This is a genomic window from Achromobacter aegrifaciens, from assembly GCF_902859965.1.
GTDB lineage: Bacteria > Pseudomonadota > Gammaproteobacteria > Burkholderiales > Burkholderiaceae_B > Achromobacter > Achromobacter aegrifaciens.
Genome location: NZ_CADIKO010000001.1, coordinates 111,850 through 223,201 on the forward strand (window position 1 = coordinate 111,850; position 111,352 = coordinate 223,201).

Genomic DNA, 111,352 nt, shown 5'->3' on the forward strand with positions numbered 1-111,352 from the left:
CAGGCATGCCGGTACGACAGGCCGCAGGCGCGACAGGCCCCGGCAATATTGCCAGTGGCATCGATCGCGGACAGCAGCGCCAGCATATCCTGCAATGGCACGGGTGCCGGGTCGTCGTCTCCGCCCAGGGTCCATTGCGGCCGCAGGCCGATACGGAACTTATATGTCATTTATTTCTTATTGAAGACGGTGAATTACCCCGTTAGAGTACACAAATAACGCGGCTGGAGGGAGTTTTATATGTTTTTTAAAACATATAAAACCGAACAACACCCAGCCCGGCACAACAGCAACACAGGAGGAGACCGACGTGCATCAGCGCGAGGCAACATCCGATCTGGCGTCCAGCGGCGGCGCCCGCGGCGGCCAGATGGCCCTGGACGCGGCCCAGGCGTCCCACACCCCGGCCATCGCGGCCACCGCCCGCATACTCGCCCGGCTGAAGGACCGGCCCGGCCCGCTGCTGCCCGTGCTGCACGCGGTCCAGCATGAACTGGGCTGTATTCCGGCCGCGGCGGTGCAGACCATCGCCGAGGCCCTGAACCTGTCCCGCGCCGAGGTCCACGGCGTCATCACCTTCTATCCGCATTTCCGCAGCGAACCCGCGGCGCGCCACACCCTGGAGGTCTGTCGCGCCGAAGCCTGTCAGGCCATGGGCGGCGAACATCTCGCCGCCCATGCGCGCACGGCGCTGGGCTGTGATTTCCACGCCAACAGCAAGAACGGCGATTTCACCCTGGAACCGGTGTACTGCCTGGGCCTGTGCGCCCAGTCGCCGGCGGTGATGATCGACGGGCGGCCCCATGCCCGCGTCACGCCGGAAAAGCTCGACCGACTGCTGGCCCGCACGCGGGAGGCGCAATCATGAGCTCCCCCATTGTCATCTACGTGCCGCGCGACGCCGCGGCGCTGGCCATGGACGCCGACACGGTGGCGCGCGACATCGAACGCGCCGCCGACGCCCGCGGTCTGTCCGTGCAGATCGTGCGCAACGGCTCGCGCGGCCTGCTGTGGCTGGAACCCATGGTCGAAATCACTACCCCGCAAGGCCGCATCGCCTACGGGCCGGTGCAGCCCGAAGACGTCGCCGCGCTGTTCGACGCCGGCTGGCTGAGCGGCGGCGAGCATCCGCTGCGCCTGGGCCTGACCGAAGAAATCCCCTACCTGAAGCACCAGGAACGCCTGACCTTCGCCCGCGTCGGCGTGACCGATCCGCTGTCCCTGCAGGACTACGCCGCCCATGGCGGCCTGCAGGGCCTGCAACGCGCCCTGGCCATGGAGCCCGGGCAGATCGTCGACGAAATGGTGGCCTCGGGCCTGCGCGGCCGCGGCGGCGCGGCGTTCCCGACCGGCATCAAATGGAAGACGGTCGCAGGCACCCCCGGCACCCAGAAATATATCGTCTGCAACGCCGACGAAGGCGACTCCGGCACCTTCGCCGACCGCCTGCTGATGGAAGGCGACCCTTATGTGCTGATCGAAGGCATGACCATCGCCGGCCTGGCGGTGGGCGCGACCTACGGCTACATCTACGTGCGTTCGGAATATCCGCAAGCGATCGACACGCTGGAAGCCGCCATCGCGCGGGCGCGCAGCGTGGGCTGGCTGGGCAATGACGTGCACGGCAGCGGCCGCCGCTTCGACCTGGAAGTGCGCAAGGGCGCGGGCGCCTATATCTGCGGCGAGGAAACCTCGCTGCTGGAAAGCATCGAGGGCAAGCGCGGCGTGGTTCGCGCCAAGCCGCCGCTGCCGGCGATCTCCGGCCTGTTCGGCAAGCCCACGGTCATCAACAACGTGATTTCTCTGGCCACCGTACCCATCATCCTGGCCAAGGGCGCGGCCTATTACCGCGACTACGGCGTGGGCCGCTCGCACGGCACGCTGCCGTTCCAGCTGGCCGGCAACCTCAAGCACGGCGGCCTGGTCGAAAAGGCCTTCGGCCTGAGCCTGCGCGACCTGCTGTACGGTTTCGGCGGCGGCAGCGCCTCCGGCCGGCCGCTGCGCGCGGTGCAGGTGGGCGGCCCGCTGGGCGCCTACCTGCCGGAATCGCAATGGGACGTGCCGCTGGACTACGAGGCCTATATCCAGATATCCGCCATGGTCGGCCACGGCGGACTGGTGGCCTTCGACGACACCGTCGACATGGCGCGCATGGCGCGCTACGCGATGGAGTTCTGCGCCATCGAATCCTGCGGCAAATGCACGCCCTGCCGCATCGGCTCCACCCGCGGCGTGGAAACCATAGACAAGATCGTCGCGGGCGGCCCCGGCCGCGAGCAGCAGGTGCATCTGCTGCGCGACCTGTGCGACACGATGCTGGGCGGCTCGCTGTGCGCCCTGGGGGGCATGGCGCCCTACCCGGTGCTGTCCGCGCTGAACCACTTCCCGCAGGACTTCGGCATCGAGTCCTCCCAGTCTGCCGCGCACGCGGCCTGAACCCGAGACCGACATGCTAGAAACCGTCATCAAGCGCGATCGCGACCTGGGCACGCCGGCGCGCGAGTCCGCCGTAACCGTCACCCTGACCATAGACGGCCAGGAAATCACGGTGCCCGAAGGCACCTCGCTGATGCGCGCGGCCGCCGAGGCCGGCATCAACATTCCCAAGCTGTGCGCGACCGACAGCCTGGAGCCCTTCGGCTCGTGCCGGCTGTGCCTGGTGCAGATCGAAGGCCGCCGTGGCTATCCGGCCTCGTGCACCACCCCCGCCGAGAACGGCATGGTGGTCTACACCGAAACCCCCAAGCTGCACGACCTGCGCCGCGGCGTGATGGAGCTGTACATCTCCGACCACCCGCTGGACTGCCTGACCTGCCCGGCCAACGGCGACTGCGAGCTGCAGGACATGGCCGGCGTGGTGGGCCTGCGCAACGTGCGCTACGGCTACGACGGCGCCAACCACCTGAAGAGCGAAAAGGACGAATCCAATCCGTACTTCACCTATGACGCGTCCAAGTGCATCGTCTGCAACCGCTGCGTGCGCGCCTGCGAGGAAACCCAGGGCACCTTCGCCCTGACGATCTCCGGCAAGGGCTTCGAGTCGCGCGTGTCGCCGGGGCAGGACCAGCCCTTCCTGGACAGTGAATGCGTGTCCTGCGGCGCCTGCGTGCAAGCCTGTCCGACCTCCACCCTGCAGGAAAAGACCGTCATCATGATGGGCCAGGCCGAACACTCGGTCGTGACCACCTGCGCCTACTGCGGCGTGGGCTGCGGCTTCAAGGCCGAGATGAAGGGCCAGGAAGTGGTGCGCATGGTGCCCTGGAAGGACGGCCAGGCCAACCGCGGCCATTCCTGCGTCAAGGGCCGCTTCGCCTGGGGCTACGCCACGCATAAGGAACGCGTGCTCAAGCCCATGATCCGCAAGCACATCACCGACTCCTGGAAGGAAGTGTCCTGGGACGAGGCGATCAACTATGCGGCCTCCGAATTCCGCCGCATCCAGGGCCAGTACGGCCGCGATGCGGTCGGCGGCATCACCTCTTCGCGCTGCACCAACGAAGAAACCTGGCTGGTGCAGAAGCTGGTGCGCGCGGCCTTCGGCACCAACAACGTCGACACCTGCGCGCGGGTCTGCCACTCGCCCACGGGCTACGGCCTGAAGCAGACGCTGGGCGAATCCGCCGGCACCCAGACCTTCGATTCCGTCATGCACACCGACGTGGTCATCGTGATGGGCGCCAACCCCAGCAGCGGTCATCCGGTGTTCGCCTCGCGCTTGAAGCGCCGCCTGCGCCAGGGCGCGCGCCTGATCGTGATCGATCCGCGCCGCATCGAACTGGTCAGCTCGCCGCACATCAAGGCCGACTTCCACCTGCAAGTGCGCCCCGGCACCAACACCGCCCTGCTGTCCTCGTTGGCCCACGTGATCGCCACCGAAAACCTGATCGCCGAGGACTTCGTGGCCGAGCGCTGCGAAGCCAAGGCCTTCAAGGAATGGCGCGACTTCGTCTCGCTGCCAGAGAATTCGCCGGAAGCCATGGAAGAGATCACCGGCGTGCCGGCGCAGGCGGTGCGCGGCGCGGCGCGCCTGTACGCCACCGGCGGCAACGGCTCGATCTACTACGGCCTGGGCGTGACCGAACACAGCCAGGGCTCCACCACCGTCATGGCCATCGCCAACCTGGCCATGGCCACCGGCAACATCGGCCGCGAAGGCGTGGGCGTGAATCCGCTGCGCGGGCAGAACAACGTGCAGGGTTCGTGCGACATGGGCTCGTTCCCGCATGAGCTGCCGGGCTACCGCCACATCTCCGACAACACGGTGCGCGCGCAGTTCGAACAGGACTGGGGCGTGACCCTGCAGCCGGAACCCGGCCTGCGCATCCCCAACATGTTCGAGGCCGCGCTGGGCGGTTCGTTCAAGGGCCTGTATTGCCAGGGCGAAGACATCGTGCAGTCGGATCCCAACACGCAGCACGTGGCGGCGTCCCTCGCTGCCATGGAATGCATCGTGGTGCAGGACCTGTTCCTGAACGAGACGGCCAAGTACGCCCACGTGTTCCTGCCCGGCTCCTCGTTCCTCGAAAAGGACGGCACCTTCACCAACGCCGAGCGCCGCATCTCGCGCGTGCGCAAGGTCATGGAACCCAAGAACGGCAAGTCCGACTGGGAAGTGACGGTGGCGCTGTCCAACGCGCTGGGCTACCCCATGAACTACAAGCATCCCAGCGAGATCATGGACGAGATCGCGCGCCTGACGCCCACTTTCACCGGCGTCAGCTACGAAAAGCTGGACAAGCAGGGCAGCCTGCAATGGCCCTGCAACGAAGAAGCGCCCGATGGCACGCCCATCATGCACATCGACGAGTTCGTGCGCGGCAAGGGCAAGTTCATGATCACCAAGTACGTGCCCACGGACGAGCGCAGCACGCGCCGCTTCCCGCTGCTACTGACCACGGGCCGCATCCTGTCGCAGTACAACGTGGGCGCGCAGACCCGGCGCACCCCCAACGTCATGTGGCATGGCGAGGACGTGCTGGAACTGCATCCGCAGGACGCCGAGGACCGCGGCGTGAAGGACGGCGACTGGGTCGGCATCCAGAGCCGCGCGGGCGAGACCGTGTTGCGGGCCACGCTGACCGACAGGGTGCAGCCGGGCGTGGTATACACCACCTTCCATTTTCCCGAGTCCGGCGCCAACGTCGTCACCACCGACAGCTCCGACTGGGCCACCAACTGCCCCGAGTACAAGGTGACGGCCGTGCAGGTCACGCGCGTGTCGCAGCCTTCGGAGTGGCAACGCCAGTGGTCGCGCTTTGCGGACATCCAGCAAAAGCTGCTGCGCGAGCGTTCGCGAGAAAGCGAGGCGGCGCTGACCGGGAAATAACCGCCAGCCCGAAACGCCAGGACGCCGACATGCCCACGCCACCGCCTTCCCGCCCCGATTGCACGCAGGTACAGGTCACCCGCGTGCGGGGCGGCGCCCTGGTCCCCGAGGTCGAAACCGACTCCGTGGCCGAGGAAACCCCGGTGGCGCTGGAGTTCAACGGCATCAGCCACGCCACCATGCTGGCCACGCCGGCCGACCTGGAAGACTTCGCGGTCGGCTTCGCGCTGTCCGAAGGCATCATCGACGGCATCAGCGACGTGCGCGGCATCGACCTGCTGCCGCAATGCGACGGCATCGTGGTCCAGCTGGAAATTTCCACTGCCTGTGAAGTGCGGCTGAAGTCCCGCCGCCGCGCCATGGCCGGGCGCACCGGCTGCGGCCTGTGCGGCGTGGAAACGCTGCCCGAAGTGCTGCGGCCTGTCGCGCCCGTCACCAACGGCTCGCCCGTGCGCATCCAGGCCGTGCTGGCCGCCATGCGCGACATGCGGGCGCGCCAGGCGCTGCACGACATCACGGGCGCCACCCACGCCGCCGGCTGGGCGGGCGCCGATGGCGCCGTCGCGCTGGTGCGCGAGGACGTGGGCCGCCACAACGCGCTGGACAAACTGATAGGTGCACTGGCACGCCAGGCCATGCATGCTGGCGACGGCATCGTGGTGGTGTCCAGCCGCGCCAGCTTCGAAATGGTGCAGAAGACCGCCGCCGCCGGCGTCGCGGTGCTGGCATCCGTCTCCGCACCCACCGCGCTCGCCATCCGCCTGGCCGATGAAGCCAACGTCAGCCTGCTGGGTTTTCTACGCGGCGACGACGCCACACTGTACTCACACCCCCAACGCATCATCTCCTGAACCGGACTTCACGCAAGCATGGAAATCGGCAACCTGATCCGCATGGCCAACCGCATCGGCCAATTCTTCGAAGCCATGCCCGACCGGCCCGAGGCCCTGGAGGGCGTGGCCAACCATATCCACAAGTTCTGGGAGCCGCGCATGCGCAATGAGCTCCTGAACTTTCTCGAACAAAACCCCGACGGCGACGCCGGCGGGGAACGACTGCACCCGCTGGTGCTGGAAGCGGTCACCCAGAACCGCCAGCGCCTCACACCGCTGGCCCGCGTGGCGTAACGCGTCGGCGGCAGGCAAGACGGCAGGAACAATCACAAGAAAAGGCGGCGGGACCGGCCGGATGCCGGACCACGCGCGCCAACGAGCGGCCCCCAAAGAGGAGACAACATGCAAAGCACTGCCACGCTGGACCTGCCCGGTTCGAAGCCGGGTTTTTTCGATAAGGAACGCACCATCGCCGGACCGGGCTTCTCGCGCTGGCTGGTTCCCCCGGCCGCCCTGGCCATCCACCTATGCATCGGCATGGCCTACGGTTTCTCGGTGTTCTGGCTGCCGTTGTCCAAGGTCGTGGGCGGCGCCAAGCCGCTGGCCTGCCCCGCGGACATGAGCCTCGCAGCCGAGCTGTTCGCCACCAACTGCGACTGGAAGATCTCGACCATGGGGTGGATGTACACCCTGTTCTTCGTGCTGCTGGGCTGCTCGGCCGCGCTGTGGGGCGGCTGGCTGGAACGCGCGGGTCCGCGCAAGGCGGGCGTGGTGTCGGCCCTGTGCTGGTGTGGCGGCCTGGTCATTTCGGCCATCGGCGTGTACCTGCACCAGATGTGGATGCTGTGGCTGGGCTCGGGCGTCATCGGCGGCATCGGCCTGGGACTGGGCTACATCTCGCCCGTGAGCACGCTGATCAAGTGGTTCCCCGACCGCCGCGGCATGGCCACGGGCATGGCCATCATGGGCTTTGGCGGCGGCGCCATGATAGGCGCGCCGCTGGCCGACCTGCTGATGCGCCACTTCGCCACGCCTGAATCGCCGGGCGTCTGGCAGACCTTCCTGACCATGGCCGCGGTGTACTTCGTCTTCATGATGTCGGGTGCGCTGGGCTACCGCGTGCCGCCGACCGGCTGGAAGCCCGAGGGCTGGACCGCTCCGGCCAAGCATGCCGGCAACGCCATGATCACGAAGGGCCATGTCCATGTGCAGCGCGTCTGGGGCGTGCCGCAGTTCTGGCTGGTGTGGTGGGCGCTGTGCCTGAACGTCACGGCGGGCATCGGCATCCTGGGCATGGCCTCGCCGCTGCTGCAGGAAGTGTTCGGCGGCGGCCTGATCAACCAGCCTGAACTGGGCTACTCGCAACTGGACAAGAGCCAGTTGGCGGCCATCGCCGCCATCGCCGCCGGCTTCACCGGCCTGCTCAGCCTGTTCAACATCGGCGGCCGCTTCTTCTGGGCCAGCCTGTCCGACAAGCTGGGCCGCAAGACCACCTACTTCATCTTCTTCGTGCTGGGCTTCGCGCTGTATTCGGCCATCCCCTGGACCGCGCACATCGGCGCGCTGGCCCTGTTCGTGGCCGCCTTCTGCATCATCCTGTCCATGTACGGCGGCGGCTTCTCCACCGTGCCGGCGTACCTGGCCGACCTGTTCGGCACGCAGATGGTCGGCGCCATCCATGGACGGCTGCTGACGGCCTGGTCGGCGGCGGGCATCTTCGGACCGGTGCTGGTGAACTACATCCGCGAATACCAGCTGTCCATCGGCGTGCCGCGCGCCCAGGTGTACGACATCACCATGTACATCCTGGCCGGGATGCTGGTGCTGGGCTTTCTGTGCAACCTGGCGATCCGGCCCGTGAACCCCAAGTACTTCATGAATGACGAGGAACTGGCGCGCGAGAAGGCGCTGGCCCACGAACGCGCCGTCGCCACGGAAACGCACGGGGTCGGAACATCCGCGTTCCGCACGCCGGCGGCGCTAGTGGTGTTTGCCTGGGCTTGCGTCGGCATCCCCCTGGCCTGGGGCATCTGGATCACGCTGCAGAAGGCGGTGGTGCTGTTCCACTGAGCCCAAGCGGACGCCGCGACGGGGCGCGAAGCTGCTACATTGGCAGCCCGCGCCCCTTCTTTTTTGCTTTATCCATGACCACCCTGCCCCGCGCGCCCCGCCTTGCTGGAGCGACACGTTGACCGTCCCTGAAATCCGCTGGGAAGAAAACCAGACCCCGCACGCCGCCCGCTGGCGCTCCGAATCCGGCGCCGCGCCGCCCAAGCGCGTAGTGGTGGCGGACGACACCATGACCGCCGACATGGCCTACCGCCAGGCCTGCGAAGGTGTCGGCCTGCTGTGGCGCGGCGACTTCCAGAACGCGCGGCAACTGCTGCAGGCCATCACGCGGCGGGTCGACAAGCGGCCCCGCAAGCCCGTGGACAGCCTGCTGGACGCCTTCAACCAGCACCGCCAGATCCAGTCCCAGCGCGCCCGCATCCTGGGCATGCTGCTGATTCCGTTCGACGCCGGCCACGGCATTCCGCTGCGCCGCGCGCCCGACGCCCGGCTCGCCTGCGAAGAGGCCCATGGCCCCGCCAAGGAGCCCTACGTCGCGTCGCTGCGCGAGCTGCTGGGCCTGATCGGCGCCTTCGAATGGCGCAAGAAGGGCGTGGAAATTCCCGCCCTGAATGCCCGCATCCATCCGCACTACGGCGTGTTCTCGCCGCTGCGCGGCGAGTACGTCGACCTGGTGGCGCGCACCCCGATGCCGCGCGGCAGCGTGGCCTTCGACATCGGCACCGGCACGGGCGTGCTGGCCGCCGTGATTGCGCGCCGCGGCGGCAAGCGTGTCATCGCGACCGACACCGATCCGCGCGCCCTGGCCTGCGCCCGCGAAAACCTGGAGCGGCTGGGCCTGTCCAAGCAGGTCGACGTCGAAGAAACGGACCTGTTCCCCGAAGGCCGGGTCTCCCTGATCGTGTGCAACCCGCCGTGGCTGCCCGCCCGCCCCAGCTCGCCCGTCGAGCATGCGGTCTACGACCCTGACAGCCGCATGCTGCGCGGTTTCCTGAATGGGCTGGCGGCGCATCTGACGCCCAATGGCGAGGGCTGGCTGATCCTGTCGGACCTGGCCGAACACCTGGGCCTGCGCAGCCGCGAAGCGCTGCTGGACATGATCAGCCAGGCCGGCCTGCGCGTGATCGAGCGCATCGACACCCGTCCCACGCACGGCCGCGCGCAGGACGCGAGCGACCCGCTGCATGCCGCCCGTTCGAAGGAAGTCACGTCCTTGTGGCGCCTGGGCGCAGCCTGACGCGGCCCGGCCTGACGCAAGTCCCCGGGGCGCGGCTTCAGGCGCGCCCCGCCGCGACGTTCACGCTGATGGCGATGATGAAGACGTTGAAGAAAAAGGCGATGACGCTGTGCGTCAGGGCTGTGCGGCGCACTCGCCGGTTCACGATCTGCACGTCCGACACCTGGAACGTCATGCCCAGCACCAGCGCGAAATAGGCGAAGTCCCAGTAGTCGGGTTCATCGGTACCCGGGAAATCCAGCCCTTTGTGCATGGCGTTGCGGTGGCCGTAATAGCCATGCGCGTAGTGCAGCGCGAAGATCATGTTCATGTAGAGCCATGACAGGATGATGGTGACGGCGGCGGCCAACATGGCAAGCACGTCGCCCGCGCCGCCTTCCCCCCGCAGTTCGACCCACAATGCCATCATCACCATGCAGGACAGCGCCACGCTGCTCCACAGCACGCCGGTGCGCCCCACGTCCTGCTGCTGCGCATGCTGGCGCATGGCCGCCGCGCTGGTGCGGCCGAACACCCGCGCCGTCATCAGCAGGAACACAAGCGCCCCCGCATCGAATCCCAGCAGCAGCGCCAGCACCCAGGGCACGCCCAGGGCATACAGGCCGCCCGCCGTCACCAGCAGCAAACCAGCGCATCCGACCAGGCGACGATGCGCATGGAAAAACGGCAGGGCGGCGCCAGCGGCGGAGTCGTCCTCGGGCTCGAAATCCTTGAGCGGCGGCATGCGGCTGCTCCTTTTGGTGTGAGCAGCCCTAACGCTAACCGATGCCGAGCAAACCGACCAGCGCGCCGCCAAACAGCAGCCACAACGGATGGATGCGGGTGAAGCTGCCCAGCAGCGCCACCACAGCGGTAATGGCGCCCAGCAGCCAGGTATGCACCGAGGCTTCGGTGATGAGCGCCGCGCTGGCCGCGACCAATCCCACCGTCATCGGGAAGATGCCCGCCTGGATGACGCCGCGCCAGGGCCGGTCCTTGAAGCGTTCCCACAGGCCCAGCGCGATCACAGTGATGATGGACGACGGGCCGAACTTGGCGATGGTGGTGACGAGCATGCCCAGGCCGCCCGCCACATGCCAGCCCACCAGCGTGACCACCATCAAATTGGGACCCGGGGCGGCCTGCCCCAGGGCGAACAGCGCGGAAAAGTCCGCCGCCGTCATCCAGCCATGCACGTCCACCACCTGCCGCTGCATCTCGGGCAGGATGGTGTTGCCGCCGCCGAACGCCAGCACGGACAGTTCGGAAAAGATCAGGGCCAGGGCGATCAGTGTGTGGATCATCGACGTTGCCTCCAGACCATCAGGATGCTCAGCGGCGTCAGCACCGCCATGGTGGGCAGCAGCGGAATGCGCAGCACGGCGATGGCAATGAAGCAGGCCGTGGCCACCACGCCGGCCAGCCAGTCGCGGCGCTTCACCACCGGCACCCCGATCTTCACCGCCATGGAAATCAACAGGCCCGCGGCGGCGGCCGCCAGACCGGCAAACAGGTGCTGGATGTGCGGATCGTTCTGGAAGCGGTCGTACACCATGCCCAGCAGCACCACGATGGCGGACGGCGCCAGGATCAGGCCCATCAGCGCCGCGAACGCGCCGCGCGGCCCGCGGAACTTCATGCCCAGCGCCACCGACAGGTTGATGATGTTGCCGCCGGGCAGGAACTGGCACAGGCCCAGCAGATCGGTGAACTCGGCGCCGCTGAGCCAGCGGTGCTTTTCGACGACCATGCGGCGCGCCAGCGGCAAGGCGCCGCCGAAGGCCGTCAGGCCGAGCATCAGGAAGCCATAGAACAATTGCCCGCACGTGGGCGGAGGCCGCAGATCGGCCTCAGAGGTGGAAGGTGCTGCGTTCATCATTTTCATGCCGGCGCCGCCGAAGCGGCGCGGAGTGGAACCAGGGAAGGACAACGAGATTGCAGCCTACTCTTCGCCTTGGATAATGTCTAATATATGACTATCTATATATTCATATCGGTTGAATATGGCATCCGTAGACTTGAGGCTGTTGCGCTACTTCCTGGCCGTGGCCGAGGAATCCCATCTGACCAAGGCCGCGGCGCGGCTGGGCATACGCCAGCCGCCGCTCAGCCAGCAGATCCGCGTGCTGGAGCAGGAACTGGGCGTGACGCTGTTCCACCGCCTGCCGCGCGGCATGGAGTTGACCGAAAGCGGCCGCGCGCTGCTGGACGACGCGCGCAATATCGTGGCCCTGGTGGACCAGGCCGTGGAAGGCGTGCGGCGCGTGTCGCAGGGCGAGGCCGGGCGCCTGACCGTGGGCTTCACCGGGTCCGCGGCGTTCCATCCCTTCGTGCCGTCCGTCATCCGCCGCTTCCGCGAAACGGCGCCCAATGTGCGGCTGGTGCTGGAGGAAAGCAGCACCGGCGAACTCATGGAGGCCGTGGGCGCGGGCCGCGTGGACGTAGCATTCATCCGCGGTCCCTATGGCCTGGGCCCGGGCGTGGTGGTGGAAACCGTGCTGGAAGAGCCCATGCTGGCCGCGTTTCCCGCCGACCACCCAACCGTCAAGGGCCGGCCGCGCAAGCGCATCGCGCTGTCGGAACTGGCCGACGAATCGCTGATCCTCTACCGCCGCCACAGCGGGCCAGGCCTGTACGACGCCATCATTGCGGCCTGCGGCGCCGCCGGTTTCAGCCCGCGCGTGGCCCAGGAAGCGCCGCGCATGCTGTCCACCCTGAGCCTGGTGGCAGCCGGCCTGGGCGTGTCGCTGGTGCCGGCGTCGCTGCGCCGCGTGAACATCGAAGGCGTGGTCTACGTCAACCTGGCCCAGCCCGCGGAACTGCGCGCGCCGCTGAACCTGATCTGGCGCGACGAAGCGCTCTCCGGCGCGGCCCGCAAGCTGATCGGCGAGGCGCGGCGGCAGCGCGAGGAATCGCCGGCCTGAGCGCGCAGCGCTACACTGCCCGGCACCCCGCACTCCGCATTGCAGCCATGTTCCCAGATTCACCCATAGGCATCTACGACTCCGGCGTCGGCGGGCTGAGCGTGCTGCGCGCCATCCGCGACGCCCTGCCCCACGAATCCCTGCTGTACGTGGCCGACTCCGCCCACGTGCCCTATGGCGAAAAAACGCAGGACTACGTCGAGCAGCGCGCCAGCACGATTGCCGATTACTTCGTGTCGCGCCAGGCCAAGGCCATGGTGGTGGCCTGCAATACCGCCACCGCGGCCGCCATCGCCCAGCTGCGCCTGCGCCATCCGCAACTGATCATCATCGGCGTGGAGCCGGCCATCAAGCCCGCCGCGCACCTGACCACGAGCGGCGTGGTCGGCGTATTCGCCACCACCGGCACTCTGGCCAGCCCCAAATTCGCCGCGCTGGTCCGGCGCGAGGCGCCCGAAGTCCGCATCCTGTTCAGGCCCTGCCCCGAGTGGGTACGGCTGGTGGAGCACGGCGTGCTCAGCGGCCCCGAGGCCGAAGCCGCGGTGCGCGCTCCCGTGGCTGAGCTACGCGAGGCCGGCGCCGACGTGCTGGTGCTGGGCTGCACCCACTTTCCCTTCCTGCGCGACGCGATCCAGGCGGCCGCTGGCGCCGACGTGCCGCTACTGGAGACGGGCGCGCCCGTGGCGCGCCGGCTGCGCCACCAGTTGCAGGAACGCGGCCTGTTGCGCGCCGACGGTCCGGGCGGATTGCGCCTGGAGACCAGCGGCTCGGCCGAGGCATTGAGCATTCTCGCCGCACGGCTGCTCGGGCAGGCCCCGGCCGCGCACGTCCTGGAGCCGCGCTGGCGCTGATCCCGCGCCGAGTCCGCCGCCCGGCGGCGCGCGCTGATTGCGCCCGGTTTGATCCTGCGCATGACGCGCCTGTCCGATTCGGCGAATAATTCGGATACAGTGGACTACAACGCCGCCCGCGGCGCGCACAAGGAGACGCTCATGAAACGCATCCTGATCCCCGTGGACGGCTCGCAGCCCGCCGTCCATGCGGTCCAAGCCCTGCTCGACGCCCGCAGCTACGACCCCATCGAACGCGTGGAGCTCCTCACGGTCCAGATCCCGCTGAAAGCCGGCAAGATCGGCCGCGGCCTGTCGCAAGCCGAGATCGACGCCTATCACGAGGAAGAAGGCCGCAACGCGCTGCAGGCCGCCAGCGAACTGCTGACCCAGGCCGGCGTGCCCTTCCAGACCCACATCGAAATAGGCGCCGCCGCCGAGACCATCGTGCGCGTAGCCGGCGAATCCGGCGCGGACGAAATCTACATGGGCTCCCGCGGGTTGGGCTCGGTGTCGTCCTGGTTCCTGGGTTCGGTCGCGACCCGCGTCCTGCATCTGACGGAGTTGCCCGTCACCCTGGTCAAGTAACCGTCAAGGAGCATCCATGCTGAACATCCTGGTCCCTGTCGACGGCTCCGACAACGCCAACCGCGCCGTCCTGTACGCCCGCCAGCTCGCCCAAGGCGCCGGCGCCGCCCGCATCCATCTGCTCAACGTCCAGACGCCCGTGCAAGGCCGCGCGGGCCTGTCACGCCTGATCACGCAGGACATGATCGACGAGTTCTACCTGCGCGAAGGCCAGGAGGCCGCGGACGAGGCGCGCAAACTGCTGGACGTGACCGGCGCCGACTACACCAGCCACGTGGCGTTTGGCCACGCGGCCACGGAAATCGCCGGCTACGCCCAGGACCACGGCTGCGCCCGCATCGTCATGGGCACGCGCGGCAACGGCTCGCTGACGAACATCCTGATCGGCTCGGTCGCCAATCAGGTGCTGCAACTGGCCGAAGCGCCGGTGACGCTGGTCAAGTGAACCCCCGGCGCCGGCCTCAGGCGGCCGGCAGCCACAACGACACCCTCAAGCCGCCCAGCGGCGAACGCTCGGCTTGCGCCTGGCCGCCATAGGTGCTGGCCAGGTCGCGCACGATGTCCAGGCCCAGGCCCGATCCGGGACGCTGCTCGTCCATGCGCACGCCGCGCAGGAAGATGCGCTCGCGTTCCTCGTCGGCGATGCCCGGGCCGTCATCGTCGATCTGGATGAGCAACTGGCCCTGGCCGGCGGCGCTTGCGCTGACCTGCACCTGGCGCTCGGCCCATTTGCAGGCGTTGTCCAGCAGGTTGCCGACCATCTCCTGCAGATCCTGTTCTTCGCCGCGGAATACCAGGCCCTCGGCAAATTCCGGCATTTCCAGCAGCAGTCCGCGCTGCGCATACAAGCGCTGCATGACGCGCAGCAGCCCCTCGATGGGTTTGCGCAGCGGTGTGCGGCTGTCGGCCGCGCCGGACGCGGCGGCGGCGCGGGCGCGCGCCAGGTGATAGTCGATCTGGCGGCGCGCCATGCCGACCTGCTCCTGTACCAGCGCCGCCAGCGGCCCTTCCTCGCGCGCCGCGGCATTGCCCAGAATCGTCAGCGGCGTCTTCACCGCATGCGCCAGATTGCCGGCCTGCGTGCGCGCGCGCTGCACCATGTCGGCATTGACGTCCAGGACGCGATTGAAGTCGTCGACGAGCGGCTGGATTTCGCTGGGAAAGCGGCCTTCGATGCGCACGCTGGCGCCCCCGTGCTGCCCGGCGAGCTGCCGCCTGAGCCTGGCCAGCGGCCGCAACCCGACCAGGACCTGGACCACGGCCGCCAGCGTCAAGCCTGCCGCCAGCGCGCCCAGCGAAATCAACAGCATGTGATTGAAGCGCTCGATCGGCTCCGCCAGCACCTGGCTGTCGGCCGCCACGATCAGGCGCAACGCCGCTGCCTCGGTCTCGGCCGGTTCCAGCGTGCGCGTCAAGGCGGTCAGCCTGTGCTTTTCCGGCCCCGCGATTTCATACACCCCGTCGGCGCTGTCCGCGGCGGGCAACTCCAGCACCTGATCCCAGAGCGAACGCGAGCGCGCCGCGCCCACGGCCGCCGGACGGCCCTGTTCGTCGAGCCGGTCGATTTGCCAATACAGGCCTGATAGCGGTTGCTCCAGGCGTGGATCGCTCAGGGGCGGCGAGACCACCAGGCGACCGTCCGGAGCCGTGTTCACCGCGGCCGTCAGCTGGTTCAGGTGCAGGGTCAGCTCGGCGCGCAGCTGCTCGGTGATGTGCTGGCGGAACAAGCTGCCCAAGCCCCAGCCGGCCAGCACCACCGTGACCAGGATCCAGGCCAGCGTGCCGGCCAGCAGGCGCCAGCGCAGCGAGCCCGGCGCGCGCGCGCGCTGCGGCATCATGCGGCGCAGGCCAGGCGGTAACCCAGGCCGCGCACGGTTTCGATGGTATCGGGCGGCAGTTTCTTGCGCAGCCGCGCGATGAACACATCGATAGTGTTGGAGTCACGGTCATTGTCCTGGGCGTAGACGTGCTCGGTCAGCTCGCTGCGCGAAATCACTTCGCCCGCGCGTTGCATCAGCACGGCCAGCACCTTGAATTCATGGCTGGTCAGGGACAGCGCCTGGCCGTCCACCGTGACCTTGGCCTGCCGCGTGTCCAGCATCAGCGGACCGCAGCGCCATTGCGCGCTGGCGTGGTTGCTGGAGCGGCGCAAGAGCGCCCGCACCCGCGCCAGCAGCTCTTCCATGTGGAAGGGCTTGGTCAGGTAATCGTCGGCGCCGGCATCGATGCCGGCGACCTTCTCGTGCCAGTTGTCGCGCGCCGTGAGGATCAGCACCGGCATGCCCTGGCCGCCCGCGCGCCACTGCTTGAGCACGGTGAGGCCGTCCATGACCGGCAGGCCCAGGTCCAGCACCACCACGTCGTAGGTCTCGACCGCGCCCATGTACTGGGCCGTTCCGCCGTCCGCGGCGGTGTCGACGGTATAGCCCGCTTGGCGCAAGGCATCGGCCAACTGCGTGGCCAGCGTCGGTTCGTCTTCAACCACGAGTATGCGCATCAGTGCTTGTCCCGGAATTGGATGTCGCGCCCCTTCACGCCCAGCACCTTGCCGTCGCGCGCGTCGATCTTCAGCTTGACCAGCCGGCCGCCGCTTTGCAGCAGCCGGATCTCGTAGATGAACTCGCCGTCGTCCTCTTCGAACTCGACCTTGACCACCTGCCCAGGATAGTCGCGTTCGACGATGTCCAGCACCGAACGCAGGGGCAGCACCTTGCCGGCCTGCAAGGCCTGGCGCGCTTGTTCGTGGTCGCTTTCATCGGCCAGGCCCGCGTTGGGGCCCGCGGCCAGCGCCACCATCAGCGCGCCGCAGGACAGCCAGATTCGGGTACGGGTTCCTCGGGTCATGGTTTCTTTCGCATTCGGGGTCCGCCATAAGAGGCGATTGTCCGCCCAGTTATAGCGCCGGAAAAATGAACGGCACGTGAACGGCACCTTCAGAATTGGTTCATCCGCACACCCGAATAATGCGGTCATGGTCGCCATTCCGGCAACCCGCAACAACCTAGGAGCCATTCCATGACCGCAATCCGCAACACCCTGGCCGCCCTGGCGCTTGGCGCCGCAACCCTGACCGGCGCCGCCGCCGTGCACGCCCAGACGACCGCCCCGGCGCCGGCCCAGCCCGCCGCCACGGCCCCCGCCAACGCGACGCTGACCGTGCGCCAGATCTACGACACGCTGACCGCCGCGGGCTATCGCAACATCACCGAGATCGAGCTCGAGCACGGCCGCTACGACGTCAAGGCCGACAACGCGCAAGGCCAGCGCGTGAAGCTGCGGGTCGACGCCCAGAGCGGCGCCGTCCTGCGCAGCCGCATCAAGGACTGAAGCGCCGGCGCCTACGCGCCTACCCCGCTCCGCCCGCATCCGGCGGGCCGAGCGTCCCGACATGGACACCATCATGAAACCGATAGGAACCGGCGCCGCCATAGGCGGCTTTTTGCTAGTCCTGACCCTGGCCTGGGGCCTGGACGCGTTCATCCTGCAGCCGCCGGCCACCGGCGCCTGGTACTGGGTGGCGCGCCAGCAAGGCCTCTACCTCACCGGCGTCTGGTCCATCGGACTGATGGCATTGATCATGCTGCTGGCGCTGCGGCCCGCGTGGCTGGAACGCCCGCTGGGCGGCATGGACAAGATATACCGGTTGCACAAATGGGCCGGAATCCTCGCAGTATCAGCCGGCGCCGCGCATTGGTTGCTGAAGCTGGCCAGCGGCCCCTTGAAGAGCCTGGCGGACGCGGGCAACCGCCCCGCCCGCGACGTGGTGCTGACGCTGTTCGAAAGCTCGCGCGGCCTGGCCAAGGACATGGGCGAGTGGTCGATCTACCTGCTGCTGGCGATGCTCGCAATCACCTTGTGGCGGCGCTTTCCCTACCGGGGCTGGCGTCTCCTGCACCGCGCGATGCCTGTGCTGTTCCTGGCGCTGGTGTTCCACACGGCAGCGCTGGCTCCCGCGCGCTACTGGAGCGGTCCGGTCGGCCTGCTGCTGATTCCGCTGCTGGCCGCCGGTTCTTATGCCGCGCTGGTGGCGCTGCTGGGACGCGTGGGCAGCGGCCGCCGCGCGCAAGGCAGGATCGTGTCGCTGGCGCACCAGCCAGGCGATATCCTGGAGGTCAGCTGCGAACTCGACGCCAATTGGCGGGAGCATCAGGCGGGACAGTTCGCCTTCGTCACGTTCGACCGCAAGGAAGGCGCCCATCCCTACACCATCGCCAGCGCCCCCGTGGCGGGCGAACCTCGCGTCACGTTCCAGATCAAGGCGCTGGGCGACTACACCCGCGGCCTGGCGCGCACGCTGCGCATCGGCCAACCGGTCGCCGTCGAAGGCCCCTATGGGCGCTTTCAACTGGAGCCGGACGCTGCCGCAACATCGCAGGTCTGGGTGGCGGGCGGCATAGGCGTCACCCCTTTCCTCGCATGGCTGGAAGCCCTGCAGGAAGGACAAGCGCCAACGCCGCGCGTGTGGCTGCACTATTGCGTGCGCGATGCCTCGGCAGATCCTTTCGTGCCGCTGCTCAAGGAACGCTGCGCCGCGCTGGACGGCGTGACGCTCGCCATCCATAGCGCGCACGACGGCGATACGCTGACGGCTGGAGCACTGGCGCAGGGCGAGGTGGCCGCGGGCCGCGTCGCCGACGTCTGGTTCTGCGGCCCCGCCGGCCTGGCCGACGCGCTCAGGCGCGGCCTGCACAAGCTGGGCGCCAAGCCCGTGCGCTGGCATCAGGAGGCGTTCCAGATGCGTTGAGCGCGCCGGGGCTACGGAGGTCCAAGCGTATGATGGACCTCACCGCCCACGGAGCATGCGTCATGCCCACCCCCCGCATTCTGCTGGCCGCCGCGATGGCCGCCGCCACTCTCAACGCCTGCGGCGAAATGGCCACCTTGCCGGTCGAAGCCGGCATGGGCCCGTCGCCCCAACTGCCCGCCCCCAATCCCACCACCATACCCACCGTGAAGACGGCCAAGGCCGTGGGCTGGCCCGCGGGCGCACAGCCCGTCGCAGCCAACGGGCTGTCGGTAACGGCGTACGCCAGCGGCCTGGATCATCCGCGCTGGCTGTACGTGCTGCCCAACGGCGACGTGCTGGTGGCCGAGACCAACGCGCCGCCCAAGCCCGAGTCGGCTTCCGGCGGCTTCAAGGCCTGGGTCGCCGGCCTGGTGATGAAACGCGCCGGCGCCAGGACCCCCAGCGCAAACCGCATCACCCTGCTGCGCGATGCCGACCACGACGGCATCGCCGAAACGCGCAGCGTATTGCTCGACGGCCTGAACTCGCCCTTCGGCATGGCCTTGATCGGCAATCAGTTATACGTCGCCAACGCCGACGCCGTGCTGCGCTTTCCCTACGAAACCGGCCAGGAGCGGATCACCGCCCCCGGCGTGAAGGTCACCGACCTGCCTGCGGGCCTGAACCACCACTGGACCAAGAACCTGCTGGCCAGCCCCGACGGCAGCAAGCTGTACGCCTCTGTCGGCTCCAACAGCAATGTCGGCGAAAACGGCATGGACATCGAAGAGGGCCGCGCCGCCATCTGGGAAATCGACGTGGCCAGCGGCAACAAACGCCTGTACGCGACCGGCCTGCGCAACCCCGTGGGCATGGCCTGGGCGCCCGACGGCAAAACGCTGTGGACGGCCGTCAACGAGCGCGACGAACTGGGCAGCGACCTGGTGCCCGACTACATGACCTCGGTGCGGGACGGCGGTTTTTACGGCTGGCCCTACAGCTACTTCGGCCAGCACGTCGACAGCCGGGTCCAGCCGCCGCGTCCGGACCTGGTGACGCGCGCCATCGTGCCCGACTATGCGCTGGGCCCGCACACCGCCTCGCTGGGGCTGGCCTGGTCGGGCGGGTCGCGCCTGCCCGCGCCCTACACGGACGGCATGTTCGTGGGCCAGCATGGTTCGTGGAACCGCGATCCGCGCAGCGGCTACAAGGTCATCTTCGTGCCGTTTCGCGACGGCAAGCCCGACGGGCCGGCGCGCGACGTGCTGACGGGCTTTCTGAACGAAAGCGGCGAGGCCCAGGGACGGCCGGTAGGGGTGGCGATAGACCGCCAGGGCGGCCTGCTGACGGCCGACGACGTCGGCAATGTGGTGTGGCGGGTCGCTCCCGCTTCTACAATGACCGCTCCCAAATAATTCAAGACCAGGAGTGAGCATGAGCACGGAAAAAGTGGCAATCGTCACCGCCGGCGGCAGCGGCATGGGCGCGGCGGCGGCGCGCAAACTGGCGGCTGACGGCTGGCGCGTAGCCATCCTGTCCTCCTCCGGCAAGGGCGAGGCGCTGGCGCAGGAACTGGGCGGCCTGGGCGTCACGGGATCCAACCGCTCGCCCGAAGACCTGGCGAGGCTGGTGGACGCCACGCAGCAAAAATGGGGCAGGATCGATGCCGTGGTCAACAGCGCCGGCCACGGCCCCAAGGGCCCGCTGCTGGAGATCAGCGACGAGGACTGGCACCTGGGCATGGAGTTCTACCTGTTGAACGTGGTGCGCATCGCGCGCCTGGTCGCGCCGGTGATGAAGCAGCAGAAGTCCGGCGCCATCGTCAATATCTCGACCTACGCCACCTTCGAACCCGAAGCGCTGTTCCCGACCTCGGGCGTGTTCCGCGCCGGACTGGCCGCCTTCACCAAGGTGTTCGCCGACGAGTACGCCGAACACAACGTACGGATGAACAACGTGCTGCCGGGCTTCATCGACAGCCTGCCTGAAAAGGAAGACCGCCGCACGCGCATTCCGATGGGCCGCTACGGCACCGCCGAAGAAGTCGCCGACCTGATCGCGTTCCTCGCATCCGACGCTTCTTCCTACATCACCGGCCAGAACATCCGCATCGACGGCGGCATCACGCGTTCGGTCTGAAGCTCATGCTTTAGGACTAGTCTCTCGTCCGAATGACGGTATTGAAGCCTGCCCGGGGCTTCAGTACCGTAGGTTTTCGCATTCGACGAGGTGCCGCGCATGTCCGCTACGCCGTCAGCGGCTGCGCCGCAGTCCGCCGATACTTCCCACGCAAAACCGACCCCGGGCCAGGCCTCGCGTTTCCTGGCGCAGGCCACGTTCGGCCCCACGCCCGCCGAGATCGACGCCGTGGTGCGCGACGGCTACGCGGCCTGGCTGGACGCGCAGCTGGCCATGCCGCCGTCGCAGACCCACTTCGACTGGCTGCTGCAGCAGCGCAAGAACACCGAGGAGTTCAAGGGCAACGGCATCAACGCGCCCCTGGAATCCACGCTGTGGCGCAAGTTCATCTCGGCCCCGGATCAGGTCCGCACGCGGGTCGCGTTTGCGCTGTCGGAGATCTTCGTGGTGGGCGTATCGTCCATCACCGCATCCTGGCCATTGTTCGGCGCCGCGGGTTTCATGGACCTGCTGGCCGAGCATGCCCTGGGCAACTACCAGCAACTGCTGACGGCCGTCACGCGCAACCTGTCCATGGGCTGCATGCTGACCTATCGCGGCAACCGCAAGGAAGATCCCAAGACCGGCCGCCATCCCGACGAGAACTATGCCCGCGAAGTCATGCAGTTGTTCAGCATCGGGCTGCTGGAGCTGGAACCGGACGGCGCCAAAAGAATGGTCAACGGCGCGCCCGTGGAAACGTATACCAACGCGGACGTGCAGGGGCTGGCCAAGGTCTTCACCGGCTGGGACATCAACGGCCCCGAAACCGACGTCGAATTCCACCGCCGCCCCATGGCCTTGAACAATGCGCTGCACTCGCTGGCCGAGAAGCGCTTTCTGGGCGCGGTGGTGCCGGCAGGCACCGACGGCCATTTGTCGCTCAAGCGCGCCATGGAAGTGATCTGCGCCCATCCCAACGTGGGCCCCTTCATCGGCACGCAGCTGATCCAGCGGCTGGTCACCAGCAATCCCAGCCGCGCCTATGTCGCGCGCGTGTCGGCCGCCTTCAACGACGACGGCAGCGGCAAGCGCGGCAACCTGAAGGCCGTGGTGCGCGCCGTCCTGCTGGACCCGGAGGCGCGCAACCCCGACCTGGCCGCGCCCGGCTGGGGCAAGGTGCGCGAACCCATCGTGCGCTTCGCGGCCTGGGCGCGGGCTTTCGGGGCGACCTCCAACAACGGCGCCTGGGCCATGCCGGACACCACTGACAACACGATCCGGCTGGCCCAGAGCCCGATGCGATCCGCCAGCGTCTTCAATTTCTTCCGTCCGCGCTACGTGCCGCCGGTGACCGAGCTGGCGCGCAGGAACCTGGTGGCGCCGGAACTGCAGATCACCGATGAGACCAGCATTGCCGGCTACCTGAACTTCCTGGCCATCTATGTGGACCGGGGGTGGGAGGATCTGCAGACGCCCTATGCCGCCGAGATCGCGCTGGCGCAGGATCCGTCCGCGCTGGTGGCGCGGGTGGCGCTGCTGCTGGCGGGCGATGCCTATTCCGCCGAGACCGCCGGCAGCATCGCGCGCGCCGTGGCCACGATACCGGCGGGCCGGCCGCGCGACCGCGTGCGCGCCGCCATCATGCTGGTGGCCGCCAGCCCCGAATACCTGGTGCAGAAATGAAGAATTCCCGCCACGCCGCGCAAACCAGCCGCCGCGAATTCCTGCTGCGCGCCTGCGCTTTGGGCGCCACGGGCGCCGCCGCGCCACTGGCGCTGAACCTGGCGGCCCTGGGCGCGGCCGCGGCGCAATCAGCGCCAGCCTCCTCGTACAAGGCGCTGGTCTGCGTGTTCCTGTACGGCGGCAACGACCCCTACAACTCGCTGGTTCCCTACGACACGGCCGCCTACAAGGCCTATGCCCAGGCGCGCACCGACATCGCCCTGCCGCGCAACGCCCTGCAGGCCACGGCGCTGCGCGGCAAGGAACCCGCCTCCGGCGGCGCCCAGTTTGCGCTGGCCCCATCGCTGGCTCCGCTCAAGCCCTTGTATGAAAGCGGCGACATGGCAGTGCTGCTGAACATCGGTCCGCTGGTTGCGCCCACCTCCAAGCAGGAATACATAGGCGCGCGCGTGCCACTGCCGCCCAAGCTGTTTTCCCACAACGACCAGCAGTCGTACTGGCAGGCGCTGGCGCCGGAAGGCGCGGCGTCGGGCTGGGCCGGGAGGCTGACGGACCTGTTCGCGGACGCCAACGCGCAGCGCACCTTCACGGGCATCACCGCGGGCGGCAGTAGCGTGCTGTTGGCCGGACGCAAGATCGCCGGATACCGCGTGGGCATCAACGGCTCCACGCAGATAGACCTGCTGGGCCGCGACATGTATGGCTCCAGCGCCTGCACGGCCTTGCTGCGCCAGCTCATCACGCAGCCGCGCGAGCACCTGATGGAACGCGAGATGTCGCGCATCGCCGCGCAGTCCATCGACGCCGACGGGCGCCTGCGTGCAGCCCTCGCGGACGTGGCCGTGCCGGGCGAGTTCTCGTCCCCCCTGGCGCAGCAGCTGAAAATCGTCGCCCGCATCATCGCGGCGCGCCAGGCGCTGGGCGCACGCCGCCAGGTTTTCTTCGTCTCGCAGAACGGCTATGACAACCACGCCGGACTGAACGACACCCACCCCGCGCTGCTCAAGGAACTGGGCCAGGCGCTGGCCGCGTTCCAGCAGGCGCTTTCCGCGATAGGCGTGGCGGACCAGGTGACCACGTTCACGGCATCCGAATTCGGCCGCACCCTGGGCTCCAACGGCAACGGCTCCGACCACGGCTGGGGCTCGCATCACTTTGTACTGGGCGGCGCGGTCAAGGGCGGCCGCTACTACGGCAGCCATCCGGAAATCGCCCTGGACGGCCCCGGCTTCGTCGACAACGGCCGCCTCTTGCCGACCCTGGCCGTGGATCAGCTGGGCGCGTCCCTGGGCGGCTGGTTCGGCGCCAGCCGCGAGGATCTGGGGCTGGTGTTCCCCAATCTGCGGCGCTTTGATGCGCAGGCGCTGGACCTGCTGCCGCGCGCTTAGGGCCGCGCCGGCGGCGGCGAATTCACAGCTGCCGCGCCTGTTCGCGCAGCAGATACTTCTGGATCTTGCCCGTGGCGGTTTTGGGCAACGGGCCGAACACGAAAGTGCGCGGCACCTTGAAACCGGCCAGGCGGCCCCGGCAGAAGCTGGTCAGTTCTTCCGCCGTCGCGGCGCTGCCATCCTTCAGCGTGACGAAGGCGCAAGGCGTCTCGCCCCACTTGGCGTCCGGCCGCGCCACCACGGCGGCTTCCAATACGGCGGGATGCCCGTACAACGCATCCTCGACCTCGACGGTCGAGATGTTCTCTCCGCCTGATATCACGATGTCCTTGGCGCGGTCCTTGACCTGCAGATAGCCGTCGGGATGCACCACGGCCAGATCGCCGGTATGGAACCAGCCTCCGGCGAAGGCTTCCGCCGTGGCCTGCGGGTTCTTCAGATAGCCCTTCATGAGCGTGTTGCCGCGCATCATGATTTCGCCCACGGTGACGCCGTCCGGCGGCACGGGCGCCAGCGTGGCGGGATCCAGCACGCGGACCTGTTCCATCGTGTGCTTGCGCACGCCGATGCGGGCCTTCAGCGCAGCCTGCTCATCCAGCGGCAGATCGCTCCAGGCCTCGTGCCAGGCACAGCTGATCGACGGACCGTAGCTCTCCGTCAGGCCGTACAGATGCGTGACGTCTATGCCCAGTTCGTCCATCGCCGCGATGACGGCGGCCGGAGGCGGAGAGCCGCCGGTGAGCGCCTGCACCGGCCGGATCGCGCGCCGCTTGATTTCGGGCGGGCTGTTGATGAGCATGCCCAGCACCACCGGCGCGGCGCAGAAATAATCGACCCCATTCGCCTGGATGGCGTCGAAAATGGCGCCGGCCTCGACCCGCCGCAGGCAGACATTGGTTCCCGCCAGCAGCGCGATGGTCCAGGGAAAGCTCCAGCCATTGCAGTGGAACATCGGCAAGGTCCAGAGATACACCGCATGCTGGCGCATATCGCAGGCCAGGGCGTTGCCCATCGCATTCAGATAGGCGCCGCGATGGTGGTACAGCACGCCCTTGGGGCTGCCGGTGGTGCCGGAGGTGTAGTTCAGGCACAGCGACTGCCATTCGTCCGCCGGCCAGGGGAACCCGGCCGCCGCGTCGCCCGTCTCCAGCAGGGCTTCGTAGTTCATTTCCCCGAGCAGTTCGCCCGGCCCGCCGTATTCGGGATCGTCGATGTCCACCACGCGGATGCGCCTGCGGGTCTTGGCCAAGGCCTGCGCCATGACGGGCGCGTACTCCCGGTCCGTCAGCAGCACCACCGCGGCGCCATGATCCAGGATGAAGGACAGTGTTTCGGCGTCCAGCCGGGTGTTCAGGGCATTGAGCACCGCGCCCGCCATGGCGACCCCGAAATGGGCCTCGTACAGCGCCGGGATATTGGGCGCCATCACGGCCACCGTATCGCCGGGCCGCACCCCAAGGCGCGCCAGCCCGCTGGCCAGCCGGCGGCAGCGTGCATAGGTTTCGCGCCAGCTCTGGCGCAGCGCGCCATGGACGATGGCAGTGCGTTCCGGATAGACCTTCGCCGCGCGCTCGATGAAGGTCAGCGGCGAAAGCGCCAGATGGTTGGCGCTGTTGCGTTCGATATCCAGGACTTGCAGGTCGGGGGTGTCGGCGGGCATCGGAGTCTCACAGTAGCGAAACGCTCACCACGCCCTTCAGGCGTCGGCTGGCGGGGTCAGGCCGCGCAGCGTCGCGCGCAGCAGGGAATCGCTCAGGTCCGCATCCGCCTGCATCAAACGCTGCAGCAGGCGGTCAGGGCTGTCGCCGGGAGTCTCCAGATGCCAGCCATACAGGTGCAGCCCGTTCAGCAAATAGGCATCGTCCAGGCCTTCCAGCACGGCATGCCGGCGCGGCGCGCGCGCGGACGGCGGCAAGGCATTGTCGGCGCAGTCCGCGACGAGGATGGAAGTCGGCCTGGAAAAGTAATCCGCCACCCGCACGCGGGCCTCTTCCAGCCGGCGTAGCGCCGCGGCATCCAGAGGTTCATCCGCCAGCCGCACTTTGAGCAGCAGGTTGCGTTGATCGAGTTCAACGATGTGCAGGTCTTTCTCGACCCAGTCCGCATGCACTGGCGCGCTCTTGCGGCGGAAGACTTCCGCGGCCGCCAGCCCCGCTCCCAGGCCTTCGCCAGCTAGCAGCTGCTTGAAAAAGTCGCGCTCGGCCATGGCGCGGTCCAGTTCCTGCAATTCCAGGTCGAGCGCATGGCGCTCGCGCAGGCATTGCGCGCGACGGGCGTGCAATTGCTCGTCTGCCGGGCCGCGCTGCAGATCCAGCCACCCCGCCAGACGCACGCCGCTGCGCTGGCCCAGGCGTTCGATGCAGCGGCGCAGCTCCTGCAGAAACAGCGCCGCGCCCGCTTCGTCCTGCGCCAGATCCGGCGCCAGCGCCGGAAGCAGCAGCAGGCGGCCCGGCGGCTCACTGGCGTAGCTTGCCAGCGTCATGCCCTGGCCGTCCTCGAGTATGCCCGCGCCCGGCGCCTCGGCGAGAGTCGCGCAGGGCTGAAAACAGCGCGCGGCTTCGGTGAAGAGCGTGCGGAAAGGCTCGCCCGCCTGGCGCGGCAGCGCAGCGCCGTCGATCGGCTGGCTGCGCACCCGCCGCGGCCAGAGCGGATCGGACCAGTCGTAAGGAAGAATGTCCTGCAAGGTATGCACTCCCACCGTGCGCGGCGCGGGCACCAACGCCACCAGGGTGCCGCCCGCGGCCAGCAGGCGCTTGAATTGTTCGCGCCAATGGCGGCTGGTGGCCAGCAGCCATTCCGACGCGCCCACCCCCAGCACCGGCGGATCGGCGCGTTCGCAGGCCGCCTCCAGCGCGGGGTACAGGCCGGCGGGATTCCATATGAGCACGTCCGCCCGGTCCAGCGAGGCGGGCTGATCAAAGGACAGAACGGCATCCAGGCTGTGGGGCGGGAGCGCCAGCGCAAGGTCGAGCGTAGAAATATTCATATCGCTAATCCGTACTTGACTTTCGAAATCAATATATCATAAAGTCTAGTTAACTAGACAAATATACAAATCCTATATACATATTCCGGAAACCAGCTGTCATGTCCACTCTTACGAACGTCCGCAGCGAGTCCCCCGTCTCCAGCAGCCCCGTGGCGCTGGACCGCGACTCCCCTCTGCCGCTCTATGTGCAGATCAAGCGGCGCGTGCTGATGATGATCCTGAACTGGCAGCAGGAAAGCGACCGCTTCCACACCGACCACGAGCTGAGCGAACAATTCAACGTCAGCCGCATGACGGTGCGCCAGGCCATCCAGGAACTGGTGGACGAAGGCTATCTGCGGCGGGTCCGCGGTTCCGGCACCTTCGTCTGCGCCCCCAAGATCGACGAGCAGTTCAGCCCGGCCATGGACTTCATCGACCAGTGGTCCGCACACGGCCGTCCCCTCAGCCTGCGGGTGCTGCACTGCGCCCAGGAACCGGCCTCGGCCGCCGTGGCGCGCGAACTGGACGTGGCGCCCGGCACCCCGGTCTGGAGCATCCTGCGCCTGCGCACGGTCCAGCAGGTGCCGATCTCGATCGACTACCGCTATGTGCGCACCGACCGCATCCCGCACATCGACGCCCGCCAGGCCGAGGCGGGCTCCCTGCTGGAGCTGATCGGCCGCCAGGTCGAGCTGGCCTACGGCAACCTCAAGATCGAGGGCGGCGCGGTGCAGGCCGAACATGCCGATTACCTCAGCCTCCTGCCCGGCGACCCCGTCCTGACGCGGCACCTGGTGTATTTCGACAAGCAGGACCGGCCGGTCATGTCCGGCCTGTCGCATTACCGCGCGGACCAGGTCCGGTACTCGGTGCGCGTACCGCTGCAGAACGGCGCAGGCAAGACGGACCAGGTGTCGGACTCGCTCGAGTTCCGCAACCCCCCCGGCGTGGCGGAGGCCTAGCCGACTACGTTTTCGCTGTTCGTGGAAGTTGCTGCACCCCCTTAAATCCCGCATCAGGCACAGGAGTAGCACCATGACTTGCTTAAAGACGTTTCTGGAGTTCTCGCGCCGCGCGGCCATCGCGCTGCCGGCCGCCGCGCTGATGCTGGGCATGCACGCCGCCAGCGCGCAGGATACGGTGCGGATAGGATCCATCCTGTCCGTGACCGGTCCCGCCGCCTTCCTCGGCGAAGACATGAAGGCCGGCATGGAAATGGCCATCGACGACATCAATGCCGCCGGCGGCATCGGCGGCAAGAAAGTCGAATGGGTGTTCTACGACGCCGAAAGCCAGACCGCCAAGGCCATCAACGCCACCAAGCGGCTGCTGTCCCAGGACAAGGTGGACATCATTGTCGGCGGCGGCAACATGAGCGGCATCGCCATGGCCATGGTGCCGATGGTGGACAAGGCCGCCACGCCCTTCATTTCCACCGAAGGTTCGATGCAGATCGTGATGCCGGTGGCCGAACGCAAGTACGTGTTCAAGAGCACCGTGGACGACGACCAGGTGATCGACCGGGTGCTGGACTACTTCGACAAGAAAGGCATCAAGCGCGCCGCCCTGCTGGCCGACAACAGCGGCTTCGGCCAGAGCGCCGTCGAACAGATGAAGCGGCTTGCCGCCAAGCGCGGCATCGACATCACGTATGAATCCTTCAACCCCGCCGACACCGACCTGACCCCTCAGCTCACGCGCATCAAGAATGCGTCGGTGCAGGCCATCATCTGCTGGACCGTCACCCCGGCTGGCGTGGTGTTCATCAAGCAGGCGCAGCAGCTGGGCCTGGACAAGCTCACCCTGGTACACAGCTACGGTTTCGTCGACCAGCGCTACATGAAGCTGGCCGGCGACTCGGTCAAGGACCTGCTGCTGGTCAGCGTCAAGTTCCCGGTGGGCCAGGACCTGCCCGACGCCGACCCGATCAAGACGCGCATCGTGGACCTCAGCAAGCGCTTCGAGGCCCGCTACAAGCGCAAGCCCAACCAGTTCGTGGCCCAGACCTACGACGCCATCATGCTGGCACGCGCCGCCCTGGACAAGAGCGGCGGCGACAAGGAAAAGACCCGCGAACAGCTGACCGCCATCACCGGCTACCAGGGCGTGGGTGGGGTCTTCAATTTCTCGCCCCAGCGCCACTCGGGCCTGGATAAGGACGACATCGTCATGCTGGGCTACCGCGACGGGCAGTTCCGGCTGGCCGACTACAAGTAAAGCAGTTCCATCTCCGCAACCTCCACTCACGCGCGCCGCGGGCGCTGCAAACCAGGGAGTGCAGTCATGAACGTAGCAAGCGCCGAGCCGCGTACGATCCTGGACGATCCGGAAAGCATCTTTCCGCTGGACCTGGACACCCGGATCCCCAAGATCCGCGACCTCTACCACCTGGCAACGGTCAAGCAGTGGGACCCGCGCACCGACATCGACTGGCATCTGTTCGACGCCTCGCAGTACACGCCCGAGCAGCGCTACGCGGCCCGCCAGTACTGGAGCCGCCGGGCCTGGAGCGAATACGGCGCCATCTCGGAAAGCCCTGCCCTGCAGATCCGCTTCTGCCACGACAAGTGCGAACCCGACCTGCGGCTGTTCTTCACCATCCGCTCACAAGAGGAAAGCCGCCACGCCGAAGCCTGCTACCGCATGGCCGAAGCGCTGGGCGGCTACATGGAGCAGCCGGCCCAGGCCGCCTACCAGGGCTCCGTCGCCACCCATGGCGTGCGCAAGATGGCGCTGGATCCCGAGGTGTCGGTCGAGGCCATTCTCGCGGCGCTGGTCTGCGCCGCCGAGGAAATCGCATTCGACGTCTTCCGCCACCTGGTGGAAATCACCCGCGATCCCGTCGCCAAGCAGATCTGCGCCCGCATCATGCGCGACGAGGTTCGGCACTGCGCGTTCGGCTGGCGCTTTCTCGACCACCGCATTCCGCAGATGTCCGCCGCCGAAATCAAGGTGGTGGAAAACGCCGTGATCAACATGATGGAAAAGGTCGAGCTCAACGGCTATCACAGCGCATGGCTGGCGCCCGACAATCCGGCTTCTCGCGCCGAAATGGAAGTGGACCGACTCACCTGGGAAGCCGGCCTGGGTTCCACGGTCGAAGAACTGGAGAAGCCCCTGTTCGTTGAAACCGTGCAGCGCGTGCGCCGCCAGATGGAGCCTTGGGGCGTGCATCTGCCCCTGCTGCACCACCCGAAGATCGGCGAATTCTGAACGCGAGGAAACCCGACATGAACGCAGCCACGACAAGAATTCCCGTTGAGCGCCGCTTCCCGCTGACGCTCAAGCAGTCCATCACCTCGATCCGCGAACTTTACGAAACCGGCAAGCAGCAGCGCTGGGCGCCGGAGACCGATATTCCCTGGGCCAGCCTGGATCCAGGCGCCCTCGACGCGCAAGTCCGCGATGCGGCGCGCCTGACCTGGAGCCGCCGCGCCTGGGTGGAATACGCCGGCTTGAGCGAAACGCCGGCGCTGCTGGTGCGCCTGTGCCTGGAGAGCGGCCGCGAGTCCGACCCCAAGTACTTTCTCACCGTGCGCAACACCGAGGAAGCCTGGCAGATCGAGTGCTTCCACCGCTACGCCACCTTGCTGGGCGGCTACCTGAACCGCCCGCCCAGCCCGCAGCAGGAAGCCATCTTCAACCAATGCCGGCACCGCCAGGTACTGGATGCCGCCTGCCATGCCGACGCCTTCTTCACCACGCACGCCGCGGTGGAAGACGGCCTGGAGCTGGAACTGTTCCGGGCCTACCTGGAGAACGCCCGGGAACCCGTTGCGCGCCGCATCCTGGAACAGTGCGTGCAGGCCAAGGAGCGTCACGCCACCTTCGGCTGGCTCTATGTGGCCGAACGCGCCGCGGCCTGGTCCGACGCCGACCGCGCCGCCGTGGCGCAGGCCGTGTCGGGCTATCTGAACGAGGTCGAACTGCGCGGCTACCACTGCCCCTGGCTGGCAGAGCCCGACGGCGCCGAAAGCCGTGCCAACGCGCTGACGGCCGAAGCGGGCCTGGGCGCTGCGTCCGCAGACCGGGAGTATGAGGTCCTGTGGTCGTACCTGGAGACGGTGACGCGGCGCCTGGCCGAGTTCGGCGTCGAACTGCCCGGCATCGCGCTCACCTCGCGCCGTCCCAACTGAGCCGGCGCCGGGGCTTCGCCATGGACATGTCCGCGCAAATCATCCAACTGCTGGTCGCCGGCATCACCACCGGCAGCATCTACGCCATCGTGGCGGTGGGATTCAACGTCATATTCAAGAGCACCGACGCCATCAACTTCGCCCAGGGCGAATGGGTCATGATGGGCGGCATGGTGGCGGCCGCCTGTTATGCGGTCGCCGAACTGCCGCTCTGGCTGTCCTGTCTGGCGGCGGTGGCCCTGGTGGCCTTGGCGGGCGGTCTGTCCGAACGCCTGGTGATCCATCCGCTGAAAAGGCCCGCGCCCCTGCTGGTGACGCTGCTCAGCATCGGCCTGGCCATCTGTACCAAAAGCCTGGTGATGCTGGGGCTGGGCAAAACGCCGATGGGCTATCCCGCATTCTCGGGCGACACGCCGGTGCCGCTGGCGGGCGCGCAGATTCCGCCGCAGAGCTTCTGGGTGATGGGGGTGGCGCTGCTCTTCATGCTGGGCACGCATTTCTTCTTCGAACGCACCCTGCTGGGCAAGACCCTGCGCGCGACCGCCATCGACCGAGACGCCGCCGCGTTGGTCGGCATCAACGTGCGGCGCTCGGTGACGGTGGCCTTCGTGCTCGCGGCTCTGGCCGGCGGCATCGCAGGCGTGATCATCGCGCCGCTGACCTTCACCTCCTATGACCACGGCACCATGCTCGGCTTCAAGGGCTTCAGCGCGGCCATGCTGGGCGGGCTGGGCAGTTTGCAGGGCGCCTTGCTTGGCGGCGTGCTGCTGGGCGTGATCGAGGCGCTGGGAGGCGGCTTGATTTCCTCGCAATACAAGGACGCGCTGTCCTTCATCGTGCTGTTGCTGGTGCTGTTCTACCGTCCCCAGGGCTTGCTGGGCAAAGCCGAAATCAACAAGGTCTGAAGGGGGTGACGATGAAATCCGAAATCCATCCGCCCGGGGACGGCGCGCGCCACGACCTGCGCATCCTGCTGGCGCTGTGGGGCCTGTTCCTCCTGTTTCCGCTGGTGGCGCCGAACAGCTATGCCGTAGGCCTGGCGGTGACGTTCAGCATCAACCTGATGCTGATCGCCAGTCTCAACCTGCTGATGGGCTACTGCGGGCAGATATCCATGTGCCAGGCCGGCTTCTTCGGCCTGGGCGCCTATGTCAGCGGCGCCTTGTCGGCCAAGTACGGCCTCCCCGCACTCGCCTCCATCCCGGCCGCGCTGGCGGTCGCAAGCACGGCGGCGCTGTTGATCGCCCTGCCCGTGCTGCGGCTGCGCGGTCACTACCTGGCGATGGCAACGCTGGGATTCAACGCCATCCTGTCGGTGCTGTTCGTCGAACTGGTGGACTACACCGGCGGCCCCAACGGCCTGTCGGGAGTCGAGCCCATCACCATCGCGGGCTATGCCTTCGATACCGACCGGCGCTTCTTCTACCTGGCCTGGGCCGCGGGCCTCCTGCTGATGTGGGGCTTCCTCAACCTGACCCGCTCGCGCATCGGCCGCGCCATGATCAGCGTGGCCGGCAGCGAGGTCGGCGCGGCCAGCCTGGGCATCAACACCTATGCGCTCAAGGTGGCGGTGTTCGTGCTTTGCGCCGCGGTGGCGGCCCTGGCGGGTACGTTCTATGTCCACTTCAACCAGTTCGCATCGCCGGAAACCTTCAGCTTCTCCGCCTCGGTGCTGCTGCTGGTCATGGTCGCGGTCGGAGGCTGGGGCAAGTACTGGGGGCCCTTGTTCGGCGCGCTGGTCTACACCGCCGCGCCCGAACTGCTGCGCGCCTTCCACGACGTGGAGCTGCTGCTGTTCGGGCTGGGCATGATCCTGGTCCTGATGTTCTTCCCGGGCGGGCTGGCGGGACTGGCGCAGCGGCTGTGCCGGCGTTCCGCAAGCCTGCCCGCATCCCCGGTGGCGGCAACGAAGGGAAAGGTGCGCCATGGCTGATCACGATTTCCTGTCGGTGCGGGACCTGGGCATCAATTTCGGCGGACTGGCCGCGCTTGCCGACCTGTCCTTCGATCTGAAGCAAGGGCAGATCAAGGGGCTCATCGGTCCCAATGGCGCGGGCAAGAGCACCTTGTTCAACATCGTGGCGGGGCTGCTGCAGCCGGGCAACGGCGACGTTTGCTTTCGCGGCCGCTCGGTGCGGGGCCTGCCGCCGCACCAGCGCGTCAGGCTGGGCATCGCCCGCACCTTCCAGAACCTGCAGATCTTCAAGGACCTGACGGTGCTGGAGAACGTCATGGTGGGCTGCCATGCGCGCTTCGGCTCCGGCCTGTGGGCCTGCATGCTGCGCACGCCCCGCCAGCGCCGCGACGAGCGGCAGATGCGCGACATCGCGATGCAACGGCTGGAGCAGCTGCATCTGGCCCGCCAGGCTGATGTGCTGGCTGCGGACCTGAGCTTCGGCCAGGCCAAGATCCTGGAAATCGCCCGCGCCCTGGCCGCCGATCCCACCTTGCTGCTGCTGGACGAACCCGTCGCGGGCGTGCCGCATGCCGAAGTGGCGCAGGTGGCCCAGGTCATACGCGAAGTGAACGCCAGCGGGGTAACCGTGCTGCTGGTCGAGCACAACATGAGCTTCGTCATGCAGCTGTGCGACGACATCCTGGTCCTGAACTACGGCCGCAAGATCGCCGAAGGCCAGGCCGACGCGGTGCGCGTCGATCCCCTGGTCCTGAAGGCCTATCTCGGGGAGGACATGCCCGATGCTTGAAATCACCAATCTGTGCGCCTCTTATGGGGCCGGCGACGTCCTGCGGGAAACCAGCCTGGAGATTCCCGCCGGGCAGATAGGCTGCCTGCTAGGCGCCAACGGCGCCGGCAAGACCACGGTCATGCGCAGCCTGAGCGGCCTGCTGCGCCCCCTGCGCGGCAGCGTGCGCTTCGAGGGCGAAGCGATAGAGGCGCTACCCGCCGACCGCATCGTCGACCGCGGCATCGTGCTGGTGCCCGAAGGCCGGCGCGTCTTCGCACCGCTGTCGGTCAGCGAAAACCTGGAAATGGGCGGCTACAAACTGCTCAAGCAACGCCGCCAATCCGAGTTCCGCCGCAACCTCGACTTCGTCCTGGACCTGTTCCCGCGGCTGTCCGAGCGCGCCCGCCAGGCTGCGGGAACGCTGTCCGGCGGCGAACAGCAGATGGTCGCGATCGGCCGGGCCCTGATGAGCAGCCCGCGCCTGCTGATGCTGGACGAACCGTCCATGGGCCTGGCGCCCCTGGTCGTGAAGGACATCTTCCTGTCGCTGCGGCGGCTCAAGCAGGAAGGACTGACGCTGTTCATCGCCGAACAGAACGCCAGGCTGACCTTGAGCGCCGCGGACTACGGCTACGTGCTGCAGGAAGGCCGGGTGGCGTATTCGGGCAGCGCCCAGGCGCTGCGCGACGATACACGGGTACAGGCCGCCTATCTGGGCGCCTGACAGGAGACAGGTGAAGCGATGACGTGTTCTTCCCAGGAGCAGGCGATCGATCCGGAGCAGGAAGCGCAGTACAACCTGCGCGCCCGGCACCCCGAACGCGAGGAAATCTACTTTACCTATGCGCGCCGCAGCGCCGACACGCGCAGCCGGCGCGAGGCGCGCCTGGACCTGCGCTTCGGCGAGCGGCCCTCGAGCGTGCTGGACCTGTTCGTTCCCGACCACGTGCCGGCGCCGCCGCTGCTGGTCTTCATCCATGGCGGCTATTGGCGCGCCCTGGACAAGCACGGCTTTTCGTTCATCGCCGACGAGTACCTGGCGCGCGGCGTCGCGGTGGCGCTGCCCAACTACACGCTGGCGCCGCACGCGAGCGTCTCCGAGATCGTCGACGAAGCCTGTACGGCCGTCTCCTGGCTGACCGCGCAGGGAGAGCGCCACGGCTACGACGCCAGCCGCATCGTGCTGTCCGGCCATTCCGCAGGCGGGCACATGGCCGCCCGCGCGCTGTGCCGGGACCTGGTGCCCGCCCTGGCGGGCAGGATACGCGGCTACGTGGGCTTGAGCGGACTGTTCGATCTGGAGCCGCTGCTGCGCACTTCCATCAACCGCGATCTCCACATGAGCGCGGCCGAAGCCCGCAGCCTGGGGCTGTACCAACGCGTCGCGTTGTACGAAGTGCCCATGGTGTTCGCCGCCGGCGCGCTGGAAACCGAGGGCTTTCGCGGCCAGAGCCGGGATTTCTCGCAGCATTGCGCCAGCCATGGCCACGAGGTGGAGAACCTGGTGGTGCCGCAGCGCAACCATTTCGATCTGCTGACCGATTTCGCGGGCGGAAGCTATCCGCTGTTCAACAAGACGCTCGATCTGCTGCTGCCCGGCGCGGGCCGGGCCTGATCTTTCACGAGGAGTCCCTATGGCAGGCCAACCACTCAATCCCGCGGGCGTCTGCGCTCCGCTGGGCCCCTACAGCCAGGGCGTGCTGACCGAAGGCCCCGGACGCTGGCTGCACATTGCCGGCCAGGTGGGAGTATCGTCGGAGGGCGCGCTCGCCCAAGGCTTCGAAGCCCAGGCCCATGCCGCCTGGCGCAACATCCAGGCCATGCTGGAGGCTGCGGGGATGAATGCGGGCGATCTGGTCAAGGTCGTGACCTACATCACGGATGAAAGCCAGTTGCCGCTGCTCGGCCCCGTCAGGCTGGCCTATCTGGGCGAAGCCCGTCCCGCCGCGACGCTGGTCGTGGTGCGCGCCCTGGCGCGGCCCGAGTGGCTGATCGAAGTGGAAGCGTCGGCGTACAAGCCTGCATGACCCGCGCGGCGGCATCGCCGGAAGGAGGATGAGCATGTTCGAGGACCTACGCAACAAGCGGGCCCTGGTGACCGGCGCCTTTGGCGGACTGGGCGCGGAGTTCGCGCGCACCCTGTCCGCCGCGGGCGCGCATGTGGCGCTGGCCGGGCGCAGGCTGCAGGCCGGCGAGCAGCTGGCCGCGGAACTGGCCGCCGCCGACCGGCAGGCCTGCGCCATCGCGCTGGACGTGACCCAGCCCGACAGCGTCGCGGGTCTGTTCGATACCGCATCCGAGCGCCTGGGCGGCGCCATCGACATCCTGGTCAACAACGCCGGCATTACCACCGCGCGCCCTGCGCTGGAACACAGCGAAGCCGACTGGATGGGCGTGATCGACGTCAACCTCAACGGCACCTGGCGGGTGGCGCAGGCAGCCGGACGCCACATGCAGGCGCGCGGCGGCGGCAGCATCATCAACATCGCTTCCATCCTGGGGCTGCGGGTGGCCCAGCAGGTTCCCGCCTACGCCGCCTCCAAGGCCGCGCTGATCCAGCTGACGCAGGCCCTGGCGCTGGAATGGGCGCGCCACGGCATCCGCGTCAATGCGCTGGCGCCAGGCTACATAGAAACCGACCTGAACCGCGAATTCTTCGCCAGCGACGCGGGGCAGGCGCTGATCCGGCGCGTGCCGCAGCGCCGGCTCGGGCAGGCGCGGGAGCTGTCGGCTCCCCTGCTGCTGCTGGCTTCCGACGCCTCTTCCTTCATGACCGGATCGGTCCTGGTGGTGGACGGCGGACACCTCATTTCCACGCTTTGACTCCGGGACGCAATATGGACTTCAGCCTCACGCCAGAAATCGAAAGCTATCGCCTGCGCATCAAGGACTTTGTCGAGACGCACATCCTGCCGGTGGAGGCGGATCCGTCCTCCTACGACGAACACGAGAACATCCGCGAGGAAGTCCTGCAGCCGCTGCGCCGCCGCGCGCGCGAAGCCGGTCTGTGGGCCCTGCAGATGCCGCGCGAACGCGGCGGCCAGGGCCTGTCGCGCGTCGGCATGGCGGCCTGCTACGAGGAAATGAACGTGTCGATCTTCGGACCCGTGGTGTTCAACAGCGCGGCGCCCGACGACGGCAACATGATGGTGCTGGAAAAGGTCGCCACCGAGGCGCAGAAGGCGCGCTGGCTGCAACCCATCGTGGACGGCAAGGTGCGCTCCTCGTTCGCCATGACCGAACCGCATCCCGGCAGCGGCTCCGACCCTTCCATGATGCGCACCACCGCCACGCTGCAGGACGGCAAGTGGCGGGTGCATGGCAAGAAATGGTTCATCACCGGCGCCGGCGTGGCGCAGCACTTCATCCTGATGGCCAAGACCTCGGACGATCCGCGCAAGGGCCTGACGGCCTTTCTGTTCGACGCGGACCAGCCCGGCTGGCGCATCGAGCGGCGCATTCCCATCATGGGCCCGGAGGAACACGGCGGCCATTGCGAACTGGTATTCGACGGACTGGAGATTCCTGACGAAAACCGCCTGCTCGGCGTGGGCGACGGTCTGAAGGTCACGCAGATCCGCCTGGGGCCCGCGCGGCTGACGCATTGCATGCGCTGGCTGGGGCTGGCCCGCCGCTCGCTGGCGATCGCGCGCGAGTACGTGGCGACCCGGCAGAGCTTCGGCACCGCGCTGGCCGAACGCGAAGGCGTGCAATGGATGCTGGGCGAATGCGCCATGGCGATCGAAATCGGCCGCCTGCTGACGATGCGCGCCGCGGTCGCCCTGGACCAGGGCAGCTACGCGCGCAAGGAAGTCTCGATGGCGAAGATCGTCGTCTCCGAAACGCTGCACAAGGCGGTAGACACCGCCATCCAGCTGACCGGCGCGCGCGGCTATTCACGCGATACGGCGCTGGCCTGGATCTACCGCTACGCGCGTCAGGCCCGGCTGGTCGACGGCGCCTCGGAAGTGCACAAGATGGTGCTGGCTCGGTTCCTGATGGACGAAGGCGACGACTTCTGGCGTTGGCAGGCGCAGGACGCGGCCGGGGCGCAATCGTGACGGGCGCGGCGGCGGACGCCATCGACGGCCAGGACGCGCTGGCCGCCTACCTGGTGCGCGCAGGGTATGCGGGACGGGCGGAGGAAGTGGCGCTGCGCCGCCTGGCCGGCGGCCAATCGAATCCGACCTACGTCGTGACCACGGACAAAGGCCAGTACGTGCTGCGCAAGCAGCCCGCGGGCAAGCTGCTGCCCTCGGCGCACGCCATCGACCGGGAATTCCAGGTGATGCGGGCGCTGCAGCGCAGCGACGTGCCCGTGCCGCGCATGCTGGACTATTGCGCCGATGACAGCCTGCTCGGCACGCCCTTTTATCTGATGGACTACGTGCAGGGACGCAGCTTCGTCGACCCCGCCCTGCCGGGCCTCGCGCCCGCCGAGCGCGCCGCCATCTACGCGGAAACCAGCCGCGTGCTCGCGGCCCTGCATCAACTGGATTACGCGGCCCTGGGCCTGGAAAGCTATGGCCGTCCAGGCAACTACTACGCGCGCCAGATATCACGCTGGACGCGGCAATACCGCGAAAGCCGGCCGGCGGCCGACCTGCCCGCCATGGAAGCGCTGATCGACTGGCTGCCGCGCAACATTCCCGCCAGCGACGAAACGCGCCTGGTGCATGGCGATTTCAGGCTGGACAACCTGATCTTCCATCCCACCGAACCCCGCGCGCTGGCCCTGCTGGACTGGGAGCTTTCGACACTGGGCCACCCGCTGGCGGACCTGGCCTACTACAGCATGTGCTGGCGCGTATCGCCGCAGCTGTGGCGCGGCGTGGCCGGCTCCGACCTCGCCGCGCTGGGCATCCCCGGCGAGGACGAAGTCGTGGCCGCGTATTGCCGGGCGCGCGGGCTTGCGGGGGTGTCCGATTGGGGCTTTTATCTCGCCTACAGCTTCTTCCGCATGGCCGCCATCCTGCAAGGGGTTGCCGCGCGCGCCTCGGGCGGCAATGCCGCAGCCGACGACGCCCGGACCATGGGCGCCAAGGTGGAACCGCTGGCCGAGCTGGGATGGGAGTGCGCGCGCAACGGCAGCGCGGGTTGACGCAACGGCGTCAAGGAGCGGGCTGAAAGCGCCAGGCGGCGGACTGGCGTCCGCGGCGCAACCGCTCTATAACCTGATAATCGCGCCGGCGCGTCAGCCGGACGCCCCCAATTTCCCCGCATCCATGACCCAGACCTGCTCCCTGGCGCTGCAACCCGCCACCGAAGACGACCTGCCCTTCCTGCTCACCCTGCGCAAGACCACCATGCAGGAACACCTGCAGCGCGCGGGCGCTCCCCTGGATGACGACCACCATCTGGCCCGCATCCGTTACCGTTTCGAGGACGCCCGCATCGTCTGGCTGGACGGCCGGCCCGCCGGCCTGTTCAAGCACGGCCGGGACCCGGCAGGCTGGCGCATCGTGCAGATCCAGATCGATCCCGCCTTCCAGGGCCGCGGGCTGGGCCGCCGCCTGCTGGAGGGCGTGCTGGACGAGGCCGACGCCGAGGGCGTCCCCGTCACCCTGAGCGTGCTCAAGGGCAACCCTGCCCGGCGCCTCTATGAAGCGCTGGGCTTCATCCCCGTGGAGGAAACCGACCTGGAATATGAAATGCGTCACGAACCCGGCGCGGTCCGGCCGGCCGGCTGACCCTTTGCAACTTCTTTCAGCCCGGCTGGAATAAAGCCGGGACCGGCAGCGTCTGTAGGGGGCAGTCTCCCACTTTCCCTATCTACGTACGAGGCACACCATGCGCAAACACATCGCCGCAGCCCTGGCCATCTCCGCCGCCGCCCTGTTTTCGGCCGGCGCCCAGGCCCAGGCCGTCAAGACCCAGGACGGCATGCTGGTCAACAGCGCCGGCATGACGCTTTACACCTTCGACAAGGATGCCGGCGGCAAGAGCGCCTGCAACGACCAGTGCGCCAAGATCTGGCCGCCCGTCATGGCCAGCGCCGACGCCAAGCCCATGGGCGACCTGACCGTCATCACCCGCGACGACGGCAGCAAGCAATGGGCCAGCAAGGGCAAGCCGCTGTACACCTATGCCAAGGACGCCAAGGCGGGCGACAAGACCGGCGACAACTTCAAGGAAGTCTGGCACGTTGCCAAGCCCTGATACGGTGTCCGCCATCACACGCAGCAACCCATGCGCGCCGAAGACGAAGCCCTGATCCTGGCCTGCATCCCCAGCCTGCGGCGCTATGCCCGCGGGCTGACGGGCGACCCCCACCGGGCCGACGACCTGGTCCAGGACACGCTGGAGCGCGCATGGAGCCGCTATTCGCGCTGGCAGCGGCGCGGCGAGCTGCGCGCCTGGATGTTCGGCATCATGCATAACCATTTCATCGACGGCGTGCGCGCCAGCAACCGGCGGGCCGAACAGACCGCCCCGGGCGAACTGCCCGACGCCCCGGTGCGCGCCACGCAGACAGACCACCTGGAGGTGCGCGACCTGGACCGCTGCCTGCAAGCCCTGCCCGCCGAACAGCGGGAAGTGCTGTTGCTGATATGCGTGGAAGACCTGTCCTATCAGGACACCGCCCGGATACTGGACGTGCCGATGGGCACGGTCATGTCGCGCCTGTCGCGCGCCCGCGAAAAACTGGGCGCGCTGATGCAGGCGCGCGACACCGTCAGCAAGCTCCATCGCGTGAAATGACATGAACGAGAAACGCCTCCATGCGGTGCCCGGCGCGGGCACCCCGATTACCGAAGCCGACCTGCATGCCTATGCGGACGGCCAGTTGCCGCCCACGCGCCGCGCCGAGGTCGAAGCATTCCTGGCCTCCCATCCGCAAGACCAGGCCCGCGTCGACGAATGGCGCGACCAACGGCGCCTGCTGCACGCCATGCTGGACCCGGTGCTGGACGAGCCGCTGCCGCTGCGCCTGCCCCTGGCGCGGCCCTCGAACCCCTGGCCCTGGCGGGCCCTGGCCGCCGGCGTGGCGATCGCCGCCATCAGCGCCAGCGCCGCCTGGATCACGCGCGGCGCCATGGACGCCCGCCAGCTGCAGGCCGCACTGGCGACCGCCGCGCCCGAACGCATTGCGGGCGGCTATGCCCAGCGCGCCGCCATCGCCCACGCGGTCTACGCGCCCGACATGGGCCGGCCCGTGGAAGTCGGCGCCGATAACGAAAAAGGCCTGGTGACCTGGCTGACCAAGCGCATGGGCGCGACCATGCGCCCGCCATCCCTGTCGCAGGCCGGCTATGAACTGGTGGGAGGCCGCCTGCTGCCCGGCGGCGCGGGACCGGTCGCGCTGTTCATGTACGGGGCGGCCGACGGCCAGCGCCTGACGCTGTACGTCACCCGCGAAGCCGCGGGCGGGCAGACGGCATTCCAGTTCACCCAGGAAGGCCCGGTGCGGGTGTTCTACTGGGTCGAAGGACAGTTCGGCTATGCGCTGTCCGGCGCAGTCAGCCGCGACGAGCTGCTGCGCGTGTCGCAGGAGGTCTACCAGCAGCTGCAGGGCTAGTCGGGCAGCGCCAGGCCCCGGCCGCCCGCGTGCTCGCGCGCCTGGTGCAGCATGTGCAGCGTAATCTTGCGCACCTCGGCGCGGCTCATGCCGATATGCGAACGCAGCATGCGCGTGGCCTCGTCGGCCCGCCGCGCCAGCACCGCGCGCAGGATGGCGGCGTGCTCATCATAAGTGGCGTCCACGCGGAAATCCTTGGTGAAGTCCAGCCGCCGCACGATGCGTATCTTCTCGGTCACGTCGCGATGGATCTGCGCCATTTCGGGATTGCCGGCAGCGGCCACCAGCGAACAATGAAAAGCCTCGTCCAGTTGCGCCACCAGCCGGCCGTCCAGAATGCGCTGGCGCGGCGGCGCCAGCCACACGTCCTTCAGCGCGCCCAGCATGCCTGCCTCGTCCATGTGCTCGCGCGCGCACAGCCGTTCCACCGCGGCCTGCTCCAGCACCACGCGCACGTCATACAGCGCCTCGAAGCGTTCGAAGTCGAAAGGCCGCACCTGCCAGCCGCTGCGCGGACGGGGCAGCACGTAGCCTTCGCGCTCCAGCCGCGCCAGTCCCAGCCGCACCGGCGTGCGGCTGACGCCCAGCCGCGCCGCCACCTCGGCCTCGGTGAAGCGCTCGCCCGGCAGCACGCGGAAGTCGAACAGGTCGTCTTTCAGCCGCTGATAGACCTGGTCGGCCAGCGAACCGGCCAAGGCCGGCGTCTGGCGGATGGCGGGAGCGGCCAGCGCGGATTCCAGGCGCATGGTCAGGCCACGGGGCAGGTCGCGTCTTCGGCCAGAACGATGAGCGGGTCGCCCGCGTTCACCGGTTTGCCCGGCACGCAGCGGATCGCGACCACGGTCCCCGACGCCGGCGCGATGACGGACAGCTCCATCTTCATGGCCTCGACCACCACCAGCGTGTCCCCCGCCGATACGCTCTGACCCACCTGCACCGGGATCTTCCAGACGTTGCCGCACATGTCGGCGCTGACCAGGCTTTCGCCTTCGCGCAAGGCCGCCTCGGCGTCGGGTTCGGGGTCGGCCGCCACTTGCTCCACCGCCGCATCCTCGCTTTTCCACAAGGCCACTTCGGCGTCGAAGGCGCTCTTCTGGCGCGTCTGGAACGCGGCGATGCTGTCGGCCTCTTCCGCCAGGAAGCGCTGGTGCGCGGCAAAGTCGAACACCTCTTCCTCGATGCGGACCGTGGCCCGGCCTTCGCGGAAATCTTCGCGCAACGCATCGAGTTCGGCTTCCGTCACCGGATAGAAACGCACCTGGTCGAAAAAGCGCAGCAGCCAGGGCTTGCCGTCCTGGAACACCGGGTTCTTCAGGAATTTGTTCCAGATGGGCAAGGTGCGTCCGACCAGCTGATAGCCGCCAGGCGAATCCATGCCGTAGATGCACATGTAGACCCCCCCTATGCCTACCGTGCCTTCGGCGGTGTAGGTGCGGGCCGGGTTGTACTTGGAAGTCAGCAGGCGGTGGCGCGGATCTATCGGCACCGCGCAGGGCGCGCCCAGGTACACGTCGCCCAGGCCCATGATCAGATAGCTGGCGTCGAACACGATATCGCGGACCTGCTTGCGGCTGGCCAGGCCGTTGATGCGCCGGATGAAGTCCACATTGTTCGGCAGCCACGGCGCACTGGCGCGCACGGTTTCCTGGTAGCGCTGCACTGCGCCCAGCGTGGCCGAATCCTCGAACGCCATGGGCAGGTAGACCACGCGGGTAGGCACCTTGAGCGTGGCCACGTCGGCCAGGCCGCTCTCGATCCGCAGCAGGCGCTCGATCAACGCGCCTTGCAGGATGACACGGCTGTCGTAGCGGATCTGCAGCGAACGCACGCCAGGCGACAACTCCATCACGCCGGCGACGGGCTCGGCATTGAGCGCCTCCATCAGCAGATGGATGCGCATGCGCAGCGCCAGGTCCAGCACGTTGTCGCCGTATTCCAGCAGCAGGTAGCCGTCGCCCGCCTGGCGGTAAGAAACCGCAGGCCGCGCGCCCTGCGCCGGCAGCGCCGCCACGATGGGTTCCGGCACGGCGGCGGGCGCCAAGGCTTGCGTGGGCTGCGCGGGCGCCGCCAGTTCGGCCACGCAACGGTCCTGCGCCGCCTCCAGCGCCACCGCCTGCTGATAGTCGATGCGCACGAAGCGGATCCGGTCGCCCGGTTTGACCTGCCCGACTTTCCACAGTTCGGCGCGGGCGATGGTGACGGGGCAGACGAAGCCGCCCAGGCTGGGGCCGTCGCGCGTCAGGATGACCGGGCTGTCGCCGGTAAAGTTGATGCTGCCGATGGCGTATTCGCAATCGTGGATGTTGGACGGATGCAGGCCGGCCTCGCCGCCGTCCTCGCGCGCCCAAGTGGGCTTGGGGCCGATCAGGCGCACGCCCAGCCGGTTGGAGTTGTAGTGCACTTCCCAGTCCGCGGCGAAGAAGGCCTCGATGGCTTCGGGCCGGAAGAAATCCGGCGCGCCGTGCGGGCCGTAGAGCACGCCGATTTGCCAGGTATTGCCATAGGCCGGAATCAAGCCGGCGGGCGCGGCCTGCGGTTCGGACACAGGTGCGGTGGCACCGCAGTCCCGCTCAGGACGGATCCGCGGCAGCATGTCGCCCACGCGCAAGGTGCGGCCGGCATGCCCTCCAAACTGGCCCAACACGAAAGTGGAGCGGCTGCCCAGGTAGACCGGCACGTCCAGGCCGCCGCGCACCGCCAGATAGCTGCGGCAGCCCGACAGCGCGCGGCCGGTCGCCAGCACCTGGCCGGAACGCACGGCCACCGGCGTCCACATGGGCACGGGTTCGCCATCCAGGGTGGCGGCGCAGGCCGCTCCCGTCAGCGCCACGATGGCATCGCCGTGAAAGCGCAAGGTCGGGCCGACCAGCGTGGCCTCGATGCCCGCTGCGTCGGACGCGTTGCCGACGATGCGGTTGGCCATGCGGAAGGCATAGTCGTCCATCGGGCCCGAGGGCGGCACGCCGATGTCCCAGTAGCCCACCCGCCCAGGGTAGTCCTGTACGCTGGTGTAGGTGCCTGCCGCCAGCACCTCGATCGCCGCGGGCCGGTAGGCAAAGGTTTCAAGAAAGCGCGTGGACAGCTCGCCTGCGCGAAAACGCGCGTCATCCACGATCTGCCGCAGATAGTCCAGGTTGGTGGCGATGCCGTGCAGGCGCGTGCCGGCCAGCGCGTGCGCCAGCTTGTCCAGCGCGGCCTCGCGCGTGCCGGCATGCACGATCAGCTTGGCCAGCATGGGGTCGTAGAACGCCGGCACCTCGGTGCCGGTCGCGACCCAGCCGTCCACCCGCAGGCCTTCCGGAAAGAACACGTCGGTCAACACGCCAGGCGACGGCTGGAACTGGCGCAGCGGATCCTCGGCATACAGGCGCACCTCGATGGATGCGCCTTGCGGCGCGCGCGACATGGCGGCGTAATCCAGCGCTTCGCCCGCGGCCACGCGCAGCATGCACTCCACCAGGTCCAGCCCGGTGACGGCTTCCGTCACGGGATGCTCTACCTGCAAGCGGGTATTGACCTCCAGGAAATAGAAGCTGTCGCGCGCCGGGTCGTAGATGAATTCAACGGTGCCGGCGGAACGGTAGTTGACCGACTCGCCCAGCCGCACGGCGGCAGCGTGCAGCGCCTGGCGCGTGGCGGCGGGCAAAAGCGGCGCGGGCGTCTCTTCGATGACCTTCTGGTTGCGGCGCTGCACCGAGCAATCGCGCTCGCCCAGGGCCAGCACACGGCCGGCGCCGTCGCCGAAGATCTGCACCTCGACATGGCGCGCATTGTCGACGTAGCGCTCGATGAAGGCGCCGCCGTCGCTGAAGAAGTGCTCGCCCATGCGCTGTACGCTATCGAAGGCCGCAGTCAGCTCGGCCTCGTTGTCGCAGCGCGAAAGGCCGATGCCGCCGCCTCCCGCCGTGCTCTTTAGCATCACCGGATAGCCGATGCGCTCGGCCTGCGACAGCGCGGCGCCCAGACTGTCCAGCAGGCCCGTTCCCGGCGTCATCGGCACGCCGGCCTCGGCCGCCAGTTCGCGGGAACGGTGCTTCAAGCCGAACTCGCGGATCTGCAAGGGCGTAGGGCCGACGAACGCAATGCCCGCGTCTTCGCAGGCCTGCGCGAACTCGGCGCTTTCGGACAGGAAGCCGTAGCCGGGATAGATGGCTTGCGCGCCATGCTCGCGCGCGGCGGCCAGCAGCAGGTCCATGCGCAGGTAGCTGTCGGCGGCCTTTTCGCCGCCCAGAGCCACGGCCACGTCGGCCGCGCGCACGTGCGCGGCATTGCGGTCCGGGTCGGAGTAAACGGCCACGCTGCGGATGCCCAGCCGCTTGAGGGTGCGGATGGCGCGGACGGCGATCTCGCCGCGGTTGGCAATCAGAACGGTATCGAACACGGTGCGACTCCCTGGTGTCTTGCGGGTTATCGAAAGCGGAGATCAGGCCAGGCTGGCCAGGTAGGCGCGCCAGCCGCCGAACTCCGTGATGTCGCGCGCGCCCTCCAGGCCGCGCGGCTCGCAGATGAATCCCTTGACCTGGCGGCCGTCCGCCAGCTCCAGCGTGCCGATGCCCAGCGGCGCGGGGATCTCGGCCACGAAGGCGCCGAAGGCGGCCAGCGGTACGTCCCAGAGTTCGACCTCGATGGGCGCGCCGCTCGCGGACTTCACCAGTCCGGGCTTGGGCGGCGTGGTGTTGGCCAGGGCGTACAGGCGGTAATCGCCGGCCGTGCGCGCCGCTTCGACGAACACGGCGCGGCGCGAGGTCAGTTGGTGGTTCAGCGGCATGCCGCGCAGGTGCGCCCCCACCACCGACACGCGCACCGTGTCACGCGGGGGGAGGACCGCATGCTCGGCTGCGGGCAGCGGCGCACCGGTGGCGCCCAGCGGCAGCGCCAGACGCGCCTGCCACTGGCGTCCGAACTGCGCCAGCGCATGGTCCTGCCAAGCCATGCCGATCAGCGTGATGCCCGCGGGCAGGCCGTCGCCGCGCATGCCCGCCGGCAGCGCCAGCGCCGACAGGTCGGCCAGGTTCGTGAAGTTGGTGTAGATCCCCAATCTCGAGTTCAGCGTCACCGGATCGGCTTCGAGCTGGGCGATGGTGTAGATCGTGGGCGTAGTCGGCACCACCAGCGCATCAAAGCCCGCCAACGTCTGATGGATGCCGCGCGTCAGATCGGCGCGCCGGTACTCGGCTTTGAACGCGTCCAGCGCGCTGTAGTTGGCGGCCTGTTCGACGATGCCGCGCACCACCGGATGGATGGCCTCGGGGTTCTGCTTCCACAACGCTTCCACGACGGCAAAGCGCTCGGCCACCCAGGGCCCTTGGTACAGCAGCGCCGCCAGCTCGCTGAATGGCGTGAAGTCGATGGGTTCGACCGTTGCGCCGCTGGCCTTCAGGTCGCTCACGGCCTGATCGAACGCCGCCGCGGCCTGCGCATCGCCGAAAAATTCCAGCTGCGCGGGAATCGCCAGCCTGGGTTGCGCCGGCCAAGGATTTGCGCTCCCTACAGGCTGAGCGCGCGAATAGGGGTCGCGCGCGTCCCAACCCGCCGCGATGTCGGCTACCAGTTCGGCGTCGTCCACCGTCAGCGCGAACACCGACACGCAGTCCTGCGTGCGGCATGCCGGCACCACGCCTGCCGCGCTGAGCCGCCCCTTGGTGGGCTTGAGGCCCACGATGTTGTTGAACCCCGCCGGCACGCGGCCCGAGCCCGCCGTGTCGGTGCCCAACGAGAAAGCGGCCAGGCCGCGCGCCACCACGGAAGCCGAACCCGAACTGGAGCCGCCGCTGACGTAGTCCGGATTGAACGTATTGGGCACCGCGCCCAGCGGCGAACGCGTGCCCACCAGTCCGGTGGCGAACTGGTCCAGGTTGGTCTTGCCCACCAGGATGGCGCCGGCCGCGCGCAGGCGGGCGACCACGGTCGCATCTTCCTCGGGCGTATATGCGAATTCCGGGCAGGCCGCCGTGGTGGGCCAGCCGGCGGCGTCGATATTGTCCTTGATGGCGAACGGCACGCCATAAAGCGGCAGCCGCGTCAGGTCGCCGTTGGCCGCTTCCAGCAGCCCTTGCAGGGCATCGAGCTGCCGCGCCAGCATGGCGCCGTCCACGCGCTTGATCCAGGCATTGTCTGGCGCGTTGCCGCGTTCGGCCCAGGCGGCCAACAAGGTCTCGGGCGTGGCGCCCTCATTGCGATAGGCGGCCTGCCACTGCGCGATCGTCCAGGCGACGGGGCCTTTGTGCGTTGCTACGGCGTTCATGCTGGAATCCTTTCTTGTATACAAGTACGGATTCCCAAGCAATCGGCGTGCCATGTCGGACGCCGCCCCGCGCCTGTCCCGATTCCCTGCGGCAAGGGGCCGCCTGCGGCACGAAGCCATCGCCGCGGCGCCACATGCGCGCACCGCCAGCGGGCGGCGCGCGCACCCATGTTGTGCACGCGGCACCAGATCGGCCCGTGCCGCCTGGCGCGCCGTCATCCGTGGCGCGCCCTTCGTCTACCCCTTTCATATAGCGAACTGCACGTGCCCGCGCGGTTGGCATGCCTTTTGCTTTTAGGTCCTCGTTGTCGTGTGTTTTCAGATCGTTCTCGCCGGCACGGCCGGCACATTCCAATCAGGAGTCACCATGAAACGCAGACTAGCCCTTAAGCAACTGACCTCCGTGAGCCTGTTGGCCATGTCCGGATGGATGCCGCAGGTATTCGCCGCCGAGGACACCATCAAGGTCGGCATCCTGCATTCGCTGTCGGGCACGATGGCGATCTCGGAAACGTCGCTCAAGGACGTGGCCCTGATGACCATCGACGAGATCAACGCCAATGGCGGCGTGATGGGCAAGAAGCTCGAAGCCGTGGTGGTGGACCCGGCGTCGAACTGGCCGCTGTTTGCCGAGAAGTCGCGCCAGCTGCTGTCCCAGGACAAGGTGGCGGTTGTCTTCGGCTGCTGGACCTCGGTGTCGCGCAAGTCCGTGCTGCCGGTGTTCAAGGAACTCAACGGCCTGCTCTTCTACCCCGTGCAATATGAGGGCGAGGAGCTCGAGAAGAACGTGTTCTACACCGGCGCAGCGCCCAACCAGCAGGCCATACCCGCCGTCGAATACCTGATGAGCGAAGACGGCGGCGGCGCCAAGCGCTTCGTGCTGCTGGGCACCGACTACGTCTACCCGCGCACCACCAACAAGATCCTGCGCGCCTTCCTGCATTCCAAGGGCGTCAAGGACAGCGACATCGACGAGGTCTACACGCCTTTCGGCCATTCCGACTACCAGACCATCGTCGCCAACATCAAGAAGTTCGCCACGGGCGGCAAGACAGCCGTCATCTCCACCATCAATGGCGACTCCAACGTGCCCTTCTACAAGGAGCTGGGCAATGCCGGCCTGAAGGCCACCGACGTGCCGGTGGTGGCGTTCTCGGTGGGCGAAGAGGAATTGCGCGGCGTGGATACCAAGCCGCTGGTGGGCCACCTGGCCGCGTGGAACTACTTCCAGTCGGTCAAGAACCCGGTGAACGACGCCTTCATCCAGAAATGGAAGGCCTATGCCAAGGCCAAGAACCTGCCCAACGCGAATACGGTGGTGACCAACGACCCGATGGAAGCCACCTACATCGGCATCCACATGTGGAAGCAGGCGGTGGAGCAGGCCAAGACCACTGACGTGGACAAGGTGATCGCAGCCATGGGCGGCCAGAAATTCAACGCGCCCGACGGCTACACCATCGAGATGGACAAGACCAACCACCACCTGCACAAGCCGGTCTACATCGGCGAAATCAAGGCGGATGGCCAGTTCAGCGTGGTGTGGAAGAGCAAGGGTCCGATCCGCGCCCAGCCCTGGAGCCCGTACATCCCGGGCAACGAAGGCAAGCAAGGTCTCTAACGCACCGGGAACAAGCAGCCATGCGCATCGCGGCAATCGCACTCTACTTGCGTCGTTTCCTGCTGGCATGGCTGGTGTCCCTGCCGCTCGCGGCCGCCCCGGCGGCGGCAAGCGGCGTGGACCCGGCCTTGCTTGCGCCGCTGGCCGGCGACGACACGGACGCCAGGCTCCAGGCGATTGCCGCGCTGGGCCAGCTGCCCGAACCCGAGGCGGCAGCGGTGCTGCAGGCGCTGGGCGAGGACCGGCTCTACGCCGCCGATGACGGCCGCGTGCTGATCGGCAACGGCGGTGCGCGCGCCATCGATGCGGCGACGGGCGCCGCCGCCGAGCTGCCCCCAGGCGCAGGCGCCATCGGCATCAATAACCGCCTGCGGCGCGCCATCGAGGCGGCGCTGGCGGGTTCGCGCCTGTATTCCGAGCAGCCCGCCGAGCGCCTGGCTGCGGCGCGCCGTCTGCAGCAGACCGGAGACCCGGCGCGCCTGCCCATGCTGGAAAAGGCATTGGCGTCCGAAAAGAACGAAGCCGTGCGCGACGCGCTGCTGATCGCGCAGGCCAACCTGGAATTGAAAAGCGGCGATCCCGTCAAGCGGCGCCATGCGGTCGAGGTGCTGGGCGCCACCCGCAACGCCGCATTCCGTCCCACCCTGGCCGCGCTGGCCGAGGAGCGCGACGGCGCCTACGCGGAACCCGACGCCGGCGTGCGTGAGGCCGCGGGCCACGCGCTCAAGCAGATCGACCGCCACCTGGCCACCATCGAATGGGCCGGCAACCTGTTCTACGGCATCAGCCTGGGCAGCGTGCTGCTGCTGGCGGCGCTGGGCCTGGCCATCACCTTCGGGCTGATGGGCGTCATCAACATGGCGCATGGCGAACTGCTGATGATAGGCGCCTATGTGACCTACGTAGTGCAGACGGCGTTCCGCGCCTGGCTGCCGGGCTGGCTGGACTGGTATGTGCTGGCCGCGTTGCCGCTGGCCTTCGCCGTGACGGCGCTGGTCGGCATGGCGCTGGAACGCACCGTCATACGCTGGCTCTATGGCCGGCCGCTGGAAACGCTGCTGGCCACCTGGGGCATCAGCCTGATCCTGATGCAGGGCGTGCGCACGCTGTTCGGCGCGCAGAACGTGGAGGTGAGCAATCCCGGCTGGATGTCCGGCGGCGTCACGGTACTGGGCGGACTGGTGCTGAGCTACAACCGCCTGGTCATCATCGGCTTCGCCTTCTTCGTGGTGTTCCTGGTCTGGGCGCTGCTGAACCATACCCGCCTGGGCCTGTTCGTGCGCGCCATCACGCAGAACCGCCGCATGGCCGACTGCGTGGGCGTGCCCACCGGCCGCGTCGACATGCTGGCCTTCGGCCTGGGCTCCGGCATCGCCGGGCTGGCTGGGGTGGCGCTGTCGCAGCTGGGCAACGTGGGGCCGGACCTGGGCCGCGGCTACATCGTCGATTCGTTCATGGTGGTGGTGCTGGGCGGCGTGGGCCAGCTCGCCGGCACCGTCATCGCCGCGCTGGGACTGGGCGGCGTCAACAAGTTCCTGGAGCCCTATGCCGGAGCCGTCATGGCCAAGATCACCATCCTGGCGCTCATCGTGCTGTTCGTCCAAAAGCGGCCGCAAGGCCTGTTCGCCCCTCGCGGCCGGAGCGTCGAATGAAACAGAACGCGCTGACTGACCTGAATCTGCTGACCCGCCGCCCGCTGTACTCGGGGCGGGTGTGGGCGGCCCTGGCAGCGGCAGTGGCGCTCCTGGCGCTGCTGCCCTTGCTGAATCTCGCTTTCCCTCCCGGCCATGCGCTGCATGTGTCGGCCTATGTCGTGGCGCTGCTGGGCAAGTTCATGTGCTACGCAATGGCGGCGCTGGCGCTGGACCTGGTGTGGGGCTATGCCGGCATCCTGTCCTTGGGCCATGGCCTGTTCTTCGCGCTGGGCGGCTATGCGCACGGCATGTACCTGATGCGCGCCATCGGCCGCGACGGCGTCTACCAGAGCGACCTGCCCGACTTCATGGTGTTCCTGGACTGGAAGAGCTACCCCTGGTACTGGTCCTTTACCGAGCACTTCTGGTACGCCATGCTGCTGGTCGTGCTGGTGCCGGGCGTGCTGGCCTTCGTGTTCGGCTACTTCGCCTTCCGCTCGCGCATCAAGGGCGTGTACTTTTCCATCATCACGCAGGCGCTGACCTTCGCCGCGATGCTGCTCTTTTTCCGCAACGACACGGGCTTCGGCGGCAACAACGGTTTCACCGACTTCAAGCGCATCCTGGGTTTCGACATCACCGCGCCCGGCACGCGCGCCGCGCTGTACTGGATCACGCTGGCCGCGCTGGCAGGCGCGCTGGTCCTTGCGCGCGCGGTCACGCAGAGCAAACTGGGCCGCGTGCTCACCGCCGTGCGCGATGCCGAGAGCCGCCTGCGCTTCATCGGCTACGACCCGCTGGGCTTCAAGCTCTTCGTCTGGACCCTGTCCGCGGTGCTCTGCGGCATCGCTGGCGCGCTCTACGTGCCGCAGGTCGGCATCATCAACCCCAGCGAGATGTCCACAGAGACCTCGATTGAAATGGTGATCTGGGTCGCCACCGGCGGACGCGGCACGCTGGTCGGCCCCATCATCGGCGCGGGCGCCGTCAACGGCCTGAAGACCTGGTTCACCAGCGTGCTGCCGGAATTCTGGCTGTACGCGCTGGGCTTGATCTTCGTGCTGGTGACGCTGTTCCTGCCCACCGGCATCGTCGGCCTGGCGCGCCGCATCTGCGCCCGCATCCAGGGGAACAAGGCATGAGCAGCACGCACATCGAATCCGCCGCGCTCGACGGCGGCCCCAGCGGCGATGCCGGCTACGGCCGCGTCAGCCCCAAGGGCCTGGACACCAGCCACGGCGCCATCCTTTACCTGGAAGGCATCACGGTCAGCTTCGACGGCTTCAAGGCCTTGAACGACCTGACGCTGGACATAGGCGTGGGCGAACTGCGCTGCATCATCGGCCCCAACGGCGCTGGCAAGACCACCATGATGGACGTCATCACCGGCAAGACCCGGCCCACTTCGGGCACGGCCTACTTCGGCCAGAGCATAGACCTCACCACGCTGAACGAAGCGCAGATCGCGCATGCCGGCATCGGCCGCAAGTTCCAGCGGCCCACGGTGTTCGAGCAGCACAGCGTGTTCGAAAACCTGGAGCTGGCGATGAAGACCGACAAGCGCGTGCGGCCCACGCTGTTCGCGCGATTGAGCGGCGAACAGGCCGACAAGATCGGCGAGACGCTGGACCTGATCCGGTTGCGGCCCGAAGCGGCGTTGCCCGCGGGGCTGCTGTCGCACGGCCAGAAGCAGTGGCTGGAGATCGGCATGCTGCTGATGCAGGAGCCGCAATTGCTGCTGCTGGACGAGCCGGTGGCGGGCATGACCGATGCCGAGACCGAACGCACCGGCGAGCTGCTCAACGAATTGCGCGGACGCCATTCGCTGATGGTGGTGGAGCACGACATGGATTTCGTCAATCAGATCGCGGGCGACGGCAAGGTCACGGTGCTGCACGAAGGCTCGGTGCTGGCCGAAGGGCCGATGAGCAAGGTGCAGGCCGATCCGCGGGTCATCGAAGTCTATCTGGGGCGCTGAGATGCTGGACGTAAACACGATAGACCAATACTACGGCGGCAGCCATACGCTGCGCGGCGTGTCGCTGTCCGTGCGCCAGGGCGAATGCCTGGCGCTCTTGGGACGCAATGGCGTGGGCAAGACCACATTGCTCAAATGCGTGATGGGCGTGCTGCCGGTGACGCGCGGCGACATCGCCTTCGACGGCGCGGACGTCACGCGCCTGGCGCCGCACCAGCGCGCGGCGCGCGGCATGGCCTATGTACCCCAGGGCCGTGACATCTTCGCCCGCTTGACGGTGGAAGAGAACATCCTGATGGGCATGGCGACCAAGCCGGCGGCGCGCGCGCGCCGCATCAAGGAAGAGGTGTACGAGCTGTTCCCCGTGCTGCGGACCATGCTGTCGCGCCGCGGCGGCGACCTGTCCGGCGGACAGCAGCAACAGCTGGCCATCGCCCGCGCTCTGGTGGCCGAGCCCAAGCTCATCATCCTGGACGAGCCCACCGAAGGCATACAGCCGTCCATCATCAAGGACATCGCCCGAGTCATCCACATGCTGCGCCAGCGCGGCGACATCGCCATCCTGCTGTGCGAACAGTACTTCGACTTCGCTCGCGAACTGGCGGATCAGTTCGTGGTGCTGTCGCGCGGCGTCGTGGTGGCGCGCGGCGACCGCGACGCCATCGACGGCGAGGATGTGCGGCGGCATCTGTCGGTTTAGGGTCTGCGCCGGACCTCGATTATTCCTGGCAAACGCTGGACGGCAGCCCCATCTGCTCCGATATAATCGGGCGCCATGTGCTCCGCTGCCTACCTGACCCGCCCCGCCGTGTGGATCGCGCTCGTCGCGATCCTGTGGGCGTCGTTGGCGCCGTCGCTGGCGCATGCACTGAGCCTGTCTCCGGCCAGCCACAACGCCCATCGCATCAGCGTCGACTTCTGCACCAGCGAAGGCGCGGGGCAAGCATCCCTGACCCTGGAGGTGCCGGGCGGCAGCAATGACGGCACCCAGGGGGACGATCACGGCGACAGCCATCATTGCCCGCTTTGCCGCAACCCCAACGCTGACGTGGGCATTCTGCCCGCGCCCGTTCCCGTCGTGCCAGCCCCTCTCGGCCGCGCCATCACGTATCCGCCGCTGTTCTTCCTCGCGGCCCATCCTCTTCATGCCTGGAGCGCGGCCCAGCCGCGCGCACCGCCCGCGGTCTGAGCCGGCGCGCCCCGCCGCCTGACGGCGGCCGGTTTGCGTCCACCGCTGTTATCCCGCCGCCACGTTCCGTCCGCGCCTCCCGGCGCGCCCGGATGCGTGCCGTCATTCAGGCTCATGCGTCCCGGCCAGCCCCGCCCGCTTTGCGAGGGCCGCCGAGCGCGCGGGCCGGACCACCGGTTCCAGACATGAAGAAGACCACGACCTACACCCTGCTGCTGGGCGCGCTCGCCAGCGGCTCCGCCCAGGCCCTGACCACGGAACCCGCCGTGCCCACCCTGGCGCCCACCACCGTGCACGGCGCCGCCTCCGAAGAGCCCGCGCCCAACGGCCCCATCGACCTGAACGTGCGCGACAGCACGGGCAGCCGGCTGGGCCTGACCCTGCGTGAAACGCCAGCCAGCGTCACCGTGATCTCGCGCGAACAGATCGAGGCGCGCGGATCCTTGAACACGCAGGAGATCGCCCGCGGCATCCCCGGCGTGGACAACGCCTCGCCGCCAGGCAACGCGGGCGCGGTCAGCTACCGCGGATTCTCCGGCGGCCAGGTCTCGCAACTGTTTAACGGCATTTCCGTGCAGTACGACTCGATCGCGGCGCGGCCGGTGGATAGCTGGATCTACGACCGGGTCGAAGCGATCGGCGGTCCCTCCACCTTCCTGTTCGGCGCGGGCGCGGTCGGCGGCGCCATCAACTACGTCACCAAGCTGCCCGAACGCGACACCTTCTACGACGGCCAGCTGCGCGTGGGTTCGTTCGACAGCCGCCAACTGTCGGTGGGGCTGAACCAGCAACTGGCGGGCGAGCCCGGCGGCCGCGGCCACTATCTGCGCATCGATGCCAACACCGGCTCCAGCCACGGCTGGGTCGACGGCAACCATTCCCGCGCCAGCCAGGTGGCCGCCTCGCTACTGTCCGATCTGGGCGCCGACGTGACCCAGACCTTTGCCTTCGAGTACCAGCGCGAACAGGTGGACCGGCCCTACTGGGGCACGCCGCTGAAAACCGACGCCAACGGCGTGGTGCAAGGCACGGGCCGCATCCTGGATGGCACGCGCTTCAAGAACTACAACGTCAACGATGGCCTGTACGAGCAGTCGGTGCTGTGGGCGCGGTCCCTGACCGAATGGCGCGCCGGCTCCAATCTGACCTTCAAGAACACGCTCTACTACTATCGCGCCGAGCGCGATTACCGCAATCTGGAGAACTACCGCCTGAACGCGGGCAACAGCCTGGTGCTGCGTTCCGGAGCGCTGTTGCAACGGCACGAACAAAGCTTGATAGGCAACCGCGTCGAGGGCCTGTACCGCTCCACCCTGGCCGGCCTGCCCAGCGACTGGTCCTTCGGCGTGGACGTCAGCCAGAACAAGATCACGCGCTATCCGACCAGCCTGCCCGGCCAGGTCGACGCAGTGGATCCCTACGACTTTTCGGCCGGCGATTTCTACGACATCCCCGGCATGAAGCGCGGCCACGTCGCCGACCGCGACAACCGCATCCGCACGCTGGCGCTGACGATGGAGAACCGCACCACGGTGCTGCCGGGCGTGGCCATCGTGTCGGCATTGCGCAAGGACTTCATCGACATGGACCTGACCAATCGCCGCGCCGTCACCGCCGCCTCGCCCGCCAGCGCGCAGCGCAGCTACTCGCCGCTGACCGGACGGCTGGGCGTGAACTGGGAGCTGAGTCCGGAGGCCTCGCTGTACGCGCAGTACGCCACCGCGGCCGATCCTCCCTCGGGCATCCTGGCCACCGCCTCGTTCGCCGACGTGCTGAACAATGACAAGCTCACCACCGGCAGGCAGGCCGAGGTGGGCGGCAAGTTCAACTTCTGGGACGGCCGCGGTTCAGCCACCGTGGCGCTCTACGAGATCAAGCGCAAGAACATGGCGACCTCGGACCCTAACAATCCCGGCGTCAGCGTGCCCGTGGGCGCGCAATCGGCGCGCGGCATCGAGCTGGCCGGCGGCCTGCAGCTGACCTCCCAGCTATCCCTGCAGGGCAATGTCGCCTTCGTCGATCCCAAGTACGACGACTTCTCGCAGTCCGTGGGCGGCGTGGCGGTCTCGCGCAACGGCAACGTGCCCACCAACACTCCGCGCCGCCTGGCCAACGTCTGGCTGGACTATGCCTTCCTGCCCGACTGGACCGCCAGCATGGCCGCGCGCTACGTGGGCCGCATGTACGCGGACGCCGCCAACAGCGTCTGGACGCCGTCCTACACCGTGTTCGACGCGGCGCTGTCGCACCGGATCAACCGCAACCTCAGCGTGACGGCGCGCGTGCGCAACCTGACCGACAAGGTCTATGCCGCGAACGCAACGCCGACCATGTACTACCTGGGCGCGCCCCGCTCGTTCGAGCTCACCTTGCAGGCCCGCTTCTGAGCGGCGCGCCAGGACAGACCGCCATGAACACGACGCTACCCTCCTCCGCCCGCCATCGCGCCGGGCCGCCGCTGTCGGCGCGCGCCAAGCGCTGGCTGTACCTGATCCATCGCTGGGCGGGCATCGTGCTGTGCCTGTTCTTCGCCATGTGGTTCATCTCCGGCGTGGTGATGATGTACGTGGGCTATCCCAAGCTCACGCCGCAGGAACGCCTGACGCACTTGCCCGCGCTGGATTCCGGGGCGATCAGTGTCACACCCGCGCAGGCGCTGGCGGCGGCGGGCGCCAAGGACGCCGCCGGCATGGCGCTGGCCGCCGCCCGCGGCGGCGCGCCGGTCTACGTGATTCCCGGCGAGGCGCGCCGCGCGCCCAGGATGGTGGACGCCGCCAGCGGCGCTCTGTTGCCCCCGGCCGATGCCGCGACCGCGCTGGCCACGGCCCGTGCCTGGTCGGCAGGCCAGTATGCCGCCCGCTACCTGGGTACCGTGGACGAAGACGCCTACACCCATTCACGCGCGCTCGGCCCCGACCGGCCGCTGCACCGGGTGGACCTGGACGATCCCGCGCATACGCGGCTCTACATCTCGTCCGCCACGGGCATGGTGGTGCTGGACGCCACCCGCGCCGAACGCGTCTGGAACTACGCGGGCGCCTGGATCCACTGGCTGTATCCGTTCCGCGGCAATGCGCTGGACGGTTGGTGGCACGACATCGTGGTGTGGCTGTCGGTCGCAGGCGTGCTGCTGGCCGTGACGGGCACGGTGGTCGGCATCCTGCGCTGGCGCTTTTCGCGGCCCTATGCCAGCGGCAGCCGTTCGCCCTACCGCGAAAACATGATGCGCTGGCACCACCTGAGCGGCCTGCTGTTCGCGGCCATCACCATCACCTGGATCTTCAGCGGACTGATGTCGATGAATCCGTGGAAGCTGTTCAGCAGCGGAGCGCCGCCCTTGGCCCAGGGAGCCTATGCCGGCGCGCCGGGGAACACGCTGGCCACGCCCGGGGAACTGATCGCAGCCCTGCCCGCCGCCCCGCGCGAATTGCGCTGGGCCCGCGCCGACGGCCAGGACGTGGTGCTGGCGCGCAGCGCCGCAGGCGCCCCGCTGGTGCTGTCGGCCGGCAACGCGCAGCCCTACACGTTCGACCCGGCGGCCCTGCGCGCCGCCGCCGCCCGGCTGGTCCCCGGCGCCCGGCTCGCCAGCGCCGAAACGCTGCAGGCCTACGACTTCTATTACTACGCCCGCGACGAGCACGCGATGCTTGGCCATGTCGAGAAGCCGCTACCCGTATGGCGGCTGACCTATGACGATCCGCAGGCGACCTGGGTCTATCTGGACCCGCGCACGGGACAGATCGTGAGCCGGCAGGACAGCGGTTCGCGCACCAGCCGCTGGCTGTTTGCCTTTCTGCATAGCTGGGACTGGACCGGCCTCTTGTCGCGCCGTCCGCTGTGGGACGCCCTCCTGGTGTTCCTGAGCCTGGGCGGCGCGGCGCTCAGCCTGACCGGCGCGGTGATAGGCTGGCGGCGGCTGGGCAAGAAGCTGCGGGCCTGAAGCGCCGGCGCGAATGCACTATGCTCACAGCCTTGCATGACGATCTACCGGAAAGAGGAGCTTCCATGTCCGACGTAACCATCTATCACAACCCCAAGTGCGGCACCTCGCGCAACACCCTGGCCATGATCCGCAACGCCGGCATCGAACCGGAGGTCGTGCTTTACCTGGAAACGCCGCCCTCGCGCGCCACCTTGAAGGCACTCTTCAAGAAGGCCGGCGTCAGCGTGCGCGAGGCCCTGCGCGAGAAAGGCACGCCTTACCTGGAACTGGGCCTGGACGACGCTTCCCTCTCGGACGACGCGCTGCTGGACGCGATCGAGCAGCACCCCATCCTGCTGAACCGCCCCTTTGTCGCTACGCCGCTGGGCGCGCGCCTGTGCCGCCCGTCGGAACTGGTGCTGGACATCCTGCCCGCCCCGCAGCAAGGCGCCTTCGCCAAGGAAGACGGCGAAGCCGTGATCGACGCGCAGGGCAAACGCATCCAGAAGTAAAAGGACGCAGTCCGCGGCCTTTTGTAAGCGGACTGACGGCTGGGATCATTACCATCGCGGCAATCGTTTCATTACGCCGCGATGACAAGTCATGAATTCCCTTGAAAGCCTCAACCAGTCCCTTTTTCTCTCGATCAACGCCGACCCGGCCACTCCGGTTTGGCAGATCCACGCCGCCATGCTGGTGGCGAACCGGCTGATCCTGCTGGTGCCGGTCGTGTTGGCCGCCCTGTGGCTGTGGGGCGGCCGGCCGCAGCGCGAGGTCGCGCTGAAGGCGCTGGCCAGCATCGCCGTGGCGCTGTTCGCAAGCTACCTGTGCGGCGCGCTGTGGCCGCATGCGCGGCCCTTCGTCATCGGCCTGGGACACGCCTTCTTCCCGCACAAGGCGACGTCGTCGTTTCCCAGCAACCACACCATCATCATCGCCACGCTGGCGTTCGCGCTGATCTATGACCGGCGCTGGGCCGGCTGGGGCTGGCTGGCGCTGGCCGCGGCCGTGCTGGTGGGCGCTTCCCGCGTCTACCTGGGCGTGCATTTCCCGCTGGACATCCTGGGCGGACTCCTGCTGGCGCCGGTGGCCGCCGCGCTGACCGCAATGGCGTGGCGCCGCTGCGGCGAACCGCTAACGGGCCTCACGCAGGGGCTGTACCGCAAGGTCCTGGCCCTGCCGATCGCGCGCGGCTGGATCCGCGCCTGAACGAACGCCGCGCTCAGTTGATCGCGACCTTGGCGTCCTTGACCAGCTTGGCGTAGTTCTCGGTATCCGTGCCGATGCGCGCCTTCATCTCGGCTGGCGTATCGCCGATAGGCACAGCGCCGATCTCGGCCATCCGCCGCGAGAAGTCGGGCGAACGGATGATCTTGACCATCTCGGCATTCAGGCGCCCGACCACGTCCGCAGGCGTGGCCGCCGGCGCCAGCACGCCAAACCAGGTCCCCATGTTGAAGGGCTTCAGACCGGCCTCCTCCATGGTCGGCACATCCGGCAACGCGGCCGAACGCTGATTGGTGGTGACAGCCAGCGCGCGCAGCTTGCCACTCTGGATGTGTGCCAGCACCGGCGTCACCGTGTCGAAGGACATGTCGATCTGGCCGCCCAGCAGGTCGGTGGTGAGCGGCCCGCTGCCCTTGTAGGGCACGTGCAGCAACTGCACATGCCCTTCCTTTTCGAACTGCGCGCCAATCAGGTGTTGCCCCGTGCCCATGCCGTTCGAGCCATAGGTCAGCTTGCCCGGCTGGCCTTGCGCCAGTTTCAGCAAGGACTTCACGTCCTGCGCCGGCAGCTTGGGATTGACCACCAGCACGTTGGGCACCAAGGCCACCGTGGTCACCGGCGCGAAATCCTTCTGGAAGTCGTAATGCAGGCTCTTGTAGACGCTGGTTGCGATGGTGTGGTGCACGGCGCCCATCAGCAGCGTGTAGCCGTCGGGCGCGGCCTTGGCCACGTAGTCCGCGCCCAGGGTCGAGCCCGCGCCTGGCTTGTTCTCCACCACCACCGGCTGGCCCAGGCTCTTGGCCAGCTCCTGGCCCAGCGCGCGCGCCAGCACGTCGGTGGTGCCGCCGGCCGGAAACGGCACGACCAGGTTCACGGGCCGGGCCGGATAGCCCTGCGCCTGCGCGCCGCCGGCGAAGGACAGGCCCGCCAGGCAGGCCAGCGCCAGGATGCGCGCAGGGTTCGTTCTCTTGTGCATGCTTGTCTCCTCGGTACGAATGGAATTCGCTTGTTCTCGTGGATCCCGCAGCGGGCCTGAGGTCTTGCGCCCCGATCCCGCTTCGGGTTTGCTTCGCCTATGCGGCCTTGGCCCTGTCCGCAGCCGCCAGCTTCGCGCACACGGCCGCCGTGACTTGCTCCGTGGTGGCGGTTCCGCCCAGGTCGCCCGTGTGCAGAGAAGGATCGGCAGTCACGCTTTCGATCGCCTGCATCAGCCGCGCGGCGGCCTGCGTTTCGCCCAGGTGCTCCAGCAGCATGACCACGGACCAGAAGGTGCCGACCGGGTTCGCCAGGCCCTTGCCCATGATGTCGAAAGCCGATCCGTGGATGGGTTCGAACATGGAGGGATAGCGGCGTTCCGGGTCGATGTTGCCGGTGGGCGCGATACCCAGGCTGCCGGCCAGCGCCGCCGCCAGGTCGCTCAGGATGTCGGCGTGCAGGTTGGTGGCGACGATGGTGTCCAGCGAGGCGGGGCGGTTCACCATGCGGGCGGTGGCCGCGTCGACCAGTTCCTTGTCCCAGGTCACGTCCGGAAACTCGGGGCTCACCTCCATGGCGATCTCATCCCACATGACCATGGCGTGGCGCTGCGCATTGGACTTGGTGACTACCGTCAGCAACTTGCGCGGACGGGATTGCGCCAGCTTGAAGGCGAAGCGCAGAATGCGTTCGACGCCCGCGCGGGTCATGATGGACACGTCGGTCGCGGCTTCCAGCGGATGGCCCTGGTGGACCCGGCCGCCCACGCCGGAGTATTCGCCTTCGGAGTTCTCGCGCACGATGACCCAATCCAGCTGTCCCGGCGCGCAGCGCTTGAGCGGCGCGTCGATGCCGGGCAGGATGCGCGTCGGACGCACGTTGGCGTACTGGTCGAAGCCCTGGCAGATCTTCAGCCGCAATCCCCACAGGGTGATGTGGTCGGGAATGTGCGGATCACCGGCAGAACCGAACAGGATGGCGTCCTTGCCGCGCAGCGCATCCAGGCCGTCGGCCGGCATCATCACGCCGTGCTTGCGGTAGTAGTCGCCGCCCCAGTCGAAATCCTCGAACTCGAAACTCAGGCCGCCGTCCCGGGCCAGTTCCTGCATGATGCGCTGTCCGGCGGGTATTACTTCCTTGCCGATGCCGTCGCCGGGGATGGTTGCGATGCGATAGGTCTTCATGTGCCGACTGGGCTCCTTGCTGGTGAGATGCTGTCGGCACTGTACTGAGGCCCGCGGCCTGCGGGCGCCGTGGAATTCACAACATCTTTTACCTGGAGTTGAAGGTGGCAAACGGAGAAAGCGGACGCACATGAAAAAACAGCGCCCGCATGGGGCGCTGTGTCAGGTTGCGGCCATGAACCAGCCGCGGGCGCGCTGCGATCAGCAGCGGCCGATGTTCAGGTCGGAGATCAGGTTGTTGAAGTTCTGGCGCAGGCTGTTGGCGTCGTCTTCGATGGTGGGACGCATCATCTTGAACGCGCCGGTGCGCGCGGCGTCTTCCTTGTAGCGGCCATTGTTGGTGTGTTCCAGGATCTTGCGGCCGGAGGCCAGGAAGCCGTTGACGTTCATCATCATGCCGGAGCAGCCCTTGGCGTCGGCTTCACGCGTCTTCTTGTCGAAGCCCAGCGCCATTTCGTTCATCTTGTCCAGCTCCTGCTTGAACGCGTCCTGGTCGGCGCCCAGGCCCTTGCCCTCAAACACGCCCGAGGCCTTGTCCATTGTGGCCTTGCCGTAATAGACCATGCCGGCGCGGTAGTAGGCGACCGTGTCCTTCTTGGCTTTCTCGAAGGCTTCTTTGGTGTTGGCCGTGTCCTTGATGGAGATGCCGCGGTAAAAGCCGTTCTCCGCCTTCACGACTTCGGTCAGCGCCGCGACATAGGCCGGACTCTTCTCGCGCGCCAGCGCGCCGTTGTCGGACAGGAAGGTCTTGGCTGCGGCATAGTTCTGCAGTTCGTGGCTCAGCGGCGCCAGCTTGCCCAACGCATCCGAGAATTCCTTGGCCGGCCCGTCGATCTCGGCGATGGGCGTCGTCATCGCCAGCGCGCGGTCGAGCTTCTCCTTGGTGCGCTGGATCGTCGAATCATTGCTGATGACAAAATCCTTGAGCGGCTTGCCTTCCTTCAGCGCCGGGACGGCATAGGCCTCGTAGCGTTCCAGCGCCTGCTCGAAAGTCGTGGAAATGCTGTTGGCGGTGTCGACGTACTGGTTGTACTTGGTGATCTCGGCCTGGGCGGTGGCCGCCTCGGGCGCTTTCGCTTCCTTCTTGGCGCTATCGTCGCCGCACGCGGCGAGCGCCAGCGTGACGGCCAGAACTGCGGACATGCGCAAGGGGCGCGGCATAAACATCTTTGTTTCCTGTTGCGGGTTGCTCTGAAGGGGACGCATGATATGCCCATCAGATGCTTAACAAGCTACAAATCTATTCAACCCTGTCACAAGAATTTTCAAGCCATCTCTGCTCGTGATCCAGCAGCCAGCGCTTGCGGTGCAGTCCGCCGCCGTAACCGGTCAGGGCGGCGTCAGCGCCCACGATGCGGTGGCAAGGCACGACGATGCCTATGGGATTCGCCCCATTGGCCGCGCCCACCGCTCGCACGGCTGCGGGACGCGCGATGCGATGCGCCAGCGCGCCATAGCTGATCGACTGGCCGCCCGACACTTCGCGCAACGCCCGCCACACTTCCCGCTGGAAGTCCGTGCCGCCCGTGGCCACATCCAGCGCGTCGATGGCGCGCACGTCGCCGTCGAAGTAATCCAGCAGCGCGCGCCGCGCGGGCGAGGCCTGGGCCGCATCGCGCAGCGCCACGTTCTGATGGCGGTACTGCCTGCGCAGCAACAGATGCATGCGCGCTTCGTAGTCCTCCCAGTCGACCGCCCGCAGGCGCCGCTGCTCGTCGCTCAGGACCAGCATCAGGCCGATGGGCGTGGGTACGCGTTCAAGCAGAAATGTCTGGGTACGGGCTGGCATGGGATGGCCTCCTGCGATGATCGACGCAAACAATATAGGCGGGGGAGCGAGCCATGCGCTGGCGGTTTTCGGACAGGAATGCCGCATCCACAACACTGTCCGAAAACCGCTAGATCCGACGCCCGCCGCGGCGTTAGCATGATTCCATGGACCTGAACCACGACGCCTGCTACAGCGCCATCCAAGTGCGCGACTCCCGTTACGACGGCCGCTTCTTCACGGCAGTGAAGACCACGCGCATCTATTGCCGCCCGGTCTGCCCCGCGCGCACGCCATTGTCGAAGAACGTCACGTTCTACGCCACCGCGGCGGCGGCGCAGGAAGCCGGCTATCACCCCTGCCTGCGCTGCCGACCCGAGACCGCGCCGGAAGTCGGACCCGGGCATGAACTGCCCGACAGCGTGGCGCGCGCGCTGCAACTGATCGAACTGGGCGCGCTGGACGAGGACGGAGTGGACGCGCTGGCGCAGCGCCTGGGCGTGGGCGAACGCCAGTTGCGGCGCCAGTTCCGCCAGCACCTGGGCGCCTCGCCCGTGGCCGTGGCCCAGACGCGGCGCGTGCTGCTGGCCAAGCAGCTGATCCACGAAACCCGGCTGCCGATGGCGGAGATCGCTTTCGCGTCGGGCTTTGGCAGCATCCGCCGCTTCAACGAGATCTTCCATGACCTGTTCGCGCGCGCCCCGGGCGAACTGCGGCGCTCCGGCAAGCCGGAAGTTTCCGCGGCGCAGGAGGGCGAGATCAAGTTGCTGCTGCGCTACCGCCCGCCCTACGACTGGGACGCCATGCTGGCTTTCCTGCGGCTGCGCGCGATTCCCGGCATCGAACACGTCACGGACGACAGCTATGCGCGCACTGTCCTGCTGGACGGCTGCCAGGGCACGGTGACGGTGCGCCCGGGCCGCGGCGATGCGCTCGAGGCCACGGTGCGCTTTCCCCGGCTGCAAGCGCTGCCGGCCATCATCGCGCGCCTGCGCCGCGTCTTCGATCTGGCCAGCGATCCGGTCGCCATCGCCGCGCAGTTCGCCAGCGATCCCGTCATGACCGAACTGATCCGCGCGCGGCCCGGCCTGCGCGTGCCTGGCGCCTGGGACGGCTTCGAGCTGGCCATGCGCGCCGTGCTCGGGCAGCAGATCACGGTGGCTGCGGCCATACGCCTGGCCGGCAAGCTGGTGGCCGCGCACGGCGCCGCCATGACCCGTCCCGAAGGCGCGCTGACGCATGTGTTCCCCTTGCCTGAAGCCGTGGCGGCGGCCGAGCTTGCGTCGCTGGGCATGCCGCGCAGCCGCGCGGCCACCTTGTCGGCGGTCGCCGCGGCGGCAGTGGCGGACAAGCATCTGTTCGATGCCGCCGGCGGCCTGGAAGACGCAGTGCGCCGGCTGCGCACGATACGCGGCGTGGGCGAATGGACGGCGCAATACATCGCGCTGCGCCAGTTGCGCGAGCCGGACGCGTTTCCGTCCGCCGACATCGGCCTGATCCGCGGACTCGAAAGACTGGAAGCGCGGACCTATACCCCGGCGCAATTGCTGGCCCGCGCCGAAACCTGGCGGCCTTGGCGCGCATACGCGGCGCAGCACCTGTGGACGGCCTGAGCGCGGCCCGGGTTCACCACTGGTCTTCCGCGCCCTTGCGGAAATACGCCACCAGGAAGTCCACGAACACGCGCACCTTGGCCGACAGGTGGTGCCGTTCCGGAAAGACAGCGTAGATGTCGGCTTGCGGCAAGGCGTAGTCTTCCAGCACCTGCACCAGCCTGCCGCTGCGCAGATAGCGCGCCAGATCCCATTCGGCGCGCTGCAGGATGCCCAGGCCGGCCAGGCCCCAGGTCAGCGTCACTTCCCCGTCATTGCTGCTGAGGTTGCCGCGCACCTTCACGGTCTCGCTGCGGCGTCCCTTGGTGAAACGCCACAGGCCGTACGCGGCTTCATTCTGCCGCAGCACGATGCACTGGTGCCGCGCCAGGTCGTGCGGCGTGGCAGGCACTCCGTGGGCCTTCAGGTAGCCCGGCGACGCGCAGACCAGGCGCCGGTTAGGCGCGATCTTGCGGGCGATGAGGCGGGTGTCGGGCAGGTCGCCGAAGCGCACGGCCACATCGACGGCGTCCTGCACGAAGTCGGCCGGGCTGTCGGTCAGCTGCAATTGCAGCGACACCTCGGGATATTTCCGAGCGAACTCCGCAATCGCGGGCGCGATGTAGCTGCGGCCGAAACCCAGCGGCGCGTTGATCTTGAGCAGGCCGCGCGGACTGTCCTGGCGGCTGGCGATCAACTGGTCCAGGTCTTCGATCTCGCCCAGGATGCGGCGGGCGTTCTCCAGGTAGACCTCGCCTTCCGCGGTCAGGCTCAGGCGTCGCGTGCTGCGATTGACCAGCCGCACGCCCAGCCGCGCCTCGATCTGGGCCAGCCGCTTGCTGACCGCGGCCGGCGTGACGCCCAGCTCGCGGGCGGCGGCGGACATGCCGCCGGCGCGCACCAGTTCGACGACCAGCTGCAACTCGTTGGAATGTCCCATGGCCCCTCCAGGTCCGCAGGGTGCGCGGCACCCTGGCGCGGGGCGGATCAGTCGCGGAAGTTTTCGAACTGCAGCGGCAGGTCGACGTCGGTCTTCTTCAGCAGCGCGATGGCGGTCTGCAGGTCGTCGCGCTTCTTGCCGCTGATGCGCAGCTTGTCGCCGTTGATCTGCGATTCCACCTTGAGCTTGGCGTTCTTGATGGCGGCGATGAGCTTCTTGGCCACCGGCTGCTCGATGCCTTGCTTGATGGTGACCTTCTGGCGGGCGCCACCCAGGTTTTCAAGGGGATCGGCCACGTCCAGGCAGCGCACGTCGATGCCGCGGGCCGACAGGCGGCCGCGCAGGATGTCCAGCATCTGCTTGAGCTGGAAGGCGCTGGAAGCGACCTGGGTCACGACAAATTCGTCGAGCTCGAACTTGGCGTCGGTGCCCTTGAAATCGAAGCGGGTGGCCAGTTCGCGGTTGGCTTGATCGACAGCGTTGGAGAGTTCGTGTTTGTCGACTTCGGAGACGACGTCAAAAGTAGGCATGACACGGGGTCCTGTTGGGTAAATGTTGAAAAAGGCGAATACCAGCGTAACGCCTATTTTACCGGCCCCACAGCCCGAGTCACGCCATCAGCACCAGCAGGCGGCCGGCCTGCAGGGGATGCGCGATCACCTGCGCGTCGATACCGTAGGCCAGATACAGATTGGCCGGCGTCAGGACCTCTGCCGGCGTCCCCTGGGCGATGCCGCGTCCGCCGCTGAGCAGCAGCAGGCGGTCGCACCAGCGGGCGGCCAGATTCATGTCGTGCAGGATCACCAGTACACCCGTATTGCCGGCATGGGCCAGCTCCCAGGAGCGCCGCAGCAGGTCGCCCTGGTGCTTGGGATCCAGGCTGGCGGTGGGTTCGTCCAGCAAGAGGTAGCGCGGCTCGTCGCGTTCGCGCGCGGCATGGCATTGAACCAGTACGCGGGCGAACTGGACGCGCTGCTGTTCGCCGCCGGACAGCTCGGGATAGCGCCGCCCGGCAAGATGCGCGGCGTCGGCCTCGCCCAGCGTTTGCGTCACCAGCGCGTCCACCACGGATGGCGCCAACTCCGGGAACGGATAGGCGCCCATGGCGACCACCTCGCGCACGCTCAGGTCGAAGGTCAGCCCCGGCTTTTGCGGCAGCACGGCGCGGCGGCGCGCCTGCTGCCGGTGCGGCATGGCGGCAAGCGAGGTTTCGCCCAGACTCAGCTGGCCCGCATCGGCAGGCAATTCCGCTGACAACACGCCCAGCAAGGTGGATTTGCCGGCGCCGTTGGCCCCCAGCAGGCCCACGACTTCTCCCGGACGAATGTCCAGCGATACATCGGTGAGAATGCGCGCTGCGCCGCGATTCACCGTCACGTTTTGCGCGGTTAGCGTCATCCTATCCTCCGTCCGCGCGCCAGCAGCCACAGAAAGAACGGCCCGCCCACCAGGCCCGTCACCAGGCCGATAGGCAGCTCCGCCGGCACCACCACGGTACGCGCCAGCCAATCCGCGAGGATCAGCGCCAGGCCGCCGGCCAGGATGGTCGCAGGCAGCAGCCAGCGGTGATTGGCGCCCAGCGTCATGCGCACCAGGTGCGGCACCACCAGGCCGACGAAGACAATGGTGCCCGTGGCGGCGACCAGGGGCCCGACGATGAGCGCGCTGGCCAGCACCAGCCTGGCCCGCACGCGCTTGAGCGTGTAGCCCAGATGCTGGGCCTCGCGCTCGCCCAGCAGCAGCGCGTTCATGACGCGCCACTGGCTCATCAGCCACAGGCTCACCAGCAGCACCCAGGGTCCCAGGAAGGCCAGCACCTTCCAGTTCGCGCCGCCCAGGCTGCCCATGTTCCAGAACGTCAGGTCGCGCAGCTGCGCGTCGGTGGCGACGAAGGTGAACAGGCCGATCAGGCTGAACGCCATGGCCGTGATGGCCACGCCTGCCAGCAACAGGCCCGCCACGCCCGGCACGCGCCGGCCCACCGCGTAGGCGCAAAGCGTGGCCAGCAGGCTGCCGGCGAAGGCGGCAGGCGCGGTGATCCAGAAGCCGCCGGACGTCAGCACGATGGCGGCCACCGCCCCCAGCGCGCCGCCCGCCGAGATGCCGATCAGGCCGGGTTCGGCCAGCGGATTGCGGAACAGCGCCTGCATGGCCGCGCCGGACACCGCCAGGCCCGCGCCCGCCACCAGCGCGAACAGCACGCGCGGCAAGCGGATGTCGATCAGCACATTGCGCCACAGGGCAGTCTCCGGCGTGGGCGCGCCCCACAGCAGGGACGGCAGCTCGCGCAAGGGGATCGCCACCGCGCCGTTGGCGGTGGCGGCCACCACGGCCAGCATCAGGGCCGCTGCCAGCAGGCCCAACGCCAGCGGCGCGCTAACGCGCCATGACATGCGCAACCTCCTGCTTGAGCTGGGTCAGCGCCAGCGGCAGGCGCGGTCCCATGCCCAGGATGAGCAGGTCGTCCATCACGACGACGCGCCGCTTCGCCGCCGCCTGGGTGGATGCGATGCCAGGCATGCGCAGGAAGGCGTCCATGCCGCCGCCGGCGTCCAGCGATGCCTGCGTCACGATGATCAGGTCGGGCGCCAGCGCCCCCATGGCCTCGGCCGACAAGGGCTTGTAGCCATGCTGGTCTTGCAGCACGTTCACCAGCCCCGCCAGGTGCATGACTTCGTTGGCGGCGGTGTCGCGGCCGGCGCCTTGCGGCGAGCCTGTGCGATTGATCAGCAGCAGCGCCCGCGCGCGCGTCGCGGGTACCGCCTCGGCGCGCGCGAGCTCGCGCGTGACGTCTTCCACCATGCGTTCGCCCGCCGGCGCCACGCCCAGCGCATCGGCAATGCTGCGGATGCGCGACTTGAGCGAATCCACCGACGGCGCGTCCGACACGGTGACGACGCGCACGCCGACATCCGCCAGGCGCTTGAGCGCGTCCGGCGGTCCGGCCTGCTCGGAAGCCAGCACCAGATCGGGCTTGAGCGACAAGACGCCTTCCACCGGTACCGAACGGTAGTAGCCGACGCGCGGCAGCTTGGTCGCGGCCTCGGGATAGAGGCTGGAGAGATCGTCTCCCACCAGCTTGTCGCCCTGCCCCAGCTGATACACGATCTCGGTCACGGTGCCGCCCAGGGTCACCACCCGGGCGGGCGGCGCCGCGTACGCGCCGAGCGCGATTGCCCAGCCCGCCGCCATTGCCAACCATTTTTTCATCGCTACGTCCTTATGGGCTCAGGCGGCCAGCGGCACGCTGCACAGGCTGATCATCAGTTCGCGCCATTGCGCCAGCTCCGGCTTGCCGGGCTTGCGCTCGCCGAAGAACTGCGCGATCAGGTCGCCGGTGGCGGAATACAGCTCCAGCGAGGTGACCCAGCCGTCCGTGGTCGGCTTGTTCACCACCCAGGCGGACGCGATGGCGGTGGTGTCCAGGTGCAGGTTGAACTTGGGGTCCAGCACGTTGTACCAGGGGCCGGTGCGGCGCAATTGCTGCACCGGGCCGGTATGGATCTGGATCATGCCGCGGTTGCCCACGAAGCACATGATGGACAGCCCGGACTGCGCCGCGGATTCCAGCATGCGTTCGACGGCATCGGCCGGCACCTGCTGCGCCAGGTCCTCGCCCGCGGCCGCCAGGGCGGCCAGGCGCGACACCTTGAACTTGCGCAGCAAGGGGAAGAATTCGTGCGTGTCCTGCATGCCCAGCCAGGCCTCGCGCCATTGCGCGCCGTCCTCGACCCGGTCGGCGTCGGCGGCGGGCGCATAGGGCTGGGTCTCGGGCCATTGCGCCTCGCCCGCGAACTTGGCGACCAGGGCATCGTAGGCGGAGGCATCGGTGGCGTCGGTGCGGTAGACCTTGTGCACCGCCACGCCCGCGCCGTCGAAGAACTGCAGGCTGTGGCGGCCGTCCTGCTCGACCGCCCAGGCCGACTTCCAGGCCGTGAAGAAAACACGCAGGTCGATGTCCGGCCCCAGCACCAGGCCTACCGGACCGTCGGCCTGGATGTCCTCATACACGCCGTGACGCTCGTGCACACACCAGTCGTTGCGCGTCAGCGCCATGACCGGGCCCAGCGTGCCCAGTTCGCGGAAGATCTCCTGGGGCGTGCCGTGCAGGGCGGTGGCCTTCAGGCCGCTGCATTCGGCCGCGACCCACTCGGCTTCGGACACTCCCAGCGATTGCGCCAGGTTGCGGGCGCGCAGCTTGGGTTGCGAGGCGGCCAGGGCCTCGTTGCGAGCGCGCAGTTCCTGGGCGCGGGACATGAAATCGGTGTTGCTCATCGTGGGCCCTCCGGCCGTTGCTAAGGTTTGCGTAGACCGCCGCCGTCCCGGCATTGCCCGGACCGGCGGCGGGTCAGGATCAATACTGGTATGTCAGTGAGACGCGCAGGCTGCGTCCCGGTTCCGTGTACCAATCGACCGGTCGCGGAATGGCGATGGCGCCGGCGGTCGGCACGTTGATGGCCTCCCAATACTTCTTGTCGAACAGATTGAAAACGCCTGCCTGCACCTGCAGCCCCTTCACCGCGGCCGGACGCCAATAGCCCATCAGGTCCACCACGCCGTAGCCGGGCGCCTGGAAATCGGGATTGCGCGCCGTGGCCGTGGCCTCGGGATACTCGACCTTGTCGCGCTTCAGGGCGGTGGTCAGCATGGCGTCCACGCCCCACACGTCGCGGCCGTAGCCCAGGCCCAGCACCGCCTTCAGCGGCGCCACCGAGTTCAGGTACTGCCCCGTGCTCTCGTCCTTGCCCACGGCCCACGCCAGCGAGCCCCAGGTGCGCCAGCCTGGCGAAAACTTCCAGTGCGCGCTGGCTTCGGCGCCATAGATGCGCACCTTGGCGCGGTTGACGTTGCCGGTCACGCCCAAGGGATACTGTCCGGCCCAGCCCGGCTGCCACTGGGGCGAGGACGCGTTCAGCGGCACGTCGCCATCGATGAAGTTCTGGTAGCGGTTGTCGAACAACGATACCGCGCCGCCCAGGGAATCGGAACCGATCTTGGCGCCCAGCTCCCAGCCCTTGCTGGTTTCGGGCTTCAGATAGGGATTGCCCACGCGCAGGTAGGTGCCGGGGCCGCCGTAGTTGGTGTAGAGCTGGGTCGGGCTGGGCGCCTTGAAGCCGTAGGCGTATTGCGCGTAGAGGCTCAGCTCATCCGCGGCCTTCCAGGTGGCCAGCAGCTTGGGCGAGAAACGGCTGCCGCTGTTGGACGGCGGCAGCGCGCCTGCGTTCGGATTGCTTTCGTAGCTGGCCGTGGACTGCGGCTTCTGTTCGTAGTGGTCGTAGCGCAGCGCCGGCATGATGGTGTAGCGGCCGTCGGCGAAGCTGAATTCGTCCTGCACCCACAGGGCCCATTGATTGCCCTTGGATTGCGGCACATCGGCCTGGTTGGTGTGCAGCATGTCGCACAGGCGCGGGCCGAAAATCGGCCGCGGTGCGCCGGGAGGGATCACGGGACAATTGTCGTAGCCGCCGGAATACTGCTCGGTCTTGTTGCCATACCACTCCCCGCCTACGGTCCACAACTGCGACACCGAGGCGCCCGCCAGGCGCTTGGTGACTTCGGCATTGGCGCCGAACATGGTCTGCCGGATGGAGTTGCTGCGGCCATAAGGCCCGCTGGGATAGCCGTAACGGAACGGATCGCCCGGTATGGCGTAGGCCCGGGAATCGACGCTGCGCACGCCGCTCAGCGAGCTGTCCAGCTGCAGGCGCTGCCAGTAGAGAACCGCGGTGGCCGTGTCGATCAGGCTGTCCGCACCGGGCGCCTTGTACGAGTAATCGAACGACACCCGTTGGCGCTCGGTTTCCTTGCGGGTGCTGTTCTCGCCGTACAGATAGCTGGTGCCCGCGCCCTGCTCGAACATATTGTCGATGTCGGCGTTGCGCTTGAAGTATTCGCCGGTCAGGCCGAAGCGGTGGCCGCCTTCGACGCGCTGCTGCAGCTTCAGCAGGAAGCTGCGCTGGTCGTAGTCTTCCGGGCTGGGTTCGCTGCGCTTGGGTCCGTAGCCGCCCACGTCGCCGCGGTTGTCCAGGGCATGGCCGTTGCGTACGCCCGCCTGCACCAGCCAGAACGTATTGCTGTGGATCTGGCCCGCCAGGGCGGCGTTGGCGCCCCAGCTGCTGTCGGCCGTGTCGTAGTCGGTCTTGGCCAGCGCGCCGAAGGTCTTGCCGTCTGTCAGTAGGTCCGACGGTTGCAGCGTGTACAGGTCGGCAGTGCCGGAAATCGCGCCGGAACCGCCGCCGCTGGCGTCGGCGCCGCGCACGATGTCCAGCCGCGACAGGCTGTTGAAATCCACCGCTTCCAGCCCGCCCTTCAGGCCGCGCGCGCCGTCGTCCAGCCACGGCAGGCGGATGCCGTCCACGCGCGTCAGCACGCGATCCTGATCCAGGCCGCGGATGTTGATGCTGTTGGTCGTGCGGTTGAAGCTCACGCCGGGCTCGGCGCGCTTGCCGAAATCGCTCCAGTTCTTGACCTGAAGTTCGTCCAGGCGCTTGCGGTCGGTGCTGGTTTCCCAGGCCGGCGCGACCGGCGCGCCCTCGCCTTCCACCTGGACGGGCGCCAACTGCGTCACATCCGCGGGCAATGCCTGCAACACGTAGACGCGGGCGCTGCGCTCCTGCACGCCCAGGCCGCTGCCCGCCAGCAGGCGCGCAAAGCCCTCATTCACGGAATAGACCCCATCGAGCCCCGCCGTGCGGCGCTGGCCCACCAGCGCCGCGTCGAACAGCACCGTCACGCCCGCGCTGTCGGCAAAGCGCGGCAACGCCTCGGCCAGCGTGCCCGCGGGAATGCGATAGCCGCGCGCCTGCGTCTGCTGCGCGGATTGCGCCCACGCGGCGCTTGCGGGCAGCAAGGCGGCGGACAGCGCGGCCAGCGCCAGGGCGGCCTGCACGGCGGCGGCTAGATGCGTCATGCGGCATTGCAGGCCTCGGGCTGGTCGGGAGCCGCTTGCGCGGCCGGCGGGGAGATAAGCCATGGTCGTCCTTTCGATCCAAAAGGTGTCGGCATTCGTTTGCCTCTACAGACCATGACCCTCGTGAAATCCGAATCGGACAGCTGGCCCTCCACTTTTTTGTAACAGCGCGGGTTCAGGCCTCGGCTGCCGCGCGCAAGGTGATCGTCACCCAGTACGGCGTGCGGTAGCGCACCTGCACCGGCAAGGTCGCAGGCAGTGCCGCCAGGACCGCATCGGTGTCGCGCACCTGGAACGCGCCCGAGATGCGCAAATGCGCCGCCTCGGGATCGCAACGCAGGATGCCGGAACGGTAGCGGCCCAGTTCGGCGGCAAAGGCGTCCAACCGCATGCGGTTGGCGTACAGCACGCCGCGCTGCCAGTCGCTGGCATGCGGGTCCGCGGGGGATGGCGGCGATGCGCCCTCGTCCGTCAGGCTGCTCTGTTGGCCAGCTTCCAGGCTGATCAGGCTGCGCGGATGCGCGGCGCTACCGACGCGGACCCGCCCTTCCTGCACGCTGACGCGGCACAGGCCGCCTTCCTGGCGCACGCAGAAACGCGAGGACTGCGCCTCGATGTCTCCCTGGCTCGTGCGCACCACGAAGGGCCGCGGCGCAGGCGCCGTGTCGGCCACGGCATGCACCGCGATCTCGCCGGCGCGCAGGCGCACCAGCCGGGCCGTGGAGCTGTACATCACGTCGACGGCGCTGGCTGTGTTCAGCAGCAGCGTGGATCCATCCGCCAACGCCACTTCGCGCCGCTCGCCCGGCGCGCTGCGGTAGTCCGCGGTCCAGTCGAGCGGATCGGCGCGCCAGGCGGCCCAGCCGACAGGACCGGCCACCACCAGCGCAATCAGTGTCTTGAGCGCGGCGCGGCGGCTTCTGAGCTCGGGCCGGTTCAAGGTCGCCATACCCAGCGCCGCCGGGATCAGGCCGAAGCGTTCGTTCACGCGCTGCGCGCGCTGCCAGGCGTGCTCGTGCTCGGCCTTGCTGGCGCGCCACAGTTCACAGGCCCGCTGGTCGGCGTCGGTTGCGCGGCCCGAACTCAGCCGCAGCAGCCAGCGCGCGGCCTCGCGCGCCACGCTGCGTTCGACGGCGGGCAGTTCGGACGCCACCTCGGCCTGGGCGCTCAGATCGACGCCATGATGCATTGTTCGAATCCCTTGGCGATGTAACGGTGCACGGTGCGCAGCGACACGTTGAGGCGGGCGGCGATTTCGCCATGGCTCAGTCCTTCCAGCTGCGCCATCAGGAAGGCCTGGCGGGCCGGCAGGGACAGGCCAGCCAGCATCTCGTCGATTTCCTGCAGCGTTTCCAGGATGATCAGGCGCTGTTCGGCCGAGGGCGCCAGCGCCTCTGGCATCAGGGCCAGGGCTTCCAGATAGGCCTGCTCCACCGAGCGCCGCCGGTGGTGATTCAGCAGCAGGCGCTTGGCGATGGTGGTGAGATAGGCGCGCGGTTCGCGCAGGGCGTCCAGTTCATGGCGGTGGCGCAGCACCCGCACGAAGGTGTCCTGCGCCAGATCGGCCGCGTCGAAGCTGTTGCCCAGCTTGGCGCGCAGCCAGCCATGCAGCCATCCGTGATGAGCGCGGTACAGCAGTTGGACGTTGTCGCTGGCGGCGACCGCGGGATTCGGCACGGGTGGCTCCCTGAACTGTCAATCACAAATAGAAATCAATCTCATTCTAAATGCAAAACCATGATTCCGGTCAAGTCCGCGCGCCGCGCTTGACGGCGATATGATGGGGACGGATTCCTCCCTACAGGCCTGCCCCATGCTCTATGCCGCGCTCAAATTCATCCACCTGATGGCCGTGATCCTCTGGGTCGGGGGCATGCTGTTCGCGCACTGTTTCCTGCGGCCGGCGGCCGCGCAACTGGAACCGCCGGTCCGGCTGCGGCTGATGGCGTCGGTGCTGGGGCCATTCCTGAATGCCGTGCTGGCGGCCATCGTGCTGATCCTGTTTTCGGGCGCGCTCATGATCGGCCAGGAAGCGAGCCAGGCCGCGCAGACGGGCGGCTCCTTCTTCATGCCGCGCAGCTGGACCCTCATGGCCTCGGGCGGCCTGGTCATGACGGCCATCTACGCCTACATCCGCTTCGTGCTCTACCCGCAGTTGCGAGCGGCGGTCGCCGCATCCGACTGGCCCCAGGGCGGCCAGGCCATGGGCGGCATACGCCGCTGGGTCGGCATCAACCTGCTGCTGGGCATCGCCATCGTGGCCATCGTCTTTTTTGCGTAGGCGGATATCAGCCGGCGCCCGCCAGCTATCGGGCATGCGCAGGCTGGTATCGGAATTCTTTTGCTTGGTGCAATACGCATTACATCCGCGCTGGCCACACTGCGGATGACTCTCGCGGGCCTACACAAACAAAAGGAATCTCCATGATCAAGCGTGTCTTCCAGCTGGCCGCCCTCGGCCTGTTCGTATCCGCCTCGGGCGCGCATGCCGCCGCCCCCATCGACAACAGCGCCCTGGACCAGACCGGGTTCCGAGAACACAAGGCGACCTATGGCGTGGTCTACCGTCTGCCACAGGACGTCAACGCCATCCTGGACGCCAAGATCAATGGCACGCTGAAAGCCGACCTGCTCAAGCTGGGCCTTAAGACCGAGGCCGAAACGCCCAACATGCCGCACGTGACGGTGGTGCACATCCACAGCGCCGACCCGCAAACGCCCGCCCGCATGCTCAAGGCCCTGCCCAAGCCGCCGGCCCCGCTGCAGGTCACGCTGAAGAACTTCTATCCCACCGAAGCCGCCAAGGGCGCGGGCCATCCGTGGTGGCTGGACCTGGGCGTGGTCAAGAGCGGCCAGGGCTTCGAGGACATGATGCGCTACAACACCGTCGCCACCGCCGCCCTAGCGCCGCTGCGCGACGGCCCCTTGCCGCGCGTCACCGGCCCGGTCTACGCCAAGATGGGCGACGCCGGGAAAGACCTGGTCAAGACCATGGGCGTGAGCGGCGTGAACATCATGCAGGACGGCAAGGAAGTGCGCGCGCACAATCCGCACACCACCCTGGTCTACAGCATGGCGATGTACGACACGCGCCTGCAGGACGCCATGAAGCAGGAGTCCGACAAGTTCAACGCCGTGCTGCCGGACGGCATCAACACCACCTTCAAGGACGTGTCCATCGTCGAGATCGGCTTCGCCGGCAACGTGGTGCGCGAGATCTACCGCGTCAGCCTGGAAGACGGCTCGGCCATCGACGTGGCGACTGGCAAGAAGGTCGGTTCCTAAGCCGCACTGGCTGCGGGAGCGTCCACGCGTTCCCGCAGCACCTCGCGGATCTGCCCGCGCAGCCAGGCCTGCAACGGCGACGTATGCAGGCGCCGCGGCCACACCATCACCAGTTCGATCTTGCGCAGGCTGGCAGGCAGTTCCAGCGTCGCCAGCGGGAAATGCCGGCCATGCACCTGCGCCACGCTGGCCGGCATGGTGGTGGCGTAATCAGTGTCCAGCAGCACATAGGGCGTGATGCCGAAGCCGGACAGGTAGGCCGAAAATTCCAGCCGGCTGGCATCCGGCTTAAGCGCGCGGTCGAAGTTGGTTTCCCGGCCATACATGTGCGCGAAGGCGAACCACTTGATGGACGGCAGATCCGCCAGCGCCAGCGCGCGCTTGCCTGCCCAGGGATGCCGCGCCGACACCACGCACACGCGCCGGTCCTTCAGCAGCGTATCCCGATGAAAACGCGCCGGCACCTTGCCGAACAGGCCGATGGCCATGTCCAACCGCTCCGCGTCCAGATCGTCCGGCACGAAGTCTCCGTGCACCGACTGGAAGCGCAGTGTGATGCCTGGCGCGGCGCGGTGCAGACGTTCGATCAGCGGCGCTGCCAGCAGGATCTCGCTATGCGCGCCGGTGCCGATATTGACCACGCCGCTGGCCTTGGCCGGGTCGAAAGCCTCGGCCGGACGCAGCGCCGCTTCGATCTGCGCCAGCGCGTCATGCACCGCCGAATGCAGTTCGAGCGCCCGCTCCGTCGGAATGAATCGGCCCTTCACCACCACCAGCAAGGGATCTTCCAGCCGGCGGCGCAGGCGCGCCAGGTCACGGCTGATGGCGGGCTGCGTCTTATGCAGCAGGGCTGAACTGGCGGTGGCGCTGCGAGTGCGCATCAGGACGTCGAACGTCAGCAGCAGGTTCATGTCCAGCCGGCGCAGATAGGGCAAGGATTGGGCGTCGCTCATGCCGCCCATACTATGCCTGAAATGCATGCATTGAAAATTCCATACCGTTTTCGACATATACGGCTTGCGCAGCCAGCATTGGGCAAGGCGGTCAGCCTTGGCTACAGTCCGCGGCAGATCGGGGCCTTCCGCACCCGACCCGACTTTCCGGAGACTGCCGCAATGATCCCCCTGGGCCTGACCGCCGCGCGCTGGCGCGCTTCCCCCCGCCGCTGGATGGCGGCCGCGCTCACCGGAGCTGCGCTGCTACTGGGCGCCGCACAGCCGGCCGCTGCGGCGGGCTTTCCCGAACGTCCCGTGACGCTGGTGGTGCCCTTCCCCGCCGGCGGCACGCCCGACATCCTGGCCCGCATCCTCAGCGACAGCCTGGCCAAGCGTCTGGGCCAGCCTCTGATCGTGGAAAACCGCGCCGGCGCCGGCGGCAATATCGGCGCGCAGGCGGTGGCGCGCGCCGCGCCCGACGGCTACACATTGCTGATGTGCGCCTTCGGCTGCACGGTCGCGCCCTCGCTCTACCAGCCCGCTCCCTACGACATCGTCAAGGACTTCGCGCCCGTCGCCATGGTCGGGACGGTGCCCAGCGTGCTGGTCGTCAATCCCAAGGTGCCAGCGCAGACCGTGGCTGAGCTGCTGGCCTACGCCCGCGCCCATCCGGGCAAGCTGAACTCGGCCTCGTCGGGCGTGGGCGGCTCGGCCCACCTGGCCACCGAATTGCTGAAGCTGCGCACCGGCATCGATGTGGCGCACATTCCCTACAAGGGCGCCGGTCAGGTCGCGGCCGACCTGCTGGGCGGCCAGGTCGACATGTATTTCGACAACCTGCCGGCTTCGCTGGCGAACATCCGCGCGGGCAAGCTGCGGGCGCTGGCCGTGGCCAGCGCCAAGCGCGCGCCGGCCATTCCAGACGTGCCGACCTTCGCCGAAGCCGGCGTGGCCGATTTCCTGATCACGCCCTGGTTCGGCATCATGGCGCCGGCCGGCACGCCGGACGCCACGCTGGCCGCGCTGCACCAAGCCTTCAACGACGCCTTGCAGGCGCCGGAGGTCGCCGCCAAGATGCGCGAATTGGGCGTGGAGACTGCCGCCGGGCCGCGCCAGGCGCTGGGCGACTTTGTGGTGGCCGAGACCGCGCGCTGGAAAGACGTGATCCAGGCCAACCGCATCCGGGCCGAATGATGACGGACGAACCCGGCCGCGACGCATCGGACGCGCTCGCGCCGATCCGGCTGCGCGACATGGGCGCCTTCCACGTGGGCGGACGCGAGGTCAGCCTGTCGGGCCTGCCGCGGCGCGAGGTGGTGATGGCCGAAGGCGGCCAGCCCGTCGCGCTGGACCCCAACGGCACCTACCGCGTCGAGCAGATGTATGCGCAGTACTTCCTGGCCGAGCCGGCCAGTGGCCGCCCGCCGCTGGCCTTCTGGCATGGCGGCGGCATGACCGGCGCGGCGTGGGAGACCACGCCCGATGGCCGCCAGGGCTGGCTCCATGCCTTCCTGCGCCGCGGCTGGGACGCCTATCTGTGCGATGCCGTGGAACGCGGCCGCTCAGGCTACGCGCCGGTCCCCGAGATCTGGCCGGAAGGGCCCATCGTGCAGGCGCAGGAAGACTGCTACACGCGCTTTCGCATCGGCCGCCCGGGCACGCGCCCCGGCCCCGGCAGCGCCTATGGCAACACGCAGTTCCCGGTGCAAGCCTTCGGCGAGCTGGCCGCGCAGATGGTGCCGCGCTGGGTGCATACCGACGCCGCCGTCCTGCGCGGCTATCTGGCCTTGCTGGAGCGGGTCGGCCGCATGATCGTCATCTGCCATTCGCAGGCGGGCGTATTCGGCATCCGCGCGGCCGCCGCCCGGCCCGATCTGGTGCGCGCCGTGGTGGCGCTGGAGCCGGCCAGCATCCCGCAACTGGACGCCGGCTACCGCACGCCCACGCTGGTCCTCATGGGCGACAACATGGACACGGACCCGCGCTGGCCGCGCATGCGCGAGCGGGTGCGCGATTTCGCGCGGCGGCATCCCTGCGTCACCTTGCTGTCGCTGCCCGAGCTGGGCATCGCCGGCAATTCGCACATGCTGATGATGGACCGCAACAGCCTGGACCTGGCCGCGCGCGTGCACGAGTGGCTGATGACCCTGCCGCCGGCCTGAAATCCCGCTGCGGACGGAGCCCCGCCTGCTGCCATTTCGTGGCAGCATTATGGATCCTCCATCCCCGCCCGCCCCCATGTCCCGCACCGAACGCCTCCTGGGCCTGATGCAGACCTTGCGCTGCCATCGCCGCCCCGTCAGCGGCCGCCAACTGGCCGCCGACCTGGGCGTCAGCATACGCACGCTCTACCGCGACATCGCCACCCTGCAATCGCAGGGCGCCGAGATCGAGGGCGAACCGGGCGTGGGCTACGTGCTGCGGCCCGGTTTCATGCTGCCGCCGCTGATGTTCAGCACCGAGGAGATCGAGGCGCTGGTGCTGGGCACGCGCTGGGTCGCGGACCGGGCCGACCCGCGCCTGGCGCAGGCGGCGAGCAACGCGCTGGCCAAGATCGGCGCGGTGCTGCCGGCGGAAATGCGCGACGGGCTGGATGCGATACCGCTGCTGGTCGGGCCCAGCGCGATGCAGGTGGTGGACCGCGTGGACCTGTCGCTGATCCGCCACGCCATACGCTGCGAACAGAAGATCGACATCACGTACCGCGACGACAAGGGCGCCGATTCCGCGCGGGTGATCTGGCCGTTCGCGCTGGGGTTTTTCGACAGCGTGCGCATCGTCATGGCCTGGTGCGAACTGCGCCAGGACTTCCGCCATTTCCGCACCGATCGCATCGCCACGCTGACGCCCGGTGAGCGTTATCCCAAGCGCCGCCATGCGCTGCTGAAGGAGTGGCGCGCGATCGACCGATCGCCCAAGCAATGCGGATGAAAATGCAGATAAAAGCTACTGCCAAAAACTGACAGCACCCCTGTCTAAGATGAGCGCATCTACCACCCGGAGCGCATCATGTCAGACACCAATTTCGTGATTTTCTACGTCGAAAAGCCCGCCGCCAGCGCCGCGTTCTACAGCGCCCTGCTGCAGCGTCCGCCCCTCGAAAGCTCCCCCACCTTCGCACTGTTCAGGCTGGATTCCGGCCTGATGCTGGGCCTGTGGTCGCGCTATACCGTGGAGCCGGCCGCTGCCGGCCGCGGCGGCGCGACCGAACTCGCCTTTACCGTTTCGGACGCGCAGGCGCTGGACCGCCGCCACCTGGACTGGAGCTTGCGCGGCCTGCCCATCCTGCAGGCGCCCACCGATATGGATTTCGGTCGCACCTTCGTGGCGCTGGATCCCGACGGCCACCGGCTGCGCGTGTTCGCGCCGGCGCCGCAGGAACAGGCTGCGCAGCAGCCTGCGCCCGCCTTGGCCAGCGCCTGAAGCCCGGCCATGAAATACGGGCCTGAGGCTTGCGCCTCAGGCCCGCGTCTGAACCGGGCGCAGCTATGTCAGGAACGCTGGCCGCGCGGGGTCAGCGCAACGGCTTCGCCGCGCCGACGGAACAGCAGCTGATAAAGCACGGCCAGCACCAGCAGGAAAGGCACACCGAACACCAGCGTCATCTTGAAGACGCTGGTGAAGTAGGTGGTGGCCAGGATCGCCAGCATCGCGCCCGCGCCCAGCAGGGTCAGCACCGGAAAGCCCGGCATGCGGAACGACAGCTTGCCGCCACCTTCGCGCGCCCAGCGGCGGCGGAAGCAGTAGTGGGTGACGAAGATCATCATCCACGTAAACAGCGCGCCGAACATCGAAATCGCCATCATCAGCGTGAACGAGGTCTCGGGGTACAGCACGTTCAGCACCGCGGCGATGGCAATGCCGCTGGTCGACAGCAGCAGCGCGTTCAGCGGCGTGCCGCTGCGCGTCAGCTTGCCGAACGCGGACGGCGCATGGCCGGCGCGCGACAGGCTGAACATCATGCGCGTGGTGATGTAAAGCTGGCTGTTCATGGCCGACAGCGCCGCCACCAGCACGATGAAGTTGATGACGCCCGCCGCCCCCGGAATCTCCAGCGCCTGCATCACCTTGACGAAGGGACTGCCGCCCTTGCCGGCCTCGTCCCAGGGCACGATGGCCAGGATCAGCGCCAGCGTCAGCAGGTAGAACACCACCAGCCGGACGATGGTGGCGCGGAACGCCTGCTTGACCGCGCGTTCGGGGTCTTCGGCCTCGCCCGCGGCCACCGCAATCATCTCCACGCTGAGGTAGCTGAAGATCGAAATGACCACGGCGATCCACATGCCCCAGACGCCGTTCGGGAAGAACCCGCCGTGCGAGGTGTACAGGGCGGTGCCGTACTGCGGATTGCCCCAGACCACGTAGGCGCCCAGGATGATGAAGGCGACGATGGCGGTGATCTTGATCGTGGAGAACCAGTATTCGACCGTGCCGAAAGTCTTGACGCTCATGGCGTTGATGAAGATCAGCACGGCCGAGAACAGGCAGACCCACTGCCAGCCGGGCACGTCCGGAAACCAGAACTTCATGTACTCGGCCACGGCGGTAACTTCGGTGCCTACCGCCAGCACCACGCAGGACCAGTACGCGTAGCGCACCAGAAACCCCGCCAGCGGGCCGACGTAGTGCTCGGCATAGGCGCCGAAGGAACCCGAGGTGGAATGCGCCACCGTCATTTCCGCCAGGCAGCCCATCAGCAGCAGCGTGATCAGGCCGCCGATGGCGTAGCTGATGATCACGCTGGGTCCGGCAAAGCCGATGGCGAACTTGCTGCCCAGGAACAGGCCCGTGCCGATGGCGCCGCCGATGGCGATCATGCTCATCTGCCCCGACGTCAGCCGCCGCTTCAGGCCCTGCTCGCGTTCGGCGATCTGGCCGAATCCTTTTTGTTGTTGCATTGTCTCCTCCAGGTCCTGCGCTCTCTTTGTGGATGTAGGGCCGGTTTGGCCCGCGCAATGGGGTTGTGTTGCGGCGCTCAGGTCACGGCGGCGCGGTGCTTGAATTCCGGCTTGTCCCAGGAACGCGTGTCCAGCACGTCCTTCAGGATATCCACGGCATCCCAGACGTCGGCGTAGCCGAAGTACAGCGGCGTCAGGCCGAAGCGCAGAACCTCGGGTTCGCGATAGTCGCCGATCACGCCGCGCGCGATCAGGGCCTGCATCACTTCGAAGCCGTTGGGGTGGCGGAAACTGACATGGCTGCCGCGGTCGGCGTGCTTGCGCGGCGTCACCAGCGTGAGCGGATGGCCGGCGCAACGCTCTTCGACCAGCGCGATGAACAGGTCGCCCAGCGCCAGGGATTTCTTGCGCACCTCGGCCATGTCGGCGGCGTGCGCCACGTCCAGGCCGCATTCCACCAGCGACAGCGACACGATGGGCTGGGTGCCGCACAGGTAGCGGCGCACGCCGCCGGCCGGCTCGTAGGCCACGGTCATATCGAATGGCCGCGTGTGGCCCCACCAGCCGGATAGCGGCTGCCAGAAGTCCTTGGTGTGGCGCGGCGCCACCCAGATGAAGGCGGGCGAACCGGGGCCGCCGTTCAGGTACTTATAGGTGCAGCCCACGGCGAAGTCGGCGTCGGCGCCGTTCAGGTCCACCGGCACCGCGCCCGCGGCGTGCGCCAGGTCCCAGATCGCCAGCGCGCCGCGCTCGTGCGCCAGCGCGGTCACGGCGGCCATGTCGTGCATCTGGCCGCTGCGGTAATTCACGTGCGACAGCAGCATCACCGCCACGGACTCGTCCAGCGCCTTTTCCAGCGGCAGTTCATCGTCGATCAGGCGCATTTCATAGCCCTGCTGCAGCAGGTCGATCATGCCCTGGATCATGTAGAGATCGGTGGGGAAGTTGTCGCGTTCGGACAGGATGACGCGGCGCTTGGGGTGCTGGTGCTGCTGGATGCGCAGGGCGGCGGCCAGCGCCTTGAAGATGTTCAGCGAGGTCGTGTCGGTCACGACCAGTTCGCCTTCGCGCGCGCCCAGCAGGCGGCCCAGCTTGTCGCCGAGTCGGGTGGGCAGTTCGAACCAGCCCGCGGTATTCCAGCTGCGGATCAGGCCCGCGCCCCATTCCTGGCCGATCACGGCGGCAGCACGGCCGGCGGCCTCCTTGGGCAGCACGCCCAGGGAGTTGCCGTCCATGTAGAGGACGCCGGGCGGCAGGTCGAAACGGTCCTTCAGGGGCGCCAGGGGGTCCTGGCGGTCGGCATTTACGCAGGCTTCACGGGTGTTCATTTTGTGCTCCGGGGGGCTATATTCTGGATACATACTATCAGCGCGATCAGGCTGATAAATTGCAAATTCAGGCGCGGATTACCCTAGGTTTCCGCATTGAATTGCACATAATCAACTTTTTTGGAATTTGATTGCATCATGCATATCGACGCCATAGACCAGCGCATTCTTTACCGGCTGCAAGAGAACGGCCACCTCAGCAACCAGGACCTGGCCGAGCAGGTGGCGCTGTCGCCCTCGGCCTGCCTGCGGCGGGTGCGCGCGCTGGAAGAAAGCGGACTGATCCGCAACTATCGCGCCGTGCTGGACGCCGAAAAACTGGGTTTCGAGCTGGAGGCCATCGTCCACGTGTCGCTGGACCAGTCGCGTCCGGGCTGGCATGAAGAATTCCTGGCCGGCATCGCCCTGCATGACGAGATCACCGAGGCCAGCATCGTGACTGGCGCCTCCAACTACATCCTGACGGTGTGCACGCGCAACCTGATGGCGTTCTCGCAGTTCGTCGAAGACAAGCTCAGCAAGATCCCGGGCGTGCGGAACCTATCCTCGCATATCGTCATGCGCAAAGTGAAGAACCGCGGCGGCATGCTGCCGCTGGCAAGCTGGCGCTAGCGGCCCGCTGAAGCCCCGCTCAGGCCGGGCTCAGCCGCAGGAAGCCGAACACCGTCACGAAGTGGCAGGCGGTGCCGCCCATGACGAACAGGTGCCAGATGCCATGGGCATGCGGCCAGCGCTGGTCGTTGGCGTAGAACAGCGTGCCGGCGGTGTAGACCGCCGCGCCCGCCAGCAGCCAGGCCAGTCCGGCCGCGGACAAGGCGCCCGCGATCGGCGCGGCGAACATCACGCCCAGCCAGCCCATCGCCAGATACAACGGCAGGGCCGGCGCCGCGCCGCGCGCCCACCACAGCTCGCGGCTGATGCCCACCGCCGCCAACAGCCAGATCGCCACGCCCATGGCCGCGCCCCAGCCGTGCTCCACCGGCCCGTAGGCCAGCGGCGTGTAGGTGCCGGCGATAAGCAGGTAGATCGCGCAATGGTCGGCCTTGGCCCACCAGGCCTTGCGGCGGCCGCGCGAGCAATGGAACAGCACCGACGAGGCATAGACGGCGATCATCGAAGCGGCGAACACGGCGCAGGCGATGACCTGCCGCGTATCCACCTTGAGTTCCGCGGCGCGGGCGATCAGGGCGCCCGATGCGGCCACCGCCAGCGCCAGGCCGGCCAGGTGCGTCGCGCCGTTGAATCGTTCGCCCTTGTACATGCACGCCCTCCGCCAGCCGGCCACGCGCCGGCGCCATCCATGATGGCGCCCTTGTGTGACAGGCCGAGGTCAGGCCACGCGGCCATCAGGAAACGAAGTCCACCGCCGCCGGATAGCCCTCCAGCGCGCGCGCCGACAGGATGGCGCGCTGCACCGCGATCGCCATCGCCTCGGCCGCCATCACGCCCAGCAGCATGACGTTGCCTGGCTTGCCGGACGTGCCCGTGCCCAGCGCAAAGATGGTGTCGCCATCCAGCATGGTGTGGATGGGATTGATGGTGCGTGCCAGGCCATCGTGCGCCATGCCGGCGATCTTCTGCGCCTGCGCCTTGGTGAGCTTGGCGTCGGTGGCGACCAGTCCTATGGTGGTGGCGGTGCCCGGGCGCATGGACTTGGGCAGATCGCCCGCCAGGATCGCCGCGCGGGTATCCAGCAACATCTTGCCGTCGGCAGTGCGCGCGCCAGCCAGGACGCGCCCGGTGGCCGGGTCCACCACGTCGCCCACCGCATTGACCGCGACGATGGCGCCCACCGTCACGCCCGCCACGGTCAGCGAGGCGCTGCCGATGCCGCCCTTCATGGCGCGCTTGGGACCGTACAGCTTGCCCACCGTCGCGCCCGCCCCCGCGCCCACGTTGCCTTCCTGTGGCGCGGCGTCCGTGGCCGACTTGCAGGCCTGGTAGCCCGCGGCCGCGTCAGGCCGGATCGAGGCGTCGCCCACGCCCAGGTCGAACAGGATGGCCGAAGGCACGATGGGCACGTGCGCCACGCCCACGTCGAAGCCGATCTTCTTTTCCTCCAGATAGCGCATGACGCCCGAGGCCGCATCCAGGCCGAAGGCGCTGCCGCCGGACAGCACCACGGCATGCACTTTCTCCACCATGTTGACGGGATTGAGCAGGTCGGTCTCGCGCGTGCCCGGCGCCGCGCCGCGCACGTCGACCCCGGCGGTCGCGCCGGCCTCGGCGACGATGACCGTACAGCCCGTGGGCCGGCGCGTATCGGTGTAGTGCCCCACCCGCAAGCCCGCCACCTGCGTGATGCTGCCGCTGCCCGGCATCAGCCGCGTACCGTCCGCGGCCTGGGCAGGCATTGCACTTGCTGCTGCCGCGCCGGCGGCCGCCATCATGAAAGCCCGCCTGTTCCATTGCTGTTCCACACCGATCTCCACTGAAGTCCTGCCTGGATGGACCCCGGCGGCAAGCGCCGGAGCAAGGGTATCGCCATATGACTTGCCGCTATATTTTTACTATTCCTTATGCTTTGTGGAAAAATAGACGCGTTGTTAGAGTGCGGCTACGCCGGAGGGCATTGCAGGCACGGATGCTCTCCACCCGAGATATCTGCCATCCGTGGAGCACCGCCATGAAACTCTTCCGTACGCTGTTCGTCGCCGGCCTCGTCCAGGTCGCCGCGTTGTCCGCGGCCCATGCCCAATCCGGACTGGACCAGATCAAATCCGCCGGCGTGTTCAAGATCGGCACCGAAGGCACCTACGCCCCCTTCACTTTCCATGACGCATCCGGCCAGCTTACCGGGTTTGACGTGGACATCGGCCGCGCCATCGCCGAACGCCTGGGCGTCAAGGCGCAATTCGTCGAAGGCAAATGGGACGGCCTGATCGCCGGCCTGGACGCCAAGCGCTACGACGCGGTGATCAACCAGGTCGGCATCACCGACGCGCGCCGCGCCAAGTACGACTTCTCGGATCCCTACATCTCGTCGGCCGCCGTGCTGATCGTGCGCGACGACAACACCAGCATCAAATCCTTCGACGACCTGAAGGGCAAGAAATCCGCCAACACGCTGACCAGCAACTTCGGCAAGCTGGCGCAACAGCATGGCGCGGAAGTCATTGCTGTGCAGGGCTTCAACGAAGCCATCGACCTGCTGACCTCGGGCCGCGTCGAAGCCACGGTGAACGACAACCTGTCGTTCCTGGACTTCAAGAAGCAGAAGCCCAATGCCAAGGTGAAGATTGCCGCCACCGACAAGACCGCCGAGTTCAGCAATTCGGGCGTGCTGATCCGCAAGGGCAACCCCGAGCTGCAGGCCGCCATCAACAAGGCGCTGGCCGACATCAAGGCGGACGGCACCTACAAGACCATCTCGGTCAAGTATTTCGGCACGGACCTGTCGGCGCAATAAGCGAGCGGAGCGCACATGACGCTACCCCCCTGGCTGCAATCCGTCCTGCCCGACTGGCTGCTGGCGCAACTTGGCAATTGGGCGGTGCCGGCCTGGGTGCAGCTGATGCTGGACTCGTTCTGGCCGCTGCTGCACGCGGGGCTGGTGTTCACGGTTCCGCTGACGCTGATGTCGTTCGCGCTGGGCCTGGCGCTGGCCTTCGTGGTCGCGCTGATCAGGCTGTTCGGTCCGGCGCCGCTGGTGGCCGTGGTGCGTTTCTACGTCTGGCTGATCCGGGGCACGCCGCTGCTGGTGCAGCTGTTCGTGATCTTCTACGGCCTGCCCAGCGTCGGCATCGTGCTGGATCCGCTGCCGGCCGCGCTCATCGGCTTCACTCTCAACGTGGGCGCGTACAACTCGGAAGTGATCCGCGGCGCCATCGAGTCCATCACCAAGGGCCAGTGGGAAGCGGCGTACTCGCTGAGCATGACGCGGGCGCAGGCGCTGCGCCGGACCATCCTGCCGCAAGCGGCGCGGGTGGCGGTGCCGCCCCTGTCCAATTCCTTCATCGCGCTGGTCAAGGACACCTCGCTGGCGGCGGTGCTGACGGTGCCCGAGATCTTCCAGGCGGCGCAACGCATTGCCGCCGTGACCTATGAACCGCTGATCCTGTACACCGAGGCGGCGCTGATCTACCTGGTGTTCAGTTCCGTCCTGTCCGCCGCGCAGGTGCGCCTGGAACGGCGCTTCGGCCAGCACGCGGTCTTTACCGAGAAAAACCGATGATCCGCCTGGAAAAGATAGAAAAGGCGTTCGGCGGCAATCCCGTGCTCAAGCAGGTGGACGTGAGCATCGCCGAAGGCAGCGTCACCGCCCTGATCGGCCCGTCCGGCAGCGGCAAGAGCACCTTGCTGCGCTGCGTGAACCTGCTGGAAGTGCCGGACCGCGGCACGCTGGAGATCGGCCCGGAAACGGTGCATTTCGAACCCGGCCACAAGCTCTCGCGCGATCAGGTCCAGCGCGTGCGCAAGCAGACCGGCATGGTGTTCCAGAACTTCCAGCTGTTCCCGCATCAGACCGTGATCGGCAATGTCATGGAAGGCCTGCTGACCGTGCAGAAGTGGCCGCAGGACCGCGCGCGCGCCCGCGCCGAGGAACTGCTGCGCAAGGTCGGCATGCTGGAAAAGCGCGACGCCTGGCCCGCCAACCTGTCGGGCGGACAGCAGCAGCGCGTGGCCATCGCCCGCGCGCTGGCGCCCGCGCCGCGCGTGCTGCTGTGCGACGAACCGACCTCGGCGCTGGATCCGGGCCTGGCCGCTGAAGTGGTGGACGTGCTGCGCCAGCTCGCCGCCGAAGGCATGACCATGCTGATGGCCACCCACGACCTGCGGCTGGCGGCCAGCGTGTCGCGCGAGGTGGTATTCCTGCTGGACGGCACGGTGGTCGAATCCGGCGATTCGCGCACGCTGTTCAGCCAGCCGGCCGACCCGCGCACGGCGGCGTTCATCTCGACGTTGACGCAGGAAGCCGCGCTGTAGATCAGCCTACTTCGGCGGCAGGGACCCCGCCGGATCGACCGCCTGGCCGTCATAGCGCAGCTCGAAATACAGCCCGACCTGCTTGCTGTCGCTATTGCCCATTTCAGCGATCTTCTGCCCCTGGCTGACGCGCTGCCCTTCCTTGACCAGCAGCTTGCTGTTGTGGGCGTAGATGCTCAGGAAGCTGGCGTTGTGCTTGACGATGACCAGGTGGCCATAGCCGCGCAGGCCGCTGCCGGAATAGGCCACTGTGCCCGGTGCCGCGGCCACCACCGGCGTGCCGGAGGAATTGCTGATGACGATGCCGTTGGAACCCGATCCGTCGTAGCCGCGCGTGACCTTGCCCTGGGCGGGCCAGACCAGCGAGATTGCGCCCGGCGGCGCGGTGCGGCGCTTGGCGGTCGAGGTCGACGACTTGGGCGAAGGCGCAGGCTTGCCGCGCGCCTTGCTGGGCGCGGTGGACGTGCTGGCCTGCCCGGCCGGCGGCTCGACCCGCAGCAATTGTCCGACTTCGATGGAATTGGAATTCGACAGCTTGTTCCAGCGCACCAGATTGCTCACGCTGGTGCCCTGCTTGCGCGCGATCTGGGTCAGCGTGTCGCCCGATTGCACGCGGTAGTAGCCGGGCTGGACCTTGGTGGTGCCGCAGGCGGACAGCAGGGCCAGCAGCGCCACGGCCAGCACGCACATCCACAGGCGGAAGGACGGCCTGCCCTGGCGGACGACGGCGGGCAACGTGGGAAGAGGCAGGGTCTGGGCGGACGAGGAAAGCACTGAAACCTGGGGCACTGAGTGGGATGTCGGGGATTTGAGTGCGTTCAAGGGTACCAAGATTTTGGCGCGCCATGGGCGCTGGCGTCAGATGCTTGCGCCCGTCGCGCGGGATAGAATGCCGCCATGACCCGCCTGATCCGCCTCCAGCACCTCGGCAGCGCCGCACGCGCGCGGGGCGTGCTGTGGCTGGCGCTTCTGGCCCTGGCGCTGCGCGCGCTGGTGCCGGCGGGCTACATGCCCGACGCCCGGGCGCTGCACGACGGCCGGCTTGAAGTCACGTTCTGCTCGGCCGCCGGCGATGTCTCGACGCTGGCGCTGGCGTTGTCGCCCGAAGACAAGGGCAAGGCCGGCCACGACACCGCCGATGCCGGTGCGCTCTGCCCCTTCGGCCTGCTGGCGCACGTGGCGCCCGCACCTGCCCCCGCGCTCACTCCCCTGCTGCTGGCCGCTGGCCGGCACGCACTGCCCGCGCCCGCCAGCGCCACCCCGCCCGCGCCCGCCGCCGCGGGTCCGCCGCTGGGTTCGCGCGCCCCGCCACGCCTCGTCTGACTCCGCCACAACGCGCGGCTCCGCCGCGCCCCTGGACGAACCGTCAAGCGACGAGGTTTTCATGCATTCCCCCCTTCTGCGCGCGCCCGCCGGCGCGGCGCGCTCCCATGCGCCCGATCCGCGGCGCCGCCTGCTGCTGTCCTCTTTCGCCCTGCTGGCCCTGGCAGGCTGCGGCCCCGATGCGCCCAAGCTGCACGGCATGGATCTTTCCGGCATGCCGTCCGGCGACTTCCAGCTGCAGGACACCGAGGGCCGCGAACGCAAGCTGGCCGACTACGCCGGCCAGCCGATCATGCTGTTCTTCGGCTTCACGCAATGCCCGGACATCTGCCCCACGGCGCTCACCCGCGCCGTCGAGATCAAGAGCCTGCTGGGCGCGGACGCCAAGAAGCTGCGCGTCCTTTTCATCACCGTCGATCCTGAGCGAGACACGCCGGAAATCCTGCGCGCCTATACCCAGGCCTTCGACCCGGACTTCGTCGGCCTGCGCGGCGATGCCGAACAGACGCGCGCCGCCGCACAGTCATTCAAGGTCTTCTACCAGAAGGTCGCCACCGGTTCGTCCTACACCATGGACCACACCGCGCTGACCTACGTCATCGACGCCAGCGGCAAGCTGCGCATCGCCCTGCGCCATCAGCAAAGCGCGCAGGAGTGCGTGGACGACCTGCGCACCGTGCTCTGACCTGAATCCATATATAGAGAGGCAACCCTCATGAAAAACACCGCGATCAAATCCCTGGCGGCCGCCGCCTTGGCCTTCTGCGCCCTGGCCGGCGCCAGCCCCGCCGCATTGGCCCAGGACGCCGCCCTGAAGGTGGACGACGCCTGGGTGCGCTCCACCGTGCCCAGCCAGCACGCCACCGGCGTCTTCATGCGCCTGACCTCCGTCTCCGGCGGCCGCCTGGTCGGCGTGGAATCGCAGGCGGCCAAACACGTGGAAATCCATGAAATGGCGATGCAGGACAACGTCATGAAGATGCGCCAGGTACCGGGCATCGCCCTGCCCGCGGGCCAGGCCGTGGAGCTCAAGCCCGGTGGCTATCACGTGATGCTGATCGACCTGGCCGGCCAGATCTCGCCCGGCGAGCACGTCGCCCTGACGCTCATCGTCGAGGATGCCGACAAACGCCAGCGGCGCGTGCCGGTGGACGCGGTGGCGCGTCCGCTGAACGCGGCAGCCGCCCCGGCCGCCGGCCACGGCCACTGAGCCCGCGGCGTCCCCATGAAAGTGGCTTGACAGCTGTGCTGCACGCCTGAAACAGCTTCCTTGCAACAAGGCCGTCCTGCGTGCAACGCCGCGCCGCGCGCCGGGTCGAATTGGAAAAGGCCCGGCGCGCGCCATCGCGGCGCGCCGGGCCAGGCTTTCCCGCATCCAGGAATCGCCCGCGGACAGCATCGCGGGCGTAGGCGCGGCCCGCAACGGCCGCAAGCTTTGATTGCCAGGAGCGTTTCATGAAGACCCTCAGCAAGACCTTATTGCTATGCGCCGGCATTGCAGCCGCCGGGGCCGTCCAGGCCCAGACCACGCAGTACACCCACGACCTCTATGGCGACTGGCGCGTCACCTATGCCGCCCCCGCCGCCAAGACGGCGGACCAGGTCAGCGCCGAACTGGCCCAGGCCAAGGCCAACGGCCAGTACACGTTCGGCGACGAGGACTATCCACCCCCCGTCATGTCGCACCAGTCTGAAACCCGCGCCCAGGTTGAACAGGAGTTGCAGCAGGCGCAGGTCCAGGGGCAGATGGCATCCGACCAGGAAGACTACCCTCCTCCCGCGATGGCCCACAGCGGCACCTCTGACATCCATTAATACAGAGGCTGCAACCGCGGCGGATCCGGGCGTCGCGCCCAAATATCAGGGACACACCAATTCCCCGCCGACCGGCGGCGGCGCCTGATTCGCCATACAATGCCTGCACATCCACCGCCGGCCAGCCTGAAGGCGCGGCGGGGCAGCCGGCCTCCCAGCGCCGCGCCCCGGATGCCAGCGTTCCGCGCAGCCGGGCGCGTACCCGCCGGCAGCCTGCCGGCACCTCTGTGTCTGGATATGCCCGGTAGTTCCGCCTTTTCATTCCTGCGTACCCTCTGCAGCCTGCGCTGGCTCGCCATCGCGGGCCAGGCCGCCACCATCCTGCTGGCCAGCAGCGTCCTGGGCCTGGCCCTGCCGCTGGAGCCGCTGTGGATCGGCGTAGGCGCCCTGATCGGCTTCAACGTCTACGCCAGCCTGCGCCTGCGCCACCGCCGCGACCTGTCCCACGCCACCGCCTTCGGCCACCTGTTCGTGGACATGGCGGTGCTGGCCTGGATGGTGGGCTGGAGCGGCGGCATCAGCAATCCCTTCGGCATGATGTTCCTGATCCTGACCGCGCTGGCGGCCCTGGCGCTGCCGCGCAACTGGGCGCTGGCCGCGGCCGTGGCAGGCATCTCGGGCTACGTGGCGGCCGCGATCTTCGGCCAGCCCCTGCGCGGCGACGTCGATACCCATACCCTGCTGCTGTGGGGCATGGGCGCCAACTTCCTGATTTCGGTGGTGGTGGTGCTGGTGTTTTCGACCCGCCTGGCCTCGGACCTGCGCGACCGCGAGCGCGAATTGGCACGGTTGCGCGAACGCTTCACCCGCAACGAAGGCATCGTCGCCCTGGCCACCCACGCGGCGGCCATGGCGCATGAACTGAACACCCCGCTGGCGACCATGACCCTGCTGGCCGACGAGATCGCCGCCGAGGTCAAGGACGAAGACCTGCGCGCCGACGTTTCCACGCTCAGCCAACTGTTGGCCCTGTGCCGGGAACGTATCCGCAATCTGGCGGTCCCAACCGCGGTGGACCTGGTCCGCGTGGTGGGGCAATGGCGTCTGATCCGGCCGACCATCGATCTGCAGCGCTCGGGCACCCTGCCCGGTAGCCTGCGGGTCGATCCGGCCATCGCCCACTTGCTGCAGGCCCTGCTGAACAACGCGGCGGACGCCGGCGAAGCCGCCGATGTCCCGCGCGTGGACCTGCATCTGGAATACGGTTATGGCGCCCTGCGCGGCGAAGTCAGGGACTACGGACGGGGTTTCGATCCCGACCAGACCCTGCTGCCGGCGACCAGCCTGTTCAACAGCGGCAAGCCGGGAGGGCTGGGCGTGGGCCTGGCGCTGTCGCACGCCACGGTGGAACAGATGGGCGGCGAAATGACCATGACCGCCGCCGAAGACGGCGGCACGCGTATCCGCTTTTACCTCCCGCTGGGGAGTACCGGGACTTGAGTGCAATGAACCCAACCGATCTTGGCCTGCTGATCGACGACGACGAGCTGTATGTGCGCACCTTGCAGCGCAGCCTGTCGCGTCGCGGCCTGGAAACCCGAACCGCCACCGGCATCGCCGAGGCGCTGCGCGTGGCCGAGGAAATCCGCCCCGCCTTCGCCCTGGTGGACCTGCGCCTGGGCGAAGACTCCGGCCTGACCCTGATCCGCCCGCTGCGCGCCCTGCGCGCGGACATGCGGATCCTGCTGGTCACCGGCTACGCCAGCGTGGCCACCGCGGTCGAGGCCATCAAGCGCGGCGCGGACGACTACCTGCCCAAGCCCGCCACCGCGCCAATGATCCTGCGCACCCTCGGCCTGGTGAAGCCGGAAAACGTTACGATCGAAACCACCATGACGCCGTTGCACCGCCTGGAATGGGAGCACATCCACCAGGCCCTGCACGAAACCGGCGGCAACGTTTCGGCGGCGGCGCGCCTGTTGGGCATGCACCGGCGCTCCCTGCAGCGTAAACTGGCCAAAAAACCGGGGCCGGAACGCGAAGTCCTCATCGACTGATTTGTGCAGATGCGACAAATCGTCGCATACCCTGCATGTGCGGGTGCGACATATCGTCGCACCCTGGAACCTTGCAGCAAGCCCCTGCCCCCCTAGGAAAACCCTGTATCTGCTCCCCTTGGGGCGGAATCCTCCCAGGCAATGCGACCATTCGTCGCATGCTTGACCCATATCAAGCCGATAGGATGGACGTTGCTGCCTAGCAGCATTCCAGTCTGCTGCTATGCAGCATTTTCCACCTTCCATCCAAGGCTGTACGTGAAACACCCCCTCCTTGCGACCCTTACGCGCATTCTCAGCGTCGGCGCGGTCATGCTGCTTGGCGGCTGCAACATGGAAATCCTCTCCCCCAAGGGAGATATTGGCATCCAGGAAAGGACTTTGCTGTTCACGACGACCGGGCTCATGCTCATCGTCGTGATTCCGGTCATCGTCATGATCCTGGTTTTTGCCTGGAAATACCGCGCATCCAACACCAAAGCTGACTACCAGCCCAAGTGGGCCCACTCCACGGCGATTGAAATCGTGGTCTGGACCGTCCCTTGTATCATCGTGGCCATCCTGGCCGTGATCACCTGGCGCTCGACGCACGCGCTGGATCCCTACAAGCCGCTCGTGTCCGAACACAAGCCGGTGACCATCGAGGTGGTTTCGCTGGATTGGAAGTGGCTGTTCATCTACCCCGAGTACGACATCGCCACGGTCAACGAGATCGCCTTCCCGGTCGATGTTCCGGTCAATTTCCGGATCACCTCGGCCACGGTCATGAACTCGTTCTTCATCCCCCAGCTGGGCAGCCAGATCTACTCGATGGCCGGCATGGAGACCAAGCTGCACCTGAACGCGCGCGAAGCCGGCACCTACGCCGGCATCTCGGCCAACTACAGCGGCGCCGGCTTCTCCGGCATGCGCTTCAAGGCCATCGCGATGTCCCAGGACGGGTTCGACAACTGGGTCAAGGAAGCCAAGGCTGCCCCGACCGCGCTGACCCCCGAGGTCTATGCAGAGCTGACCAAGCGCAGCGAGCACAACCCGGTCGTCAAGTACTCCTCGGCGCCCCCCGCCATGTTTGATTTCATTCTTGGCAGCACCATGACCAAGATGGCCGGCGTGGACTCCGCCACGTGCACCCCCACGTCGAACAATCTGATCGCAGGAATTAACTAACAATGCTCGGGAAACTCACCCTCGAGGCCATTCCGTACCATGAACCCATCGTCATGGTTACGCTGGCCGCCGTGTGCCTGGGAGGCCTAGCGGTCTTCGGCGCCATCACCTACTTCCAGAAGTGGAAGTACCTCTGGACGGAATGGCTGACCACCGTCGACCACAAGCGCATTGGCGTGATGTACATCATCGTCGCCCTGATCATGCTGCTGCGCGGCTTCGCCGACGCCATCATGATGCGTACCCAGCTGGCGGTCGCATCCGCCGACTCGGCCGGCTTCCTGCCACCGCATCACTACGACCAGATCTTCACCGCCCACGGCGTCATCATGATTTTCTTCATGGCGATGCCCTTCATCACCGGGCTGATGAACCTCGTGGTGCCGCTGCAGATCGGCGCCCGCGACGTGGCGTACCCGTTCCTGAACTCGCTGAGCTTCTGGCTGTTCGGCGCCGGCGTCGCGCTGATGATGATCTCGCTGTTCGTGGGTGAATTCGCCGCGACCGGCTGGCTCGCCTATCCGCCGCTCTCCGGACTGGACTACAGCCCGAGCGTGGGGGTGGACTACTACATCTGGGCACTGCAGATATCCGGGCTGGGCACCACGCTTAGCGGCATCAACTTCATCGTGACCATCCTGCGCATGCGCGCGCCGGGCATGAGCCTGATGAAGATGCCGATCTTCACCTGGACCTCGCTGGTCACCAACGTCCTGATCGTCGCCGCCTTCCCCGTGCTGGCTGCAACGCTCGCGCTGCTGACGATGGACCGCTACCTGGGCACGCACTTCTTCACGAACGACATGGGCGGCAACGTCATGATGTACGTGAACCTGATCTGGATCTGGGGCCACCCCGAGGTCTACATCCTGGTGCTGCCGGCGTTTGGCGTGTATTCGGAAATCGTCGCCACCTTCGCCCGCAAGACCCTGTTCGGCTATAAGTCCATGGTCTACGCCACGGCCGCCATTGGCGTGCTGTCGTTCCTGGTCTGGCTGCACCACTTCTTCACCATGGGCGCGGGAGCCAACGTCAATGCCTTCTTCGGCATAGCGACAATGATCATCTCGATCCCGACGGGCGCGAAGATCTTCAACTGGCTGTTCACCATCTACCGCGGCCGCCTGCGCATCACCACGCCGGTGCTGTGGACGCTGGGCTTCATGATCGTGTTCGTCATCGGCGGCATGACCGGCGTGATGCTGGCCATCCCCGGCGTGTCCTTCGTGCTGCACAACAGCCTGTTCCTGATCGCCCACTTCCACAACACCATCATCGGTGGCGTGGTGTTCGGCTGCATCGCCGGCATGACCTACTGGTTCCCCAAGGCCTTCGGCTTCAAGCTGAATGAGCGCCTGGGCCGCTACTCGTTCTACTGCTGGTTCGTCGGCTTCTTCCTGGCCTTCATGCCCCTGTACATCCTGGGCTTCAAGGGCATGACGCGTCGCCTGAACCACTACGACAACCCCGAATGGCAGCCGTACCTGCTGGTCGCCCTGGCTGGCGCCGCGCTGATCATGCTGGGCATCTGGTTCCTGCTGCAGCAAGTGTTCGTCTCGATCCGCCAGCGCAAGCAGAACCAGGACATCACGGGCGACCCCTGGGATGGCCGCACGCTGGAATGGGCCATCTCTTCGCCCGCTCCTTTCTACAACTTCGCCCACGTGCCGCACGTTGACTCGCTGGACCAGTTCTGGGAAGACAAGCAGAACGGCAAGGCCTACAAGCGCCCGGCCAAGTACGAAGACATCCACATGCCGAAGAACACCGCCGCCGGCGTATTCATCGGCGCCTTTGGCCTGGTCATGTGCTTCGCGCTGATCTGGCACATCTGGTGGCTGTCCATCGTCGGTTTCGTCGGCATGATCGGTTCGTTCATCGTCCGCGCCTATGACCGCGACGTCGACTACTGGGTCCCGGCCGCGGAAGTCGAACGCATCGAAAACGCTCACTTTGACAAAATGCAGAAGGCCGCCTGAGCCATGATTCAAGCCGTAGCCACTCACCCCCACGCGGGTCACGACGATCACGCGCATCATGACGATGGATCCAAGACCGTATTCGGTTTCTGGGTCTATCTGATGAGCGACTTGCTGATCTTCTCGGTGCTGTTCGCCACGTTCGCGGTGTTGTTCAACGCCACCGCGGGCGGCCCGACGGGCAAGGAACTGTTCGATCTGAAGTTCGTGCTGGTCGAAACGCTGTTGCTGCTGTTCTCCAGCTTCACTTTCGGCATGGCCAACCTGAACGTGCACGCCAACAACAAGAGCCGCGCAATGGGCTGGTTGATGGTGACGTTCCTGTTCGGCGCGGGCTTCATCGCGATGGAAGTCTATGAATTCCATCACCTGATCTCGATCGGCGCCGGCCCGGGCCGCAGCGCGTACCTGTCGGCGTTCTTCACGCTGATCGGCACGCACGGCCTGCACGTCACCTTCGGCCTGATCTGGATCATCGTCCTGCTGGACATGATCCGCCGCCATGGCCTGGACTCGATCAACAAGCGTCGTCTGGCGTGCCTGAGCCTGTTCTGGCACTTCCTGGACATCGTCTGGATCTGCGTCTTCACCTTCGTCTATCTCATGGGAGCCATCTGATGTCGCACTCCGCTGCGGCCGCACACGGCCACGACGATCACGCCGCCGACCACGGCAGCCTGAAGTCCTACATCATCGGTTTCGTGCTTTCGCTGCTTCTCACCTTCGGCTCCTTCGGCCTGGTGATGAACGGCGGACTGTCCCACGCCATCACCATCGCCGGCGTGGTTGCGCTGTGCGTGCTCCAGTTGCTGGTGCAACTGGTGTACTTCCTGCACATGGGCGCATCGAAGTCGGCCCGCGACAACCTGGCCACGTTTGTCTTCACCGTAATGATCATCGCCATCATCGTCGGCGGTTCGGCATGGGTGCTGTACAACATGAACGTCAACATGGGCCACGCCATGTAATGACGGCTTGCCGTTGAAGCAAAGACAGGCGCCTGCGGGCGCCTGTTTTTTTTGTGCGCCGGCCGGTGGGGCCAGCCTTGCGGCCAGGCAAGGATTGCGGAGGCATTTCGTTATATATTCAACACCATAACGATTTAATTAACAGTTTAATTACTGCTCCTGGCCCAACCATGCACGTCGTTTCCATCGCCACCGCAGCCCCCTCGGCCGACAGCGCCGGTCCCACTTTGCGGTTCGCCGGCGCGCTGCTGCGCCATGCGCCGCCCGGTCATCCCGACGCGGGATTCTTCGCCACGGTCATCGGCAAGAGCCTGGCCTGCGGGGACCTGGGACGCTGCGGCCTGTCATCCCGGGAACTGGAAGGCCTGATCGCGCGCCTCTTTCCAGGCGCGCTGACGGGCCATGACCCCGCGCTCGCCGCCTTGCGCGAGCAAGCCGCCATCTACCCGGCCCGCGCCATGGATGCGGCTCAAACCGAATTCACGCGTCTGCTGCGCGCGCTGCTGGACACCTGGGCCGCTCCCGGCGCGGGGACCACGCCCTGGGTCAGCAGCGTGCTGACCCAGGCCTGTCTGCGGCCCGACCATCTGTGGCGGGACCTGGGTTTGTCCGGCCGCGAGGACGTGACTTTCCTGCTGGCGCGCCACTATCCGGGACTGGTGGTGCGCAATGTGCGCAACCTGCGCTGGAAGCAGTTCCTGGCCTATTCCGCCTGTGAACAGGCGGGCCTGCCGCCGGCCGCCGCACCGGGCTGTCCGGCCTGCGAGGACCATGGCATCTGCTATCCGGAAATGCCCGACTGAAGTCCGGCTTCAGAACCGGTACGTCGCGCCCAGGCCCGCTCCCAGGCTGCGCCCTGCCGCCGGTTCGTAGTAGCGCCCATTGGTCTCGTTGACGATCACGGAGCCGGCGTAGCGGCGGTCGAACAGGTTGTCCACGCGCCCATAGGCGTTCAGTTCCCAGGGCCCCGCCTTGAACACATAGCCCGCGCTCAATGCGGCCACGAAGTAGGCGGGCGCATCGCCGTCGTTGGCGTCGTTCACGTAGATCTTGCTGAGGAAACGCCCTTCCACCGTGGCCTGCCAGCCCTCGGGCGGCGCCCAGGCCAGCGAGGCGAAGGCGGCCTGGGCTGCGATGCCGGGGATCTTGTTGCCGGCGCGGATGTCGCCGGGTCCGTCATCGGCGTAACGCGCATTCAGCCATGTATAGGCGAACTGCGCACGGCCGTGACGGGCGAATTCGCCGGACCAACCCAGTTCCACGCCGTCGCGCCGCGTGCGGCCGGCGTTCTGGTACGTGGTTCTTCCGCCCGAGCTGCCCGCGGACACGATTTCATCGTCGGTGCCGGTATGGAACACCGCGGCCGTCAGCAGGCCGCCAGCCAGGTTGGCCTTTACGCCCGCTTCCAGGTTGGTGCTGAGCGCGGGCGCCAGCCCGAAATTCAGGCCGGGCTGGCCGCCGGGCCGATACGAGATCTCGTTGAGCGTCGGCGTCTCGAAGCCCCGGCCATATGAAGCGTAGAAGCTCAGGTCGGCGTTCGGCGCATAGCGGATGGCCGCCACCGGCAATGCCTTGCGATAGCGCGCGTCGCCGCTGTCGTCGGCATTGCCCGGCGCGATGTAGTGGTCGCTGGAATCGAAGCTGACGGTGCTATAGCGCAGGCCCGCATCCAGCGTCCAGCGTTGCGACACCTGCCAGGAAGCCTGCAGATAAGGATCGGCGTTGTAGACGGTATTGGTTTCGTCGCGCCGCAGCGCCCCCTGCACGCCCAGTTGGCGGCTGGCGCCCGTGCCGGTGTAGTTCTGGTAGCCCTTGCGGTCTTCGCGCATGGAATCGTAGGCAAAGCCGCCGATCAGGGTCAGCGGCCGGCCGGCCATCGCCAGCGCGGAGGTCCAGCGCAGGTCCGCGCCGCCGTACTGGCGCTTCAGGTCGATGACCCCGCCGGCCTGGGTGGGCGCCATCTGCGCGGCAGGGGGAATCGCCTGGTACTGCGTGGTATCGCGCTGGCCGTAATAGACCATCACCCGCAAGCTATTGCGGCTATCGACCTGGCGCTCGTAGATCGCGCCGCCCTGGGTCTGCCTGACCGTCTTGCGGGTGTCGTACTGCTCGGCCAGCGGCGCCGCGCGCGGGTCGTCCTGGAACTGTTGATAGGTCAGGCCCAGCGGATCCTGCGCCTTGAGGTCCACGCTGTTGGCCACCAGGGTCAGCCGGCTGGCGTCGTCCAGCTGCAGGCCAAGCTTGGCGTTGCCCAGGTTCTTGCGGGCGGCGCTGTGGTCGCGGTAGCCGTCGGTGGTGAAGCGGGTCAGGTCCAGCACGTAGTCCAGTCCGCCGCTGGCGCCATTGGCGCGGGCGCCGTAGCGCCAGGTGCCATAGCTGGCGCCCCAGCCGCTGGCCGTGAGCGACGGCGGCGCCACGCCATCCTCGGTCGACACCTGGATCACGCCGCCCGAGGAATTGCCGTACAGCGCTGAAAACGGCCCCCGCAGCACTTCGACGCTGCCGATGGAGCCTATGTCGATGTTCGAGGTCTGTCCCTGGCCGTCCGGCATGGTGGCCGGAATGCCGTCCACGTACAGCCGCACGCCGCGCACGCCGAAGGTGGAACGCGCGCCAAAGCCGCGGCTGGAGATCTGCAAATCCTGAGCGTAGTTCTGGCGGTTCTGGATCTGCAGGCCGGGCACGCCGGCCAGGCCCTCCGACAGGTTGATGCCCGGCTGCTGCAGGCGCATGGCCGCGCCCTCCACCACATTGACCGAAGCGGGCGTGTCCAGCACCGCGGTGCCCAGGCGCGTGCCGGTCACCACTACCGCAGGCAAGAGCGGCTCAGCCTCCTGGGCCCAGGCAGTTCCGGCCGGAAACGACGCCAGCAGGCCATGCACGGCCCAATGCCCCACGCCCGTACGCCACCATCGCCGCTGCGTCAAACACGCCTCCTGTAGGGGCCGCGGCGGGAATCGGTTCTAATACCCGCCATGGATAACTTGCAAGACATCGAACGCCGCCTGCTGGAGCTGGAGGTCAAGGCCAGCTTCTCGGACGACATGCTGGAACAGCTCAACCAGATCATCGTGCGCCAGCAACAGCTGATAGACCGGCTGATGCGCGAAGTGGCCGACCTGCGACAGCAGGCGCCCGAGGGCGGCGCGCCCTTCCGCAGCCTGCGCGACGAAATACCGCCGCACTACTGACGCTGCGCCTGCGGTACTGGCGGCGCATCCACGCTGCCCTTCTCTCCAAGCCCCCAAACCGCATGGAATCGCCGTATTCCAGGCTTGCGCACGCCTGATAGTCCGTCCCCAGTTCCATCAATGGAAAATATATCCTAAGAAATTCGCTATCTTTCCACTGATGGGAATATCTTTTACCAATATACGGGTTTATCCCTAGTCCGATTCAGCGCACTATTGAGCCATCGGGAAACAGCAACGAACCAGACGGATAGGCCGCCGATTCGCTCCCAAAGCTCTTGAAATCGGAGATTTACCATGAAGACCCTCGCTACCGCTTTGATGATGTCCCTGGCCGCGCTAAGCGCCGGCGCCTACGCCGCCTCGCCCAACATCGAACCCAACAACGTCCCGTTCCAAGGCGTCTACGGCACCCCTTATGAAGGCCCGACCCGCGCCCAGGTGCAGGCTGAACTGGCCGCCGCCAAGGCTGCCGGCCAGATGGCTGAAGTGGAACCGAACAACGTGCCTTTCCAAGGCGTCTACGGCACGCCCCACACCGGCAAGACCCGCGCTGAAGTGCGCGCCGAACTGGCCGCCGCCCGCGCCGCCGGCCAGATGGCCGATGTGGAACCGAACAACGTGCCCTTCCAAGGCGTCTACCACGGCAACTAAGCGCACGCAGATTTACCCCTCCCCTTGTTGTACCTTGGCCGCCAGTGTCTGGCGGCTTTTTTTCGCCTGTGCGGAAAGCGCCGGCCGCGCTTCATGTGGCGGGACGCTCCGGGCTCAAGTGTGGCCCAAGGGTAAAAACCGCGAGTTTCAACGCCCCCCGCAAAGCACTGTTCCATCCGTTCGCGTACTATCGCCCCAAGATCAGGCATAACACTACGACTCAACAGGGAGCCCATCTTGAAACACACCCGCGTTCTCGCCTCTTTGCTGGTGGCTTGCGGCATCGCCGCGCCGGCCTTTGCCGCGCCTCCGGTGATGCTGAACAATGCCATCATCACGCAGATCCCCAAGGCCGATCAGCCCTCCTTCCATGAAGCCGTGGCACAGTCGCTGAACAGCTCGGCCGACGGCCAGCGCACCCAGTGGAGCAGCACGCACCAGCCGCGCAAGGCGCCTCCCATCACGGTGCAGCTAACCCCCACGCAAACCAGCAAGGTCAAGGACGACCGCGTCTGCCGCTTCCTGGTTGGAGATTTCGCCCGCGGCGCCACCACGGAAAAATGGCAGTTCTGGTTCTGCAAGCAGCCGGACGGCACCTGGAAGGCCAGCAGCAACTAAGCGTGCCGGATTCCAGCGCCCGAGCGCATAAAAAACGCGCCGCTCCATCCCGGGATGGAGCGGCGCGTTTTTTCTCGCCTTGTCTGCGCGCCGCAACGGCGCGCAAGCTGGATCAGGCCGAGGCTTCGACGCGGTTGGCGTCCAGCACGGTCATCGCGGTCATGTTGATGATGCGGCGCACGGTGGAGCTGGAGGTCAGGATGTGCACCGGCGCGTTGGCGCCCAGCAGGAACGGACCCACTGCAACGTTGCCGCCTGCGGCGGTCTTCAACAGGTTGTAGGCGATGTTGCCCGAGTCCACGTTCGGGCACACCAACAGGTTGGCCTCGCCCTTGAGCGAAGACGAAGGCAGGATGCGCATGCGCAGCGCTTCGTCCAGCGCGCAGTCGCCGTGCATTTCACCGTCGATCTCGAGTTCCGGCGCGGCCTGGCGCACCAGTTCCAGCGCGCGGCGCATCTTCGCGCCCGAGGCCGAACTGCCCGAACCGAAGTTCGAGCGCGACAGCAGCGCGACCTTGGGCGCCAGGTACATGCGGCGCATCTCGTTGGCGGCGGCGATGGTGAATTCGGCGATTTGCTCGGCCGAAGGTTCATCGTTGACGTGCGTGTCCACCAGCACCACCGTGCGCTCGTTGAGCAGCAGGATGTTCATGGCGGCATACACGTTGTGGCCGGGACGGCGGCCGATGACCTCGTCCACGAAGCGCAGGTGGTCGTGGTACGCGCCCACCGTGCCGCAGACCATGCCGTCGGCGTCGCCCAGGTGCACCATCATCGCGCCGATCAGGGTCAGGCGGCGGCGCATTTCCACACGCGCCATTTCCTTGGTGATGCCGCGACGGCACATCAGTTCCCAGTACGTGGTCCAGTACTGGTGGAAGCGTTCGTCATATTCCGGGTTGGTGACTTCGACGTCCTCGCCCAGGCGCAGGCGCAGGCCGAACTTCTCGATGCGCGACAGCAGGACCGCGGGACGGCCCACCAGGATGGGACGGGCCAGGCCTTCATCGACGATCACCTGCACCGCGCGCAGCACGCGCTCGTCTTCGCCTTCCGTGAACACGATGCGAGACTTGCCGCCTTCGCGCACGATGCGCTTGGCCGCCGAGAACAGCGGCTTCATGAAGGCGCCCGAGTGGTACACGAACTGCTGCAGCTGCTCTTCGTAGGCTTCCAGGTCCGCCAGCGGACGCGTCGCCACGCCGCCTTCCATCGCGGCCTTGGCCACCGCCGGGGCGATGCGCACGATCAGGCGCGGATCGAAGGGCTTGGGGATCAGGTATTCAGGGCCGAACGAAATGTCGTAGGTGCCATAGGCCGCCGCCACGACTTCGTTCTGCTCTTCTTCCGCCAGCTCGGCGATGGCGTACACCGCCGCCTTTTCCATTTCACGGGTGATGGTGGTGGCGCCCACATCCAGCGCGCCGCGGAAAATGTACGGGAAGCACAGCACGTTGTTGACCTGGTTCGGATAGTCCGAACGGCCGGTCGCCATGACCACGTCGTCGCGCACCGACTGTGCCACTTCCGGCAGGATCTCGGGCGTGGGGTTGGCCAGCGCCAGGATCAGCGGACGCGGACCCATGGCCGCGACCATTTCGGGCTTGAGCACGCCGCCCGCCGACAGGCCCAGGAACACGTCGGCGCCCTGGATCACTTCGGCCAGCTTGCGGGCGTCGGTCTTTTGCGCGAAGCGCGCCTTGTCCGGATCCATCAGCACCGTGCGGCCTTCATAGACCACGCCTTCGATGTCGGTGACCCAGACGTTTTCCAGCGGCAGGCCCAGGTCCACCATCAGGTCCAGGCAGGCCAGCGCGGCCGCGCCTGCGCCCGAGGTCACCACCTTGACCTGCTTGATGTCCTTGCCCACGACCTTCAGGCCGTTGATGAAGGCGGCCGAAACGGTGATGGCCGTGCCGTGCTGGTCGTCGTGGAAGACGGGGATCTTCATGCGCTCGCGCAGCTTGCGCTCGACGGTGAAGCACTCCGGGGCCTTGATGTCTTCGAGGTTGATGCCGCCGAAGGTGGCTTCCAGGCCCGCGATGATCTCGACCAGTTTGTCCGGGTCGGTCTCGTTGATTTCGATGTCGTACACGTCCAGGCCGGCGAACTTCTTGAATAGCACCGCCTTGCCTTCCATCACCGGCTTGGAGGCCAGCGCGCCGATGTTGCCCAGGCCCAGCACCGCGGTGCCGTTGGTGATCACGCCCACCAGGTTGCCGCGGCCGGTGTACCGGTACACATTGGCCGGATCGGCCACGATTTCTTCACAGGCCGCCGCCACGCCAGGCGAGTACGCCAGGGCCAGGTCGCGCTGGTTGACCAGCGGCTTGGACGCCACGACGGAGATCTTCCCCGGGGTGGGGAACTCGTGATAGTCCAGTGCTGCCTGGCGATCCGATTGCGTATTCATGGGGCTGAGCCTCCTAGTCTTGATATAGGAAAAATTCTAGGCTCCAATACATAAGCAGATCATTCAACTTTAATATCGTCCCATAATCTTTACCTTATGCATCACCTATGACAGCCTTTGATCCGGACCTGGTTATCCGGAAACTGACCTCGCGGCTGAAGATGCGCCACCTGGTGCTGCTGCTGCAGATCGAGCAGCACGGCTCGCTGACCCGGGTGGCCGAGCACATGGCCACCAGCCAGCCAGCCGTGACCAATGCCCTGGCCGAACTGGAAAGCATGTTCGACGTGCCCCTGTTCGAACGCTCGGTGCGCGGCATGACGCCCACGCCGCTGGGCGCGGTGGTGCTGGCCCGCGCCCGCGCCCTGGTCCACGACCTGGGGCATCTGGTCCAGGAAATGGAGGCCGTGGCGGCCGGCCACGCCGCCCATCTGCACATCGGCGTCATCCCCTTCGTGTCCGGCCAGATGCTGTCGTCCGCCATCAGCCGCACCCTGCCCCAAGGCCGCCGCATCACCGCCACCATCCACGAAGGCCAGGGGCCGGCGCTGCTGCGCCAGCTGCGCGACCATACGCTGGACATGGTGGTGGGCTGGGCCACTCCCTCGGTGGACATGGACAACCTGGGCTTCGAGGTGCTGTACCACCAGCAGCCGCGCCTGATCGCCAGCCGCAGATTGGCGGCCCGCCTGGGCCGCTCGCGGCTGGAATGGAACCGGCTGGCCGACCTGGACTGGATCCTGGGCACGCCGGACAGCCCGATCCGCGAACAGGTGTCCGAGATCTTCCTGCGCGCCGGGCTGGCGCCCCCGACGCCGTCGGTGCAAAGCGATTCGTCCAAGCTGATCGGCGAAATGATCGTGGCCAGCGACCGCGCCGTCGCCATCCTGCCCGCAGACATCGCCGACGAGCTGGTGCGCATCGCCGGCGCCGCCATCGTGCCGTATTCCTTCGACTGGACCCTGCCGCCGATCGCGCTGTTCACGCGCGCCGAGGGCCTGCGCCGCAACGTCGACGCGCTGTTCGCCGCCGCGCTGCGCGAGGCCTACACCAAGGGCGCGCGCCTGCCCGCCTGATCCGCGCGGCAGGAAAATTGCCAACAAATGCAAATACGCTCGCGCCGCGGCGGCGCGCCCTCCTATACTTCCCGCGCCAAGCAACAAGCAGGAGGGCACGCAGTTTGTTCACACTTCCGCCTATCAACCCGGGCCGCGGCGCAATCGCCCTCCTCACCCTCGCCGCGCTTGCCGGATTGTCCGGCTGCAATTCGCTGCTGAACGAAGGCACGGGCGCCGCGGCCGGTATCGCCGGCACCGCCATCGCCAACAAGGTCACTGACAACGCCACCGTCGCCACCGGCATCGGCCTGGGCGTGCAGGCCGGCGCCAAGGCCGCGCTGGCCTACGCCCAGCGCAAGACGCGCGGCGAAGAACAGGACGCCATCGCCATGGCCGCCGGTCCGCTGGCGGTGGGCAAGGTGGCCAACTGGCAGGTCAAGCACCAGCTGCCCATCGAAAGCGACGCGCAGGGCCAGGTCACGGTCAGCCGGCTGATCGGCGGCGTGAACCTGGAATGCAAGGAAGTGGTCTTCTCCATAGACACGCCGGCCGACAAGGCTGGCGCCGATCCGCAACGCGAGTTCTACGTCACCACCGTGTGCCGCGACGGCGAGCACTGGCGCTGGGCCAGCGCCGAGCCCGCCACGGCCCGCTGGGGCTCGCTGCAGTGAGGCGCGCCGCAAGCCTGCTGGCGCTGGCCGCCTGCCTGGGCCTGGCCGGCTGCCAGAGCTCCTCGATCGGCGGCGCGGCGGGCGCCGTGGTCGGCACCGTCAGCGGCGCAGCCACCGCCAATCCGGTGGCGGGCTACGCCATTGGCGTCACGGTCCAGGCGGCGCTGGATGCCACGGTGAAATACGTGCTGCGCGAGTGGAAGAACGACCAGCAGAACGTCATGGCCAACGCGGCGGGCGCCCTGCCCATCGGCCAGGTGCGCCAGTGGGAAATCCGCCAACCGCTGTCCATAGGCAACGAGCGCGGCGGCATCCAGGTGGTGCGCGACATCGCCACGCCGCTGACCCATTGCCGCGAGGTGCTGTTCACGGTGGAGCAGAAGGACGCACCCGCGCCCGCCTACTCCAGCATGATCTGCCAGCAGCCTGGCGGCCAGTGGAAGTGGGCCGCGGCCGAGCCCGCGGTGGCACGCTGGAACGGGCTGCAATAGCCTGAGCGCCGGGCCGCTGGCCTCTTGATCGCGCCGGGGCGGGCGGGTGATACTGCCTGCAAGCCCCTTGCCCCAGACTCCCCATGAACTCAGGCCAGTTCGTCATGCAGCGCAGCGCCCTCGCCGGCGTGCAGGCCGTGGCCGCGCACAGCCGGCATGCGTTCGCGCGCCACACGCACGAGCAGTTCGGCATCGGCGTCATGCGCCAGGGCGCCCAGGTCTCGCATAGCGGCCGCGGCCAGGTCGAGGCCGGCCCCGGCCACGTCATCACGGTGAACCCCGGCGAAGTGCATGACGGCGCCCCCATCGGCAATGGCGAACGCGCCTGGCAGATGCTGTACCTGGACCCCGAGGTGGTGGCACAGGCCGCAGCCGAACTGGACGCAAGCGGCCTCGGCTACGAATTCGAGCACCCAGCACAGGACCGCCCAGCGCTGGCGCGCGACGTGCTGGCGCTGTATGCCCAGGCCACTGCCGGCGCGGCGCCGCTGGCCTGCGATGCGCTGCTGCTGCGCATCCTGGCGCAGGCGCGCGACCGCGATGCCGAGCGTCTGGCCCGGCCCGCGCGCGCCGCCCCAGACGCCATCCGCCATGCCCGCGCGCTGATCGACGACGACCCGGCGGCCTCGCTGTCGCTGGCCGACCTGGCCGCGGCCAGCGGCCTGAGCCGCTACCAGGTGCTGCGGGCGTTCGCCCGCGACACCGGCCTCACGCCCCACGCCTACCAGGTGCAGCGGCGCTTGCTGCTGGCGCGCAGCCTGATCCGGCAAGGCTCGGCCCTGGCCGATGCCGCGGCCGCGGTCGGCTTTGCCGACCAGAGCCACATGACCCGGCTGTTCGTGCGCGCCTACGGCGTATCGCCGCGCCGCTACGCGCTGGCCGCAAGCTGAGCCCTGCAATTTCGTTCAAGACCCGGCCGCGCCCGGCCGCTTAGCCTGGGCGCCTCTCTCTGAACAGGCGTGGGTCGGGTAATGAACAATCGGATGCAGGGCTATTGCTATCTGGCGGCCGCCATGGCGCTGGTGGGCAGCACGGTAGCCGCCAGCAAGATCATCGGCACGGGCTTGCCGCCCTTCACCGCGACGGCCTTGCGCTTCGCCATCGCACTGCCCTGCTTCGCCCTGCTGATGGCGTTGACCGGCGCGCGCCTGCCGCGGCTGGCGCCGCGCGACTGGCTGCTGCTGGCCGTCCAGGCCATCGCCGGCAGCGTCGGCTACACCGCGCTGCTGATCGCCGGGCTGCAGCGTGCGTCGGCGGTGGACGGCGGCATCATCCTGGGCACCTTGCCGCTGGTCTCGGCTGCCATCGCCATCCTGCTGCTGGGCGAACGCCCGGGCAAGGCCACGCTGGCCGCCATCGTCGCCGCGGCCTTCGGCGTCTGGCTGATGATGCGCCATTCGGCCGGTCAAGGCGGCGCGCGCTCGCTGGCGGGCAACGCGCTGATCCTGGGCGCGGTGCTGTGCGAAGGATTATTCATCCTGTTGAACAAGCGGCTGCGCCAGCCGGTGGCGCCGCTGGCGCTATCGACGCTCATGACGGGCTTTGGCCTGGCATTCTCGACCGTGGCATGCGTGGCGGAAGCGCCGTGGGATCTGAACTTGCCCGCTTCGGCGGTGGCCGCGGTGGCCTACTACGCGCTGGTGCCCACCGTGGGCGGCTTCCTGCTCTGGTATGCGGGCGCGGCCCGCGTCAACGGCGCCGAAGCCGCCTTGTTCACCGCGCTGGCGCCGGTATCGGCGGTAGCGCTGGCCGCCGGACTGCTGGGCGAATCCTTGGCTCCCGCGCAGCTGGCCGGCATGGCTTGCGTGCTGGGCGCGGTGCTGGCGCTGGGCGGGTCCGGGCTGCGCTCGCGCGGCCAGCGGCTACCCGCCGGACCCGCAGCCGCTGCCGACGACGCCCCCAGCGGCCCTAGCCGCGGCTGAAGGCCAGCGCAAACTCGTCGGAAAAAATATCGGCCAGCGAGCGCCGCAACGCGGCGGCGCGTTCGGCCCCGTAGGCCGCCTCGAAGCGGCGCTGCGCGTCTTTCCACAGACGCTTGGACTCCGCCAGCTTGGCGCGTCCCGCGTCTGTCAACGCCACGCGGCGGCTGCGCCCGTCCAGCGGGTCGCGCGACATCTGCACGTAGCCGTCGCGCTCCAGCGGCTTGAGATTGTGCGCCAGCGCCGAGCGGTCCAGCACCATGTTGCGCGCCAGGTCGGTCATCGACGGCGTGCCCGCGCGCGCGATATGCACCAGGATGGAATGCTGCGACACCTTCAGGCCGCAGGGAGCCAGCACCGTGTCGTACAGCTGCGAAACGCGCCGGGTCGCCTTGCGCAGCGCCGCGCCGTTGCAGATGAGCGGATCGGGTGCAACGGAAGCGGCGGAAACGGAAGGCTGTTCGTCGGGCATGGCAGGCGCAAGAAGTGGAGGACGGCAAGGACTCAACGCTACCGCCGGCGTGGAATCGAGTCTAGCGCAATCTTGACTTTTATTGGCATATGCACGTAAATATTCGAACGCCACCCAAGGGTTCCTTCCCATGTCCGCGCCACCGCCGCCCCGTCCCGCCAATGCGCGCCTTCAGACCATGCTGCATGCGCCCATCGCCCCCACGCTGGCGCGCCTGGCGTGGCCGAACATCCTGATGATGCTGGCGCAGTCCTCCACCGGATTGATCGAGACCTGGTTCCTGGCGCGCTTGGGCACGCCGGTGCTGGCGGGCGTGGCATTGGTGGTGCCGGTGCTGATGCTGATGCAGAACATGTCGCAAGGCGCGATGGGCGGCGGCATCTCGGCCGCGGTCGCAAGATCGCTGGGCGGCGGCCGGCAGCGCGAGGCGGACCAGTTGGTGCTGCACGCCGTGGTGCTCAACGGCCTGCTGGGCCTGGCGTTTTGCGCACTGCTGCTGCTTGGCGGCCCGTGGCTTTACCGCGCGCTGGGCGCCGAGGGAGAGGCGCTAGAGGCCGCCCTGGCCTATTCCGACGTCATCTTCGGCGGCATCGTCCTGATGTGGCTGATGAACGCGTTCGCCAGCGCCATCCGCGGCACGGGCAACATGCTGGTGCCTGGCGCCGTGATCTGCGGCGGCGCCCTGCTGCTGATCCCGCTGTCTCCGTGCCTGATCTTCGGCTGGGGGCCTTTTCCCGCGCTGGGCGTGGCCGGCGGCGGCTGGGCGCTGGTGATCTACTACGCCCTGGGCGCGCTGATCCTGGGCCTGTACTGCGCCAGCGGACGCAACGCGGCGCGGCTGGTGCCCAGCCGCCTCTATCCGGGCCTGATGCGCAATATCCTCAGCGTGGGCGCCCTGGCCACCATCAATCCCCTCCTGACCAACGCCCTGGTGGCGCTGACGGCGGCCCTGGTCGGCGCCTATGCCGGCACCGCAGCGGTCGCCGGCTATGGCATCGCCGTGCGCCTGGAGTACCTGCTAATGCCCATCGCCTTCGGCTTGGGCGCGCCCATGGTGGCAATGGTGGGGTCCAACATCGGCGCGGGCCAGCCCGAACGCGCGCTGCGCATCGCCCTGACCGGCGGCGCGATGGCCTTTGTGCTGGCGGAGGCCATCGGACTGGCGGCGGCGTTCTTCCCCGAGGCCTGGCTGCGCCTGTTCGGCGCGCAGGACCATATGCTGGAAGCCGGCGCCAGCTATCTGCGCACCGTCGGCCCGGTCTACGGCTTCTTCGCCCTGGGTTTCTCGATGTACTTCGCTTCGCAGGGCGCCGGCCGCCTGAAATGGCCGCTGATCGCGGGATTCCTGCGTCTGCTGCTCGGCATCGGCGCCGGCGCCATTGTCTTGCGCCTGACGGGATCGCTGAGCCTGTTCTTCGCCATCGCGGCGCTGGCGATGTGCGTCTATGGCCTGGTCATCCTGGGCGCCGTCGCGTCGGGTTCCTGGTTCGACCGCCCGGTCCAGGGCTGGCGCCGGCTGTTCGCGCGCTCCTAGCGGTCCGGGCGCGCAGGCGCGTCGCGCAGCGCGTATTCCACCAGCGCTGCCGCGTAGGCCGGCAGCGTGTCGCGCACGCATAGCACCAGGTCGCGCGCGGCCCAATCGTCGGCCAACGCCACGCGCCGCACACCCGCGGCCCGGCCATAACGCGCCGCCGCCACGCGCGGCACGATGGCAATGCCCACGCCCTGCCCCACCATCCGGCACACGGCATCGAAACTGCGCAGCCGCACGCGGTACGACAAGGCCTTGCCGCCACGCCGCGCGTGATGGGCGATGTGTTCCTGCAAGGCGCTGCCCTCGACCAGCCCGACGAATTCCTGGTCGGCCACGTCGGCCAGCAGCACCGACTGGCGGCCGGCCAGCGCGTGGTCCGGCGGCACGATCAGCGTCAGGGGATCATGCCGGAAGGTCTGCGTATGCAGGCCGTGCAGATCGGCCGAATCGGCCAGCACGCCGATGTCGCAGGCGCCTGCCCGCAACGCGTCGGCGATCTCGTGGCTCAAGCGTTCTTCCAGGTCCACCGAGACGCGGGGATGGTCCTTGAGAAATGCGCCCAGCACCGGCGGCAGGTATTCGCTCAGGGCCGTGGTGTTGCACAGCACGCGCACCAACCCTTTCAGCCCCAGGCCGTAATGGTCCAGCTCGCCGCGCATGCGATCCATCTGCGCCAGCACCACGCGCGCATGGTGCGCCAGCGTGCGGCCCGCCGGCGTGGGCTCGACCCCGCGCGGCTCGCGCAGCAGCAGCGGCACGCCCAGCGTATCCTCCATGCCGCGGATGCGTTCGCTGGCCGATGCCAGCGTCATGTGGGAGCGCTTGGCCCCCGCGGTGATGGAGCCGGTTTCCTGTACGTTGAGGAACAGCCGCAGATCGGTGAGATCGAATCGCATGCAAAAAGCGTAGCACGGCAAGCCTCAGGCTGTGCCATAGGACAACTACGCGAGATCCCGATACAAGATCCAAGGCGCTGCGGATGACAATGAACTCCCGCCCTTCCAATCCAGGGAAATCCCATGAAAACCATCATATCGCGGCGCCCCCGGGTCCATTGGCCCGCTCTTGCCCTGCTGGCCCTGAGCCTGCAAGGCTCAGGTTTGGCCGTAGCCGCCAGCCTGGACCCTCACACCACGCCAGCGCAGAAATACGCGCTGGCGCTGGAAGCCCAGACCCAGGGCGACTATGCCGCCATGACGCAGTGGCTGCGCGCGGCCGCCAGTGACGGCCACGCGCCCGCGCAGCGCATGCTGGGCATCGCCCTGCTGGGCGGCCCGACGCTCTACGGTGAGTCCCTGCGCGCCGACCTGTGCGAGGGACGGCGGTGGCTGCTGCGCGCCGCCCGCCAGGACGGCAAGGGCGCGGACGACGTCGCCTACGCCCTGTTCGGCCGTCCGCGCGACGGCCTCACCGTCCGCTGCGAGCCCGCATGAACCTCCTGGACCTGTTTCCCGGCGGCACGCCCGTGCTGCTTGCCATCACCGTATCGGTGTTCATCCTGGCCGGCG

At 67.7% G+C, this 111,352-nt stretch carries 112 protein-coding genes (2 of these 112 running past the window's edge); 77 read left to right on the forward strand and 35 right to left on the reverse strand.

From position 1 onward, the window contains the following. On the reverse strand, nt 1-170 hold the start of the coding sequence (locus HV793_RS00585) for a substrate-binding domain-containing protein (RefSeq protein ID WP_054451578.1). Its footprint begins 910 nt before the window's first position; only the first 170 of its 1,080 coding nucleotides appear in the window; its start codon is at nt 168-170; its stop codon lies off the left edge, out of view. Nucleotides 171-310: 140 nt separating this feature from the next. On the opposite strand from HV793_RS00585, the gene HV793_RS00590 reads away from it, so the two are divergent. The 7 genes from HV793_RS00590 to HV793_RS00620 all read left to right on the forward strand — a co-directional run bounded on the left by HV793_RS00590 (nt 311) and on the right by HV793_RS00620 (nt 9,466). Continuing rightward, the gene (locus HV793_RS00590) at nt 311-868 is read left to right on the forward strand and encodes a formate dehydrogenase subunit gamma (protein WP_175212473.1); all 558 of its coding nucleotides are present in this window, start codon (nt 311-313) and stop codon (nt 866-868) included. Then, nucleotides 865-2,436, forward strand: coding sequence for a formate dehydrogenase beta subunit (locus tag HV793_RS00595; protein WP_175212474.1), 1,572 nt, complete (start codon nt 865-867; stop codon nt 2,434-2,436). Before HV793_RS00590 ends, HV793_RS00595 begins: the two co-directional genes overlap by 4 nt. 13 nt (nt 2,437-2,449) lie before the next feature. Continuing rightward, nucleotides 2,450-5,326, forward strand: a complete 2,877-nt coding sequence (gene fdhF, locus HV793_RS00600) for a formate dehydrogenase subunit alpha (protein WP_054451581.1) — start codon at nt 2,450-2,452, stop codon at nt 5,324-5,326. A gap of 29 nt (nt 5,327-5,355) precedes the next feature. Next, complete coding sequence (fdhD, locus tag HV793_RS00605) at nt 5,356-6,177, forward strand: formate dehydrogenase accessory sulfurtransferase FdhD (RefSeq protein ID WP_175163713.1); 822 nt, start codon at nt 5,356-5,358, stop codon at nt 6,175-6,177. Nucleotides 6,178-6,195: 18 nt separating this feature from the next. Continuing rightward, nucleotides 6,196-6,453: a formate dehydrogenase subunit delta gene (locus tag HV793_RS00610; RefSeq protein WP_054451583.1), complete on the forward strand. Its 258-nt coding sequence runs from the start codon at nt 6,196-6,198 to the stop codon at nt 6,451-6,453. Nucleotides 6,454-6,561: 108 nt separating this feature from the next. Continuing rightward, the gene (locus HV793_RS00615) at nt 6,562-8,229 is read left to right on the forward strand and encodes an OFA family MFS transporter (protein ID WP_054451584.1); all 1,668 of its coding nucleotides are present in this window, start codon (nt 6,562-6,564) and stop codon (nt 8,227-8,229) included. Nucleotides 8,230-8,347: 118 nt separating this feature from the next. Beyond that, nucleotides 8,348-9,466 (forward strand): methyltransferase, encoded by a 1,119-nt coding sequence (locus HV793_RS00620; RefSeq protein ID WP_175180749.1) that lies wholly within the window; start codon nt 8,348-8,350, stop codon nt 9,464-9,466. Nucleotides 9,467-9,503: 37 nt separating this feature from the next. Here HV793_RS00620 and HV793_RS00625 read toward each other — a convergent pair whose 3' ends face one another. Genes HV793_RS00625 through HV793_RS00635 form a run of 3 tightly spaced genes read right to left on the reverse strand, consistent with a single transcriptional unit; the run spans nt 9,504 to nt 11,324 of the window. Then, the gene (locus HV793_RS00625; protein ID WP_119449247.1) at nt 9,504-10,190 is read right to left on the reverse strand and encodes a DUF1345 domain-containing protein; all 687 of its coding nucleotides are present in this window, start codon (nt 10,188-10,190) and stop codon (nt 9,504-9,506) included. Nucleotides 10,191-10,224: 34 nt separating this feature from the next. Then, nucleotides 10,225-10,749, reverse strand: a complete 525-nt coding sequence (locus HV793_RS00630) for a chromate transporter (RefSeq protein WP_054451587.1) — start codon at nt 10,747-10,749, stop codon at nt 10,225-10,227. Next, complete coding sequence (locus HV793_RS00635) at nt 10,746-11,324, reverse strand: chromate transporter (RefSeq protein ID WP_054452241.1); 579 nt, start codon at nt 11,322-11,324, stop codon at nt 10,746-10,748. The genes HV793_RS00630 and HV793_RS00635 overlap by 4 nt, the downstream gene beginning before the upstream one ends. A 124-nt stretch (nt 11,325-11,448) precedes the next feature. On the opposite strand from HV793_RS00635, the gene HV793_RS00640 reads away from it, so the two are divergent. From HV793_RS00640 to HV793_RS00655, 4 genes are all read left to right on the forward strand, one after another. Then, nucleotides 11,449-12,369 carry a LysR family transcriptional regulator gene (locus HV793_RS00640; RefSeq protein ID WP_119449246.1) on the forward strand — a complete coding sequence of 307 codons (921 nt, stop codon included), beginning with the start codon at nt 11,449-11,451 and terminating at the stop codon, nt 12,367-12,369. A gap of 47 nt (nt 12,370-12,416) precedes the next feature. Continuing rightward, nucleotides 12,417-13,220 (forward strand): glutamate racemase, encoded by an 804-nt coding sequence (gene murI / locus HV793_RS00645; RefSeq protein ID WP_175180748.1) that lies wholly within the window; start codon nt 12,417-12,419, stop codon nt 13,218-13,220. A 141-nt stretch (nt 13,221-13,361) separates the two neighbouring features. Next, entirely contained in the window at nt 13,362-13,787 is a 426-nt protein-coding gene (locus tag HV793_RS00650) for a universal stress protein (RefSeq protein ID WP_054452244.1), read from the forward strand. A gap of 16 nt (nt 13,788-13,803) precedes the next feature. Next, nucleotides 13,804-14,232 carry a universal stress protein gene (locus HV793_RS00655; protein ID WP_119449244.1) on the forward strand — a complete coding sequence of 143 codons (429 nt, stop codon included), beginning with the start codon at nt 13,804-13,806 and terminating at the stop codon, nt 14,230-14,232. A gap of 16 nt (nt 14,233-14,248) precedes the next feature. On the opposite strand, the gene HV793_RS00660 is transcribed toward HV793_RS00655, so the two are convergent. Genes HV793_RS00660 through HV793_RS00670 form a run of 3 tightly spaced genes read right to left on the reverse strand, consistent with a single transcriptional unit; the run spans nt 14,249 to nt 16,631 of the window. Then, nucleotides 14,249-15,625: a sensor histidine kinase gene (locus HV793_RS00660; RefSeq protein ID WP_175212475.1), complete on the reverse strand. Its 1,377-nt coding sequence runs from the start codon at nt 15,623-15,625 to the stop codon at nt 14,249-14,251. After that, nucleotides 15,622-16,284: a response regulator transcription factor gene (locus HV793_RS00665; protein ID WP_054451592.1), complete on the reverse strand. Its 663-nt coding sequence runs from the start codon at nt 16,282-16,284 to the stop codon at nt 15,622-15,624. Before HV793_RS00665 ends, HV793_RS00660 begins: the two co-directional genes overlap by 4 nt. Beyond that, complete coding sequence (locus HV793_RS00670) at nt 16,284-16,631, reverse strand: PepSY domain-containing protein (protein ID WP_175212476.1); 348 nt, start codon at nt 16,629-16,631, stop codon at nt 16,284-16,286. Before HV793_RS00670 ends, HV793_RS00665 begins: the two co-directional genes overlap by 1 nt. Nucleotides 16,632-16,802: 171 nt before the next feature. Between HV793_RS00670 and HV793_RS00675 the strand changes: the two genes are divergently transcribed. The 6 genes from HV793_RS00675 (at nt 16,803) to HV793_RS00700 (ending at nt 23,705) form a co-directional block, all read left to right on the forward strand. Beyond that, entirely contained in the window at nt 16,803-17,114 is a 312-nt protein-coding gene (locus HV793_RS00675) for a PepSY domain-containing protein (RefSeq protein WP_119449242.1), read from the forward strand. A gap of 73 nt (nt 17,115-17,187) precedes the next feature. After that, nucleotides 17,188-18,531 (forward strand): ferredoxin reductase family protein, encoded by a 1,344-nt coding sequence (locus tag HV793_RS00680; RefSeq protein ID WP_244958557.1) that lies wholly within the window; start codon nt 17,188-17,190, stop codon nt 18,529-18,531. Between the two features lie 62 nt (nt 18,532-18,593). Next, nucleotides 18,594-19,928 (forward strand): PQQ-dependent sugar dehydrogenase, encoded by a 1,335-nt coding sequence (locus HV793_RS00685; protein ID WP_175212478.1) that lies wholly within the window; start codon nt 18,594-18,596, stop codon nt 19,926-19,928. Nucleotides 19,929-19,947: 19 nt separating this feature from the next. After that, nucleotides 19,948-20,652: an SDR family oxidoreductase gene (locus HV793_RS00690; RefSeq protein WP_119449239.1), complete on the forward strand. Its 705-nt coding sequence runs from the start codon at nt 19,948-19,950 to the stop codon at nt 20,650-20,652. A 99-nt stretch (nt 20,653-20,751) separates the two neighbouring features. Next, nucleotides 20,752-22,317 carry a DUF1800 domain-containing protein gene (locus HV793_RS00695; RefSeq protein ID WP_175163728.1) on the forward strand — a complete coding sequence of 522 codons (1,566 nt, stop codon included), beginning with the start codon at nt 20,752-20,754 and terminating at the stop codon, nt 22,315-22,317. After that, nucleotides 22,314-23,705 (forward strand): DUF1501 domain-containing protein, encoded by a 1,392-nt coding sequence (locus HV793_RS00700; RefSeq protein WP_054451598.1) that lies wholly within the window; start codon nt 22,314-22,316, stop codon nt 23,703-23,705. The genes HV793_RS00695 and HV793_RS00700 overlap by 4 nt, the downstream gene beginning before the upstream one ends. Nucleotides 23,706-23,727: 22 nt before the next feature. Here the strand turns inward: HV793_RS00700 and HV793_RS00705 are convergent, their stop codons facing one another. Beyond that, nucleotides 23,728-25,365, reverse strand: coding sequence for an acyl-CoA synthetase (locus HV793_RS00705; protein ID WP_119449237.1), 1,638 nt, complete (start codon nt 25,363-25,365; stop codon nt 23,728-23,730). Between the two features lie 36 nt (nt 25,366-25,401). Beyond that, on the reverse strand, nt 25,402-26,691 hold the full coding sequence (locus HV793_RS00710; protein WP_175212479.1) for a hypothetical protein: 1,290 nt from the start codon (nt 26,689-26,691) through the stop codon (nt 25,402-25,404). Between the two features lie 101 nt (nt 26,692-26,792). Between HV793_RS00710 and HV793_RS00715 the strand changes: the two genes are divergently transcribed. The 17 genes from HV793_RS00715 to HV793_RS00795 all read left to right on the forward strand — a co-directional run bounded on the left by HV793_RS00715 (nt 26,793) and on the right by HV793_RS00795 (nt 41,018). Then, a complete protein-coding gene (locus tag HV793_RS00715) occupies nt 26,793-27,638 on the forward strand; it encodes a GntR family transcriptional regulator (RefSeq protein ID WP_175212480.1) in 846 nt (281 codons plus the stop codon). Between the two features lie 73 nt (nt 27,639-27,711). Continuing rightward, on the forward strand, nt 27,712-28,893 hold the full coding sequence (locus tag HV793_RS00720) for an ABC transporter substrate-binding protein (RefSeq protein ID WP_054451602.1): 1,182 nt from the start codon (nt 27,712-27,714) through the stop codon (nt 28,891-28,893). 66 nt (nt 28,894-28,959) lie between these two features. Continuing rightward, entirely contained in the window at nt 28,960-29,889 is a 930-nt protein-coding gene (locus tag HV793_RS00725) for a ferritin-like domain-containing protein (protein ID WP_119449233.1), read from the forward strand. A gap of 17 nt (nt 29,890-29,906) precedes the next feature. Further along, nucleotides 29,907-30,812, forward strand: coding sequence for a hypothetical protein (locus tag HV793_RS00730; RefSeq protein WP_054451604.1), 906 nt, complete (start codon nt 29,907-29,909; stop codon nt 30,810-30,812). 26 nt (nt 30,813-30,838) lie between these two features. Further along, nucleotides 30,839-31,717, forward strand: a complete 879-nt coding sequence (locus HV793_RS00735; protein ID WP_244958559.1) for a branched-chain amino acid ABC transporter permease — start codon at nt 30,839-30,841, stop codon at nt 31,715-31,717. Between the two features lie 11 nt (nt 31,718-31,728). Next, the gene (locus tag HV793_RS00740) at nt 31,729-32,745 is read left to right on the forward strand and encodes a branched-chain amino acid ABC transporter permease (protein ID WP_054451606.1); all 1,017 of its coding nucleotides are present in this window, start codon (nt 31,729-31,731) and stop codon (nt 32,743-32,745) included. Further along, a complete protein-coding gene (locus HV793_RS00745) occupies nt 32,738-33,517 on the forward strand; it encodes an ABC transporter ATP-binding protein (RefSeq protein ID WP_054451607.1) in 780 nt (259 codons plus the stop codon). Before HV793_RS00740 ends, HV793_RS00745 begins: the two co-directional genes overlap by 8 nt. Further along, a complete protein-coding gene (locus tag HV793_RS00750) occupies nt 33,510-34,223 on the forward strand; it encodes an ABC transporter ATP-binding protein (protein ID WP_054451608.1) in 714 nt (237 codons plus the stop codon). Before HV793_RS00745 ends, HV793_RS00750 begins: the two co-directional genes overlap by 8 nt. 18 nt (nt 34,224-34,241) lie before the next feature. Further along, entirely contained in the window at nt 34,242-35,114 is an 873-nt protein-coding gene (locus tag HV793_RS00755; RefSeq protein WP_054451609.1) for an alpha/beta hydrolase, read from the forward strand. A 19-nt stretch (nt 35,115-35,133) separates the two neighbouring features. Further along, entirely contained in the window at nt 35,134-35,526 is a 393-nt protein-coding gene (locus HV793_RS00760; protein ID WP_119449231.1) for a RidA family protein, read from the forward strand. Nucleotides 35,527-35,560: 34 nt separating this feature from the next. Further along, the gene (locus tag HV793_RS00765; RefSeq protein ID WP_175212482.1) at nt 35,561-36,322 is read left to right on the forward strand and encodes an SDR family NAD(P)-dependent oxidoreductase; all 762 of its coding nucleotides are present in this window, start codon (nt 35,561-35,563) and stop codon (nt 36,320-36,322) included. Nucleotides 36,323-36,336: 14 nt separating this feature from the next. After that, nucleotides 36,337-37,560, forward strand: a complete 1,224-nt coding sequence (locus HV793_RS00770) for an acyl-CoA dehydrogenase family protein (protein ID WP_054451611.1) — start codon at nt 36,337-36,339, stop codon at nt 37,558-37,560. After that, complete coding sequence (locus HV793_RS00775) at nt 37,557-38,600, forward strand: phosphotransferase (RefSeq protein ID WP_175212483.1); 1,044 nt, start codon at nt 37,557-37,559, stop codon at nt 38,598-38,600. The genes HV793_RS00770 and HV793_RS00775 overlap by 4 nt, the downstream gene beginning before the upstream one ends. A 124-nt stretch (nt 38,601-38,724) precedes the next feature. Next, on the forward strand, nt 38,725-39,189 hold the full coding sequence (locus HV793_RS00780) for a GNAT family N-acetyltransferase (RefSeq protein WP_054451612.1): 465 nt from the start codon (nt 38,725-38,727) through the stop codon (nt 39,187-39,189). Nucleotides 39,190-39,289: 100 nt separating this feature from the next. Then, nucleotides 39,290-39,658, forward strand: a complete 369-nt coding sequence (locus HV793_RS00785; protein WP_054451613.1) for a COG4315 family predicted lipoprotein — start codon at nt 39,290-39,292, stop codon at nt 39,656-39,658. 30 nt (nt 39,659-39,688) lie between these two features. Then, nucleotides 39,689-40,201 carry an RNA polymerase sigma factor gene (locus HV793_RS00790; protein ID WP_054451614.1) on the forward strand — a complete coding sequence of 171 codons (513 nt, stop codon included), beginning with the start codon at nt 39,689-39,691 and terminating at the stop codon, nt 40,199-40,201. Nucleotide 40,202: 1 nt separating this feature from the next. Further along, nucleotides 40,203-41,018, forward strand: coding sequence for an anti-sigma factor family protein (locus HV793_RS00795; protein ID WP_175212484.1), 816 nt, complete (start codon nt 40,203-40,205; stop codon nt 41,016-41,018). Here the strand turns inward: HV793_RS00795 and HV793_RS00800 are convergent. Genes HV793_RS00800 through atzF form a run of 3 tightly spaced genes read right to left on the reverse strand, consistent with a single transcriptional unit; the run spans nt 41,015 to nt 47,262 of the window. Continuing rightward, complete coding sequence (locus HV793_RS00800) at nt 41,015-41,764, reverse strand: GntR family transcriptional regulator (RefSeq protein ID WP_119449228.1); 750 nt, start codon at nt 41,762-41,764, stop codon at nt 41,015-41,017. The two genes, HV793_RS00795 and HV793_RS00800, sit on opposite strands and share 4 nt — an antisense overlap. Before the next feature lie 2 nt (nt 41,765-41,766). After that, nucleotides 41,767-45,399: an urea carboxylase gene (gene uca, locus HV793_RS00805; protein ID WP_175212485.1), complete on the reverse strand. Its 3,633-nt coding sequence runs from the start codon at nt 45,397-45,399 to the stop codon at nt 41,767-41,769. A gap of 42 nt (nt 45,400-45,441) precedes the next feature. Then, on the reverse strand, nt 45,442-47,262 hold the full coding sequence (gene atzF, locus HV793_RS00810; RefSeq protein ID WP_175212486.1) for an allophanate hydrolase: 1,821 nt from the start codon (nt 47,260-47,262) through the stop codon (nt 45,442-45,444). 367 nt (nt 47,263-47,629) lie between these two features. Between atzF and urtA the strand changes: the two genes are divergently transcribed. The 10 genes from urtA (at nt 47,630) to HV793_RS00860 (ending at nt 58,815) form a co-directional block, all read left to right on the forward strand. Then, nucleotides 47,630-48,883 (forward strand): urea ABC transporter substrate-binding protein, encoded by a 1,254-nt coding sequence (gene urtA, locus HV793_RS00815; protein WP_175212487.1) that lies wholly within the window; start codon nt 47,630-47,632, stop codon nt 48,881-48,883. Between the two features lie 20 nt (nt 48,884-48,903). After that, nucleotides 48,904-50,535 carry an urea ABC transporter permease subunit UrtB gene (gene urtB / locus HV793_RS00820; protein ID WP_054451620.1) on the forward strand — a complete coding sequence of 544 codons (1,632 nt, stop codon included), beginning with the start codon at nt 48,904-48,906 and terminating at the stop codon, nt 50,533-50,535. Then, on the forward strand, nt 50,532-51,659 hold the full coding sequence (gene urtC, locus HV793_RS00825; RefSeq protein WP_119449224.1) for an urea ABC transporter permease subunit UrtC: 1,128 nt from the start codon (nt 50,532-50,534) through the stop codon (nt 51,657-51,659). The genes urtB and urtC overlap by 4 nt, the downstream gene beginning before the upstream one ends. Continuing rightward, nucleotides 51,656-52,495, forward strand: coding sequence for an urea ABC transporter ATP-binding protein UrtD (gene urtD, locus HV793_RS00830; protein WP_054451622.1), 840 nt, complete (start codon nt 51,656-51,658; stop codon nt 52,493-52,495). Before urtC ends, urtD begins: the two co-directional genes overlap by 4 nt. Nucleotide 52,496: 1 nt before the next feature. Continuing rightward, nucleotides 52,497-53,195 carry an urea ABC transporter ATP-binding subunit UrtE gene (gene urtE / locus HV793_RS00835; protein WP_175212488.1) on the forward strand — a complete coding sequence of 233 codons (699 nt, stop codon included), beginning with the start codon at nt 52,497-52,499 and terminating at the stop codon, nt 53,193-53,195. 75 nt (nt 53,196-53,270) lie between these two features. After that, nucleotides 53,271-53,684: a DUF2946 domain-containing protein gene (locus HV793_RS00840; protein ID WP_175212489.1), complete on the forward strand. Its 414-nt coding sequence runs from the start codon at nt 53,271-53,273 to the stop codon at nt 53,682-53,684. Between the two features lie 185 nt (nt 53,685-53,869). Then, entirely contained in the window at nt 53,870-56,071 is a 2,202-nt protein-coding gene (locus HV793_RS00845; protein WP_175180727.1) for a TonB-dependent receptor, read from the forward strand. 23 nt (nt 56,072-56,094) lie between these two features. Then, nucleotides 56,095-57,624: a PepSY-associated TM helix domain-containing protein gene (locus tag HV793_RS00850; RefSeq protein WP_175212490.1), complete on the forward strand. Its 1,530-nt coding sequence runs from the start codon at nt 56,095-56,097 to the stop codon at nt 57,622-57,624. A gap of 65 nt (nt 57,625-57,689) precedes the next feature. After that, nucleotides 57,690-58,118, forward strand: a complete 429-nt coding sequence (gene arsC, locus HV793_RS00855; protein ID WP_054451627.1) for an arsenate reductase (glutaredoxin) — start codon at nt 57,690-57,692, stop codon at nt 58,116-58,118. A 91-nt stretch (nt 58,119-58,209) separates the two neighbouring features. Further along, entirely contained in the window at nt 58,210-58,815 is a 606-nt protein-coding gene (locus tag HV793_RS00860; protein ID WP_054451628.1) for a phosphatase PAP2 family protein, read from the forward strand. Between the two features lie 13 nt (nt 58,816-58,828). Here the strand turns inward: HV793_RS00860 and HV793_RS00865 are convergent, their stop codons facing one another. The 4 genes from HV793_RS00865 to ogt form a co-directional block, all read right to left on the reverse strand. Next, nucleotides 58,829-59,809, reverse strand: coding sequence for a Bug family tripartite tricarboxylate transporter substrate binding protein (locus HV793_RS00865; protein ID WP_119451784.1), 981 nt, complete (start codon nt 59,807-59,809; stop codon nt 58,829-58,831). 97 nt (nt 59,810-59,906) lie between these two features. After that, nucleotides 59,907-60,992, reverse strand: coding sequence for a tartrate dehydrogenase (locus HV793_RS00870; protein ID WP_175212491.1), 1,086 nt, complete (start codon nt 60,990-60,992; stop codon nt 59,907-59,909). A gap of 201 nt (nt 60,993-61,193) precedes the next feature. Further along, nucleotides 61,194-62,159, reverse strand: a complete 966-nt coding sequence (locus HV793_RS00875; protein ID WP_054451631.1) for a DUF3829 domain-containing protein — start codon at nt 62,157-62,159, stop codon at nt 61,194-61,196. Between the two features lie 73 nt (nt 62,160-62,232). After that, nucleotides 62,233-62,781, reverse strand: coding sequence for a methylated-DNA--[protein]-cysteine S-methyltransferase (ogt, locus tag HV793_RS00880; protein ID WP_082400780.1), 549 nt, complete (start codon nt 62,779-62,781; stop codon nt 62,233-62,235). A 146-nt stretch (nt 62,782-62,927) separates the two neighbouring features. On the opposite strand from ogt, the gene HV793_RS00885 reads away from it, so the two are divergent. Further along, nucleotides 62,928-64,373 (forward strand): AlkA N-terminal domain-containing protein, encoded by a 1,446-nt coding sequence (locus HV793_RS00885; RefSeq protein ID WP_175212492.1) that lies wholly within the window; start codon nt 62,928-62,930, stop codon nt 64,371-64,373. A 13-nt stretch (nt 64,374-64,386) separates the two neighbouring features. On the opposite strand, the gene HV793_RS00890 is transcribed toward HV793_RS00885, so the two are convergent. The 9 genes from HV793_RS00890 to HV793_RS00930 all read right to left on the reverse strand — a co-directional run bounded on the left by HV793_RS00890 (nt 64,387) and on the right by HV793_RS00930 (nt 73,879). Next, complete coding sequence (locus tag HV793_RS00890; protein ID WP_054451633.1) at nt 64,387-65,292, reverse strand: LysR family transcriptional regulator; 906 nt, start codon at nt 65,290-65,292, stop codon at nt 64,387-64,389. Between the two features lie 47 nt (nt 65,293-65,339). Next, nucleotides 65,340-65,822 carry a YajQ family cyclic di-GMP-binding protein gene (locus HV793_RS00895; protein WP_054451634.1) on the reverse strand — a complete coding sequence of 161 codons (483 nt, stop codon included), beginning with the start codon at nt 65,820-65,822 and terminating at the stop codon, nt 65,340-65,342. A gap of 79 nt (nt 65,823-65,901) precedes the next feature. Next, the gene (locus HV793_RS00900; protein WP_119451781.1) at nt 65,902-66,690 is read right to left on the reverse strand and encodes a heme ABC transporter ATP-binding protein; all 789 of its coding nucleotides are present in this window, start codon (nt 66,688-66,690) and stop codon (nt 65,902-65,904) included. Continuing rightward, nucleotides 66,687-67,631, reverse strand: a complete 945-nt coding sequence (locus HV793_RS00905) for a FecCD family ABC transporter permease (RefSeq protein ID WP_119451788.1) — start codon at nt 67,629-67,631, stop codon at nt 66,687-66,689. The genes HV793_RS00900 and HV793_RS00905 overlap by 4 nt, the downstream gene beginning before the upstream one ends. A 37-nt stretch (nt 67,632-67,668) precedes the next feature. After that, the gene (locus tag HV793_RS00910; protein ID WP_175164005.1) at nt 67,669-68,502 is read right to left on the reverse strand and encodes a heme/hemin ABC transporter substrate-binding protein; all 834 of its coding nucleotides are present in this window, start codon (nt 68,500-68,502) and stop codon (nt 67,669-67,671) included. 18 nt (nt 68,503-68,520) lie between these two features. Then, a complete protein-coding gene (locus HV793_RS00915; RefSeq protein ID WP_125471911.1) occupies nt 68,521-69,567 on the reverse strand; it encodes a hemin-degrading factor in 1,047 nt (348 codons plus the stop codon). Between the two features lie 79 nt (nt 69,568-69,646). Then, the gene (locus HV793_RS00920) at nt 69,647-72,202 is read right to left on the reverse strand and encodes a TonB-dependent receptor (protein WP_244958561.1); all 2,556 of its coding nucleotides are present in this window, start codon (nt 72,200-72,202) and stop codon (nt 69,647-69,649) included. 175 nt (nt 72,203-72,377) lie between these two features. Then, nucleotides 72,378-73,391: a FecR domain-containing protein gene (locus tag HV793_RS00925; protein WP_175212494.1), complete on the reverse strand. Its 1,014-nt coding sequence runs from the start codon at nt 73,389-73,391 to the stop codon at nt 72,378-72,380. Further along, nucleotides 73,370-73,879 carry a sigma-70 family RNA polymerase sigma factor gene (locus HV793_RS00930; RefSeq protein WP_054451641.1) on the reverse strand — a complete coding sequence of 170 codons (510 nt, stop codon included), beginning with the start codon at nt 73,877-73,879 and terminating at the stop codon, nt 73,370-73,372. Before HV793_RS00930 ends, HV793_RS00925 begins: the two co-directional genes overlap by 22 nt. Before the next feature lie 136 nt (nt 73,880-74,015). Here HV793_RS00930 and HV793_RS00935 point away from each other — a divergent pair, with 136 nt between their 5' ends. Both HV793_RS00935 and HV793_RS00940 read left to right on the forward strand, forming a co-directional pair. Next, nucleotides 74,016-74,483, forward strand: a complete 468-nt coding sequence (locus HV793_RS00935; protein ID WP_054451642.1) for a CopD family protein — start codon at nt 74,016-74,018, stop codon at nt 74,481-74,483. Between the two features lie 143 nt (nt 74,484-74,626). Continuing rightward, nucleotides 74,627-75,487: a hypothetical protein gene (locus HV793_RS00940; RefSeq protein ID WP_119451777.1), complete on the forward strand. Its 861-nt coding sequence runs from the start codon at nt 74,627-74,629 to the stop codon at nt 75,485-75,487. Here HV793_RS00940 and HV793_RS00945 read toward each other — a convergent pair. Continuing rightward, nucleotides 75,484-76,440 (reverse strand): LysR family transcriptional regulator, encoded by a 957-nt coding sequence (locus tag HV793_RS00945; protein ID WP_054452252.1) that lies wholly within the window; start codon nt 76,438-76,440, stop codon nt 75,484-75,486. The two genes, HV793_RS00940 and HV793_RS00945, sit on opposite strands and share 4 nt — an antisense overlap. Nucleotides 76,441-76,602: 162 nt before the next feature. Here HV793_RS00945 and HV793_RS00950 point away from each other — a divergent pair, with 162 nt between their 5' ends. From HV793_RS00950 to HV793_RS00965, 4 genes are all read left to right on the forward strand, one after another. Then, nucleotides 76,603-77,616, forward strand: coding sequence for a tripartite tricarboxylate transporter substrate binding protein (locus HV793_RS00950; protein ID WP_119451776.1), 1,014 nt, complete (start codon nt 76,603-76,605; stop codon nt 77,614-77,616). Next, complete coding sequence (locus HV793_RS00955; RefSeq protein ID WP_175212495.1) at nt 77,613-78,584, forward strand: alpha/beta hydrolase; 972 nt, start codon at nt 77,613-77,615, stop codon at nt 78,582-78,584. Before HV793_RS00950 ends, HV793_RS00955 begins: the two co-directional genes overlap by 4 nt. 76 nt (nt 78,585-78,660) lie before the next feature. Beyond that, complete coding sequence (locus HV793_RS00960; protein ID WP_054451644.1) at nt 78,661-79,353, forward strand: helix-turn-helix transcriptional regulator; 693 nt, start codon at nt 78,661-78,663, stop codon at nt 79,351-79,353. A gap of 78 nt (nt 79,354-79,431) precedes the next feature. Further along, on the forward strand, nt 79,432-79,845 hold the full coding sequence (locus HV793_RS00965; RefSeq protein ID WP_054451645.1) for a VOC family protein: 414 nt from the start codon (nt 79,432-79,434) through the stop codon (nt 79,843-79,845). A gap of 68 nt (nt 79,846-79,913) precedes the next feature. Here the strand turns inward: HV793_RS00965 and HV793_RS00970 are convergent, their stop codons facing one another. Continuing rightward, nucleotides 79,914-81,320 (reverse strand): amino acid permease, encoded by a 1,407-nt coding sequence (locus HV793_RS00970; protein WP_054451646.1) that lies wholly within the window; start codon nt 81,318-81,320, stop codon nt 79,914-79,916. Nucleotides 81,321-81,397: 77 nt separating this feature from the next. After that, on the reverse strand, nt 81,398-82,648 hold the full coding sequence (gene kynU / locus HV793_RS00975) for a kynureninase (RefSeq protein ID WP_054451647.1): 1,251 nt from the start codon (nt 82,646-82,648) through the stop codon (nt 81,398-81,400). Nucleotides 82,649-82,786: 138 nt separating this feature from the next. Between kynU and HV793_RS00980 the strand changes: the two genes are divergently transcribed. Next, nucleotides 82,787-83,260, forward strand: a complete 474-nt coding sequence (locus HV793_RS00980) for an Lrp/AsnC family transcriptional regulator (RefSeq protein ID WP_175212496.1) — start codon at nt 82,787-82,789, stop codon at nt 83,258-83,260. Between the two features lie 19 nt (nt 83,261-83,279). Here HV793_RS00980 and trhA read toward each other — a convergent pair whose 3' ends face one another. Together trhA and HV793_RS00990 are read right to left on the reverse strand one after the other, a co-directional pair. Beyond that, nucleotides 83,280-83,909, reverse strand: a complete 630-nt coding sequence (gene trhA, locus HV793_RS00985; RefSeq protein WP_054451648.1) for a PAQR family membrane homeostasis protein TrhA — start codon at nt 83,907-83,909, stop codon at nt 83,280-83,282. An 85-nt stretch (nt 83,910-83,994) separates the two neighbouring features. Further along, nucleotides 83,995-85,080, reverse strand: a complete 1,086-nt coding sequence (locus HV793_RS00990; protein ID WP_217481743.1) for a P1 family peptidase — start codon at nt 85,078-85,080, stop codon at nt 83,995-83,997. Nucleotides 85,081-85,274: 194 nt separating this feature from the next. Between HV793_RS00990 and HV793_RS00995 the strand changes: the two genes are divergently transcribed. The 3 genes from HV793_RS00995 to HV793_RS01005 all read left to right on the forward strand — a co-directional run bounded on the left by HV793_RS00995 (nt 85,275) and on the right by HV793_RS01005 (nt 87,574). Then, nucleotides 85,275-86,057: an amino acid ABC transporter substrate-binding protein gene (locus tag HV793_RS00995; RefSeq protein ID WP_013395870.1), complete on the forward strand. Its 783-nt coding sequence runs from the start codon at nt 85,275-85,277 to the stop codon at nt 86,055-86,057. 84 nt (nt 86,058-86,141) lie between these two features. Beyond that, nucleotides 86,142-86,822, forward strand: a complete 681-nt coding sequence (locus tag HV793_RS01000; protein WP_119451785.1) for an ABC transporter permease subunit — start codon at nt 86,142-86,144, stop codon at nt 86,820-86,822. Next, complete coding sequence (locus HV793_RS01005; RefSeq protein WP_054451650.1) at nt 86,819-87,574, forward strand: amino acid ABC transporter ATP-binding protein; 756 nt, start codon at nt 86,819-86,821, stop codon at nt 87,572-87,574. The genes HV793_RS01000 and HV793_RS01005 overlap by 4 nt, the downstream gene beginning before the upstream one ends. A gap of 6 nt (nt 87,575-87,580) precedes the next feature. Here the strand turns inward: HV793_RS01005 and HV793_RS01010 are convergent, their stop codons facing one another. After that, complete coding sequence (locus HV793_RS01010; protein WP_054451651.1) at nt 87,581-88,264, reverse strand: murein hydrolase activator EnvC family protein; 684 nt, start codon at nt 88,262-88,264, stop codon at nt 87,581-87,583. A 207-nt stretch (nt 88,265-88,471) separates the two neighbouring features. Between HV793_RS01010 and HV793_RS01015 the strand changes: the two genes are divergently transcribed. From HV793_RS01015 to HV793_RS01065, 11 genes are all read left to right on the forward strand, one after another. After that, on the forward strand, nt 88,472-88,897 hold the full coding sequence (locus HV793_RS01015) for a DUF2946 family protein (protein WP_175212497.1): 426 nt from the start codon (nt 88,472-88,474) through the stop codon (nt 88,895-88,897). 61 nt (nt 88,898-88,958) lie between these two features. Next, complete coding sequence (locus HV793_RS01020) at nt 88,959-89,582, forward strand: SCO family protein (RefSeq protein WP_054451653.1); 624 nt, start codon at nt 88,959-88,961, stop codon at nt 89,580-89,582. A gap of 30 nt (nt 89,583-89,612) precedes the next feature. Next, the gene (locus HV793_RS01025; protein WP_054451654.1) at nt 89,613-90,107 is read left to right on the forward strand and encodes a copper chaperone PCu(A)C; all 495 of its coding nucleotides are present in this window, start codon (nt 89,613-89,615) and stop codon (nt 90,105-90,107) included. 245 nt (nt 90,108-90,352) lie between these two features. Next, complete coding sequence (locus HV793_RS01030; RefSeq protein ID WP_175212498.1) at nt 90,353-90,712, forward strand: DUF4148 domain-containing protein; 360 nt, start codon at nt 90,353-90,355, stop codon at nt 90,710-90,712. Nucleotides 90,713-90,949: 237 nt separating this feature from the next. Continuing rightward, nucleotides 90,950-92,152 carry an ATP-binding protein gene (locus HV793_RS01035; protein ID WP_054451656.1) on the forward strand — a complete coding sequence of 401 codons (1,203 nt, stop codon included), beginning with the start codon at nt 90,950-90,952 and terminating at the stop codon, nt 92,150-92,152. A 5-nt stretch (nt 92,153-92,157) separates the two neighbouring features. After that, on the forward strand, nt 92,158-92,709 hold the full coding sequence (locus tag HV793_RS01040; protein ID WP_042794894.1) for a response regulator transcription factor: 552 nt from the start codon (nt 92,158-92,160) through the stop codon (nt 92,707-92,709). A 258-nt stretch (nt 92,710-92,967) separates the two neighbouring features. Further along, a complete protein-coding gene (gene cyoA, locus HV793_RS01045; protein WP_054451657.1) occupies nt 92,968-93,876 on the forward strand; it encodes a ubiquinol oxidase subunit II in 909 nt (302 codons plus the stop codon). A gap of 2 nt (nt 93,877-93,878) precedes the next feature. Then, nucleotides 93,879-95,855 (forward strand): cytochrome o ubiquinol oxidase subunit I, encoded by a 1,977-nt coding sequence (cyoB, locus tag HV793_RS01050; protein WP_054451658.1) that lies wholly within the window; start codon nt 93,879-93,881, stop codon nt 95,853-95,855. A gap of 3 nt (nt 95,856-95,858) precedes the next feature. After that, a complete protein-coding gene (cyoC, locus tag HV793_RS01055; protein ID WP_042794897.1) occupies nt 95,859-96,473 on the forward strand; it encodes a cytochrome o ubiquinol oxidase subunit III in 615 nt (204 codons plus the stop codon). Beyond that, nucleotides 96,473-96,823, forward strand: a complete 351-nt coding sequence (gene cyoD / locus HV793_RS01060; RefSeq protein ID WP_054451659.1) for a cytochrome o ubiquinol oxidase subunit IV — start codon at nt 96,473-96,475, stop codon at nt 96,821-96,823. Before cyoC ends, cyoD begins: the two co-directional genes overlap by 1 nt. A 170-nt stretch (nt 96,824-96,993) precedes the next feature. Beyond that, the gene (locus HV793_RS01065; RefSeq protein WP_175212499.1) at nt 96,994-97,626 is read left to right on the forward strand and encodes a nitrogen fixation protein NifQ; all 633 of its coding nucleotides are present in this window, start codon (nt 96,994-96,996) and stop codon (nt 97,624-97,626) included. Nucleotides 97,627-97,635: 9 nt separating this feature from the next. On the opposite strand, the gene HV793_RS01070 is transcribed toward HV793_RS01065, so the two are convergent. Further along, the gene (locus HV793_RS01070) at nt 97,636-99,720 is read right to left on the reverse strand and encodes a TonB-dependent receptor (protein ID WP_175213133.1); all 2,085 of its coding nucleotides are present in this window, start codon (nt 99,718-99,720) and stop codon (nt 97,636-97,638) included. A gap of 78 nt (nt 99,721-99,798) precedes the next feature. Here HV793_RS01070 and HV793_RS01075 point away from each other — a divergent pair, with 78 nt between their 5' ends. The 3 genes from HV793_RS01075 (at nt 99,799) to HV793_RS01085 (ending at nt 101,286) form a co-directional block, all read left to right on the forward strand. After that, the gene (locus HV793_RS01075; protein WP_054451662.1) at nt 99,799-100,014 is read left to right on the forward strand and encodes a SlyX family protein; all 216 of its coding nucleotides are present in this window, start codon (nt 99,799-99,801) and stop codon (nt 100,012-100,014) included. Nucleotides 100,015-100,311: 297 nt separating this feature from the next. Next, nucleotides 100,312-100,668, forward strand: a complete 357-nt coding sequence (locus HV793_RS01080) for a DUF4148 domain-containing protein (protein WP_054451663.1) — start codon at nt 100,312-100,314, stop codon at nt 100,666-100,668. A 237-nt stretch (nt 100,669-100,905) separates the two neighbouring features. Beyond that, nucleotides 100,906-101,286: a hypothetical protein gene (locus tag HV793_RS01085; protein WP_054451664.1), complete on the forward strand. Its 381-nt coding sequence runs from the start codon at nt 100,906-100,908 to the stop codon at nt 101,284-101,286. Nucleotides 101,287-101,398: 112 nt separating this feature from the next. Here HV793_RS01085 and HV793_RS01090 read toward each other — a convergent pair whose 3' ends face one another. Continuing rightward, nucleotides 101,399-103,699, reverse strand: a complete 2,301-nt coding sequence (locus tag HV793_RS01090; protein WP_175212500.1) for an NADP-dependent malic enzyme — start codon at nt 103,697-103,699, stop codon at nt 101,399-101,401. 107 nt (nt 103,700-103,806) lie between these two features. Between HV793_RS01090 and HV793_RS01095 the strand changes: the two genes are divergently transcribed. The 5 genes from HV793_RS01095 (at nt 103,807) to HV793_RS01115 (ending at nt 107,841) form a co-directional block, all read left to right on the forward strand. After that, nucleotides 103,807-104,775 (forward strand): LysR substrate-binding domain-containing protein, encoded by a 969-nt coding sequence (locus HV793_RS01095; protein ID WP_054451666.1) that lies wholly within the window; start codon nt 103,807-103,809, stop codon nt 104,773-104,775. 104 nt (nt 104,776-104,879) lie between these two features. Next, nucleotides 104,880-105,428, forward strand: a complete 549-nt coding sequence (locus HV793_RS01100; protein ID WP_119451073.1) for a hypothetical protein — start codon at nt 104,880-104,882, stop codon at nt 105,426-105,428. Next, nucleotides 105,425-105,919 (forward strand): hypothetical protein, encoded by a 495-nt coding sequence (locus HV793_RS01105; protein ID WP_175212501.1) that lies wholly within the window; start codon nt 105,425-105,427, stop codon nt 105,917-105,919. The genes HV793_RS01100 and HV793_RS01105 overlap by 4 nt, the downstream gene beginning before the upstream one ends. An 83-nt stretch (nt 105,920-106,002) precedes the next feature. Then, a complete protein-coding gene (locus HV793_RS01110) occupies nt 106,003-106,809 on the forward strand; it encodes an AraC family transcriptional regulator (RefSeq protein ID WP_054451668.1) in 807 nt (268 codons plus the stop codon). 81 nt (nt 106,810-106,890) lie between these two features. Next, a complete protein-coding gene (locus HV793_RS01115) occupies nt 106,891-107,841 on the forward strand; it encodes a DMT family transporter (RefSeq protein WP_175212502.1) in 951 nt (316 codons plus the stop codon). Here HV793_RS01115 and HV793_RS01120 read toward each other — a convergent pair. Then, the gene (locus tag HV793_RS01120; protein WP_054451670.1) at nt 107,828-108,310 is read right to left on the reverse strand and encodes a MarR family winged helix-turn-helix transcriptional regulator; all 483 of its coding nucleotides are present in this window, start codon (nt 108,308-108,310) and stop codon (nt 107,828-107,830) included. The two genes, HV793_RS01115 and HV793_RS01120, sit on opposite strands and share 14 nt — an antisense overlap. 130 nt (nt 108,311-108,440) lie before the next feature. Between HV793_RS01120 and HV793_RS01125 the strand changes: the two genes are divergently transcribed. Continuing rightward, nucleotides 108,441-109,844 carry an MATE family efflux transporter gene (locus HV793_RS01125; RefSeq protein ID WP_175212503.1) on the forward strand — a complete coding sequence of 468 codons (1,404 nt, stop codon included), beginning with the start codon at nt 108,441-108,443 and terminating at the stop codon, nt 109,842-109,844. Here the strand turns inward: HV793_RS01125 and HV793_RS01130 are convergent. Next, nucleotides 109,841-110,740, reverse strand: coding sequence for a LysR family transcriptional regulator (locus HV793_RS01130; RefSeq protein WP_054451672.1), 900 nt, complete (start codon nt 110,738-110,740; stop codon nt 109,841-109,843). The genes HV793_RS01125 and HV793_RS01130 overlap by 4 nt on opposite strands. A gap of 123 nt (nt 110,741-110,863) precedes the next feature. Here HV793_RS01130 and HV793_RS01135 point away from each other — a divergent pair, with 123 nt between their 5' ends. Beyond that, nucleotides 110,864-111,277 (forward strand): SEL1-like repeat protein, encoded by a 414-nt coding sequence (locus HV793_RS01135; protein ID WP_054451673.1) that lies wholly within the window; start codon nt 110,864-110,866, stop codon nt 111,275-111,277. Further along, on the forward strand, nt 111,274-111,352 hold the beginning of the coding sequence (locus HV793_RS01140) for a sulfite exporter TauE/SafE family protein (RefSeq protein WP_119451079.1). It continues 692 nt past the right edge of the window; 79 of the gene's 771 nt are visible here — the first part of the coding sequence; the start codon lies at nt 111,274-111,276; its stop codon lies off the right edge, out of view. Before HV793_RS01135 ends, HV793_RS01140 begins: the two co-directional genes overlap by 4 nt.

Excerpts from the sequence above, each read along its gene's own strand:
- HV793_RS00595 (WP_175212474.1), top strand. The coding sequence starts at position 865 with ATGAGCTCCCCCATTGTCATCTACGTGCCGCGCGACGCCGCGGCGCTG.
- fdhF (WP_054451581.1), top strand. The coding sequence starts at position 2,450 with ATGCTAGAAACCGTCATCAAGCGCGATCGCGACCTGGGCACGCCGGCG.
- fdhD (WP_175163713.1), top strand. The coding sequence starts at position 5,356 with ATGCCCACGCCACCGCCTTCCCGCCCCGATTGCACGCAGGTACAGGTC.
- HV793_RS00610 (WP_054451583.1), top strand. The coding sequence starts at position 6,196 with ATGGAAATCGGCAACCTGATCCGCATGGCCAACCGCATCGGCCAATTC.
- HV793_RS00615 (WP_054451584.1), top strand. The coding sequence starts at position 6,562 with ATGCAAAGCACTGCCACGCTGGACCTGCCCGGTTCGAAGCCGGGTTTT.
- HV793_RS00625 (WP_119449247.1), bottom strand. The coding sequence starts at position 10,190 with ATGCCGCCGCTCAAGGATTTCGAGCCCGAGGACGACTCCGCCGCTGGC.
- HV793_RS00630 (WP_054451587.1), bottom strand. The coding sequence starts at position 10,749 with ATGATCCACACACTGATCGCCCTGGCCCTGATCTTTTCCGAACTGTCC.
- HV793_RS00635 (WP_054452241.1), bottom strand. The coding sequence starts at position 11,324 with ATGATGAACGCAGCACCTTCCACCTCTGAGGCCGATCTGCGGCCTCCG.
- HV793_RS00640 (WP_119449246.1), top strand. The coding sequence starts at position 11,449 with ATGGCATCCGTAGACTTGAGGCTGTTGCGCTACTTCCTGGCCGTGGCC.
- murI (WP_175180748.1), top strand. The coding sequence starts at position 12,417 with ATGTTCCCAGATTCACCCATAGGCATCTACGACTCCGGCGTCGGCGGG.
- HV793_RS00650 (WP_054452244.1), top strand. The coding sequence starts at position 13,362 with ATGAAACGCATCCTGATCCCCGTGGACGGCTCGCAGCCCGCCGTCCAT.
- HV793_RS00655 (WP_119449244.1), top strand. The coding sequence starts at position 13,804 with ATGCTGAACATCCTGGTCCCTGTCGACGGCTCCGACAACGCCAACCGC.
- HV793_RS00660 (WP_175212475.1), bottom strand. The coding sequence starts at position 15,625 with ATGATGCCGCAGCGCGCGCGCGCGCCGGGCTCGCTGCGCTGGCGCCTG.
- HV793_RS00665 (WP_054451592.1), bottom strand. The coding sequence starts at position 16,284 with ATGCGCATACTCGTGGTTGAAGACGAACCGACGCTGGCCACGCAGTTG.
- HV793_RS00670 (WP_175212476.1), bottom strand. The coding sequence starts at position 16,631 with ATGACCCGAGGAACCCGTACCCGAATCTGGCTGTCCTGCGGCGCGCTG.
- HV793_RS00675 (WP_119449242.1), top strand. The coding sequence starts at position 16,803 with ATGACCGCAATCCGCAACACCCTGGCCGCCCTGGCGCTTGGCGCCGCA.
- HV793_RS00680 (WP_244958557.1), top strand. The coding sequence starts at position 17,188 with ATGAAACCGATAGGAACCGGCGCCGCCATAGGCGGCTTTTTGCTAGTC.
- HV793_RS00685 (WP_175212478.1), top strand. The coding sequence starts at position 18,594 with ATGCCCACCCCCCGCATTCTGCTGGCCGCCGCGATGGCCGCCGCCACT.
- HV793_RS00690 (WP_119449239.1), top strand. The coding sequence starts at position 19,948 with ATGAGCACGGAAAAAGTGGCAATCGTCACCGCCGGCGGCAGCGGCATG.
- HV793_RS00695 (WP_175163728.1), top strand. The coding sequence starts at position 20,752 with ATGTCCGCTACGCCGTCAGCGGCTGCGCCGCAGTCCGCCGATACTTCC.
- HV793_RS00700 (WP_054451598.1), top strand. The coding sequence starts at position 22,314 with ATGAAGAATTCCCGCCACGCCGCGCAAACCAGCCGCCGCGAATTCCTG.
- HV793_RS00705 (WP_119449237.1), bottom strand. The coding sequence starts at position 25,365 with ATGCCCGCCGACACCCCCGACCTGCAAGTCCTGGATATCGAACGCAAC.
- HV793_RS00710 (WP_175212479.1), bottom strand. The coding sequence starts at position 26,691 with ATGAATATTTCTACGCTCGACCTTGCGCTGGCGCTCCCGCCCCACAGC.
- HV793_RS00715 (WP_175212480.1), top strand. The coding sequence starts at position 26,793 with ATGTCCACTCTTACGAACGTCCGCAGCGAGTCCCCCGTCTCCAGCAGC.
- HV793_RS00720 (WP_054451602.1), top strand. The coding sequence starts at position 27,712 with ATGACTTGCTTAAAGACGTTTCTGGAGTTCTCGCGCCGCGCGGCCATC.
- HV793_RS00725 (WP_119449233.1), top strand. The coding sequence starts at position 28,960 with ATGAACGTAGCAAGCGCCGAGCCGCGTACGATCCTGGACGATCCGGAA.
- HV793_RS00730 (WP_054451604.1), top strand. The coding sequence starts at position 29,907 with ATGAACGCAGCCACGACAAGAATTCCCGTTGAGCGCCGCTTCCCGCTG.
- HV793_RS00735 (WP_244958559.1), top strand. The coding sequence starts at position 30,839 with ATGTCCGCGCAAATCATCCAACTGCTGGTCGCCGGCATCACCACCGGC.
- HV793_RS00740 (WP_054451606.1), top strand. The coding sequence starts at position 31,729 with ATGAAATCCGAAATCCATCCGCCCGGGGACGGCGCGCGCCACGACCTG.
- HV793_RS00745 (WP_054451607.1), top strand. The coding sequence starts at position 32,738 with ATGGCTGATCACGATTTCCTGTCGGTGCGGGACCTGGGCATCAATTTC.
- HV793_RS00750 (WP_054451608.1), top strand. The coding sequence starts at position 33,510 with ATGCTTGAAATCACCAATCTGTGCGCCTCTTATGGGGCCGGCGACGTC.
- HV793_RS00755 (WP_054451609.1), top strand. The coding sequence starts at position 34,242 with ATGACGTGTTCTTCCCAGGAGCAGGCGATCGATCCGGAGCAGGAAGCG.
- HV793_RS00760 (WP_119449231.1), top strand. The coding sequence starts at position 35,134 with ATGGCAGGCCAACCACTCAATCCCGCGGGCGTCTGCGCTCCGCTGGGC.
- HV793_RS00765 (WP_175212482.1), top strand. The coding sequence starts at position 35,561 with ATGTTCGAGGACCTACGCAACAAGCGGGCCCTGGTGACCGGCGCCTTT.
- HV793_RS00770 (WP_054451611.1), top strand. The coding sequence starts at position 36,337 with ATGGACTTCAGCCTCACGCCAGAAATCGAAAGCTATCGCCTGCGCATC.
- HV793_RS00780 (WP_054451612.1), top strand. The coding sequence starts at position 38,725 with ATGACCCAGACCTGCTCCCTGGCGCTGCAACCCGCCACCGAAGACGAC.
- HV793_RS00785 (WP_054451613.1), top strand. The coding sequence starts at position 39,290 with ATGCGCAAACACATCGCCGCAGCCCTGGCCATCTCCGCCGCCGCCCTG.
- HV793_RS00790 (WP_054451614.1), top strand. The coding sequence starts at position 39,689 with ATGCGCGCCGAAGACGAAGCCCTGATCCTGGCCTGCATCCCCAGCCTG.
- HV793_RS00795 (WP_175212484.1), top strand. The coding sequence starts at position 40,203 with ATGAACGAGAAACGCCTCCATGCGGTGCCCGGCGCGGGCACCCCGATT.
- HV793_RS00800 (WP_119449228.1), bottom strand. The coding sequence starts at position 41,764 with ATGCGCCTGGAATCCGCGCTGGCCGCTCCCGCCATCCGCCAGACGCCG.
- atzF (WP_175212486.1), bottom strand. The coding sequence starts at position 47,262 with ATGAACGCCGTAGCAACGCACAAAGGCCCCGTCGCCTGGACGATCGCG.
- urtA (WP_175212487.1), top strand. The coding sequence starts at position 47,630 with ATGAAACGCAGACTAGCCCTTAAGCAACTGACCTCCGTGAGCCTGTTG.
- urtB (WP_054451620.1), top strand. The coding sequence starts at position 48,904 with ATGCGCATCGCGGCAATCGCACTCTACTTGCGTCGTTTCCTGCTGGCA.
- urtC (WP_119449224.1), top strand. The coding sequence starts at position 50,532 with ATGAAACAGAACGCGCTGACTGACCTGAATCTGCTGACCCGCCGCCCG.
- urtD (WP_054451622.1), top strand. The coding sequence starts at position 51,656 with ATGAGCAGCACGCACATCGAATCCGCCGCGCTCGACGGCGGCCCCAGC.
- urtE (WP_175212488.1), top strand. The coding sequence starts at position 52,497 with ATGCTGGACGTAAACACGATAGACCAATACTACGGCGGCAGCCATACG.
- HV793_RS00840 (WP_175212489.1), top strand. The coding sequence starts at position 53,271 with ATGTGCTCCGCTGCCTACCTGACCCGCCCCGCCGTGTGGATCGCGCTC.
- HV793_RS00845 (WP_175180727.1), top strand. The coding sequence starts at position 53,870 with ATGAAGAAGACCACGACCTACACCCTGCTGCTGGGCGCGCTCGCCAGC.
- HV793_RS00850 (WP_175212490.1), top strand. The coding sequence starts at position 56,095 with ATGAACACGACGCTACCCTCCTCCGCCCGCCATCGCGCCGGGCCGCCG.
- arsC (WP_054451627.1), top strand. The coding sequence starts at position 57,690 with ATGTCCGACGTAACCATCTATCACAACCCCAAGTGCGGCACCTCGCGC.
- HV793_RS00860 (WP_054451628.1), top strand. The coding sequence starts at position 58,210 with ATGAATTCCCTTGAAAGCCTCAACCAGTCCCTTTTTCTCTCGATCAAC.
- HV793_RS00865 (WP_119451784.1), bottom strand. The coding sequence starts at position 59,809 with ATGCACAAGAGAACGAACCCTGCGCGCATCCTGGCGCTGGCCTGCCTG.
- HV793_RS00870 (WP_175212491.1), bottom strand. The coding sequence starts at position 60,992 with ATGAAGACCTATCGCATCGCAACCATCCCCGGCGACGGCATCGGCAAG.
- HV793_RS00875 (WP_054451631.1), bottom strand. The coding sequence starts at position 62,159 with ATGTTTATGCCGCGCCCCTTGCGCATGTCCGCAGTTCTGGCCGTCACG.
- ogt (WP_082400780.1), bottom strand. The coding sequence starts at position 62,781 with ATGCCAGCCCGTACCCAGACATTTCTGCTTGAACGCGTACCCACGCCC.
- HV793_RS00885 (WP_175212492.1), top strand. The coding sequence starts at position 62,928 with ATGGACCTGAACCACGACGCCTGCTACAGCGCCATCCAAGTGCGCGAC.
- HV793_RS00890 (WP_054451633.1), bottom strand. The coding sequence starts at position 65,292 with ATGGGACATTCCAACGAGTTGCAGCTGGTCGTCGAACTGGTGCGCGCC.
- HV793_RS00895 (WP_054451634.1), bottom strand. The coding sequence starts at position 65,822 with ATGCCTACTTTTGACGTCGTCTCCGAAGTCGACAAACACGAACTCTCC.
- HV793_RS00900 (WP_119451781.1), bottom strand. The coding sequence starts at position 66,690 with ATGACGCTAACCGCGCAAAACGTGACGGTGAATCGCGGCGCAGCGCGC.
- HV793_RS00905 (WP_119451788.1), bottom strand. The coding sequence starts at position 67,631 with ATGCTGGCCGTGGTGGCCGCCACCGCCAACGGCGCGGTGGCGATCCCC.
- HV793_RS00910 (WP_175164005.1), bottom strand. The coding sequence starts at position 68,502 with ATGAAAAAATGGTTGGCAATGGCGGCGGGCTGGGCAATCGCGCTCGGC.
- HV793_RS00915 (WP_125471911.1), bottom strand. The coding sequence starts at position 69,567 with ATGAGCAACACCGATTTCATGTCCCGCGCCCAGGAACTGCGCGCTCGC.
- HV793_RS00920 (WP_244958561.1), bottom strand. The coding sequence starts at position 72,202 with ATGACGCATCTAGCCGCCGCCGTGCAGGCCGCCCTGGCGCTGGCCGCG.
- HV793_RS00925 (WP_175212494.1), bottom strand. The coding sequence starts at position 73,391 with ATGCATCATGGCGTCGATCTGAGCGCCCAGGCCGAGGTGGCGTCCGAA.
- HV793_RS00935 (WP_054451642.1), top strand. The coding sequence starts at position 74,016 with ATGCTCTATGCCGCGCTCAAATTCATCCACCTGATGGCCGTGATCCTC.
- HV793_RS00940 (WP_119451777.1), top strand. The coding sequence starts at position 74,627 with ATGATCAAGCGTGTCTTCCAGCTGGCCGCCCTCGGCCTGTTCGTATCC.
- HV793_RS00945 (WP_054452252.1), bottom strand. The coding sequence starts at position 76,440 with ATGAGCGACGCCCAATCCTTGCCCTATCTGCGCCGGCTGGACATGAAC.
- HV793_RS00950 (WP_119451776.1), top strand. The coding sequence starts at position 76,603 with ATGATCCCCCTGGGCCTGACCGCCGCGCGCTGGCGCGCTTCCCCCCGC.
- HV793_RS00955 (WP_175212495.1), top strand. The coding sequence starts at position 77,613 with ATGATGACGGACGAACCCGGCCGCGACGCATCGGACGCGCTCGCGCCG.
- HV793_RS00960 (WP_054451644.1), top strand. The coding sequence starts at position 78,661 with ATGTCCCGCACCGAACGCCTCCTGGGCCTGATGCAGACCTTGCGCTGC.
- HV793_RS00965 (WP_054451645.1), top strand. The coding sequence starts at position 79,432 with ATGTCAGACACCAATTTCGTGATTTTCTACGTCGAAAAGCCCGCCGCC.
- HV793_RS00970 (WP_054451646.1), bottom strand. The coding sequence starts at position 81,320 with ATGCAACAACAAAAAGGATTCGGCCAGATCGCCGAACGCGAGCAGGGC.
- kynU (WP_054451647.1), bottom strand. The coding sequence starts at position 82,648 with ATGAACACCCGTGAAGCCTGCGTAAATGCCGACCGCCAGGACCCCCTG.
- HV793_RS00980 (WP_175212496.1), top strand. The coding sequence starts at position 82,787 with ATGCATATCGACGCCATAGACCAGCGCATTCTTTACCGGCTGCAAGAG.
- trhA (WP_054451648.1), bottom strand. The coding sequence starts at position 83,909 with ATGTACAAGGGCGAACGATTCAACGGCGCGACGCACCTGGCCGGCCTG.
- HV793_RS00995 (WP_013395870.1), top strand. The coding sequence starts at position 85,275 with ATGAAACTCTTCCGTACGCTGTTCGTCGCCGGCCTCGTCCAGGTCGCC.
- HV793_RS01005 (WP_054451650.1), top strand. The coding sequence starts at position 86,819 with ATGATCCGCCTGGAAAAGATAGAAAAGGCGTTCGGCGGCAATCCCGTG.
- HV793_RS01010 (WP_054451651.1), bottom strand. The coding sequence starts at position 88,264 with ATGTGCGTGCTGGCCGTGGCGCTGCTGGCCCTGCTGTCCGCCTGCGGC.
- HV793_RS01015 (WP_175212497.1), top strand. The coding sequence starts at position 88,472 with ATGACCCGCCTGATCCGCCTCCAGCACCTCGGCAGCGCCGCACGCGCG.
- HV793_RS01020 (WP_054451653.1), top strand. The coding sequence starts at position 88,959 with ATGCATTCCCCCCTTCTGCGCGCGCCCGCCGGCGCGGCGCGCTCCCAT.
- HV793_RS01025 (WP_054451654.1), top strand. The coding sequence starts at position 89,613 with ATGAAAAACACCGCGATCAAATCCCTGGCGGCCGCCGCCTTGGCCTTC.
- HV793_RS01030 (WP_175212498.1), top strand. The coding sequence starts at position 90,353 with ATGAAGACCCTCAGCAAGACCTTATTGCTATGCGCCGGCATTGCAGCC.
- HV793_RS01035 (WP_054451656.1), top strand. The coding sequence starts at position 90,950 with ATGCCCGGTAGTTCCGCCTTTTCATTCCTGCGTACCCTCTGCAGCCTG.
- HV793_RS01040 (WP_042794894.1), top strand. The coding sequence starts at position 92,158 with ATGAACCCAACCGATCTTGGCCTGCTGATCGACGACGACGAGCTGTAT.
- cyoB (WP_054451658.1), top strand. The coding sequence starts at position 93,879 with ATGCTCGGGAAACTCACCCTCGAGGCCATTCCGTACCATGAACCCATC.
- cyoC (WP_042794897.1), top strand. The coding sequence starts at position 95,859 with ATGATTCAAGCCGTAGCCACTCACCCCCACGCGGGTCACGACGATCAC.
- cyoD (WP_054451659.1), top strand. The coding sequence starts at position 96,473 with ATGTCGCACTCCGCTGCGGCCGCACACGGCCACGACGATCACGCCGCC.
- HV793_RS01065 (WP_175212499.1), top strand. The coding sequence starts at position 96,994 with ATGCACGTCGTTTCCATCGCCACCGCAGCCCCCTCGGCCGACAGCGCC.
- HV793_RS01075 (WP_054451662.1), top strand. The coding sequence starts at position 99,799 with ATGGATAACTTGCAAGACATCGAACGCCGCCTGCTGGAGCTGGAGGTC.
- HV793_RS01080 (WP_054451663.1), top strand. The coding sequence starts at position 100,312 with ATGAAGACCCTCGCTACCGCTTTGATGATGTCCCTGGCCGCGCTAAGC.
- HV793_RS01090 (WP_175212500.1), bottom strand. The coding sequence starts at position 103,699 with ATGAATACGCAATCGGATCGCCAGGCAGCACTGGACTATCACGAGTTC.
- HV793_RS01095 (WP_054451666.1), top strand. The coding sequence starts at position 103,807 with ATGACAGCCTTTGATCCGGACCTGGTTATCCGGAAACTGACCTCGCGG.
- HV793_RS01110 (WP_054451668.1), top strand. The coding sequence starts at position 106,003 with ATGAACTCAGGCCAGTTCGTCATGCAGCGCAGCGCCCTCGCCGGCGTG.
- HV793_RS01115 (WP_175212502.1), top strand. The coding sequence starts at position 106,891 with ATGAACAATCGGATGCAGGGCTATTGCTATCTGGCGGCCGCCATGGCG.
- HV793_RS01120 (WP_054451670.1), bottom strand. The coding sequence starts at position 108,310 with ATGCCCGACGAACAGCCTTCCGTTTCCGCCGCTTCCGTTGCACCCGAT.
- HV793_RS01125 (WP_175212503.1), top strand. The coding sequence starts at position 108,441 with ATGTCCGCGCCACCGCCGCCCCGTCCCGCCAATGCGCGCCTTCAGACC.
- HV793_RS01130 (WP_054451672.1), bottom strand. The coding sequence starts at position 110,740 with ATGCGATTCGATCTCACCGATCTGCGGCTGTTCCTCAACGTACAGGAA.
- HV793_RS01135 (WP_054451673.1), top strand. The coding sequence starts at position 110,864 with ATGAAAACCATCATATCGCGGCGCCCCCGGGTCCATTGGCCCGCTCTT.